This window comes from Devosia sp. 2618 (genome assembly GCF_040546815.1).
In the GTDB taxonomy this organism is placed as follows: Bacteria; Pseudomonadota; Alphaproteobacteria; order Rhizobiales; family Devosiaceae; genus Devosia.
Genome location: NZ_JBEPOO010000001.1, coordinates 3718853 through 3832176 on the forward strand (window position 1 = coordinate 3718853; position 113324 = coordinate 3832176).

The following is a 113324-nucleotide window of genomic DNA, read 5'->3' on the forward strand; positions in this document are numbered from 1 at the left end:
GCCGGAAATCTAAAACGTGCCATGCCGCCCCTGTCACGCATGCACCCAACGCTTTCTGGGCCGGATCGCGCCTAACCTAAACGGTTAAAGGCAAAGGGGGCAACCTGCCACCGCCCGCCTTTTTGCCTCACTGCTTCAATACTTTGCGCTGGAATCGCTGGCCGGGAAGCTTTCGTCGACCGCATCGTCCTGCTTGTCCCAGTCCTTGGTCTTGTCGGCCTGAGCGTCTTCGCCGGCATCGCGCACCTGCACAGGAGAGGTCTTTGGCCCCGGCTTCTTGCCGCCCTGCATGGCCGCGGCGTCTTCGGTTTTCTTGGTGGGCTGTGTCATGACGATCTCCTATGGTTGCTAACAGAACCCATCAAAGCCATCGTGAGTTGCAGAGCTTTGAGTCTTTCATCGGCCTCTGCTAAAGAGCGCCCATGACCGAGATCCGCGCCAATACCAAAAAGCTGTTCATCAAGACCTATGGCTGCCAGATGAACGTCTATGACAGCGACCGCATGACCGATGCGCTGGCGCCGCACGGCTATGAGACAACGCTCGATATGGCGCAGGCAGACTTGGTGCTGCTCAACACCTGCCACATCCGCGAAAAGGCCTCCGAAAAGGTATTTTCCGAACTCGGCCGGCTCAAGGACATGCAGACCGAACGGCGCGCCATGGGCGGCGACGTGGTGATCGGCGTTGCCGGCTGCGTGGCGCAGGCCGAGGGCGAGGAAATCGCCCGTCGTGCGCCGGTGGTCGACATGGTGTTTGGGCCGCAGGCCTATCACAAACTGCCTGAAATGCTGGCGCGCACCCAGGCGCAACGGCATATGCATCAGGCGCTGCGCAAGCCGATCGTCGACACGGACTTCCCTGAGGAAGACAAGTTCGAACACCTGCCGGCGGCGCGCAAGGAAGTCACCATCAAGCGTGGCCTCACCGCTTTTCTGACGGTGCAGGAAGGCTGCGACAAGTTCTGTTCGTTCTGCGTGGTGCCCTATACGCGTGGCGCCGAAGTTTCCCGCCCGGTCAGCCAGATTCTCGCCGAAGCGCGCGGGCTGGTCGATGCCGGCGTCAAGGAAATCACCCTGCTGGGCCAGAACGTCAACGCCTATCACGGGCTCGACGGGACTGGCCGCTCGATCAATCTGGGAGAGCTGGCCTATATGCTGGCTGAAATTTCCGGGTTGGAGCGGCTGCGCTACACCACCAGCCATCCGCGCGACATGGACGACGCGCTGATCGAAGCCCATCGCGACCTCGATATCTTGATGCCCTATCTGCACCTGCCGGTGCAGTCGGGTAGCGACAAAATTCTCAAGGCCATGAACCGCCGCCATACCGGCGCCGAGTACATGAAGGTCATCGAGCGCATCAAGAATGCGCGGCCTGACATGGCATTGTCGGGCGATTTCATCGTCGGCTTCCCCGGCGAAACCGATCAGGACTTTGAAGACACGCTCAAGATCATCGCCGATGTCGGCTATGCCTCGGCCTATTCGTTCAAATATTCGACGCGCCCCGGCACGCCGGGCGCAAACCTGGGCGATCAGGTGGCCGAAGAGGTCAAGAACGAACGCCTGTGGCGCCTGCAGGATCTGGTCAACGCGCAGACCACCGCGTTCCACGCAAGCTGCGTCGGCAAGACCCTGCCCGTTCTGATCGAACGCCCCGGCCGCATGGCTGGCCAGGTCGGTGGACGCTCGCCGTATCTCCAGGCCGTCCACCTCGACGGCAGCACCGACCTGATCGGCGCAATCCATCAGGTCGAAATCATCGGCACCAGCACCAACTCGCTGGTCGGTCGCTTGAAGGTGGCCGTGGCAGCTTAGGTGAAGCGGCACCCGATTGGCATCGGGCGGACCTCGCCCGATCTGCCGACGAGCGGTCTGGACGTCAAGGCGGACAGCATGCCCTTGCGGCCTCCTCTTGCCATTCGGCCATAGGCCTCATGGCCTCCAAAGCTAAAATTGCTCCACTGGAGCAATTTTGCGACCTTGTCGCCGCCTTGGAGCGTCACAATATTGCTACAGACATGGGACCCAAATCGTCCTAGCGTCGTTAATGTAGACGCGGCGCAAGCCCGCAGCCGCGCTGAGCGTGGAGCCACACCAGTTTGAGCAGGCACTTGTCACCGACAGCAGACAACGCACTCGCATCGCAACTCGAACTCGCTTTTGAAGATAATCGTCTGGCAGCGCAGCTGTATGGCGATTTCGACCAGAACCTCGCGCTGATCGAGCAGCGGCTCAAGGTTTCGGCCACGCCACGCGGTAATCACGTCTTGCTCAAGGGTGCTGCCTCATCGGTGGACCAGGCGCGACGCGTTCTCGAATCGCTTTACGGATCACTCGAAGAAGGCCGCACGGTCGGGATTTCCGACGTCGATGGCGTCATTCGCATGATCCAGACCGAAGACAGCCAGCTGACCCTGCCGACGCTCGAGCGCAAGGGCAAGGTGCGCATGGCCCAGATCGCCACGCGCAAATCCACCATTGTCGCCCGCACGCCCGCCCAGGACGCCTATATGCGCGCCATGGAGCGGAGCGAGCTGGTGTTTGGCGTGGGTCCGGCCGGTACCGGCAAGACCTATCTGGCAGTGGCGCATGCCGCTTCGCTGCTTGAACGTGGCGATATCAACCGCATCATCCTGTCGCGCCCGGCCGTCGAAGCGGGCGAGCGTCTGGGCTTTCTGCCCGGCGACATGAAAGAGAAGGTCGATCCCTATCTGCGGCCGCTCTATGACGCCCTCTACGACATGATGAAGCCCGAAAATGTCGAGCGCTGCATCACGTCAGGCATTATCGAAGTGGCGCCGCTGGCCTTCATGCGTGGACGTACTCTGGCCAATGCGGTCGTCATTCTCGACGAAGCGCAGAACACCACATCGATGCAGATGAAGATGTTTTTGACCCGTCTGGGCGAGAACTCGAAAATGATCGTCACCGGCGATCCGACCCAGGTCGACCTGCCGCGCGGCGAAAAATCGGGGCTCGTGGAAGCCATCGGACTGCTCGATGGTGTGGAAGGCGTGCATATTTCCCGGTTCAACGACAAGGATGTGGTGCGCCACGCTCTGGTCGGGCGCATCGTTCGCGCTTATGAAGCCGATACGGCCAAGAAACTGGCCGAGAAGGCTACTGAAGGAATTACGCGCTGACCGCATCGCCGCTCGAAATCGCCATTATCCGCAATGATGACGCCTGGCCGGAGGATCTCGATCCTCTGGCGGAACGCGCCGTGCTGGAAGCCCTCAAGCAATCCAAGGCCAAGGTCAAAGGGGCGGCGGAGCTTTCCATCCTGCTCACCAATGACGAAGAACAGCGCGAGCTCAACCAGCAATGGCGTAGCAAGGACAGCTCGACCAATGTGCTGAGCTTCCCCCAGATCGAGCCATTTGACCCAGTCGTGGGCATTCTGGGCGATATCACGCTGGCTCGCGAAACCTTGATCCGCGAGGCGGCCGAACAGGGCGTGACCTTCGAGGCGCACTTCACGCACCTTGTGGTGCATGGATTTCTGCATATTTTAGGATATGATCACCTCACAGACGCTGAGGCCGAAGAGATGGAGGGCCTCGAAACCCGCATCTTGGCAAGCCTTGGGGTCGAAGACCCCTATGCCGACTAAGGTCAGAACAGTTATGTTCGGCGCCGTTTCACCGTTTAAGGACAAATAGCCGCCACGTGCGGCGAGAGACAATGAGCGACAGCGACAGTACGGGCCCCTCGGCGCCCAATAACCCCGAGCCCCCTTCTAGCACCGCCTCCGTCCCAGCGCGGGGGCCTTCGATCTGGAATCGCTTCCGCGCCATGCTGGCACGAGGAACGGTTTCTCTGCGCGATGACCTACAGGTCGCGCTCGATGAGCAAGGGAGCGCAGAAAGCGCGGACTTCTCCGAGAGCGAGCGCACGATTCTGCAAAACGTGCTCAAGCTTTCCAACGTTTCGGTCGGCGACGTCATGGTCGAGCGCAGCGACATCCAGGCCATTGAGGCCGATGTCAATCTGGGCACGCTGATCGCCCGCTTCCGTCAGGTGCGCCATTCGCGCCTGCCCGTTTACGACGACAATCTCGACAACATTTTGGGCTTCATCCATGTCAAGGATGCACTGTCCAAGATTACCGAGCCGGTGACGGACCCGGAAAAGGAAGTGCCGGTCAAACTGGTTTCGACCGTGCTCAAGCAGAAGCTGACCAAGCTCGACATCACGCGCGACGCGATGTTTGTGCCTACCTTCATGCCGGTGGGTGACCTCTTGCAGTCGATGCGCGCCAGCCGCGTGCATATGGCCATCGTGGTCGACGAATATGGCGGCACCGATGGTCTGGTGACCATCGAAGACCTGCTCGAAGCCGTTGTGGGCGAGATCGAGGACGAGCATGACGAACTCGCCGCCTCGCTGATCCGCAAGGTTGGCGTCGACACCTATATCGCCGATGCCCGTGCGGAGCTTAGCGATGTGCAGAAGCTGATCGGCCCCGATTTCGATCCGGGCGATTATGCCGATGACGTCGAGACCATTGGTGGTCTGGTGTTTGATCTCGCGGGCCACGTGCCCAAGCGCGGCGAACGCGTGACGCGGCTGGATGGTTTCGAGTTCGAGATTTTGGCGGCCGACAGCCGGCGGATCAAGCGGCTGCGCATTCGTCGCAAGCGGGACGATGTTGCCGAGCCGCTAGCGATTACCGACCAGCGCAGCGAGGCCCAAAAGGCCGCTGCGGAATGATTAAAGGCCCGGGGGAAACCTGGGCTTTTTGTTAGATCGCAAGCAAGGACACCCCCACCTAACCTCCCCCTGAAAAGGGGAGGAATCCGTCCGGTGGATCGGCGCAATCTTTCCAAGAACGCAATTGGTGCTCTCCCCCTATCAGGGGGAGGCTGGGTGAGGGTGTCCCCGTCAAAGAACCAGCTATAAAACAAAAGGCCCAAGGATTGCTCCCTGGGCCTTAGGCTTGCTGCGTAACTGTTTACTTAGACTTGCTGGACCTGCTCGACGCCGGGAACGAAGTGGCGGAGCAGGTTTTCAATGCCGCTCTTGAGGGTTGCGGTCGAGGATGGGCAGCCCGAGCAGGCGCCCTGCATGTGCAGGAACACGGTGCCTTCCTTGAAGCCCTTGAAGGTGATGTCGCCGCCATCCATGGCCACGGCTGGGCGCACGCGGGTGGCCAGCAGTTCCTTGATGACTTCGACAGTTTCGCTGTCTTCGGGTTCGAAGAATTCATCGACTTCGTCGTGATTGGCGACGTCAACGCCGCCTTCGGTGATCACGGGCTTGCCCGACAGGAAGTGGTCCATGATGACGCCGAGAATGGCTGGCTTGATATGGGCCCAGTTGGTGTCGTCCTTGGTCACCGAGATGAAATCGGAGCCGAGGAATACGCCGGTAACGCCGGAAATGCCGAACAGGCCCTGCGCCAGAGGCGATGCGACCGTGGCCTCGACGCTGCGGAAATCGCGCGGCTCACCAACCAGCACATCGCGCCCCGGAAGGAACTTGAGGGTCGCTGGATTTGGCGTGGCTTCGGTCTGGATGAACATTGAGGCTTCCTCGGCGGCAGTCGATTTAGAATGTTTCTAAAATAGCTTTTTTGGCGCTGGGCGCAAGCCCTTTTGCGACCTTTGGCCACCTCGCGGCGGCGACGGCATATGCGCTAATCACATAACATGATCCAGCTATTCAGATATATCGGGGTTTTTGAGGGGCTTACAACCCTGGCCCTGTTCCTCGTCGCCATGCCAGCAAAATACTGGTTCGGCTATCCCGACATGGTGCCGCCGGTCGGCATGATCCACGGCGTGGCCTTTATCGGCTACCTGCTGGCGATGGTGATCTGCTTGTGGGGCAGGGGCTTTTCGGCATGGGAATGGACCCGGACGACACTCGCATCGTTCTTCCCGTTCGGGACATTTTTGAACGATCCCATGCTCAAGCGCAAACAGGCGCAAAGTGCGGTGATTGGTTAGCACATAGTTAGCATTGACGCGGTGAGCGTGTGAATCCAAACGCGCTGCGCTGTCCTCGCACTTGATCCGAGGGCAGCATGGTGGGTGTGGGGGCGTGTGCCATTCGAGCGTAGCTCTCATGGCCTGCTTCCTTAAAATCAGTCCACCGGACTGATTTTGCCGATGGCCCAATCAGCAGATTTCGATGATCTCGGCGTCGCTCATGCGGCCGGGGACGATGGTCAAGGGGATGGGCAGGGCGTTGGCGCGTTCGGCGAAGTGGATGACCAGCGGGCCGGGGCCTTCGTTGGAGACCGAGGCGCCCAGCACCAGAATGGCGATGTCGTGGTCGGCGGCGATGACGCGTTCGATTTCTTCGGGGGCGTCGCCTTCGCGGATGACCGATTCCACCTTGATGTCGCCAATGTCGCGCAGGCGGGCGAGGCGGGTGTCGAGATTGCGCTCGGCTTCTTCGACCGCTTCAGCTCGCAGCACGTCTTCGACACCCAGCCCGATGAATTCGGGTTTCTGGATGACGCTCATCAGCACCACGGTGCCGCCGGTACGCTTGGTGCGGTAGGCGGCAAAGGTCAGGGCGCGGTCGCATTCGACCGTCTCGTCGATGACGACGAGGAACTTGCGCTTGTATTCGGTTTCGTACATTGCCGCCTCTCAATCGGGGCGCGCCCTGGGGGGCAGAGCGCGCCGCGTTGGTGTTGAAACGCTGTTTAGCGGACGAAGCCCACGATATTGCGGATGTCGGCCATGATCGGCTCGGCGATGGCGCGGGCGCGTTCGGCGCCGTTGCGCAGGATGGTGTCCATCTCGCCGCGATCAGCCACCAGACGCTTCATTTCGTCAGCGATGGGCGCAAGCTTGGCAACGGCCAGATCGGCCAGAGCCGGCTTGAACGTGCCCCAGCCCTTGCCGCCAAATTCGCCCAGCACATCATCGACGGTGCGGTTGGAGAGCGCTGCATAGATGCCGACGAGGTTTTCGGCCTCGAGCCGACCGGCAAGGCCAGCGGCTTCGCTTGGCAGCGCATCGGCATCGGTGGTGGCGCGCTTGATCTTTTTGGCGATCAGGTCGGCGTCGTCCATCATGTAGATTACCGAGAGGTCCGACTCGTCGGACTTGCTCATCTTCTTGGTGCCGTCCTTGAGCGATTTGACGCGCATGGCCGGGCCCGTCGCCATGGTCTCGGTGATGGGGAAGAAGTCGCCCTTGTGGCCCAGCGATTTGATCTGCTTTTTGAAGTCGTGGTTGAACTTCTTGGCAATGTCGCGGGTCAGTTCAAGGTGCTGCATCTGGTCTTCGCCGACCGGGACGCCCGTGGCCTTATAGAGCAGGATATCGGCCGCCATCAGGGACGGATAGGCGAACAGACCCAGCGAAACGTTTTCGCTGTTATCGCCGGACTTGTCCTTGAACTGGGTCATGCGGGCCATCCAGCCCATGCGCGCGACGCAGTTGAGGATCCAGCCGAGTTCGGCGTGTTCCATCACCTGGGACTGATTGAAAATGATCGACTTGGCTGGATCGACACCGGCCGCGATATAGGCGGCGGCGATCTCATACGTCCAGCGCTTGAGGTCTTCTGGCTCCTGCCACACCGTGATCGCGTGCATATCGACGACGCAATAGATGGTCTCGTGGGTATCCTGCAGCGGCACAAAGCGGCGGATGGCGCCGAGATAGTTGCCCAGATGCAGATCGCCCGAGGGTTTGATGCCGGAAAAAACGCGGGGAGTGAAGGACATGGGTAGAGCCTAGCAGTTCATAAGAAGCGGTCCAGTCGCAACCCATATATCTGATAGAGCGCGATGTCATCCCGGCGCGGGGGGATGAGGTTCGACGCTAGCCCCGCCGTCTGAGGCGACGGAGGAGGGCGCCCATGGGCTGGGCGCCGGTGATGTGGACCAGAGTGAAATAGACCACCATGCCAAAGCCGACCAGCAGGCCTAGGACGCCGACCTGTTCCCAGATCGGGGCTGTGGTCGCCATATGACGGGCGCCGCGGGCGGCCAGTAGATAAAGCGCCCCGCCCATGATGACGCTGATGGCGATGATCAGGCCATGCTTGCGCCATTCGGCCCAGGTGAGTGCGAAATGGCCGCGCCGCGCCAGAAAGGCGGCCAGCATGATGGCATTGAGCCAGGCCGAGATCGAGGTCGCGAGCGCAATGCCGACATGGAGATAGGTCGGGAACAGCAGCAGCGACAGGCCGATATTGGCGACGACGGAAATGCCGGCGAAAATGGTGGGCGTGATGGTGTCTTCGCGGGCGAAATAGCCCGGCTGCAGCACGCGGATCAGCACATAGGCGGGCAGGCCGGTCGAAAAGGCGATCAGCGCCTGGGCAGTCTGGTAGCTGGCGACGGCATCGAAGGCGCCGCGTTCGAACAGGACGCGGACGATGGGCTCGGCCATGGCGATCAGCGCCGTGGCGGCGGGCATGGACAGCAGCATGGCGATGAGCAGGGACTGGTCCTGGGTGGCGCGCGCTTCGGTATCGCGGCCGCCCTTGAGGTGGCGGCTCAGCTCGGGCAGCAGCACCGTGCCAATGGCAATGCCGATAATGCCGAGCGGCAATTGGTAGAGCCGATCGGCATAGTTGAGGATCGAAATGGCATTGTCGGCGCCCGAGGCGATGATGGTGCCGACGAAAATATTGATCTGGGTAATGCCGCCGGTGAGGATGGCCGGAATGGCCAGCACCCAAAAGCGGCGCACTTCGGGATCAAACCGCGGCAGGCGGAAGCCGGGCACGAAGTCGGCTCGCTTGATGGCGGCCCAGACCAGCCACAGCTGCGCCAGTCCGCCGAACATGGTGGCGACACCGACCCAGACGGCAGCACCCGCCGGGTCCTGCACCCAGAAGGTCACCAGCGGGATCATGGCGGCGATATTGACGATGTTGAGGATGACCGGGGCGAAGGCGGCGGCAAAAAAGCGCCCGAGGGAATTGAGGATCGCGCCATAGGCCGCCATAAGCGACATGCAGGCGAGATAGGGGAACATGATCCGCGTCAGCAGGACGGTGAGGTCGAACTTGTCCTTGTCATCGACAAAGCCCGGCACGAAAGCGACCATCAGCTGCGGCATGAAGATTTCAGCCAGGATCGTCACGACCACCAGCATGGCGACGAGCCAGCTCATGATGCGGGCGGCGAGATCCCGCGCTTCGTCGGGGCCTTGCTTTTCGAGGGCGCCCGAGAACATCGGCACAAAGGCGGTGTTGAAGGCACCTTCAGCAAAGAGGCGCCGGAACAGGTTTGGGAAGCGGAAGGCGGCAAAAAAGGCGTCGGCGGCGGGGCCAGTGCCCAGCACAGCCGCCATCAGCGCATCACGGGCAAAGCCAGCGACGCGGGACACGAGGGTGAGCCCGCCAACGGAGAGGAAATTGCGGTAGAGGCTCATGATCTAGGGGATACCCCCACCCAGCCTCCCCCTGATAGGGGGAGGAGCTTGCTCAGCGTGCGGGTCAGCGCCGTGCCACTGCCCGGGTTTGATACATTGGCCTGGGCTGGGTCTTTCTTCTCCCCATCGGGGAGAAGGTGGCGCGCAGCGTCGGATGAGGGGGTGCTTTGGCTCAAGCCGGCGCGTCGCGCAGGTCCGAGCGCCCCCTCACCGACTCGCGCCTTGCGCGAGCCACCTCTCCCCGATGGGGAGAGGAAAAAAGGCGCCATGCTAGCCATTGCCGCTCTTCTGCTCTGCCCGGGGGTGGAACACGCTCATCAGGGCGTCGTGGATTTTGCGTTGGCGGGGCTTGGCCATGATTTTCTGGCCGGTGAGGTCGGTGACGTAGAAAACGTCGACGGCCTTTTCGCCGTAGGTGCCGATATGGGCCGAACCGATGGTGAGGTTGAGATCGGCGATCTGATGGGTCAAAGCGTGCAAGAGGCCCAGGCGATCAAGGCCTGACACTTCGATGACGGTGAACTTTTCAGACAAGGCATTGCTGACTGAGACCTGCGCCGGCAGGGCGAAGGGTTTGAGGCGCTTGTTATGGCGGCTTTCCTTGCCCAGATCGATCAGGATGGTGCGCTTGCCCTGCAGCAATTGTTTGACCGTATCGATGATGCGGGTGGCGCGGACCTTTTCGTCTTCGTCGGACGTGAAGGTGCGGCGCAGGCGGAAGGTGTCGATGGCGTGGCCGTCGCGGGTCGAGAAAATCTGCGCGCCGATAATGGAGGCATCCTGCATGGTGCAGGCGCCAGCGATCAGCGACAGCAGGCGCGGATGGTCGGGGGTATAGAAGCTGACTTCGGTAATGCCCTCGAAAGCCTTGATGCGGATCGAGCCGGCGAAGGGCTGGCCCGACATATCGGCCTGCCGGATCATGCGGGCATGTTCGATCTGCAGTTCCGGCTCGGCGCGGAGCCAGTAATGATCGTAGTGGCGGGCGATATAGGTTTGCACGTCGGCCGGTGGCCAGGCTTCGAGCGCCTTGGCCAGATTGTGCCGGGCATGTTCGATGCGGTCGGACTGGGTGACCTGGCTGTGGCCGCCGGACAGCAGCGGCTCGGTGGCGTAGTAGAGGGCGCGTAATAGCGAGCCCTTCCAGCCGGTCCAGACGCCGGGACCCACCGCGCGAATATCGCAGGCGGTGAGGATCATCAGCAGCGCCAGTCGTTGCGGCGATTGCACCACATCGGCAAAGGCTTTGGCGGTTTCGGGGTCCTGAATATCGCGGGCCTGGGCGATCTCGCTCATCAGCAGGTGATGTTCGATCAGCCAGGCGACGGTGTCGGTTTCGGCGGCCGACAGGCCAAAGCGCGGGCAGAGCTTTTTGGCGATCTTGGCGCCGGCCGTGGAGTGATCCTCGGGGCGGCCCTTGGCGATATCGTGCAGAAACAGCGCGACATAAAGCAGGCGTGTGTCGTTGAGCTGGGGCAGCAATTCGTGGGTTAGCGGCAGCTCGGTACGCAGGCCACCATTGGCGATCTGGGCCATGACGCCGACGGCGCGGATCAGATGCTCGTCCACCGTATAGTGGTGGTACATGTTGAACTGCATTAGCGCGACGATTTTGCCGAAATCGGGCACGAACTTGCCGAGCACGCCGCTCTCGTTCATCTGGCGCAGGATGCGTTCGACCGATTGCGGATCGGTCAGGATGGTCAGGAAATACTCGTTGGCCTTGCGGTCATTGCGCACCTTGTTGTCGATCAGGTGCAGCGAGCGGGTGATGACCTTGATGGCGTCGGGGTGGAACAGCAATTGTTCTCGGCCCGCCGCGAGGAACACGCGGATCAGGTTGACCGGGTCTTTTTCAAAGATATCGGGCGCCGCGATATTGAGGCGGCCGGTATCGAGCACGAAATCGGTTTCGCCCTTGATCTTGCTGCGGCCCTGGCGGAACGGGGCGAGCACACGACCAACGATATCCATATCCTTGGCGTGATTGAATTCGAGGCTGGCGCAGATGATGCGGGTGAGGTCCCCGACATCCTTGGCGACGAGGAAATAGCGCTTCATGAAACGCTCGACGCCGAGCATGCCGACGCGCTGGGCATAGCCCATGCGCTGGGCCAGTTCGGGCTGGACGTCAAAGGTCAGTTTTTCTTCGGCGCGATGGGTCACGAAATGGAGGTGACAGCGCACGGCCCAGAGGAAATCCTCGGCGCGGGAGAACAGGCGATATTCGGCGGCTGACAGCACGCCCTTGCCGACCAGTTCATGGCTGGTCTTGACCTGGTAGAAGTATTTCCCGATCCAGAACAGCGTGTTGAGGTCGCGCAGGCCACCCTTGCCGTCCTTGATATTGGGCTCGACCACATAGCGGGTATTGCCCATCAGCTTGTGGCGCTCGTCGCGCTCGGCCATTTTGGCGGCGATGAATTCGGGGCCCGTCTTGGGCATGATTTCGGTTTCAAAGCGATGGATCAGCTGATCGAACAGCGTCTTGTCGCCGGTCAGGAACCGCGCTTCGAGCGTTGCGGTGCGCACGGTCATGTCGGCGCGGGCCATGCGGATACATTCGTCGACCGAACGGACGGCGTGGCCGACCTTTTGGCCCAGATCCCACAGCATATAGAGGATATATTCGGTGACCTGCTCGCCCCAGGGCGTTTGCTTATAGGGCAAGATAAACAGCAGATCGATGTCGGAGCCGGGGGCCAACGTGCCGCGGCCATAGCCGCCGACGGCCGAGAGCGCGATGGCTTCGGCGCCGGAGGGATTATCGACCGGATAGACGCGGCGCGTGGCGAAGAGATGCACCGCCGTAATGATTTCGTCTTCGGCGGCGCTCAGGTTCTGCGCGCAGCGGGTGCCCTTGTTGGTGGCCAGCAATTCGGCTTCGGCCTGTTCGCGGGCCTCGGCCAAAGTCTGGCGAATATGGGCCAGCACGATGGCGCGGGCGGCGCTTGATTTGGGAGCCTCATCGCCAATAGCAGCATCGAGCTCGCCGAGAATGGTCTCGGCGGGTTTGAGCGCGAATAGCGGTTTTCGCGGCTTTGCCTCAGCTTCGGCGAGCGTCATCGCGGATTTTCTTCAACTCGTAGAGCGCTTCAATCGCTTGCTTGGGGGTCATTTCATCGGGACGAACGGCGTCGAGCGCTAAGTGTACCGGGTCTTTCTCAACGGGCCGTGAAACCGGCTGATGCGCGAAAAGTGGCAGATCGTCTAGCACGCTGGCTTTCTGGCTGGAAGAGGCGGTTCCGGCCGAGCGCTGTTCGAGCACGGTCAGCACCTGACGGGCGCGGGCCAGCACCGGCTCGGGCAGGCCGGCGAGACGCGCCACCTGGATGCCATAGGAGCGGTCGGCGGCGCCGGGGCCAACTTCGTGCAGGAACACCACTTCGCCCTCCCACTCGCGCACTTTCATGGTGACATTGCTGACACGGGCCAGGCTCTTGGCGAGGCTGGTCAATTCGTGGAAGTGGGTGGCGAAAAGCGCGCGGCAACCGGTGGTGTTGTGCAGCGCTTCGACGGCAGCCCAGGCGATGGAAAGACCATCGAAGGTGGCGGTGCCGCGGCCGATTTCGTCCAGCACGACAAGCGAACGGCGGGTGGCGCGGTTGAGAATAGCGGCGGTTTCGACCATTTCGACCATGAAGGTCGAGCGGCCATGCGCGATATCGTCGCTGGCGCCGACGCGCGAGAAAACGCGGTCGATGACGCCGATATGGGCGGAGGAAGCGGGCACGAAGCTGCCCATTTGCGCGAGGATGGCGATCAGCGCGTTCTGGCGCAGGAAGGTCGATTTACCGCCCATATTGGGGCCGGTGACCAGCCAGAGCGCACCACCGCCACTGGCATCGTCGCCCGACAGGTCAGCGTCATTGGCGACAAAGCTCTGGCCTTCGCTCATCACCATGTCTTCAACGACCGGGTGGCGGCCGCCATGGATGGCGAAGGCGAGGGAGTTGTCGATTTCGGGGCGGGTATAGGAGCGGGTGGCGGCCAGATGGGCGAGCGCCGTGGTGACGTCGAGTTCGGCCAAAGCATCGGCCAGCTGGCGCAGCGCATCGGTGCGACCCAAAACGTCCTGCCGCAGGGTGGCGAAAATTCGCAGTTCGATTTCGAGCGCTGCCTCATGGGCACGGGCGATGCGGCCTTCGAGTTCGGCCAGTTCGGTCGTCGTGAACCGCATGGCATTGGCCAGCGTCTGGCGATGAATGAAGGTCTGGCGATGCGGCTCTTCAAGGAGCTTGGTGCCATGAGCAGCCGGAACTTCAACGAAATAGCCGAGGACGCCGTTGTGGCGGATTTTGAGGGAGCGGACGTCGGTTTCGTCCATCAGGCGGGCCTGCAGCGCGGCGACGACGGCGCGGGTTTCGCTGGCCAAAGCGCGTTCGTCATCGAGCGCGGTATCGTAGCCCTTGCGCACGAAACCGCCGTCGCGGCTGAACAGGGGCAGCTCGTCGTCGAGGGCGAGCGAGAGTTCGGAGGCCAGCGGCAGGGGCGCGGCGGCAAGGGTTTGCACCAATCGCGCCAGAACCTCGGGCACATCCTGCAGGCGGGCGAAGTGCCCCGACAGTGCCGCAGCAGCGTTGACGGCTTTGCCAACCGAAGCGAGATCGCGCGGACCACCGCGATCCAGCGCAAGGCGAGTGAGGGCACGGGCCAGATCGGGCACGGATTTCAGATCAGCGCGCAGGCGGCCGGTGAGCAAGGTGTCGTTGGCGAGGAGGCCCACGGCGTCGAGGCGGGCATTGATGGCGGCCGACGCTGCCAAGGGCGCAGCGAGACGGGCGGACAGCAGGCGCGATCCCGGCGCAGTGACGGTGAGGTCTATGACCTGCCGGAGCGAGCCGCGTTGCTGGCCGCGCTGGGTCTGGTGCAGTTCAAGGCTCGAACGTGTGGCGGCGTCGATGGCCATATGGCGGCTGGCGGTTTCGGGAACCGGGGCGCGCAGGGCAACGCCGACGCCCTTCTGGCTTTCGCGTACATAGGCGACGATGGCGCCCAGCGCGGCTCGAGCGGCGCGCGACAGAGCACTTGGATCGAAATCGCCGCCAGGAAAGGCGTTGCGCAGGGCGTCGCTGGCGGCTTCGCTATCAAAGCTTTCGGCCGGGGCGGCGTGGGTGATCTCAACCCAGTTTGGCGCGAACAGATGCCGCTCGACCAGCGCCTGCCGGGTGGCGTCGGCCATCAGCAATTCGGCCGGGTCGATGCGGGCAAGTTCGTCCTGCAACTGCTCGGCAGAGAGATCGGCGGTGAAGGTTTCGCCGGTCGACACGTCGGCCCAGGCCAGAGCGAAATCGGTTTCGCCGTGGCGCACCATGGCGAGCGTCGCAAGGAAATTGGAGGTGCGGGCGTCGAGGTGATCGTCTTCGGTCAGCGTACCGGCCGTGATCAGGCGCACGACATCGCGTTTGACGACGGATTTGGCGCCGCGCTTTTTGGCTTCCTTGGGGTCTTCGATCTGCTCGCAGATGGCGACGCGATGGCCCAGCTTGATGAGCTTATTGAGATAGTCATTGGCGGCATGGATGGGCACGCCGCACATGCCGATATCTTCGCCCAGATGCTTGCCGCGCTTGGTGAGCACGATGCCAAGCGCAGCACTGGCGATCTCGGCGTCCTCAAAGAACAGCTCGTAGAAATCGCCCATGCGATAGAACAGCAGATAGCCCGGATTGACCGCCTTGATCTCGAAATACTGCGCCATCATGGGCGTCAAAGTGGGTTGAACGGTCGTCTGGTCCATCAGGCAACAGGTCTCGGCAGGAAAGCGGCGACCTTATGGCGTTCGATACGAAAATCCAACCGGGGGGTGCGCGTTAGGTGTGGGGATTTTGTGGATGGGGTTTTGGGGTTGGCGACTCGACAACGCCTCGCACCGTCATCACCCGGTTTGTCCGGGTGATCCATTCTGCAGCGTGCGTCAGCAGGTGGATTGCCCGGACAAGCCGGGCAATGACGGATGAGCGAGAGGTTCGGGATTAGACCGAGGCTGGTTCGACGACTTTGCGGTAGAGGTGCCAGGTGGCGTGGCCGAAGATGGGGATGACCACCGCCAGGCCGACAAAGATCGGTAGCGAGCCAAGGAACAGGCCAACGCCGACGATAACGCCCCAGGCCAGCATGGGAATTGGGTTGCGCAGGACGGCGCGGAACGAGGTTTCGACGGCAACGAACGCCCCGACATCGCGATCGAGCAGCAGCGGGAAGGCGATGACCGTGGTGCAGAGCGTGACCAGCGCAAACAGCGCGCCGAGCAGGGTGCCGACGATCAGCAATGTCATGCCGCCCGGTTCGCTGAACACCTGGGCGAACAGGCCATTGAGCGTTTGTGGCGTGGTGGAGCTGAAGACGGATTCGTAAAGCGCCTGCGCCGCGGTGAGCCACAGCGTGAAAAACACGAAGAGCATGACGCCAACCGCGGCGATGGAGCCAATAGCGGGCGAGCGCAGCACCTCAAAGGCATGCGACCAGCTGGTATCGAGGCCCTGTTCGCGCCGGCGGCTGATTTCATAAAGGCCGAGCGCGGCGAAGGGGCCGATCAGCGCAAAGCCGCCCACGAGCGGATAGAGCAGGGGCCAAGTGTAAAACCCGTTCATCCAGACAGTCAGCACAACGCCAATGACGGGATAGATCAGTGCCAGCATCACATAGTGGCTGGGCTTTTCCCAAAAGTCGGCCGCGCCCTGTCGCAGGGCGTCGAAGACATCTGAGATCGAGATGGTGCGAATGACGGGCACGTCGAGCTTGTCGCCGGCGCCGGATAGGACGTGGAAGTCTGCCATGGCTGGTCTCCGCTGTCAGTGGCAGAGAGCATTCGCCGGGTCGTCGGCCGGACTGGTTACAGCGCGGCTAGAAGCGAACGCGGTCTGTATCCGAGCCAGATTAGCCCGATTGGGGCGGCTTGTCGTCGGTGATCGGGAAAATGTGATTGAGGCACGACCCGTATCCTGCGACGGGCTCAGGATGAGGCCTACCGTTGGGCCGGTTCTCTAACAGCTGCGCGACCTCATGGTGATACCACGAGGTCGCGCGTGTTTGGGTCGGATGATCTGCCGCTTAGACGAAGCGGTTGACCAGGTTTTCGAGATATTCCTGGCGGCCGGACTTTGGCTGCGGGTTAATGCCATCGGCATGAACCTTGGCGGCGATGTCGGAGAGGCTCAGCTTGCCTGCGAGGATGTCCTTGCCCAGGCCATTGTCCCAACCGGCATAGCGGCCATCGAGCAGCTTGTCATATTCGCCATCCTCGATGAGCGCGACGGCGCCCTTGAGGCCGCGGGCCAGCGTGTCGAGGCCCAGAATGTGGCCATGCAGCAGGTCTGCGGGGTCGAGCGACTGGCGACGGACCTTGGCGTCGAAATTGAAGCCGCCCTTGCCCAGACCGCCCTGCTTGAGGATGTAGTAGAAGGCCAGCGCCATTTCGCCCGCATTGTTGGGGAAGTGATCGGTATCCCAGCCGGACTGCAGATCGTTGCGGTTGGCGTCGACCGAGCCGAGCTGGCCGAGCGACGAGGCGAGGGCCAGTTCGTGCTCGAAGGAGTGACCGGCCAGGAAGGCGTGGCCGACCTCGATGTTGCACTTCACCTTCTTTTCGAGGCCGTACTTCTGGAGGAAGCCAAAGACCGTCGCGACGTCGAAGTCGTACTGGTGCTTGCTTGGCTCCTGTGGCTTGGGCTCGATCAGGATCTGGCCCTTAAAGCCGATCTTTTCTGCATGCTCGATCACGAGGTGCAGGAAGCGGGCCATCTGGTCCTGTTCCTGGCCGATCTTGGTGTTGAGCAGGGTTTCGTAGCCTTCACGGCCGCCCCAGAGCACATAGTTCTCGCCGCCCAGTTCATTGGTCAGCTCGAGCACAGCCTTCACCTGGCCAGCGGCATAGGCGAAGATTTCGGGATCTGGATTGGTGGCAGCACCAGCCATGTAGCGGCGGTTGGAGAAGAGGTTTGCCGTGCCCCAGAGGAGCTTCTTGCCGGTTTCCTGCATCTTGGCAGACAGAATGTCGCCGATGACGCGCAGGTTCTTGTTGCTCTCTTCGAGCGTCGCGCCTTCGGGAGCCACGTCCACGTCGTGGAAGGCAAAGAAGGGCACGTCGATCAGGTTGAAAAATTCAAAGGCCACTTCAGCCTTGAGCTTGGCGCCTTCAAGGCCCTTGTCGAACCACGGACGATCAAAAGTACGGCCGCCGAACGGATCGCCGCCTTCCTGCGCCAAGGCATGCCAATAGGCGATGGCCGGGCGGATATGGTCTTCCATCCGCTTGCCGGCGATCCCTTCGTCCTTGTTATAATGGCGATAGGCCAGCGCGTTGCGGCTTTCAGGGCCTTCATACTTGACCTGGCTTAGGCCCTTGAAAAAATCACTCACGAACGTGCCTCCTCGATGGCAGGGTAGAGCGCGCGGTAACGCGCATATTGGTCGGAATAGGCGGCCGACAGGGATTTGTCGGGCGCAATGACGGTCTTGATCGGCGGCATGGTGATGACGGTGTGGGGATCGGCGCCCTCAGCGGCACAGAGGCCGAGACGGGCGGCGCCCAGTGCACCACCGAAATCGCCGTCCTCGGGGAGGGCGATTTCCATATCGAGATTGGTGGCGATCATCTTGAGCCAGAGCGCCGATCTGGCGCCACCGCCAACCGCCAGCAGGCGGTCAATCCTTGTGCCGGCATCGTGCAGTACGCGCTGGCAATCGCGGAAGGCGAAGGTCACGCCTTCCATGACGGCCTGCGTCAGGCGCGCTGGATCGGAGCGATGCGACAGGCCGGTGAAGGAGCCGCGGGCGCTGGCATTGTTGTGTGGCGTGCGTTCGCCAGAGAGGTAGGGCAGGAAGATTTCTTCGCCCGGACCGGTGAACGATGCCTCGGCAGCGCCCGACAGCTCGGCCTGTTTCTGGCCGGTAATGCGCGACAGCCAGTTGAGGCTATCGGTGGCGGACAGAATGACGCCCATCTGGTGCCAGGTATCGGGAATGGCATGGCAGAAGGCGTGGACGGCCGCTTCGGTATTGGGGCGGAATTTGTCGTTGGAGACAAACAGCACGCCCGACGTGCCGAGCGAGACAAAGCCTTCGCCGGGGCGAATGGCGCCGATACCGCAAGCGGCGGCGGCGTTATCGCCTGCGCCACCGGCAACGACGGCGGTGCCGGCAATGCCCCAGCGCGATGCCAGTTCGGCCTTGAGATTGCCTGAGGGCGCGGAGCCTTCGACGAGGCGCGGCATGTGGGAACGGTTGAGGCCGGTGACGGCCAGCAGCTCGTCTGACCAGTCGCGCTTGGCAACGTCGAGCCAGAGCGTGCCGGCGGCGTCGGACATGTCTTCGACATGCTCGCCGGTCAGCAGCAGGCGTACATACGCCTTGGGCAGCAGGACCTTGGCGATCTTGGCGTAAATCTCCGGCTCATGCTTGCGAACCCAGGCGATCTTGGGCGCCGTAAAGCCGGGCATGGCGATATTGCCCGAAATCTGGCGCAGGGTTGGAAGCGCCGCTTCCATTTCCTTGCACTCCGCTTCCGAGCGGCCATCGTTCCAGAGGATGCAGGGGCGAAGGACTTCGTCGTCCTTACCCAGCAGCGTCGCGCCATGCATGTGGCCGGAAAGGCCTATGCCGCGCACAGCAGCCAGTTCCTTGGGGTTGGACGCCTTGAGCTTGTCGATGGCGGCCAGCGTTGCGGTCCACCAATCGGCGGGGTTCTGTTCGGACCAGCCGGGATGGGGGCGCACGGGCTCGACGGCGGGGGCGGAGGCTTCGCCGAGGGCGCGACCATGCGCGTCGATCAGCAGGACCTTGACGCCGGATGTGCCGATATCAATGCCGAGATAAGTCATGAGGTACGTACCTCATTTTCGGGAATGCAAAACATCTGAACGTCCTCCAGGCCCAATTTTGGGCCACGCCGGTTTGATGATTGGCGCTGTCTTTAGCGCAGATTGTCGCGCAGGAAAATCCCAATTTCAATGGGGTTGCTGCTTCCGCTGCCATGGCCACCCAGTACCAGCGTGCGGGCGACGGCGATGGCTTCGCGAATTTCGCCATCGGGGTTCTGGTCGAGCACGACATCGACCGCGCCCGATTGCAGGCCGCGCCTCGTGGGTTCGGTCAGCTCGTGGGCGATGACGCGAATGGCGCCGGAGCGGGCGGAGGCATCAAGCGTAGCGACAAGCCCCGCATTACCCGCGCCCAGATTATAGAGCCCAGCCAGATCGGGGTGCCGCTCGAACAGGCGACCGACAATGGCCTGGGTTTCGCTGCGTTCGTCATGGCCTTCGACCGGGCCGATAAGTTCGATGGCGGGAAATTGCGCGCTGAGCACGGTCTGAAAACCCAGCAGGCGATCGGAATGGTCGCGCAGATGGAGCGACCCGGCGATGACGGCGACCTTGCCACCGTGGGGCAGGAACCGCCCCATCAGCGAGGCGGCGGTGCGGCCGGCCGCAACATTGTCGATGCCGATAAAGTGTCGGCGCTGTGAGCCGGGGAGGTCTGAGACCAGCGTCATCACCGCGATGCCGCGTTTGGCGGCGCTATCGACGGCGGCCTGCACCGAGGGTTCCTGGCTGGCGACGATGATGACGCAATCACAGGACCGGGCGTCGATGGCATCAAGGCTTTGTGCCAGCGCGTCGGCGTCGAGCGCCCTGATGCGGCGGATATCGATATGGACGCGATCGGTCAGAGCCGGGCCAGCGCGCTGTTCGACGGCAGCGGCAAGGCTGGCCATAAACTCGTTGGAGCTGTCGGGAATGACAAAGGTCAGCCGCAGATCGCGGGCCCGGGCCAGCAGCGATGCGCCCAGATCGCGCGAAAAGCCGATCTCGGCAATTGCGGCCTCGACTTTTTCGACCGTCGCGGCGCGCACGCCGGGGCGCGCGTTGAGCACGCGATCAACCGTTGCCAGCGAAACGCCGGCGGCCCGCGCCACATCGTGCACCGTAGCCCGGCGTCTAAGACCGATTTCGTTCACACTCGCTCCTGCATCACTGCCGTCAAGCTTTGGCAGCCCGACGCAAAAGGTCAAGTGCGACGTTGCAGGGGCCTATTGAAGCAGGCTACACGTTCCGCCCAGTTTCTACGGGGGCAATGATGGCCATAGCAGTCAGCAATTTCGGCGAATTCCGGGGCAAGCGCGTCGATCAGTTCCGTTTGGTCAGCGCGACCGGCGTGACTGTCGACCTGATCGGCTATGGCGTGGCGGTGCGCGACTGGCGCGTACCCGTCGCCGGCGGCGAACGCTCGGTGGTGCTGGGCTTCGACACGTTCGAGGCCTACGAAAAGCACAGCCCGCATTTCGGCTCGCTGGCTGGACGCGTCGCCAACCGCATCAAGGACGCGTCCTTTGATCTTAACGGCAAGACCTATCAGCTGGCCGCCAATCTGGGCACGCTGCAGCTTCATGGCGGCGAAGAAGGCCTGGGCCGTCAGGTGTGGGACGGGCAGGTCGACGAAGCTAACAACAGCGTGCGCTTCACCCATTTTTCGCCTGATGGCGCAATGGGTTATCCCGGCAATGTCAATTTCTCGGCGACCTATACGCTCAAGGGCAATCGCCTGAAGCTGGAGCTGAGCGCAACGACCGATCAGGCGACGCCGATCAGCCTGGTGCAGCACCAGTATTTCAACCTCGGCACGACCGCCGATGTGCTGGATCATACGATCCAGGTCAATTCGAGCGCCTATACGCAGCTTGGTGATGATCTGGCGGCGACCGGCGCCATCCTGCCATCGCGCGGCACGATCTATGACCTGCGCACGCCGCGCACGATGCGCGACAGTGCCGGCAAGCCGGTCGATTACGATATCGGCATGGCGCTCGATACCGGCCGCAACAATACCGATCCGGTTGCGACGGTGGTGTCGCCGGACAAGGATTTGACGCTCAAGCTGTGGACCGACCGCCCGGGTGTGCAGGTTTACAATGGCGTGTCGACCAATGTGCCGGTACCGGGCCTCAATGGCGCGACCTATGGAAAGAATTCGGGCTTCTGCCTTGAAGATCAGGCCTATGCCGACGCGCTGCACAATCCGCATTTCCCCAATGTGATTTACTCGCCGGAGCGGCCGTATCGGCACTGGTGTGAGTTCGAGATCGCCTGAGGGCCGGCTGCACCAACCCAAAGCCCTTCGTCATTGCCCGGCTTGTCCGGGCAATCCATGCCGCCGCGCGCGCTGAGAGATGGATCACCCGGACAAGCCGGGTGATGACGAAGGACCGAATCGTCTTGGAAGCCGCCATACTGACGTGAGCTGTCAGGGCCTTGGCACATTGTTTCTCCAACGCAGATTGGAGAAACGTCATGCCGACACCCTTCACCGTCTCAATTCCCGATAGCGCCATTACCGATCTCAAATATCGACTGGCCCAGACGCGGTTTCAGCAGGCCATGGACGGGGTCGGTTGGGGCGATGGCATTGACGATGCCTTCCTGCGCAGGTTCGTCGACTATTGGGGCCAGCACTTTGACTGGCGCGCTGCCGAGGCGCGGCTCAATGGATTTGCGCAATTTACCGAAGTGGTGAATGGCGAAACGGTCCATTTCGTCCATGTGCGTGGGCGTGGGCAGACCAATGTGCCGATCCTGCTGGCCAATGGCTGGCCGTCCAATTTCGTTGAATTGCTGCCGCTGGTGCCGCTCTTGACCGAGCCGGTCGATGGCGTGGCGTTTGACGTGATCATTCCGTCGCTGCCCGGTTATGGTTTTTCGAGCCAGCCGGCCGCGCCCGGCATGAACCATGCGCGGATTGCCCCGCTTTGGGCGGAGCTGATGACGCGGCTCAACTATCCCAGATTTCTGGCCTCGGGGTCGGATATGGGCGCTGGCGTGGTGATGGCGCTGGTGCGCGATTTTCCCGAACGGCTGATCGGGGCGCATTACGTCAATGTCTATTATGGCTTCCCCAAGCCGGATGATCCGACACCGGCAGAGGCCGCCTGGTTGCAGCGCATGGGGGCGTGGAGCATACACGAGGGCGCCTATGCCATGGAGCAGGGCACAAAGCCCGCCACGCTAGCCGTTGGGCTCAATGATTCACCCGCTGGCCTAGCCGCGTGGATTTTGGAAAAGTTCAAGGCATGGAGCGACAATGGCGGCGACCTTGAGCACGTCTTCGATTTCGAAACGCTGGCGACCATTCTCTCGATCTACTGGTTTACCCGCACGATAGGATCGTCGGTGCGGCTTTATAAGGAGGCCTTTGCCGATCCGACGCTGGCGGAAAAGCCACCGCGCCATACTGTGCCGCACGGCATTTTGGCGATGCTGGCCGAGGACCCAGCGCCACGCGACTGGGGCGAACGCAATTTGTGGAACATCGTGCGCTGGACCGAACTGCGCAGCGGCGGGCATTTTCCGGCGCTGGAAGTGCCGGAGGCAATGGCGCATGATCTGCGGGCGTTTCATGGCCAGATCGCCTGAACCTGCTGCCGTTGCGCCAGGCCGCTCCCCATTTGGGGGAGTTGGCCGGGCCCACAGAATCTGGCACCTAGGCCGCCGCAAGGAGACTGCCCGATGGACAAGACCGAACGCCTGTTCGCCGTCATGGATGCGCTGCGTCGGCACCGCATGCCGGTCACGGCTGCCGCGCTGGCAGAAGAGCAGGGCGTGTCGGTGCGCACGCTCTATCGCGATGTGCAGACGCTTATCGGCCTCGGTGCGCCTATCGATGGCGAAGCGGGGGTTGGCTATATGCTAAAGCCCGGATTCTTCTTGCCGCCGCTGATGTTTACGCCCGAGGAACTCGAAGCCCTGGTGCTCGGCGCCCGCTGGGTCGGGGCGCAGCCCGACGATGGCCTGGGCGCTGCGGCGCAGAATGCCCTGGCCAAGATCGCCACCGCGTCTCCCGAAGACCTACGCGACCGGATCAACGATACGGGGCTGTGGCCGGTGGCGGTGTGGGGCGAGAAAAAGCCGATGCCGGTGCTGGCGCAGGTGCGGCAGGCGATGCGCACGGAAAAAGCGCTGCGGATTTCCTATGAGGATGAGGGCGGCAATCCGAGCGAGCGCACGATCTGGCCGGTGCAGCTGGCCTACTACGAGGGCAAGCAGACCATTGCTGCCTGGTGCTGTCTGCGCACGGCGTTCCGCAATTTTCGCACCGACCGCATTATCGAGCTGACGATCACCGAAGAACGCTATGGCAAGCGCCGGGCCGTGCTGGAACGCGAGTGGCGCGATGGCTGGCAATATGACCGACGCTATGGCGGCGGGGATTTGCTGGGTTAAATCGCGCGGTGTTCCACGTGAATCACGCGCGCTGACGATCAGTAACCGCCCGGAAACAGCATTTTGAAGCCGCCAAAGGCGAGCGCGGCGAGGCCCAGCGTGTGGGCCAGCGCAATCGCCCAGGTGGTGGCGACAAAGCGCGGCTTAACCGTTTTGTGGCGGTAAACTTCCTGCGCCGCGAGACCGCCGATAATGCCAAAGCACAGATCGACCACATGCAGATTGGTTTCGCTGACGCGGTATTGGCCGGTAATGGCGTAGAGCTTGTCGAAGCGATAGAGCAGCGCCGAGGCGGTGCCCATGGCCGCATAAAGCAGCGCCAGCCAGGCCGGGGCATGGCCGGTGCTGATGGCGACGAGAATGAGGATCGTCATCATGGTCGCGGCAGCGGTGCGCAGCCCGACCGCATAGCGCGAGACATTGCCTTGCGCCTGCTTGATATCGCGCAGGGTTTGCTGTGGCGCGGGAATGGAGGCGGTGACCGTCACATCGACGGCGGACAGGCGCCCCTTGCGGCCGACGGCGGTCTCAAAGCTCAGCGTATCGCCGATGCGGGGCCGGCTGACGCCGGTCATTTTCGAGATGTGGACGTAGTAATCCCGGCCCGTGTCGTCGCGCACGAAGCCGTAACCGCCTTTATTATTCCACTGGACCAGTTCGCCCGATCTTCGCATTTTGTCCTACTGCCACGACATTACGACTATTATGGGACGATTATCCTATTGTCAGGCGGTGAAATGCTTACAGGGAGCCGGGTTAACGCCGCTTAACCGGCGCGCAAATAGCTGTTGATAGTGGCAGTGCGAAGGCGCACGATTTGGTGGTCGTGACCGGTAGCCAAGCCATGCCTGAAATCGCCAAGCGCTTTATTCTCGGACAGCTCGAAAAGACTGGAATTACGGTCAATGGCCCCAATGCGTGGGATCTGGCCGTGCACGACGAGCGGCTCTGGCAACGCGTCATGCGCGACGGCACGCTGGGCTTTGGCGAAAGCTACATGGATGGCTGGTGGGACGCCGAAGCGGTCGACGAATTGGTGTTTCGCCTCGTCAGCAGCCATATTCAGGATGCCTTCCCCAAGGATCTGGCGCTTTTGGCCAGCACCGTCAGGGCGCGGTTGTTTAACCTGCAGCGGCTGCACATCACCGAGGTGGGCGAAAAACACTACGACATCGGCAACGAACTTTATGCGGCCATGCTCGACAAGCGCATGATCTATTCGTGCGGCTATTGGAAGGACGCAACCGACCTCGACGCGGCGCAGGAGGCCAAGCTCGATCTGATCTGCCGCAAGATCGGGTTGCAGCCGGGCATGCGGATTCTCGATATCGGATCGGGCTGGGGCGGGTTCCTCAAATTTGCCGCCGAGCGCTATGGCGTGTCGGGCATTGGCGTTACCGTCAGCAAGGAGCAGGCGGCGCTGGCCAATAAGAGCACCGAAGGGTTGCCGGTCGAGACGCGGCTGATCGACTATCAGGCGCTCGACGGGCAGTTCGACCGGATCATCTCGATCGGCATGTTCGAGCACGTCGGCTACAAGAATTACCGGTCCTATTTCGAAAAAGCCGCGACACTGCTCAAGCCCGATGGGCTGTTTCTGCTGCATACCATTGGCGGCAACGTTTCGAGCACGCATGGCGATCCGTGGAGCGAAAAATACATCTTTCCCAACGGCATGCTGCCGTCCATCGCCCAGATCGGCAAGGCCATCGAGGGGCTGTTCGTGATGGAAGACTGGCACAATTTCGGGGCCGATTACGACAAGACGCTGATGGCCTGGATGGCCAATTTCGATGCGGCCTGGCCGGACTTGTCGGCGGATTACGACGAGCGGTTCAGGCGGATGTGGCGCTATTATCTGCTGAGTTTTGCTGCGCTGTTCCGCGCGCGCAATATCAGTCTCTGGCAGGTGGTGCTGTCTCCAGAGGGCGTTCCGGGCGGCTATACAAGCGTGCGCTGAGGCGGATTCACGTGAAACACTTATCCACAGGGTTATCCACTTAGCGGCTAACCGTCAGGCGCTGCCGAAGTTGAGGCGATAACTGAGGGCCTCGGCAATGTGCGGACGGCCGACTTTATCGACGCCGGCCAGATCGGCGAGCGTGCGGGCGACCTTGAGCACACGGTGATAGGCGCGGGCCGAGAGGTTGAAGCGCTCGGCCGCCTGCAAGAGCAGCGCCTGGCTTTCCCGATCCGGATTGACCACCGTCTCGATCAGCGACGAGCTGGCGGCGGCATTGGTATAGGTGTGCGGCGCGCCGTGTTCCTCGAAGCGCTGTTGCTGGCGCAGCCGGGCGCGGGCGACGCGCTCGGCGACGACCAGCGAGCTTTCGGCCGCGGCAGCGGGGGCGATCATATCGGCGGCGGTAACCGCCGGAACGTCGATGCGGATGTCGATGCGGTCTAGGAATGGACCTGAGACGCGGCCCTGATAGTCGTCGGCGCAGGACTTGCCACGGCGGCAGGTGTGACCGGGCGTTCCCGCCAAACCGCATTTGCAGGGGTTCATCGCGGCGATGAGCTGAACGCGGCTGGGATAGCTGACGCGGGCATTGGCGCGTGCGATGACGGTTTCGCCCGATTCCAGCGGCTGGCGCAGGCTATCGAGCACGCTGGGGGCAAATTCGGGCAGCTCATCAAGGAACAGCACACCATTGTGGGCAAGGCTGACTTCGCCGGGCCGTACCTTGAGTCCACCGCCGACGAGAGCGGCCATGGAGGCCGAATGATGCGGGGCGCGGAAGGGGCGTCGGTCGGAGATCGCACCACCCGCCAGTTCACCGGCAATCGACTGGATCATGGAAATATCGAGCAGCTCGCGCGGATTGAGCGGCGGCAGGATCGACGGAAGCCGCGCCGCCAGCATGGATTTTCCAGCGCCCGGCGGGCCGACCATCAACATATTATGGCCACCGGCTGCGGCCACTTCGAGCGCCCGCCGCGCTACCTGCTGGCCGCGAACTTCACTCAGATCCGGCAGTCCGGCAGCGGCGTGATGGACGCGGGCGGTTGGCCGCGCGGCCAGTTGATGCCCGGTCAGATGATTGACCAATGCCAGCAGGCTTTCGGCGGCGACGATATCGAGGTTTTCACCAGCCCAGGCGGCCTCGGCGCCCGATGGGGCCGGGCAGATCAGCCCCAGATCCTTGCCTTGCGCGGCGATGGCGGCGGGCAGGATGCCGCCAACATGGGCGAGGCGGCCATCGAGACCGAGTTCGCCCAGCGCCAGATAACCATCAAGCGCATCCTGCGGAATGGCGCCGATGGCGGCCATGACGCCCAGAGCGATGGGCAGGTCGTAATGGCTGCCCTCCTTGGGCAGATCGGCGGGGGCGAGATTGACGGTAATGCGCTTGGGCGGCAGGCCAAGCCCCGAAGCTATCAGCGCCGCACGGACGCGTTCGCCGGATTCATTGACCGCCTTGTCGGGCAATCCAACCAGAATAATAGTATATGGTATTAAATTTGCATTGGAGTTTTGCGGCGCAACGGCTGTTATGGGTTCTTGAAGGCCCCCCAGAGCGCCTACAGGAGGCGCTCAGGAAGGTTTCATTGATTAGGCTAGCCCTAACGGCGAGCAGTTACCGTAGTGGGGCGAGCCGCAGCGCGTCTCGAGGATCCATACGAATTCGGCAGGTATCGCCGCAGTCGCCGGTTAGAACCATAGTCAAGCTGTCCCGTTTCTCGTCTGCAACGGTTGTGAATACGACTACAGCAGTCGTCTCATAGCTGCCAATGCCGTCAGGCAATGACACAGACTGAACGTGGAAATTGGGGCCCAGCATTTTTTGGGTTTGGGAAGCCACAGAGCGCTTGAGAGCCTCAGACTTTTGGCTTTCAGCGTCGAGATAGCTCCAAAGCACAAAGCCCCCTACCGCGATAATGAACGCCAAAGCAGATCCCCACAGACGACGTTTTCCCTTTTGAATGTTTGTGCTGGTTGGGAGCGACTGTGCCTGCGCAACAATGGGCGTTGTTGCACGCTCTCGTGTTGCAAGAAAGGTGGCAAGCCCACACCCAGTCACCACAAAGGGCCAAAAGCTGGCAATCCCGAATGGCGCTATAGCGATGATGATAAAACCGGCAAACATCGCGACCACGATCTTGGCCGACCTAACTAGAACCGTCTTCACTCAAACCTCCGAAATGTTTCAGAGGTAGTATAACTGTATCATCAAATCACCTAAATGGTATATATAGATATTCTAAAGCTTTTGCCCGTAGGACACCAATTCGTCCATGGACAAAAGCGAATACGAGCCCGCGGCAGAGTTTAGAAAGAGGCTAAAGGCCCTTAGGGAATCCAAGCACGGATGGACACAGGCCGACCTAGCGGCCGCAGCTGACGTGTCGGTAGTGACAATCAGCAAGCTTGAGCAGGGCGTGAATCTGCCTACCTTTGCGATACTGACCGCACTCTGCGACGCGCTTGCTGTGTCCCCAAATGATCTAATCGGTTGGCCAGGCAGTAAAGGTGCTGAAACGTCGGTCGTATCCGAACGCGAGTTGCGGATGATCACTGCCGCTAGGGGTCTGACGCCTGCGCAATTTGCCGCTTTTGTTGAGTTCGCCGAGAAATTTGGAAAGCACTAAACCATGTCCGAATTATTGAAATGGCCGGGGAAATTATCGCGCCTAAAGGAGGCGGTGACCTTTACGGGACATGTTGGCGAGTGGGAAGAGCACGACAACGAAGCGCGGTTTAGGGGCAATCAAGGCGAAGTGCTGACTTACTGGCCATCAACGGGTGCGGTAAGTGTTCAGGGGAAGCGAGCGGTAGAGTTTGCGGGTGACCTCAGCCGGGAGCTGGGGCTCGTCAATAACACGTTGCTATTCGATTAGACTATGGTGGCCGCCGAACCTACACGATCGGGTCATCGGTGGGCCAATAATTTGCGGGTGGCATGAGACTGACCTCGGTAGGCAGAAACTATCATAGCAGCTTACTGTGCAATTAGCCGCGTATTTGAGGGCAATCAGGACCCTAAAAGCGGCTGAATGTCTTCATCGCACAATTTGAAGACGTAAGGAGTCAGCTACGTAATGTGGCAGGATTTTACCAATGCTGGTCTCAGACGCATCTATGTTTCGGTTATCTGAATGCTTCGCAAACAAAGGTTAGGATCGGTATTTGACCGGCAATTTTGGGGCCGACAGCGGACAGGCTGCTTTTGGTCTAGGGATACAGAGAGCAGTCGTTCGGCGAGCCCCGCATAAACGGGGTGCTCAGATTCAAATGCTTCTTCGGTCACGACGACTATATGCGGTTTCCTCCGCTTCGACTGCCTCCTGACGGCAAGCCGGCACGATCGGGTCCGGCCCTGGCCGGTACTTGCAGGAACGTGCTTCAATCCATCAACACTACTTTGGTTTCCAGGAATTCGGCCATGCCGAAACGACCGTATTCTCGGCCATTGCCGGATTTCTTGTAGCCGCCGAACGGCGCCTGCAGGTTCTGCGCGGGATAGTTGACCGAGACCATGCCGGTGCGCAACCGCCTTGCGACCGCCATGGCCGCCTCTCGATCGCGGCCTTGCACATAACCGGCCAGGCCGAATTCGGAATCATTGGCGATCTCGATAGCCTCATCCACGCTACGATAGGTCTGGACGGCCAGGACCGGGCCGAACACTTCTTCATGTCCGACGGTCATGTCATTGGTGACGCGGCCGAATGCCGTGGGGCGGACGAAATATCCGCGGTTGAACCCTTCCGGCTGCCCGGCGCCGCCGCAGATGAGGTCGGCGCCTTCTCGGATCGCAGTGGCGATAAGGGTCTGGATGCGCTGGTACTGGGCCGCGTTTGCCACCGGGCCCAGAACGGTATCGGGGTCGGAGGGCAGACCAATAGGTACTTCGGCGGCGCTGTGGCGAATGATCGCCGCGACCTCGTCATAGCGCTCCTCGGGCACCAGCATGCGCGATGGCGCATTGCAGGATTGGCCGGCATTGGTGCACATGGTCAGAAAGCCGCGCTTCACAACCGTTGAGAAATCAGCATCGGGCAGCAGGATATTGGCCGATTTGCCGCCCAGTTCCAGCGCGACGCGCTTGACGGTGGGCGCAGCATCAATGCTGACGGCAATGCCGGCCCGGGTCGAGCCGGTGAACGACATCATGTCTATGCCTGCATGGCGGGACATGACGCTGCCGACGCCGGGGCCATCGCCATGCACCAGGTTGAAGACGCCGGGAGGCACGCCGGCTTCATCGAGGATTTCGGCGAGGATGATGGCGTTGAGCGGCGCCACCTCGCTGGGCTTGAAGACGATGGTGCAGCCCGTGGCCAGGGCCGGCGCCACTTTCACCGCGATCTGGTTCAGCGGCCAGTTCCAAGGCGTGATCAATCCGGCCACGCCAATGGGTTCATAAAGCACCAGGCCATTGCCGACGCGCTCTTCGAAGGCATAGCTCTTCAGCGCCTCGATCGCGGCCAGGAAATGATCGCCGCCGCGCGGCGCCTGAAGCGCGCGCGACAGGGCGATCGGCGTTCCCATTTCGCGGGACAGGACTTCGGCGATTTCGTCCTGCCTTGTGCGATAAACCTCTACGATCTGCTCCAGCAGGGCTAGCCGCTCGGGCACGCTGGTCGCGGCATAGGCGGGGAAGGCAGCGCGGGCCGCCGCAACCGCCTTGTCCACGTCCTCGGAATTGCCGGCGGGAACACGCGAAAAGGGCTCGCCACTGGATGGATCGACGATGACGATATGCCCCTTGCCCGCCGACATCTGCCATTGGCCGTCAATATAGTGCTGATGCTCCCGCTCGGATTTCATGCTCTAGCCCTTCAGCGCAATGGTCACGAGAAAAGTCCGCTCGATGCCCTCGGGCAGGTCCACCCGCAGGCGGACAAAGTGGCCGAATTCGCGCAGGCGAATGAAGGACAAGGCGTCGCCGGGCAGCAGGTCGAGCGTGCTGCCCTCGTCGCACCAGCGGATGCCGTCGGGGGAAACCTGCACATGGGCCTTGCCCCGCTGGTCGCCGGAATCGAGGCCGCGGGCAAAGAGTTGCGCCTCCAGGGCCCAGCCGGCTTCATAGGGTTCGCTGACGTCGTCCAGCCGCCAGGCCTCTCCGCGTGTCAGGGTTGCGACGGTTGAAGTCAGCATCAGAAGTCTCCAGAAAGCAGGACGGAATCGACGAACAGGAAGGAGCGCTTATCGCTGTCGGTTTCGACGAAGAAGCCGATATTGAGCATGCAATCGAGATTGGCCCAGGGCTCCATGCGCATTACGCCCATGCCCGATACGTCGAATTCCCGATCGTTAAACTGGAAGCTGGTGAAACTCATGTCGCGCAGATCGATGCCGACCTTGAGATATTGCCAGTTCATCTTGGTCGGCAATTCGTTGTAGCAGGTGTCCTGTCGGCCATTGGGCACATCCTCCCAGCCATGGGGGTAGAGATGTTGCAGCGAACGCGTGCGGGCAGAGGACGAGACGACATTGTCGTCGGCCGTCTGCTGCTTGAACTGCCAGGTATGCTTGAGTTCGCCATCGAGGCAGTTGAGGAAGCGCAGATGCGGCAGGCCGCGATATTGCCGTGACTGCAGATCCATGAACATGCCGAACGACCGCAGGTCCTCGATAGAGAGCGTTGCTTCGGAAGGCTCTGGCTTTGCCGCGATATAGGCTTCGAGCTGGATGCGGCCCAGCTTGCGGAAGGTCATCCGCTTGAGTGCCAGGTTCATGGCGCCCTTGATCGGCCGGGTCGAGATTTTCATGGCATAGGGACCGCTCATGGCGCCATGCGAGCCGCTGTCCCAACCCACTGCCGTCGACAGCATGGGCTGGTTCATCGGCCGGAACACCGGCAGCATCTTGGTGAGGGAATCCTCATAATTGCCGATAAGGCCGATCCAGCCGTTAAGCCCTGAGCTGAAGGAGTCGTGAACCAATATGCGACCCAGGGGATCGAACTTGTCCAGTTGGGGATCGGCAAAACGGTGGGGATAAGGCTGCATCGAAAACTCCTGATTGGCCGGATGCATTGCGGTCAGCCCTTGACAGACCCGGCCATGAGACCGGCGACAAGGAACTTCTGAAAGAAGATGACCAGAGCGAGGACGGGGGTGAGCTGCAGTGTCGCGGCGGCGAAAAGCACGCCCCATTGGGTGCCAGCAACCGAGTCCATGATGTTGGACACGATCAGCGGCGCAGTGACGGCGCGCGTGCTCGAGAAGATGAAGGCGAAGAGATATTCGTTCCAGGCGTAGACGAAGACGAAGATGCCGCCGGCAATCATGCCGGCCGTCGCCAAAGGCAGCACGATGCGTAGGAAGGTCTGGGTGGTGGAGGCGCCATCAACCCGCGCGGCCTCGTCCAGCGTGGGCGGAATCTGGTCGATAAAGACCTTCATCATCACCGAGAGCATAGAGACCCAGAAAGCCGAATAGAGGACGATCAATAGGATGTGGGTGTCGCTGAGCTTAAGGGCGTCGGCGATAGGAAAGAGTGGCAACGAGACCACGATGGGTGGCACCAGGCGCACAAGAATCGCAAAGAAGGCGCTGGCAGCAAGCAGCCGGCCGCGCTGCCGGGAATAGACGTAGCCCGCCAGCGTGCTGGTGGTGACCGCAAGGGCCGTGGCACCCAGAGCCACGATCAGGCTGTTGCCCATATTGGGCAGGAATTGCGGAAAGGCGGCAAAGAGCTGGGTGTAGTTGTCGAAGGTGACATCCAGATTGAAGCGTCGTGCCGGCGAGAAAATATCGCGCTCCGGCCGGAACGAGCTGAGAACGATCAGCAGGATCGGCCCCAAGGACCAGATGCCGAGCATGACGATGGCAAGGCTTCGCAGCAGCGTGGCGCGCAGGTCAGACTTCATTGCGGAACCCCGAGCGATAGACGTGATAGACGTAGAAGGAGGCGAGCAGCAGGGCGCCAAGAACCATGAGCCAACCCGTGGCGGCGGCCATGCCGAACTCGTTGTAGCGGAACGCATTTTTGTAGAGGTAGACCGCCATGACCTCGGTGGTGCGGGCCGGTCCGCCCTGGGTAAGCAGCCAGACCTCGCTAAAAATGCGGAAGCCGAAAATGTAGCGGAAGATGATGGCGATCAGGATCGCCGGCATCAAAAGCGGTAAGATAACGAGCCGGAAGCGCTGCCAGGGGCGTGCGCCATCAACACGGGCGGCCTCGGTGAGGTCGGCGGGAATGGCGATCAGGGCGGCAAAAATGAGCAGGAAGCTGAACGGCAGGTGCAGCCAGACACCGATCATCGACACCAATACAAGGGCCTCGATGGGATTGATCGCCCAGTTAGGCACGTAGCCGATGGCGGAGAACAGGCCGGTCAGGATACCGATATCGGGCTCGAGCATGAAGCGCCAAGCGAGCACAGCCACCACTTCGCTGACCGCATATGGCGCCAGGATCATCGCCATGAGCAGGGCCCGGCCGCGCTTAATGCTCTGGAACAGCAGGGCTACGCCGATGCTGAGGATGATCTCGACATAGACGACGATATTGACCACGATCAGCGTATTGACCAGCGAGCGCCAGAAGCTGGGGTCCGACAGGATGGCCGCGTAATTGGCCCAGCCGACAAATTCGGGAGTCGCGCCGTAACTCGATTCCGTGAAGCTCAGCCACAGCACATAGACCGAAGGCAGCGCCAGCACCAGGATGAGCTGGAGCTGCATCGGTAACAGCATTAGCAGGCCCCCGAAGCGCCTGCGTTGCGCGGCTATTCCCATCGCTCTATCCGTCATTTCCCATCAACATATAATATAGGTTAGATTTTGGATAACACGCAGTGGCAGTACAAAGCGCGCCATTCCAATGAAATCGCGCCAAAGCTAGCAAAGAAATTTCCAGAGTCAACACTTGACTTATGATATAAGTTGGCATTTTCTACGGCTCGCATGACCAACACGGTCCAGCCGCAAGGGAGGATATCGCCAATGACAAGACGCAAGGCCTACGCCATCACACTGCTCGCGGCGGGCGCCGTATTCGCCAGCACGACAGCGATCCAGGCCAAGGACCTGACGCTGCTGACCCACGCCGCCATTCAGGCGTCGATCACGGGCGCCAGCGGCACCGGCGGCGATGTCCTGGCCGGCTGGCAGCAGGAAAATGACGTTAATCTCAACTGGATCACCGCCGATATCGCGCCGCTGCACGATCGCCTGATGCGGGAAACCAGCCTTTCATCCACCAGCATTGATGTTGGATTTATCCTCGATTCCTATGCCACCCAAGCGACCCTGTCCGGCTTCGAGCCGCTCGATGACTGCCTTACCGGTCTCCATATCAGCGATATTCCGCAGACCTTCCTGGACCAGGTGAGCCAGGACGGCCAGTTGAAGGCCCTGCCCATCCGCCACGCGACAACGGCTTTGCATTACAACAAGGCGCTGCTGGCCAAGCATGGCATCGATGCACTGCCCGAGACCTTTGAGGGCCTGATCGAGGTCGCCAAGACGCTCAGCGGCAAATCGGACGACGGTACGCCGATCTATGGGCTTTCGATCGACGGCACCAATGCGGGCGGCACCTATAACCTGCTGATGGCCTATGGCGCGACGCTGACCGACGTCCAGGGGGCGCCTTCGACCGATGTCGAGGCGCTGACCAATGCCTATGCAGCGCTGGCAGATCTCTATTCGGCGGGCGCCCTGCCTTCCAATTTCACCGCCATGGGTATCGACCAGATTACCCAGGGTGTGTGGCAGGGCCGCATCGCCATGGCGGTGCAGCCTTTCAACCGCTACCTCACCTATAATGACGCGTCGAAGTCGGACTATGCTGGCGAGATCGATGTCGCCGCCTTCCCGGCCGCCGAGGGGCAGCCTTCGCCCTATGTGGCGCGCACCACGATCTGGTCTGCCGTTATCCCGGCTAACAGCCAGAACAAGGAAGTGGCCTGCGATTTCGTGCGCCAGCTGGCCGATCCGGAAAATGTCGTGCTGATGACGCTCAACGGTAATGGGCCGGTGCGGACCGATGCCTATCTCGACCAGCGGGTCATCGACGCCACACCTTATGCGCAGGCCGAACAGCAGGCTGTATTGGGCGCCAAGTTCGTCATCGCCCCGTTCGACCAGATCGGACGCGCTCAGGACATGTATCTGGAAAACATGCAAGCTGCCGCGATTGGCCTCAAGACGCCGGAGCAGGCGGCGGCCGATACGCTGGCTGCCATTGCCGAGGCTGCCGGCAACTAAACATAGGCGGGCCCTGAAACGGGCCTGCTCCCATCAAGGATAGGAATTTCTATGCCAAGCCTGCGCACTATCTGGGCGAACGGGGGAACCGTTCTCAACTCCTTCATCAACCTGCCCAGCAGTTTTGCGACCGAGGTCATGGCTAGCGCGGGCTTCGACAGCCTCACGCTCGACCTGCAGCATGGCATGGTGGAGTTCGCCGACGCCATTCCCGCCTTCCAGGCCATGAATGGCTGGAACGTGACGCCGCTGGCGCGGATTCCTGCCATCGGTTCGCCCCTCACCGGGAAATTGCTTGATGCGGGCGCTGCCGGCCTTATCTGCCCGATGATCGAAACTGCTGATGATGTGCGCCGCTTCGTGGCGGACAGCCTTTATCCACCGGACGGTCATCGCAGCAATGGCGCCACGCGCGCCGTCTTGCGCCATCAGCCCGGCATGTATCAAAAGGTCGCCAATGAGCAGGCGATCCTGCTGCCGATGATCGAAACGGCTGCCGCCCTGCGCAATGTCGAGGAAATCGCCGCCGTGCCCGGCATTACTGGGCTCTATCTCGGCCCTACCGACCTAGCCTTCACGTTGGGCCTGGAGCCCAAGGGGGACAATACCACGCCCCAGCTCATGCAGGCCTATGTTGACGTCATCGCCGCCGCCAATCGCAACGGCATCATCGCTGCGCTACATTGCGGCACGCCGGAATTCGCCCGCCGCGCTGTGGAGATGGGATTCCGCATGGTGACCGTCACCGCCGATAGCAGCTTGCTGCTCAATGCGGCGCGCCATGCCGTGGCCAGCTTCCGGGCCTCGTAGTTACACAAAGGAAAGACCCAATGGCAACGCTCCAAATCCACAAGGCCGTCAAGAGCTACGGCACGCAGGAGGTTCTGAAAGGCATTTCCCTCAATGTCGCCGATGGGGAATTCGTGGTGCTGGTGGGCCCATCGGGCTGTGGCAAGTCGACGCTGCTGCGCATGATCGCCGGGTTGGAGGATATTTCGGGCGGCGAAATCTCCATAGCAGGCCGTGTCGTCAACGAGCTGGAGCCGAAGGAGCGCAAGATTGCCATGGTGTTCCAGTCCTACGCGCTCTACCCTCATATGACCGTCGCTCAGAATATGGGCTTTTCACTGAAGCTCGAAAAGGCGTCGGCCGATACGATCAGGCAGGAAGTGCAGCGCGCCGCGCAGGTTCTGCAACTGGAGACGTTGCTGGATCGCTATCCGCGCCAGCTTTCCGGTGGGCAGCGCCAGCGCGTCGCCATGGGCCGCGCCATTGTCCGCAATCCCGACATTTTCCTGTTCGATGAGCCGCTGTCCAATCTGGACGCAAAGCTGCGCGTGACCATGCGCGCCGAAGTGAAGGCGCTGCACCAACGCCTGGGCACGACAACGGTCTATGTGACTCATGACCAGATGGAGGCCATGACTATGGCCGACACGATCGTGGTCATGCGCGACGGCCTGATCGAACAGGCAGGTAAGCCGCTCGATCTCTACAATGCTCCGCAGAGTCTGTTCATTGCCGGGTTCATCGGTTCGCCCGCCATGAACCTGATCTCGGGGCAATGCCGGCATGCCGGCGGTTCACCGGGTTTCGTGGCCGCAAACGGGGCTAGTTGGCCCCTGCCTGCCGATTGCCTAGGCCAAGACGGCCAATCCGTGGTTTATGGTATCCGGCCCGAGCATCTCGATATTGCCGAAGATGGCGCTATTGCCCTCGATGTCACCGTTGTGGAGCCGACCGGGGCGGAAACACTGATCCATGGCCGCGCGGGCGCGGATGAGCTGATCGTCAATATTCGCGGACATGTCGACATCGCGTCCGGCCAGACATTGCGCCTCGCCCCGCGGGTGGACCGCATCCATGTTTTCGACCAGCAAACCGCTCGCCGTCTCCAAGCCCGCGATTGACAAGAACAGGCACGGTCAACATACCCATAGCATGTGAGAAGGCCCGGCATGTCTGATGCAGTAACCAGAGATGACGAGGACAAGCGCCCCTCGAACCTGACCGCGCAGGTCTATAATGCGCTGTGCCGCGCGATCCTGCGTGGCGATTACCCCATCGGGCAGTCATTGCCCTCGGAAGGGGAGCTTGCCGCGCGTTTCGAGGTCAGCAAGCCGGTGATCCGCGCTGTGCTGCAGCAATTGTCGGCGCTCGGCGTCATCGAAATCCGCCAGGGCAAGCCGAGCATCGTGCGACGGGTTTCGCCGCGCCCGCTCGAATATTTCTTCTCTTTCGCCATGATGGAAACCGAGAACGGCCTGATGGAGGCTGTGCAGCTCCGGCGTGGGCTCGAGACCTATATCGCCCAGCGAGCCGCCGAGCATATCAAGGTGTCGGACCTCAAGAAGCTACAGGAAACCATCAAGGCGATGGAAGCAGCGCGCGGTGATCCGGAAGCATTCATTGAAGCCGACCTCTCATTCCACATGACATTGGCCGAGGCGAGCGATAACCGCCTGCTGATGTTCCTTGTTCACGCCCTGCGCGGAACCATCCACGAAACAGTGCGGATGCTGCATGTGCGCGGCATGCTACCTGATCGCTCGGCTACTATTGCGCGCCACGTGGCCATCGTCGACGCCATCGCCTCTTGTGATCCTGAAGCGGCGCGGCTGGCGATGTCGGCTCATTTCGACGCCAGTGAAGAACGCACAATGAGCGCCAGTTCCAAAGGCCTGGCAATGCTGGAGCCCGAAGCCATTATCGACTTTCTGGAACGAGACGAGACATAGCTGTGTAGCTCAACAAGTTGCCCCAGCCAGCGCGAGGTGATCGATTGGGGGGCTGATTTGGACTGCCGTGACGAGCGTGCAAGCATACCCTGCGCGCGCTTGGCGCTTACGTGCAGTCGCTGCTTGGGTGAACTGCGTGACTTCCCTGTACCGAACCGCGCCGGGTTGCCGGAGGCCGTTTGGTCTAAGTTATGCGGCAATGGCCGATTGATCCAGTACGGCTTATTGGTCGGCCTTGGCTTCGGCCGGCGCGAATGTTTCCGATGGCTCGAGCAGGCGCTGGTTGTTGAAGCAGTCGATCCATTCGAGGGTGGTGAACGCTACCGCTTCTTAGCTGTGCCAGGGGCCGCGTCCGTGGATGACCTCGGCCTTGCAGTGACCGTTGTTGGTCTTGGCTAAGGCGTTGTCATAAGAGTGTCCAACGCTGCTCAGGGAAGCCAGACATGCGAGCAGCACCATACACTTGCCTCAGCCCGTCCGCTTTAAGGAGGCTGCATCGAGCGGCTGAACGTCCGTAATGGGGCGCACAGCGGCCGGGCGTGCAGTCGTATATCCGAGGCAATTACTGACCCCATAGCGCTCGTTCGAAGCTAGACTTTCGGAGCCTGTAGCTGCCATTGCACTGAAGACCGCAACTGCAGCTTCGCGCCTCTGCGCCTCTATCAGTCGGCACTGCGGCGAGTTTGCGGGTCAGGGAAGGCCGGATTGCGCCGATAGATTGGGGGCGCCGGCTGAACCGGCGCCCCTATAAGCTTGCTACTGTTTTACCGAAATATAGCCAGGGCCGAGCAGCATCGCGTTGGAATTTATGGTTGTCCACTCGTACTTATTGGACACCACCCAGTCGACCACGCTGCGCCACAGCATCAGGGCCGGCTGTTCCTTTTCCCAGATGGTGACCATCTGGCGGAACAGTTCGACCTTCTTGGCTACGTCGGGTTCGGCGAGATACTGGCGGCCCAGTTCGACGAATTCAGCTGGCGGCGCCCAGCTGCGGTCGGCATCGCGTGTCGCACGCGCCGATTCAGGGCCCCAGAAGCCCCAGATCGAACGGGACGGCGTACCGTCGAACGTGGTGGACATCGACATGTTCAACACGCCGAACGGGTGCTGCAGTGCCAGAGGCCAGCTATCGACTATGTTAAGCTTCACATTGACGCCCAGATTACGCCACTGCTCGGCAATGTACTCGATGGCCAGGTCGAAGTTCGGATAGGCGCCGCGCACGACGTTGATCTGGACTTCCTCGCCATTGTAGTTCGACTTCTCCAAATAGGCCTTGGCGGCTTCTGGATCATAGGTGATCAGCGGCTGGATGCTCGGATCGTAATAGGCCGGCGAGTCAGGGAAGTTGAACGGCGCCGGCGCCACGGTTGCATCGCCCCACAGGCTTGCAACGAGCGATTCACGATCGATTGCCGCCGACAGCGCATAGCGCAGGTTGACGTCCGCCACCGGATTCGGCCCGAATTCGGGCAATTCCAGCGTGTTGTATGCCAGCAGGATATAGTTGTCGCCGGGACGGCTGATATAGGTCAGTTCGTCATAACCCTTGACCGTATCGATCTCGTCGACCGGGGTATTGACCATGATGTCGAACTCACCCGAAACCATGCCAGCAAGGCGCGCCGAGAACTCGGGCACGATGCGGAACTCGACGCTCTTGAGCGGCGGCGTGCCGCCCCAATAGTCGTCAAATGCCTCGAGCTTGACGTGGCTGGCGGGATCGAACTCCACCACCTTGTACGGCCCGGTGCCGATCGGCAGCTGGCCGAACTTTTCGACGCCCTGCTCCAGATAGGCGGCTTTCGGCACGACAAAGCCCAGCGGCGTCACGAAACGGAACGGCAGGTTGGGATCGGGGATGCTGGTCTCAACTTCGACCGTGGTCGCGTCGATGGCCTCGACCCGCGCGAACGAGTCAGTGTAGCGGGTGCCGGCGGGAACCAGGGCATTCTCACCCCAGATGCGTTCGGACGACAGGGTGAAGGCCACGTCTTCGGCGGTCATCGTCTCGCCATTGTGGAACTTAACGCCTTCGCGGATCTTGAAGCGCCAGGTCAGGTCATCGACCTGTTCCCACTCGGTCGCGAGGGATGCGCGCAGTTCGCCACCTTCGGGGTCTTCGACAAAATTGCGGCCAACGATCGGATCGTAGATGCTGTCCATGATGCGCTGGGAATTGGTGGAATTCCCATCGATTGGCTCGATGCTGCGGTAAAGACCGTTGACGGCAATGACCACATCAGGACGGGTGTCCTGCGCCATGACCGGCAGCGCGAGCAGACCGGTGGCGATAAGCGCCACGGCCGCCTTGAAGATACGCATGCTCATAGTTCCTTCTCATAGTCGTCAGTCACACCCGAACGGCGGTGGACCGGTCCCGTTTGATACCAGCGTGGGCTCCGAACGAGAAGTTATCCGTTTCTCCTAGCGCGCCCGAAGCCAGATTGTTTTGGCGGGGATCGGCATGATCGTAGATTGCCCGCCCAAGGGCCTAGCGGCCCTGAAGTGTCGGGTCCAAACGGTCGCGCAGGGCATCGCCCAACAGGCTCACCGAAAGCGTGGTGACAAAGATCAGCGAGCCGGGAATAACCGATAGCCACCAGGCGCGCCCGAGGCTATCGCGGCCCTCGCCGAGAAGCTGGCCGAGGCTGGTAAACGGCGGCTGGATGCCCAGGCCAAGAAAGCTCAGCCCGGTTTCCAGCAGGATGGTCTGCGGGAAATTGAGTGTGAGTTGCACGATCACGACGTTGAATACCGTGGGCAGGATATGGCGGAAGTCGATAACTGCCGGGCTAACCCCGATGGTGCGCGCCGCATCAACGAAGGGCAGCGTATGGGCCGACATCGCACTGCCGCGCACGAGACGCGCATAGCTCTCCCAGCCGTAAATGCTCAGGATAGCCACGAACAGGGCCAGCGAATTGCCGAAGATGGCCAGCGCCGCGAGCGCAATGATCATGAAGGGAATTGCTGCCTGCAGGTCGATTGCCGCGTCGATCATGCTCCCCAAAAAATTGGGCGAGCGTGCCGCCACAAGGCCCAGGACCGTGCCCAGCAGCGCCCCGACAATAGTGCCGATAAAGGCTAGCCCCAGACTCAGACGCGTACCAAAAACCAGCCGCGCCAGTGAATCGCGGCCCAGCCCGTCGGTGCCCAACGGATAGGCCCAGGTGCCCCCAAGAAACACCGGCGGCTTGTTGCGATCGAGCAGATGCGACACGTCATAGGCATTGGCGGTGAACAGGTCGCCAAAGGCGGCGAACAGGAACACCAGTCCCAGCATGGCGGCAGGCAGGGCGATGTTGAGGCGGATCTTCATCGTCACTTGGCTCCCGACTGACGCCTGGTGCCGATCCGTGGATCCAGCCAGCCATAGAGCAGATCGACTATCATGTTGGTTGTCGCCATGGCTGCAGCCGCCAGGATCACGATCAACTGCACCACCGCCAGATCACGCTCCGTCACCGAGATGACGAGGAGCCGCCCAAGACCCGGCCAGGCAAAGACCGTTTCGGTGACCACCGCGCCGGCGATCATCGCCCCGATGCTGAACCCGGCCAGCGTCACCAGCGGCACCAGCATGGCGCGCAGCACGTGATGGGTCATCCGGCGCAGCGGAGGGATGCCATTGGCCCTGGCCGTCCGCATGAAAGGCGACGACAGCACTTCGAGAACTGAGGACCGGGTCAACCGCGCATAGGAGCCAGCCGAAGCGAGTCCCAGCGCCACGGCCGGCATCAACAGGCTGATCGGATAGTCAAACCCGCCACTGGGCAACCAACGCAAATTGAGGGTGAACAGCAGGATCAACAGAATGCCGAGGAAGAAATTGGGCATGGCGAAGCCAAAGACCGAAAAGCTCATAACCACGCGATCAACCCAGCTATTGCGGCGGGCGGCGGCCAGGATGCCCGAAGGAACACCGAGCAGCAAAGCGATGACGGTCGCGGTGCCGGTCAGGATCAAAGTCGGCACGATGCGCGGCGCCACCAGGTCCCAAGCCGGTCCGCCGGTGCGGAAGGAGATGCCGAAATCGCCCTGCAGCAGGCCCCAGAGATAGGACCAGTACTGTACGAAAAACGGTTGATCCAAGCCAAAGCGGGCGCGATAGCGATCAATGACGATCTGTGGCGCATCCGACGGCACCATGGCCGCAACCGGATCGCCGGCGAGCCGCAACATGATAAAAACCAGCGTCGCGGCCGCCCAGACGGTCAGCAACAGGCGGAGAAGTTTTTGCACAAAATAGGAAAAGGACACAGCTGCAAAACGCCGATTGTAGAACGGAATGGGACGCCTGGACGCGCTCGTTGTTTCCGATTTCGCAGCCAAATGCAAAGCATTTACCGCCGCTTGGCTTGGCTCCAATGCAATTGACATGTTACAGCCATTGCCAACGCGCTGGCCCCAACGGGTCGCCCAATCCCTCGAACTTTCCAGGTTTTGCGTCATGACGGAACCGTTGCTGACGGTGAAAAACCTTACGACCCGCTATGCCACCGCATCGGGCTCGGTACTGGCCGTCGACAATGTGAGCTTCACGCTGAACGCGGGTGAGGTTCTGGGAATCGTCGGCGAATCGGGGTCGGGCAAGAGCCAGATTTTCATGTCTATTGCCGGGCTGACGGCCCCCAATGGCAAGATCACGGGCGAGGCGATGTTTAATGGCCGCGACCTGATCACCGCCGGCGAAAAAACCCTCAATCATGTCCGTGGCCGCGAACTCTCCTTCATCTTCCAGGACCCGATGACGGCGCTCAACCCGTTCCGGAACCTCTCCAGCCAGCTGACGGAAATGCTGATGCTGCATCGTGGCATGAGCAAGAGCGCGGCCCGGGCCGAGGCCCTGCGCCTGATGAACCGCGTGCGCATTCCCGAGGCCAATCGCCGCCTCGACATGTTCCCCCATGAGCTTTCCGGCGGCATGCGCCAGCGCGTCATGATCGCCATGGCCCTTTCTTGTTCGCCCAAGCTGCTGATCGCCGATGAGCCGACGACGGCACTTGATGTGACCGTGCAGATTCAGGTCCTCGACCTGATCGATGAAATTCGCCGTGAGGAAGGATTGGCCGTGGTGCTGATCACCCACGACATGGGTGTTGTTGCACGCCTTTCCGACCGCGTGCTGGTCGTCTATGCGGGCAATATCGTCGAGCAGGGCAGCACCGATGAGGTGCTGCTGGCCCCCAGCCATCCCTATACACACGGGCTTCTGTCCAGCATGCCCGACATTGGCCGGCCTCTGGGTGAGCTGGTTCCGGTACAGGGCTATCCGCCCGATGGCCGCCAGGAGCGCAAGGGCTGCATGTTCGCGCCGCGCTGCCGCCAATCCCAGCCTGTATGCATCGAGCGGACGCCAGTTCTCACGCCACCTTATGGGGCGCACGGCCAAGCCTGTCATTTCCCGCTCAATGCGGATGCGAGGCTGGCATCATGACCATCATTGCCACCGCGCAAGCCGAAGGCCTGAGCGTCCGCAACCTTTCGGTAAGCTATAAGATTTCGCGCGGGCTATTGGCGCCACCCGACGAATTACGTGCCGTGGTCGATGTCGATCTCGACATCGCGCCGGGCAAGACTCTCGGAATTGTCGGGGAATCGGGCTGCGGCAAGTCCACCCTGGCGCGCGCCATCCTGCGGCTCGAGCCCCCCCTGGGCGCGACACTGGTCTGGCGGGGCCAGAACATCGCCTCCATGTCGGACAACGAATTCCGCAAGGTGCGCCCCGACATGCAGATGATCTTTCAAGATCCTCTGGCGTCGCTCAATCCGCGCATGCGAGTGGCCGATATCATCGCCGAGCCGCTGCTGACCCATCGCAAGGATCTTAACCGCGGCCAGCGCCAGGAACTGGTCGCGGAGGCCATGCAACGGGTTGGCTTGCGACCGGAAATGGCAACGCGCTTCCCGCATGAATTTTCCGGGGGCCAGGCCCAGCGCATTGGCATTGCCCGCGCCATCATCCTCAAGCCGCGCCTGTTGATCTGCGACGAAGCGGTTTCGGCCCTCGACGTTTCCATCCAGGCCCAGGTCCTGGCGCTGTTGAAGGACCTGCAGCGCGAAATGGGTCTTTGCATTCTGTTCATCAGCCACGATCTGGCTGTGGTCCGGCATATCTGCGACGATATCATGGTGCTTTATCTCGGCCGCGTCGCCGAATATGCGCCGCGCGATGTGCTGTTCGAGAGCCCGCGCCATCCTTATACAAGGGCGTTGATCGCCTCTGTGCTTTCGAGTGATCCACGCATTGAAAGGCACCATCAAAGCCCAGTTATTGGCGCTGACATGCCTTCGCCGATCAATCCGCCTGCCGGTTGCCCGTTCCATACCCGTTGCAACATGGTGGAAGGCATTTGCCGGACAGACCTGCCCCCACTCTTGGCCTGGCCAGACGGTGGCAATGTAGCCTGCCACATCAGCAATCGCACTTTACCGACGACGCATTCCAAGGACTAGACCAATGACACTTACCGATCGCCAGTGGGTGGCCCGCCACCTCGAACTGCTCGACGCCGAGATCCCGGCGGACTATGCGTCAGTGATCGGCCGGCTCGTCTCGGACACCATCGCCATTGCGAGCTATGCTCGCCAGCATGCCATCGGCGGTACGGCTTTCGATGCAGCGGGGCTGGCACTGGGCGAGAGCGGCACCAAGGTCTGGGGCGCACCACAGCGGGCCGCCGCGCTCGACGCGGCATTCCTCAATGGCAGTGCGGCCGAAGCCCTCGATTTTCAGGAAGTGCTGATCAATGGCCGCAACAATGGCCATGCGGCCGTGGTCATCGTGCCGGCCGTGCTCGCCTTGGCGGAAGCGCGTGGCGCATCGAGTGAAAGTGTGGTGCGGGCAATCTGGATTGCCTTGGCCGCCAATATCGGGCTGGGGGAAACGTTGGGACGCGCCCACCGCGCCAACGGCCTCGGGTTTAGAACTACGTCATTAACGGCCCCACTGGCGGCCGCACTGGGCTGTGCAGTCTTGGTCAGCGACGATCTCGACATTGCACTGGCGGCGTTGGGCATCTGCGCCGGAACCCTGCCTGCCGGCCTGCTGTCGGCCATGTCGCCCAAGATGGGCAGCTACAGCCCCGACAAGGATTTTTCCGTCGGCTTCTCGGCGCGGCATGCGCTGCACTGCGCATTGCTGGCCCTCGGCGGCGCGACCGGACCGGAGCAGCCGATCACCGGCGACAAGGGCTGGTTGGCGAGCTTTGGCGCCGGCAGCGGTGACCAGAAGTATCTGGAGATCGCGCCCGAGGCGCGCGACCTCACTGCCTATTCCATCAAGCTCTACCCCGCCAATTTCGGCTGCCAGGCGGCCATTCGCGCCGCGGTCGAAATGGGCAGGACTCTCCGTCCCGACCAAGTCAGCCGCCTTAAGGTCCACGTCAAGTCCTCCAGCGCCGCTTCGCTGTCGATAAGGGCCATAGACAATCATCTGGCCGCTCGGTTCAGCCTACCCTTCGCCGTGGCCAGCGCCTTTGTACGGGGACGCTCGGTGCTGGAAGATTTCGAGGGCGATGCCGTGCAGAACAGCGAGGTCCTCAACTTCATGGACAAGATCGAACTCGTAGGCAGCTATGAGCTGGAGGCGATCCACCTCAGCCGCGGCGTCTTCCCCTCGCGCGTCGAGGCTTATGCGGGCGACCTGCTGCTCGCCAGCGATGCCTATGACGGCCCCTTCGACAACTTCACCACGGCACAAAGCGACGCGGCGTTCGTGGAGAAGCTCAAATCACTGTGCGATACTGAAACCGTTGCCGTCCTCTCGCAATATTCGCAGCGTGTCCTCGACCCAAAGAGTGTCGGCAGCCTGTTTTGAGGGAGCGTGCCGACCCTAATTCGATTTCATGGCAGACAATGACCTTAGTGGCTGGGCGATAAGCACAACTCGGCCGACGGGAGTTCTCGTACCGTAGATCAACATGTCTGAAATCCGTTTTCGTGGTCAGAAGCGCTCAATCCTCTCACGGCCCCGAAATCGTCAATTGTCTAAGGTCTGTTTCATCGACTAGCCGATCCAGGAGCAGACTGTCCTCGTCCCAGGCCAGTGTTGCGGTTGCCAGAACCAGATCGAACCGACCGCTTTCAGGAAAATGAAATGGTAGCTTGAACGGCGGGAGTGGGGCGCTTCGCCGACGACCCATCTGCGGTCGTCGGCGAAGTCGCACCCATTAGATTTCGGTAGCCTCCGACAAAGAAAGGGCATCATCAACGTCGACGCCCAGGTACCTCACCGTGTTCTCGATTTTGCTGTGGCCGAGCAGAATCTGGATCGCTCGAAGATTGCCGGTCGCCTTGTAAATCAGCGAAGCCTTGGTGCGTCGAAGAGAATGGGTGCCGTATTCCTCTGACGGCAGTCCAATCGCCGTCACCCACTCATCGACCAGACGCGCATACTGGCGGGTGCTCAGATGCCCGTCAGGCTTTACGCGGCTGGGAAAGGCAAAGTCATCGACGGTGCCGCCCCGCCGTTCCAGCCAAGCAAGCAGACTGCTTCGTGCGTCTGCCGTAATTTCAAACTGAACTGGTCGTCCAGTCTTCTGCTGAACCACCATGGACCTGGTGCGGATTATCGGGCCGGATACCAGGGTGCCAATCCTGATCTTCACGAGATCACACCCCCGTAACTTGCTGTCGACAGCAAGGTCGAAAAGCGCACGATCTCGCATCCGACCTTCCCGATCAAGAAAGAAGCGGATTGACCAAATCTGGCGAACCTTGAAAGCGCGTTTAGCGCCAACTTGTTTGCCGGCATTCCAGGCAGGCTTTCGTGCTGCAGCAGGATCATACTGTGAGATACCCATTACATTTCTCCATCGGCCAAAACGGCCGAAAGAGGAACGATTATGGCAACGTCACTATCGGCAGGTGCCGACCCCATTCCGGTCATCCGCAGACGGAATTAATGATCCCGAAAGCCGACATCAGCCCTAGCTCTGTAAAAGCGAGTTCTTGGCGGTATTGACGACTTGTCGCGTCAACTCCGGAAACTGGTTCTGGGCCCATCGGCTAACCTGCCAGTAGAGGGGGATATCCGTGGTTGCGCCGGGGAATAGCTCAACAAGACGCCCAGCCGCCATATGGGCTGCCACAAGGTCTATCGGGTTGAGGCTCCAACCAATTCCGAGAGTACAAGCCTCTACAAATCCATGCGTCGATGGGAGCCAATGCGTCGGCGGGGCTGGGGGTGATTCAAAATTGGCTGCTAGCCAATCCCCTTGCATGGTGTCCTTATTGTTGAATGTGAGCACAGGTGCTTGCGACATCGCTTCCGCGTTGACCCCTTTTGCGAAATGCCTTTGCATGAACTCTGGGCTGGCGGTTGCGACGTAGCGCAGATGACCTAACGCTGTAACGGTGCAGCCAGCCGCTGGCTCCGGCATTGACGTGACGGCGGCGAGAACCCGGCCTCGCTTCAACCAATCGAGCGTGTGGTCCTGATCGTCTACGGCGATGTTGAGCATCACATTGGAGCGCTTGGTGAAACCCGCCACTGCTGGCAAGAACCAGGTTCCGAGGCTGTCTGCGTTCACAGCCACATCGACAGTTACCGGTCCGCTCGAAACATCGCCAAGCTCGGGCAGTTGTACGACCAGATCGTTCTCCAACTGACCGACCAGTTCCATGTGCCGACACAGCCATGCCCCCTTGTCGGTGGGGCGGCAGGGCGTGCCACGTTCTACCAGCACCGCTCCCATACGTTCCTCAAGCTGCTTCACGCGCTGCGAGATGGCGGAGGGCGTAACGTTGAGGGCTTTCGCAGCCTTTTCGAAGCTGCCCGTGCGCACGATCGCTGCGACCGCCGAGGCGGCATTGTAATCAAGCATAATTAGCCATCCTTATGCTGCATTAATTACTTTAACTGGTCTAATGCAGGTTCGGCGTTTACGCCAACGGGCATGCAGCACGAATTTTCACCATGAACCCGTCGATTTTCTTTACCGGCCTCGGAATGGGCCTGAGCCTTATTGTAGCCATTGGTGCGCAAAATGCCTTCGTCCTGCGACAGGGGCTCAAAGGCGAGCATGTGCTTGCTGTCAGTCTGACTTGTGCAGTCTCTGACGCTGTGCTGATCGTAATCGGCGTTACCAGCTTTGCGCGGATAGCGAACTGGCTACCTTGGGTCGATCCCGTGATGAGGCTCGGCGGCGCAGCGTTCCTCGCATGGTATGGTGCAAGAAGCATGATGTCCGCCTTGCGCTCTACGAACACCCTTTCTGTCGAGAGCGACCAAGCTACCAAGCCGCTTTTGCCGACGCTGCTGACGTGCCTCGCCCTGACGTGGCTGAACCCCCATGTCTACCTCGACACGGTAGTCCTGCTGGGTTCAATTTCCACCCAGTTCGGTGAGCAACAATCTGCGTTTGCCGCTGGCGCAGTCACAGGATCGTTTCTGTTCTTCTTCGCCTTGGGCTTCGGCGCTTCGCTGCTGCGACCAATCTTTGCAAAGCCAGTGGCCTGGCGCATTTTAGAGGCCATAATCGCTTTGGTGATGTGGGCGATCGCGCTTAGGCTCGTCACCGGCGCATAACGTTTCTGATCGGAGTGACTGATGTACCTACCCGACCATTTCAAGGAAGTTGATCCCGCCGAAATTGCGTCGATCATTGCCGGCGCACCCTTGGCCTGCGTGGTTGCAAATTCTTCGGAGGGCCTGGTCGCCAACCATGTGCCCCTCATGTTCGACAAGAGCGGCGACCTGATCGGGCACTTTGCTATTGCTAACGATATGCATCGCACCGTTGCAGATGGTCAGGAGGTTATGGCCATCTTTCGCGGGCTCGACGGTTACATTTCGCCCAATAGCTACCCCTCGAAGCTGGAACATCATCGCCATGTGCCGACCTGGAATTACCAGGTGGTGCACATTCATGGCATCATTACTTTCCAGCACGACGAACGCAGCAAGCGGGCTGCGATCGGTTTATTGACCCGCGACCAGGAACGCCGGGTCAACGGTGATAGGGCCTGGAGAATGGCCGATGCACCAGCCGACTATATGCTCGACATGATCGGCAAGATTGTTGCGTTACGGATTTCGGTGACACGCACGATCGCAAAATCCAAGCTCAGCCAAAACCGGGATCAACGTGACTTCGACGGAGCAGTTGAGGAGCTGAAGGCACACGGTGACCAAGCCCTGGCCGAGCGTATGGTCGCAAAGCGGAACTGATGTCTTTCGCTCATATTCGCGTCAGCTAGATGTCTGCTCCAAGGGATTTTAGCGAAAGAGCTGACAGTCCGGAATCCACCCCATAGACGTCACCGGCATTCTGGTGATGCGAGAATTACTCCAGCGGCAGGACCCGTGCACACCGCCGCCATAGCTCACGACAGCTTCGGAGGCCTGCTGAACAGGCCCCCCCGAAATCAGCTTCCGTAGCAATCCACGGGAATTTACTTTCCTGAGGGCCGCGGGACAATCCGTTCCCAGAGGAAACTGCAGTCCAGCCTTCCAGCCGCCTAGTGAACGACTCTGTCGCGGGCGAAGGTGGACCGTGCTTGGCTATTTATTGACAAAAAATGTCACCTTATTTAGATCGGCACCCACCGGTACAATCCGCCGATTAGGAAAGACCCATGACTAGGCCAATTCGCTTGATCGCCATGACGACAGTCGCCACTCTCGCTCTGCTAGGCTCGGGGATGGCCGAAGAATGGAGCTGGACGGATGCCTCAGGCAAAGAAATCGTGCTCGATCATACGCCGAAGCGCATCGTCATGTGGGCGAACAGTGCCGCCGCCCTCATGCCGCTCGGCATCACACCGGTGGGAGTATTCGCGGATGAGGACCCCAAGATCGATCCAAACCTGCGCTACCTGGATCTGACAGGGGTCGATATCGTTTCCGAAACTTGGGAGAGCGTGGATGCAGAGCGCATCCTCGCGCTCGATCCAGATTTAATCATCACCGAGTTCTGGCTGGCCGATCGATCATATGCTGGTGCCATTGCGGTGGGGGGAACGCAGACGCAGCTCGAGAAAGCCATCCCCATCATCGGCATCGCTCAAGGCAGTTCGATCGTGACCATGATCGAAGACTATACAGCATTGGCAATTGCACTGGGTATTCCGCCGGACGATACGCGACTGACCGAAGGGCGGGCCAGTTTCGAAGACGCGCGGGACGGCTTCAAGGCTGCGCTGGCGGCCAAACCTGGCTTGCAGGTTCTCGCCGGCGGTGCGAGCGAAGACGAACTTTATCTCGCCGTTGCCCACAACATTGCTGAGCTTTCAGATTTTGCCAGTTGGGGCATGAATTTTGTCGATGTCGGGCAGGGAGATGAGATCAATGCGCATTACAATTTCCTCTCTTGGGAAAACATCCAGGACTACCCAGCTGACCTTTTCATGGTCGACGCCCGGACTGGGAAGGAAGATATTTACGCGACGTTGGCGAACCACCCATTGGCCAACCGCATTCCGGCTGTCGCCGCTGAGCAGTTGACCGATTGGCCCGCTTACTGGTTGCGCAGCTATGACGCCTATGCCGCCGAGCTGCTCCGGCTTACGTCTGTGATCACAACGCTAGATTCTGACGTGGTGCCGTAGGGCTAGCCAATTTGACCTTGCTTGAAGTACGGAAGCAAAACTAATGGAACTGCGCTGTGTCGGGCGGTTTTGTCATTGATTGCTCTCGACCCAAGCCCAAAAGGCTGACGATCCTGCAGCGTCATCGCAAGTCTATTTCGACATCAAACCCTCCGACGATCAACCTTCGGCCGTCGAACACGGGCTCTTCGTCCATGGTGGCCTGTATGCGGGGATCTACCACTACGGCCTTTACTGCATAATCGCGTACCTCGCGGCTTGGCCACTCAGTTATCGAGACCACAGCAGTCTCACCTTCACCGGCTCCTGCAAGTCTTCTAAGGTTTGGCAAATCGCCAGGCGAATAATCATTCATGGCATCTGCAGCGTGGAAATCTGCATCATCACTCGCCTCCTCGGATTGCCAACAATCGAGGACACGAACTGCACCATATTCGCGGTAGATTTCAGCGATCCGGGCAGAAAACGCGAGATACTCAGCTTTATGGTCCGTGCGCACAGGCACAATAGTGATGTCACAGAAAGCCATTGTCTCTCTCTCAGTGGTGCAACTCGGGCAAAGATGGATCAGCGCGTGGACGCTGACAACGCCGTTTATTTTGAAACCGTCTCCCGCGATGTACCGCTATTTGCTCGCTCAACCGTTCGCTCCCAAAACACGGCCGGCGTCCCCAACCAAGTCGGGCTCCGAACTTGGAACCAATGATCCGCAGCCGCATTCTCAGAGCCGAGACCTGGCTAATTTTGGTGTCGACGCAATCACACCTCAACCATGCCGGGTCTCACCAAAAGCCGCCGCATGTTGCCACCAGAGCACATGAGAGGCGGCTTTTCTGTCAATGTTCAGCTTATAACTCGCGTAGGAGCTGGGCGGGGCGAGCTGGCGGCTTGGGACACCGGCTCAAGCCCCTGCGACCTAAAAGAGCCGCAGCCTGATCAAATGTCTTGGGCTGCCGAAACGATATTCGACATTCGTCTAATTGAGTATGCGCCCTAACAAAAAGGCCCCGCGCTGGGGCGGGGCAGTTTCTTGCTGGCGAAACGATGGAGGTCTTCCAGCTTTCGCAGTCCGGTATTTTACTCATGGCGTGGACAGCTTCAATACAAAAAGGCCCCGCCGGAGCGGGGCAGTGGATCACAGCATGATGGGACGCTAACAAGCCGCGTCATGGTTTTAATGCTCAAGAGTAGGGCCGCTACCAACAAAAGCCCGCCGGCCACATCGCCACACCCAGCCGGCGAACTGAGGCGGCGTTGCCGCCCCAATTCGTTTACCGGGAAGCCTGGTAGAGCTTGGATGCGATTTCGTAGAATTCCTCGGGGGCGTAGTCCGGCGTAAAGGCGGATGGTACACCCTGCAACTGCTGCATTTTACCTCCTTCGGGAATGCCTTCCACAACTTCCAGCGGGCCGGGAGGATCGCCTGGCAGGGCGACTTCGTCGTTCGACCAAATCCCGGATATCTCTTTGTAGTCGTCTTGGCTCCACGTGTAGAGCCGACGGTGAGAGCCCTCATCGAGATACTTCTGGCATTCGGGAATTTTGGACAAATTGATATTCGGCGTTGGAAGCATCTTTTCGATTTCAACGCCCGTCAGCTTCTTGATTGCCAACGCATAGGAATGCGCATGGACGGATCCTCTCACCAACAGATAGCCACAGACTTCCCGGCCTGTCGGATCCGAAAGCGTTTCATACACCCGCAGTTTATGCAGCCGTGCGCCGCATTCCAGGTGGAAGTTGTGCAGCAAATCGAAAATCACATTGCCGGTGGTGGTGATGAAATCATTGTTCCACGACACGCCATTGCTGTTGACCGGCGTCGCGCCACCACCATTCGCGAAGAAAGCCGACGCCAGACGAATGTCCTGCATCGCCTCAAAAGGTGACTTCGAGATGTCACCGCCATCGCCCTTGTCGCCCTTTGGCTTCTCGGGGCCATTGTTGATCATGGCGACGCCATTGCTTACCAATTCAACGTGGGCGAGTTCTTCTGCGGTGATCGAGGCCACGAGCGAGTAAAATGGGCGTAACTTGTCCTTGCTCCGAAAATTGAAGCTCTGAAACATGTAGTTTCCGAGCGTGGACATCTCGCCGTACTTTCCACCGAGTAGTTCTTGGAGTGCAGCGGCGGCGTTTGGATCCTGCTTCTTCGGAGGCGGAAGGTCCGTAATCAACCTATCGACACGCATAAACATCGGCCATCTCCTTTGTAGGGTCGACGCTAACGGTATCGGGAGCTGAGCGTTCCATTGGAACGTGCTTGAGCCGCACTCACGCTTCCTGGCAGGTGTTTCTCAGGGCAACGCTGTTGTGTGCCGACCAGCTGCAGTTACACGCACGAGTCTCGTGCCGGCGCCTTTCTTTGGTCGCGAAATCACACATCGATTGTCCACAACGCTGTCCATGGCCCCAGCTGCCCTTCAGCCACAAACCCCTGGAGAAAGACGCGGCGGCCAATGACACTCGGCACGTTGGTTTGCGTACTGCCGTTGAGGTTGGCATAAAGTCGCAAAGTGCTGCCATCGCCCATTCGCCAACTCACCAGGACGCTATTGGATCCAAGCACGTCGTAGTCCGAGGCAAACCCCTGCTGGTTGGTCAGCCGAGGAATGATCTCCATTTTTCGGAGGTCAATGAGCGACCGATAGTGCTTCAGCCAGTCAGCGTGGAGCGCGCTCTCGAGCGTTTCCCAGTCCAACTTTGCCGAATTGAAGGTCTTGGTGCTGGTCGGGTCGACTGCGTCCTCAACGTCCGGCTTGTTTGGGTCTTCATGCTCCGGCGTGCTTTTCAGTTCCTCCTGTCGTCCTTTGCGCACTGCGTCGCGCAGCTCGGCCGGGACATCGGAAAAGAACGGGAAGGGCCGCTCACTTGCCCATTCCTCGCCCATAAAAAGCATCGGGATCTGTGGAGAGAGCAAATAGACCGCGGTCAGCGCCTTGACGGCGTCGTCGTTCGCCAGGCGCGTGATCCGATCACCTTTTATCCGGTTGCCGATCTGGTCATGGTCCTGCATGTAGACGACAAATGACGTGGACGGCAGTCCCTCGCTTGGCTCGCCCAGGGCCATACCCTCGTGCGGTTTCATTTCGCCCTGATAGGCAAAGCCCTCGGCCAATGCGCGTCCCAGTTTGTCACATCGTTGATCGAGGTCTTCGAAGTCGGCGTAGTAGCCGGTATTTTCACCTGTAGCCGCAGCGTGCAGCAGGTGGTGCAGATCATCATTCCATTGCGACGTGTAGTGGATCGGCTCAGACTCGCTGTTTCGGCGCAACCAGAGTTCCTGATTGTCCGAGTTCTCTATGATCAGGTGTGTGTGCCGATGCGGCCGCGACGCTCGTGTGCGGGCCGCCAGCAATTCGAGGATGTGGCTGGGGCTGTCGTCGGTCATTGTGTGTACCGAGTCAAAGCGCAGGCCATCGAGATTGAACTCGTTCACCCAATAAAGGGCACTCTCGATCGTCAGCTCCCGCACAACGGCGGCGTCTGGGCCATCAAAATTGATGGCTTCGCCCCATGGGCTCTTATGGCGGTCAGTAAAAAGCGGCGCGACCCTCGGGAGATAGTTTCCGTGTGGTCCAAAATGATTGTAGACCACGTCGAGGAACACCATCAGTGACAGGCTATGAGCTTCGTCAATGAAGGCCTTCAGGTCCTCGGGCCTGCCATAGCTCGCATCAGGAGCAAACCACATGGCACCGTCATAGCCCCAATTGAACTTCCCATAGAAATCCGCGACCGGCATGATCTGAATGGCCGTTACGCCGAGCCTAGCGAGATGGTCGAGCTTTGCCGCCGCAGCGGAGAACGTGCCTTCTTTGGTAAACGTGCCGATGTGGATTTCATAAATGATGGCTTCTTCCCAAGGACGCCCCGTCCACCCTGCGTCGTTCCAACGGTAAGTTTGCGGGTCGACCACCTCGCTGAAGCCGTGAACATCGTCCGGCTGGTAACGCGATGATGGATCTGGAATTTCGGCGCCATCTGGCAGCACATATTTGTAGTGCGCTCCAGCCTGGACATCCTCCACGTCAAGTCGATGCCACCCATCTCCAACGGCTTCGAGTTCCAGAAGCGACCGCCGCCCTTTGATCTTGAGCCGCATGATCTTGCACTTAGGCGCCCATATTTTGAAGCGTGTCCCGCGATCTCGAGTTTCAGCACCAAATCGCATTTTGTGGCTTCGGATTAATCCACTCGGACTTGCACGCCGCATATTTCGCCTCACCCATTACGCCAGGATCGCCGCCGCGCTGGTGGGGCACTGAGTGTGCTGTGGCAGCGGAATAGGCGCTCTGTAACGACTTGCCGCCAAGACCGTTCCGCCGGATTGTAAGCAACCAGCGCTTCTCAAAGTGCGCTGCGCTGTTGCCATGCAGAGCTGTTTCTCAGCCGCACGGCGCGTTCGAGAATGCGCTCGGTTAGTATGGCGCGAACTAGCCCGGCCGCATCCTGCCCGCTTGCCGGCAGCACTACAACACTTCCCAATATGCTTGCGTGGATGACACCAAACTCGACGTAATAGGCAGCTTTGTAGATCTGTCCGGCGTCAGTAACTTGGACTTCCAAAACCTGTTGTTGATGCATGGCATCGCTCCCCTCCAAATTCACCGCCGACAATGCGCGTATGCCCACTGGGTTCCCGGCGAGATGGGAGAAAAAGCCTAGACGTCATCCGTTTTGATGGTTTGGTTCATTGCGTGCACATACCTACGCGACACCTTTGCCCCCGGTCGCACCGAAGACCTCACCGGTAATGAAGCTGGCTTCCTGTGAGGCCAGCAAGACATAGATTGGCGCTATCTCGACAGGTTGGCCGGGTCGACCGAATGCGCTGTCCTTGCCGAAGTTTTGAACCTTCTCTTGTGTTTGGCCACCAGAGGGCTGCAGCACAGTCCAGAACGGTCCAGGTGCGACCACATTGGCGCGAATGCCTTGTGCGATCACCTGCTCTGAGAGAGCTTTGGTGTAGGCCACAATTCCTGCCTTGGTCGTCGCGTAGTCCAGCAAATGCGATGACGGCTCGTATGCCTGTATTGAAGCGGTGGTGATAATGGACGAGCCTGGCTTTAGATGAGGCACTGCTGCTTTGGTGGTCCAATGCAGCGCGTAAAGGTTCGTCTTCATGGTCTGGTCGAAGTCATCAGTCGACACGTCGGCCACGCTCGGCCGGGTTTGCTGCCTGGCGGCGTTGATCACCAGGATGTCGAGGCCTCCAAAGGCCGCAACGGTTTGCTCCACCATAGATTTACACCAGCTCTCGTCGGTAACGTCGCCGGGCAATGCCAGTGCCTTGCGACCCGCCTTTTCGATCAACGCGATGACTTCCTTTGCGTCTTCTTCCTCGCTTGGAAGATAGCCAATGGCGACATCGGCGCCCTCCCTGGCGTATGCTATTGCCGCTGCGCGTCCAATGCCGGAATCGCCGCCTGTGATCAGCGCCTTTCTCCCCTCAAGCTTTCCAGAGCCAGAATAGCTTGTCTCACCGTGATCAGGTGTGGGCGACATCTTCCCGACTAGGCCGGGGGCAGTTTGCGGCTGTTTCGGGAAAGGTGGAGCGGCATACTGGTATCGTGGATCCTGCATCGTCAGTCGATCAGTCATCGGGTTCTCCTAGGACGTTGTGATCGGACAACGATGGGCAGGGGTATGGGTTGCCTTAGGGACGAGCTTCGAGGCGGCACCTGACTTGGCAAAGTTCAGCCGATCACATCGCCAGCGTTCGCTTGGAGTTCGGCACGTGCCAGCCGCTAGGCTTGGGAGCTGAAACCTCGGTCAACAGATTTGGTACCGAGATTCGCGTCATTCGCGAGATCTTCCAGCGGCTGGACCTGCGCATGCCGCCGTATCTCACGGCGGCTCTAAAGGTTTGAAACCGGTCTCCCGCGCTGGACCGCTGTTTTTCTCGGTCAACCACCCCGGTCACGGCGCCGTGGTGACGCTTACCCCTAAGAGGTCATTTGGGGCGGTGGTCGTGATCTACCCCAAGCGACTGCACAGCTGCTTGGGGTAGATTGTGACTGCAAACCTTCCTGTATCCCTCAACGGCCTATGCCGTCGGCACAGTTCCACCGTCGATGACATATTCGGTGCCGGTTATTGAAGCGGCCCGGTCCGAGGCGAGGAATGCGATGAGGTTGGCCACTTCTTCGGGTTCAGCTGGCCGCCCCAAAGGAATGCCGCCGAGCGAGTCCATGATGATCTTGACGCCACCGGCAAAGTCGGTGCCAGCCTCACGGGCGAGGCGTTCAGCAAGCCCCATAGAGGCCTCACCGGCGATCCAGCCGGGGGACACGCGCACCACGCGCACCCCCTTGGGCGAAACCTCCTTCGAAAGGCTCTTGCTGTAGGTCGATAGGGCCGCCTTCGCCGCAGCATAAGCGGTCGTCGCTTCGGGCAGCGGCAACTGGTTCTGGATGGATGTCACGTGAATGACGACACCGCTGCCTTGGGCCAGCATGGCTGGCAATAGTGTACGGTCCAATCTGACGGCAGGGTAGAGGTTGAGGTCAAACGCCTTGCGCCACTCATCCTCGTCAAGCGCGGCAAATCCGCCGCCGGGTGCCGACGAGCCGCCGAGCATATTAACCAAAATATCGATCCCGCCGAGGCGCTCGTGCACGGCTTCGGCGACCGATGCATAACCGGCTTCGGTCGTCAGATCGGCTGCGACAAAACTCTCAATTGGTAGTGCCTCGGGCTTGGCTCGTGCCGTTGTCAAAACCCGGGCGCCCAGCTCACGAAACAACGCCACTGATGCAGCCCCCGCACCGCGCGTGCCGGAGTGATGAGAACACGCTTGCCGCTTAGATCGAGAAAGTTGCCCATCAGTGGATCTCCAACAGGCTGATCTTGTGGTCAGCGAGGGTGAAGGCGAAATCCAGCACGATGGGGCTGTTGGGGAAGTCGCCGCTGACCTTGCAGCGGACAATGACACGGTCGCCATCCACAATCTGCTCAATCGGTTCGGTGACGAGATCGGCGTATTTTTCGGTTGAGCTGAGACGCCAGGCGAGAATCTCCTCGTGACCGGTGTGCACCGCACGCTCATCCTTGACCACCGCGTCCGTCGCGAAGCTTGATGTGAGGGCAGCGCGATCCGTCCCGCGGTCTGTAGCAAAATAGGCTTCTATGGGGCTGGGAAGTTGCATCAGGGCATTCCTTGTTGTGATGCCACTGATATGCGTTTGGATCGCAATCGAGATAAGTGGGATATAACGCCATGCCTAGATGAATGGAACGGGACAATGTATCGAGCAGCGCTAATTGACCTGCATGCTGTTATTGCAGTGGTGCGACGAGGGTCTTTCCGAGCGGCCGCAATCGAGCTGGGCCTGTCCAGCACGGCCTTCAGTCACACAATAGCAAAGCTGGAAGCCGGCTTGGGTGTGCGCCTCTTTAATCGCACCACGCGCAGCGTATCGCTGACAGACGCCGGCCGCACTTTTGTTGATCAGGTTGGCCCTGCGCTGCAGGACATTGGCGACGCGATGGAGGCGGTGCGGGCGCAAATGGACAAACCCACGGGTGTATTGCGGATTAATGCGGCAATCACAGCTGCCCGGGAAATCCTCTCACCCCTGCTGCTGGAATTTCTGGCCCGTTATCCGGACATGGAAGTCGACCTTGTGACCGAAGGTAAATTGGTCGACATTGTGGCCGGAGGTTTTGATTTGGGGGTGCGCACTGCCAACTTGGTACCCAGTGACATGATCGCCGTGTCGTTGGGACGGCCGCAGCGCTACGCGGTGGTTGGGTCTCCGGCCTATTTTGCAAAGTGCCCAGTTCCGCAAACACCGGCAGATCTTTTGATCCACCGTTGCGCTCGCGTACGCCTGCCTAACGGGGCGCTTTATCGCTGGCAGTTTGAAAAGCAGGGCGAAAGCGTGCAGGTCGATGTGCGCGGGCCGATCACGCTGGACGAGGGCAGCCTGTCTCGTCAGGTCGCTCTGAGCGGGTTAGGCCTAATCTATATCCATGAGTATTCTGTCTTACCCGATATTGAAGCCGGGCGGTTGATCCGGGTGCTGGAGGATTGGACCCCTCCACTTCCGGGACTATCCATCTACTACCCCGGGCGCCGCAATCTTTCCGCCGGTGTACGCGCTTTCATTGCTTTAACGCGTGAGTTAGCGGCGATGCCATGACTCCATGAAGACAATCAAAGGCCGGATCGGCCTAAACTATTCCGGATCGAGTCACACTGTAGGGCCCAGCCGCGAAATCGTGATTCGATGATGTTACCCAAGCAGTCAGGGAATGTCCGCTGACTGCAATCTTTCATCTAAAGCCGCCCGTCGGCTTTCCACCCCATTATAGTCATCTCCTGGACGTGAGCGGACGGGCGGCTTTTCAACGACTGCAGAACAATTTCCGAGTTTGAGGGAAGCGAAATCTGGATCGCCACCGACCGCAGCTCAACCGTAAAAGCCTTTGTGCTGGTGCCGCTGGTTACTGTCGTGTTTCGTCAGAGCGACCGTTTGGCCCATGCGGAAGATGCGGACAACGCTCCCTTGCCTACAGCGGAAAGAACCGCGCCAAATCGCGCGCGGACGGTCACGGCCTCTCATCTTGTGACAGCAGGCGAGGATTTCGTTCGACCTGCCCGTTGGTGTGCAGGAGCTCGGCTAGAAGTTCGACGAAAATATGCTCGACTCCGATATCCTCGAGGGCGGCATTCGCCTCTTGGACGTGACGGACGCGAACGACATTTCCAGAAGCTGATCTCGCCCTGCCCACGCCAATTTCGCAGCTGCTTGGATAGGTGGCCAGGCGTTCTTTGCGCAACCATCGGAACATTTATGTCGCCGGGCGAAAGCTTGCCCTGTTTGACCGGCGACATTTGGCACGAAAAGGTCGATACTTAGTTGCTCACCAGCGCAATTGCGCGGCCCATGCCCCCCGTTGCGCCCTCGAACTTGTGGGGCAGGAAGATGAAGATGGCGCCACGCGTTGGCAACTTGCCCAGATTTGTGAGATTCTCGGTCGCAAGAATGCCGCGGCCGAGCGCTGCCCAATGGGGAGAATAGTCATCCTGCATCTGTCCGATGCCGCGCCCGTCGATACCGACATGCTTGACGCCACGTTCATGCAGGAGGTCGAAGGCGTCTGCGGTTGGAGCCGGGTGCGAGCGATCGTAGCGGAAGCCTTCGGGGTAGGGCCGGAAGTAATTGTCCGACCAGTCCGTGCGGAAGAGAACGATATCGCCCGGCGCGAATCGGCCGTTCTCGGCTTCCCATTTTTCGAGATAGGCGCGATCAATCAGCGGACTTTGGGCAAGGTTCGTGGTGGTGCCCTTTGGAACTGTGTCGATAAGCGGACGGCAGTCGACCACGACTGCAGCGCCAATCATGTCGTTCAGGTCCAGCTGCTCGATGGTGACTGTGCCATACTCCGTTGCATGCTCGAGACCGCTTTCCAGGGTCGGGATCATGTGGCTGGGAGCATCGATATGGGTCCCGGTATGATCGTCGTGAACCTGCACATATTCGAGGAATTTGCCGCGCGGCCAGGTGTAGTGGTTCATCATGTACTGGCCAAAGCGCTGCCCCTCTGGCGGGGAAGACGGCTGGTTTTCACCGGTGAGGACCGAAAGGTCGACCAGGGTTGCGCCCTTGATCAGAGAAAGCAGAGCATTGGAATTCGCGTCGGACATCGGTCTATCCCGGGTGTTGAGAACATAGGGATAATGGGCGACGTCAGTGCTGTGTTGTCAATAGTTTCCTAAAAGAAAAAAATATTGACACATAAGAAACGCTCTGCCGGTCATTTGGGACTCCGTCCTTCGAGCCTCTCCATCAAAACCTCTCGCAGTGTTTGGGCGAGGTTTGGTGTCGCGCTCGAACAGGTGACGAGTAGCTTTACCGGCTTATCGCCGGTCGCCAGATAGGCATGGCCCATCGTGCTGTCGAAATATGCCGAATCGCCTGCCGAAAGCTTGGTGGGCTCATAAGCCTCGGTGTGCAACTCCACCGTGCCGTCCAACACGTAGAGGAACTCCTCGCCGACATGGGACCAGAGGCCTCCAACGTCGTTGAGACTATTGGCGCGCACCTCGATGACCATGGGAACGATGCGCTTATGGGCGATATCGGTGCAGAGATAGGTGTACGTGAAATTGTCGTCGCCCATTGTGAGGCCTGACTGCCGGTGCGATATGCTGCGGCGGCCCGAGAGGCGCTTCCAGTCTTCACTTCTATTTTGCGAGGGCGAGACCAGGTCGCCTATTTCGATTCCAAGTCCGGCGCAGAGCTGCAGAATCGACTGATAGGACGGCGAGATCAGGTCGTTCTCGATCTTGGACAATGTCGACTTCGAGATCCCAGTCTTGTTGCTGACGTCGGCGAGAGTCCAGCCGTGGTAGCCGCGGCGTTCGCGCAATGCCTGGCCGATCGTTGGTTCAGTGGATTTCACATTCAACTCGATGTCGGGGCTGCCCTTGTCGGGGTGCCGGGTGAATTTGGTTCATATATTAGCGCAACCAAGCTCGCCTTCAAGCGAAGGTTTCGATGGTTGCCTTGTTGACACGATGTTTCCGATATGAAACCTTCCTGCAACGAGCCCTATCGAATGGAAGAACAGCTTAATGTCAAACCTAGCAGGCAAGGTCGTCTGGATAACCGGAGCGGGCAGCGGCATTGGGAAGTCCACTGCTGAGCTCCTGGCGACTTGCGGAGCAACAGTGGTGCTGACCGGCCGACGGGAAGAACTTCTGTCTGCGGTCGCCAAGGGGATTTCCGATCGCGGCGGCAACGTCGAAGTCGAGGCGGGTGACCTTTCGGACGCCAGCAAGGTTCAGTCGATCGTTGACGCCATTGTGTCACGGCACGGTCGCATCGACATTCTGGTCAACAATGCCGGGGTGAATATCCGCGATCGCTCGACAGACGTTCTGACGCCTGAAGGCGTTGACACCTTGATCAGCACCAACCTTGCTGCCGCCTTCTACTGCGTGACCGCAGTGCTGCCGGCCTTTCGCAAGCAGGGCGGCGGCTTGATGATCCACACCGCGTCCTGGCTGGGCCGACATAGCCATAAGCTTGCGGGCGCAGGCTATAGCGCCACAAAGCATGCCGTGGTCGCCATGAGCCATGCAATCAACATGGAAGAATTCTCCAACAACATCCGCTCTTGCGCCCTGTGCCCGGGCGAGGTGGCGACCCCAGTGCTCGACAAGCGCCCTGTCCCCGTTCCTCAAGAGGAGCGCAATCTGATGCTGCAGCCCGAAGACCTCGCAGCGCTGATCAGAATGGTCTGTGAGTTGCCAGAGCGCATTTGCCTCAACGAGCTCGTGGTCAGCCCGACCTGGAACCGGATGTTCCTGTCACAACAGAACTCAGGTCTCGTCGCACCGCGCGTGTCGGCAACAGCTTGAGGCACGGGATGATGAATGAGGTTCAGGTTCCAACTACAGCGCTGAAGCCGATCCTCCAGATGCGGGGGATCACCAAGCACTTTCCCCCAATCATCGCATTGAGCGGGGTGGATCTCGATGTGTATCCCGGCGAAGTCCATGCCCTGATGGGCGAGAACGGCGCCGGCAAATCTACACTCATGAAGATCCTGTCGGGTGCCCATTCGCTGACAAGAGGCATGATTCTTATCGACGGCGCGGAAATCGAGATCAAGGGCCCACAGCATGCCAAGGCGTTGGGTATCTCGATCATCTATCAGGAGCTGTCACTGGCTCCCAACCTGACCGTTGCCGAAAACATGCTGCTGGGTCGTGAGATTACGCGCTTTGGCCTGCTCAATCGCGTCGCCATGAACCGCAGGTGCGCAGGTATCCTCGAACAGCTTGGCGTTGACTTCGGCGCGAGCGACAAAGTGTCATCGCTATCCCTCGCCCAGCGCCAGCAGGTCGAAATCGCCGGTGCGCTGCTCGCGGACTGCCGGATCTTGGTGATGGACGAGCCCACCACTTCGCTTTCGTCCAAAGAGTGCGAGAATCTTTTCCGCCTAATCGGGCGCCTGAAGCAGACGGGCATGGCGATCATTTATATCAGCCATCGCATGGACGAGATTTATGCGCTGAGTGACCGGGTCAGCGTCCTGCGCGACGGCAAGTTTGTTGGATGTGTCGAGCGCCGGGAGCTTTCGGAGCAGCGCCTTGTCCAGATGATGGTTGGCCGCGATCTTTCCAGTTTCTACCAGAAGGATCGGAGCCAAGTCGCACCGGCAAAGGCCATTGTTCTCAGCGTCCGCAGTCTGGGAGACGGTGTTCGCGTCAAGGACGCAAATCTCGACCTGCACGAAGGCGAGGTGCTTGGCATTGCGGGGATCGTTGGCGCTGGCCGAACGGAGTTGGCGCGGCTGATCTATGGTGTCGATCAGAAGACGACAGGCCAGATCACACTCGGCGGTCAGCAGATAAAGGTCCAAAGCCCCCTCGACGCGATAGACGCCGGCATCGTCTACCTCACCGAGGATCGCAAGGGGCAGGGTCTCTTTCTCGACATGAGCGTGTCCGCCAACGTCAACATTTCGACTTTGGAGCGCGATGGCAGGGGGCTGGGCATCCTCAACGGCGCCAAGGCAAAATTACGCACGGCGGAAGCGATCGCCAGTATGCGCATTGCCGTGCGCGACGGAGATACCAAGGTCGGGACCTTGTCTGGTGGCAATCAGCAGAAGGTGCTTCTGGCCAGGCTCCTGCAGACCAATCCAAAAGTGCTGATCCTGGATGAGCCCACGCGCGGTGTGGATATCGGGGCAAAGTCCGAGATCTATCGGCTCATCGAGGATCTGGCCTCCAAAGGCACGGCGATCATCGTGATTTCCAGCGAACTGCCCGAGCTGATCGGCATCAGCGACAGAATAATGGTGATGCGCGAGGGGCGCATCGTCGGTGGGGTCGGTGGAGCAGAAGGCGCGACGATAGATTCCGAAGCGATCATCGCGCTCGCAACCGGATCACACGCCAACAACGAATGAACTTCAGGGGAACGAAGATGACATCAGCACTCGGCAATGACATTGCATCACGACGAAAAGGCGCTTTGCGCGCCTCATTTCATGCTTTGGGCATGTTGCCGATCCTGTTGCTGATCAGCCTGATGTTCCAGTTCCTGAGCGGCATGGCCGCTACGGGCAATATCGCTGAGGCCTTTCAGTCAGGCCGTTTTCTCAGCCCGCAAAATCTCTCGATCATCGCGCAGCAGGCGTCCATCAATACGGTGCTGGCAGCTGGGATGACCTTCGTCATCCTGACAGGTGGCATCGATTTGTCTGTGGGTTCGATTCTTGCGGCATCCGCCATGGTTGCGGTGATCACCTCCCTGATCCCAGGCTGGGGCATGATGGGCGTACCGGCCGGTATTGCCGTCGGGATGCTCCTGGGTGCGGTCAACGGGGGGCTCGTCGCATTTGGGAAACTGCCGCCCTTTATTGTGACGCTTGGTAGTCTGACCGCCGTTCGCGGGCTGGCCAGACTTCTGGGAGATGACCGCACCGTGTTCAATGCGGACCTGCCCTTTGCGGGTCTCAGCGGGCAGGCGTTCCTTGGCCTCTCCTGGCTTACGGTGCTGGCCTTCGCGGTTATTGTCGCGTCCTGGCTGATCCTGCGGTTCACAGCGCTTGGTGTGCGGATTTATGCGGTAGGTGGCAACGAAGTTGCTGCGCGCCTCTCGGGAATCAAGGTTTGGGTCGTCCTGATGTTCGTTTATGTGGCCTCGGGCTTTTTGGCTGGGCTTGGCGGCGTCATGTCCTCGACTCGTCTGCTTGCGGCGAACGGGGTGCAGTTAGGGCAGGCTTATGAGCTTGATGCCATCGCTGCGGTCATCCTGGGCGGAACCAGCTTTGTCGGTGGGGTTGGCACCATCTGGGGCACACTGGTCGGCGCCCTCATCATCGCTGTTCTGTCCAACGGGCTCATTCTGACCGGCGTATCGGACGTCTGGCAGTTCATCATCAAGGGGCTCGTCATCATTGGCGCAGTGGCCCTCGATCGGTATCGCCTCAAAGGTTCTGTTCGGACCTAAGGCAACGCAAAGCGGGCACGCTGGCCCCGCTTCCAAGAAGCCGGCGAAAAGGGGAACGTAATGAAAAAGGGAACTACCATGAAAAGGATTCTGCTCGCTACCACGGCCCTGCTTTCGCTGGGTACAGGCATGGCAAACGCGCAGGAAAAGCTCGAGGCAATCGGCATTTCCCTCGCATCGCTCGGCAATCCGTTCTTCGTCGCACTGGCGGCGGGCGCGGAGGCTGAGGCCAAAAAGATCAATCCTGATGTGAAGGTGACGACTGTCGGCTTCGAGCAGGACCTCAACCGGCAGGTCGACCAGATCGACAGCTTCATCGCAGCTGGCGTCAACCTGATCCTGCTCAATCCAGGCGATCCGAACGCGCTTGAGCCTGCTATCAAGAGGGCGCAGGCTGCAGGCATCGTGGTGGTCGCAGTGGATACCGCAACGCCAAGCGCAAATGTCACCGTAACCACCAATAACGTGCAGGCTGGCGAAATTGCGTGCCAATACATCGTCGATGCCCTGAGCGGCACCGGTGACGTTATCATCCAGAACGGCCCACAGAACTCCGCCATCATTGACCGCGTCACTGGTTGTGAAGCCGTATTTGCGGCCAATCCGGGGATCAATGTTCTCTCGAACGACCAAAACGGCAAGAGCTCGCGTGATGGTGGTATGGAAGTCATGCAGACACAGCTGACGCGCTTCCAGGAAATCGACGCGGTGTTTGCCGTCGCCGATCCTCAGGCCATCGGCAGCAATCTGGCAATGAACCAGCTGGGTCGCACGGGCATCATCCTGACCTCTGTGGATGGTGCTCCTGACCTCGAAGCCGAGCTCGCAAATCCTGCCAGCCCTGCTATTCAGGCTACTGCCGCACAGGACCCCTACCTGATGGCGGCAACTGCCGTTGAATTGGGCTACAAGGTTCTTAGTGGCGAGCAGTTGCCAGAGTCTGTTGTACTGCTCGACGCTACACTCGTGACGCGTGACAACGTCGCCGACTTTAAGGGCTGGGAAGCCGCCCGCTAATCGACTTATAGAGGTAGCGGCGTAGTAGTACGCCGCTATCTCTCATTGATCAAAGGCTTTGCCAGGACATCGCTGGGTCCCGTTTCGTTCCCACTTACCCGCCGCACCTGTGAGCAAAGTCTTTCCAATAACTACAGACCAAAGGACCCACTCGTAATGGAGTAGAGTCGGGTATAGCACGTTCGACATCACATGCATTGTATACCCGAAGGCCAATGGCCACAGCGTCAGGCCCGGGCGCGTCGCGATGTTGCGCGAGTAACTGACAGCCACAGCTTCGCAAAATCGGTGATGTAAGCCGACAAACTCGTGGCAGCTTTCCGCCGTTAGTGTCCATAAGCCGACTGTCTTCTTTCCACCCCATTGTTGCCGTCCCAGCTCACTTTGCGGACGGTCTGCTTTCAGGAACTTGCGACGGCCGGTCGGACATGAAATGGGGTGCTCCGCTGCCGCTATTGGTTGCAAGGCCAAACGCTTCATAAGCAGAGCGAGGCGATATGATCGCGGCTCTCAGCTTGCTTTAAACCAATTGTACCTCGCGCTTTCCTTTGCCTAATTCCACCTATTCGGCGATCTATAAAGTACGTTATATTATACCGGTGAGGTAACTTGAGTGGTATGAATGGAAATTGAATTGTTAGACTTTTGGGCGCCGCCAGGTTTGCAAATAGTCGCGAATTCAGGTGAACGGGCCTACAGCGAAGTTCTTGAATTTTTCACTGCTCAAATCCGAAATCGCAACACACGGACTGCCTACCATCAGGCGGTCCGTAACTTTTTCATTTGGGCCGAAAACAGCGGATTGCAGCGGCTGGAGGCAATTAAACCCATTCATGTTGCAACGTGGGTCGAACTACTCGGCCGCAGTTATGCAATCCCGAGTGTGAAACTGAAACTCACCGCGGTAATGATGCTGTTCGATTGGCTTGTGGTGAAACAGGTGGTCGCAACCAACCCAGCAAAATCTGTCCGCAGCCCACGATATAGCATTCAGTCGGGGCGTACTCCCGTACTCAGCGCCCAGGAAGCGCGAAGACTGCTTGATGGTATCGAGACAAAAACCGTCATCGGGCGGCGCGACAAAGCACTCGTTAGCTTGATGCTTTACACGTTCGTCAGGGTCGGTGCAGCGCTTGCAATTCGCTTGAGGGATATTACCGTCCGCGAGCACCGCCTTTGGGTCCGCCTGCTGGAAAAGGGTGGCAAGGTGCACGAAATGCCCTGCCATCATGAGCTTGAAATAGCGCTACGCGCGTACAGCGTTGATCTAGAGTCCGAAGCTTCGGACACCTTTTTGTTCAGGTCCGTTAGCCGCACGGGCAGGCTTACCGCCAACAGATTGTACCCTGCCAATGCCTATCAGCGCGTCCAACACCATGCTTTTTCGGCAGGGATCGAGAACCACATTACCAGCCATTCTTTCCGCGCCACTGGCATCACGACCTACCTCCTAAACAAGGGCTCTCTTGAGCAGGCGGCTAAGATGGCCAATCATAGCTCTACCCGCACCACACAGCTTTATGACCGCCGTAGCGATAGCGTGGCTGTGTCTGAAGTCGAGAGGATCAGGTTTGAATAGGTCGGATAGCCGGCACAGCGGGGAAGTGGGCACCATCCTTGCGCAGGCTTGGGATCCATTGGGCACCGTGAAGAAGGGTGGATTTTACGATGAGTACGACAGCTATGTTCCACGAATCGTTCACCAAGCTAAGCAGGGAGCGACCGTCGAAGAATTAGCATCGACGCTGGTCAGCATTGAGATCGAACGAATGTGGGTTGCCCCGGATATGAGCAGAGCGCTTGTCGTTGCTGGCCTGATCAAGAACTTGTTCGATAGCGTAGGATGCCACCCGGCAAAAACTTAGGGCCGCCTGGTGGTGTTGGTTCGTTTCCATGCAGCCTGTCGCCTTTGGGCCGCATTGTGTTTCACGGCTTCGCGGTTGCGACCAATCGGATTTCTTTTCGGGCTGAAGCTCAACGAGATTCTTCAGTCGTCTTACAATTGTTTTTTCAGCGAAATTTCTCAAAATGAGCTGTTTTTCGTCGAAAAATTTCCGAGCTTAGACTTCCCCAGCGGAAGCCGCTAGGGATTGCAAAACGATATGTGTGGGTGATGCCTAAGGGAGTTCTCGCATGGGCACAGCTTGATACCGTGCACCATGTCTGCAGTTAAGGGTTACCAAAACCATTTCGGCAGATCGTGCAGTACCCATGCGAGAAATCCGGGGTGGCTGTGAGCGCTTAGTAGCGGTGCGCGCCGAGTTCTCCGACGTAATCTAGGGCATCGTAGAAGCCCACGCAGTCTATTGGCTCATACACGCCGTTCAGATTGGCAACCCTTTCAATGAAGTCGACGAAAGCGTCGCGGGTGAGGAAGCCATCAAAGTCACAGTGGGACACGAGAATGAAGTTCCGCGACATCGTTTGGTTCTCGTGGTCGGGTATCAGGTCACTGCTAATGATCAGGGGATGGATATCGACCGCATGCTCATCGCGCGCATAGCTTACGGCGGCAGCGATTGCCTTCTCAAGATTCACCCCATCACACATTGCGTCGCCGGACATTCCTTCGCACAACATTGAAAAGGTAGAAATCATTTCATAGTGCAACTTGAAGACGTGGATGCCCGAAGCCTCCAGATCGGCAACCTTTTTGACATCGATCCTAGTAAAACGCTCTATATCAGCCGCAATCAGCTTTGCCTGCTTCTTCAGGACGGCGGGGTCATTTCTATGGTCATATCGGTACTGCATGTTTTTGTTCCTTTGGTGAATTTGCCATGTGCGTACCGTACCCGTCCCCGCACACGCTGGAAATGAAACTGAAAATTCAAAATCGACAGATGCGCGGGCGGGTCAAAGCGGCATGAGCAGACCTCGTCAAAGACAGTCGGCTTCGGCGCACCCTCCGACCAAAGAACGTCGAACGGCCCTGTTGGCTGCAACCGGGGTGGGGTAACCATCCTTTTCTGTCATTCGGAGCAGGCTTTCGAATTCCCGAAAGCCGCCGTTCGCTGTCCGACCCACAACAGCGGGAAGGCGCCCCATTCCGGTCGTTCCAAGCCTCATCTCAAATTCCCGAAAGCTGCCGTTCGCGGTTTGCCTCAGCTGCGCCGGTTAGAGGGGGGGTAGGAGACAGGCGGCTTTTGGGGGCAGCTGATCCGAGAAGCAGACATACAAGCATGGCTGCTACAGGCCATAGGGCGGTCTGTCCTTCGAACGGCGAGGACGAGAGCGCCGGATGATCCGGCGCTCATTTTTGTCAGTGCGGGTTGATCTGGGCGTACCTGAAAGCCCCGCAGACCTGCCGCATGTCCTCTCGGGCGTTCGCCGCCGCATAAGCGCTATCGAGCACGAACAAGGAGGCGCGGATCAGCGCCTCATCACGATCGCCCACCCAAATTTTCTCGCCATGGAAAAGATTGTTTCGCACAAGGCCCACGGCCGCCAGGAGCATCTGCGTGTTTGTCAGCTTGTCCTGATCGGTGAACTCGACACCGCCGCCAATTTTGATCGTCAAGCGCTTCGGCGGTGCCTCGAAAAAAATACGGGCGTCGTCCGCCGCCTCCATTTGCTTGAAGAAGTCATCGCCCAGGTCGCCCGCGAAGCTGATCCAGTCGGGAGAGGCTTTCTTGCCCTCATCGCCTGCCGCGTAGTTACCGCGTTTCAAAGCGAATTCGAAACGCGAGAACGTCGCGAAAAACTCAAGCGCGATGGGAGCGAGGTTTTGCTCAATGCCGATGCGATAGTCTTTCATGCGTCGGACCCTTGCGACCAGATGGCTTCGGCAAGCGCTGCCGATTTTGCATTGTACTTCATAAAATGCTTCCGGAACGCGGTGATAAGGCCGTCATCCTTCGTCCCCTTGCACATTGTCAGCACCTCCGGTCCGAGACGCCAGCTAATGGTGTAGCGCGTCGGCTTGATCGATGCCTTGGCCTTTTCAAGGAAAAGGACCGTCTCCTCGGTCAGGGGCGCGGTCGTCCAGAATTCAAAATGCACAGGCAGGTTCTTCCAGTCGGCATGCTCCCTCGCAGATTTGAACAAGATCGGCACGTTGTGTTGCAGCCACTTCTCGACTTCCTCGTGCGGCGTCTCGCCGTAAGGCGAGTGGCCCTTGCACTCGATGAAGGTCAGCGACAGGTTATCGCGCACCGCGATCACGTCGGCTTCGGCTTCCTGGGCCTCCTGCTTAAATATCCGGTTCATGCGCACGTGATGGGCGCCGGTTTTTCGGAAGATGTCGGCCGCCAAATATTCAAACAAGGTACCTCTGAGCTGGTTGGCGGCGCCCTCGATCTTCCCGAACTTACTGAACAGCTCATCGAACGCGGTAGGGTCAATCGTGGAGAGCGCGGCCGCTTTCGTCAGAACGGTTGAGAGCTGCTTCAATCCGGCCGCGATTTCCTCGCCGAAAAGATTGGCGGGTGTCGCCGGCACGATGCCGTTCTCCTTGAGCAGCTTGAAAGCCTCGCCGCTATAGCCTCCGGCCACAAATATCTGCAGGCATGGCCCGATATTGCGAAGTCCTCTTAAGGTCCTGCACTTGGTGACGAACGGCCGAACGCCTTCGACCGTCGCATATTCCCCCAAATACACGTCGCACACGACGAACCCCGGCTTGTCCTTCCCCTCTTTGCCAGACTTCACCATGGGGCCGAGATAGGACGGCGCGCTTAAGTCCCACGCGAAGGTGCCCACGCGAGGCAGAGCGTCCCCGTCGCGGGTCGCTACCTTTCCGTAGCTGACGATCCCGAGCTTCTTCAACCAGTCGCTTACAGCCGTGAGCAGAAAACCTTCGGTGATGAGACGGGTGCGGACCATTTCGGCGAGGCCGTGATAGTAGCCCTCCGCCTGCACGATCACGATGCAGTCGCCGAGTCCCGGCAGCGCAACTCGCTGCAACAGGCCAGCCTCAATGAGGTGCTTCAACACGCTCTCGGCGGACAGATGTTTCATCTGTTTCACCGGCGAGCCGCACACGATCGGAAACAGCCGCTCGGGCACCGCGCCGCCGCGCTGTCTCAAAGCCGCAATGGCATGGCCATAGGCGGACTTGGTGAGCATCAGAGCTTCGACAAGGTTTTCCCAATACTGCGGCGAGCCGAACTGCTGCTCGAGATACATGTACCGGGCTTTGCGGGGAAAGGTGATGTAGCTGAGCCGCCGCACATTGCCTGCGAGCCTCGACACACGCTTTCGTGCCGCGACCGGTGAAATCCCGAGTGTGACGACCAAATACTCCGCGACCTTGCTCGATAGGCGAGGGCCGTGCGTTTCTAGGAAGCTTTCAACCAAGTCACTCATGAGTTTTCGCGCATGTCACACAGCGCTATTAATATCATGAGTACATGGCCGGGTCTCAGGTTTTCGCGAAGCCCATCTTATGCATTGAATTCGTTCGATAATTTCGCCTCAAAAGACCGGTGAAAAGTCAACGATGTCACAGTGGCCATGTCCGATAAGCCCGCACCGCCCCAAACTCTGACAGTTTGCGCGTCTCACACTGGCTGAAATGGGGTCGACATCTGCCAGGCAGAGATGCGCCCCATTCCGGCCGTTCAAGTGGGCGCGCAACTTCCCGAAAGCTGCCGCTAATCGGACTTCGCTCATGGCGGCGCGGCGGTCACTGTCCTGGAGCCATTTGGACCAACAGGGGCTTTTTGACTACGCGACCTTAGAATCTTCGTCGAAATTACCGCCGCCACCCGCCCGCGGCCCCATAGATGGCACCGATCAAGGCCATGCTTCCGACTGCGTCACCTCGCTCTGTGGGCGGCGTACCGCCCGATTCCGTTACACAAACGCGTTCAGTTGGTCGTCGAAAATCGTGTTCCGGCCATCGTATAGACCGACGGGCATTGGCCGCTGATCTTCAATGTGATGCTATGGCAATCGTGGGGTCCGGCTGGTTTGCTGAGGTCCCCGTGCCCTGAGAACAGTTAGGTGAGCGAACCGGAAATCGTCGTCGTCTGTTGATCTGATGGCATCATCCGGTCAAAGTATTGCTTCTGCAACTTGGATCGCGGGGGCCTCAATGATTACTGCAGATGAGCTGGAGCAGGTTTCTGCCATTTTGGGCACCATCTATGACACAATTCTTGCCAAGTCGTCCTGGCAGGACGTTCTGGAACAGACCTGCGCGTTACTGGCCGCTGAGGCTGGCAGCATCATCTTCCTCGACCCCGTGGGGCAGCGCGCTGCATATGCGTTCGAGCATGGCACGGATCCCAAATATTCAGAGCTTTTCCTCACCTACGGTTCGGCCAACCCCTTCATGCTTTCGGTCTTGCTGGCGCCAGTGGGGGAAGTCGCCAAGCCGCTGGAGTTGGTCGGACGCCAAGCCATTTCCAAAGAGCGCTTTTATAAGGAATGGTGTGAGCCGCAAAACTATGGCGACTTTATCGGAGGACTGGTGGCACGACGCGATCGTCAGTTTGCTACCTTCTCTTTTGTGCGTCTTACGCATGAGCCGTTATTCGACGAACGAGAAGACCGGCTCTTGCGATTAATCGTGCCGCATGTCGTGCGCAGCCTCACTATCGCCGAGGCTTTTGACGAGGTGGTGACTGAAAAACACGCCTATCTTGATACGTTGGACTTGTTGCGTAGTCCGGCCATGCTGGTGCGTTCTGATATGTCTGTAGCCTATGTCAACCCAGCCGGGCAGAACCTTGTACGCGAGCAAGACGGCGCTATAGCGCGGCTGGCCGATGGACGCCTGGTGCTGAATGACAAGCAGATATTCAGTGCCGTGCGGAGCGCCGTCGCATCGGACAGCGGCGCTCGCATGTTCATGCTGGGTGATCCACCCCATACCAGCATCTCGATTGTGCCGATCAAATCCTCCCAGCTCAGCGCGTTGCCCGTGGCCGATGCGACGAGCGCAATTTTCTTCTCGTCGGCAACTGCAAACCTGCCGCCGCCCGCTCAACCGTTGGTGGATGCCTTCGGCTTGACCCCGGCGGAGTTGCGCATTCTCATACTGTTGCTTGAGGGACGCACTCCAAACGCCATTGCCGACGATATTGGCGTCGGCATTGCCACCGTCCGCACTCATATTGCCAGCCTTTTGGCCAAAACCGGCAGTGTACGGCAGCAAGATATGATCGCTAAGGTTGCGGCTTTGATGCCGCCCATAGGGGCGCTACCGAACTAAGTCTCTATTCTACTGTTACGGGCGAAAAGACACGGCGTGACGCCAATCCCAGATCGATCAGCGCCTCGACGCTGTCGACATCGGTAGGACTTTTCCAGAGCCGAACGGCCAATCCATTCGGTCCTATCCGATAGTTCAACCGGTCATCAAGGCCGGGGCGTCTGGCCTCCCACGGCGCTGAGAAATCTGCAATCTCGCGCAGCGGCAGCTTGGTAAAGGCTTCGGTGTCGGACAGTATCGACAGTGGCGGTGGATTTGGGCCGGGGATTTCGAAGTGTTTCAGCCCCGGCGGTATATTGTTGTGGGTGCGCATGTATTTGCCCATTGGGGTTTGGGCGAAACTCATGATCTTCTCTGCCATGACCATCTCGCCGCGGGGGCGCAACGGTCCGATCATCACATTGCCTTCGGCAAACCGAACCGCCGGATCGAACCATTCCGTGTCGTAGGTAACCTGGCCCTTGTTTACATGGACGCGCATGATAACCAGCGACCAATCCGCTGTTTCGGGCACGAAGACCGTCTGGGAATATCCGTCAGGTGATTTCCCTTTACTCACCGTCCAGCCGCGCCGCGCAGCCAGCGCACGATAGGCGCCATAGCTGGCACTCGATCGACGGTCTACCGGCCGATTGAACCAGGACAATGCAAATACGGTAACGAAACCAAGGACGAACAAGATCGGCAAAAACGTTTCCATGATCAGCTCTCCTTTCGATTACCGCTGAACCAATTCAACCCGCCGGTTCAGCGCTCGACCCACCTCGTCATCGTTGGATGCCACAGGCTCAGAAAACCCCCGGCCCTCGGCTATCAGACGATCGTCCGCAATCCCGTGTTGACTGACCAACGCAGACAAAACGGCCTGCGCACGACGCTGGCTCAAGTCGCGATTGTAGGCTGCGGTACCTTGCGTGTCGGTATGTCCAACGATGACCAGCCCAAGCTCGGGTGTTTCGTTGAGCAGTTCGGCGATGACACGAATCTGCGGGGAGGAGTCGGACCGTATGGCTGCGCTGTCGAAGTCAAACTGGATACCGTAGATGTCCACCTTGCCGTCAGACCGCAGCTTCTGGCTCAGTTCGCTCACTTGCATCATGGCTAGTGCGCCGATCGCAATTTCGCCTGTCTCAACCACGCGAAGAAATAGGTGGCGTCCGAGGCTCTCGTCATCGGAAAACGCTAGGCTGGCATAGATTGCTCCATTGGCGGCGTTCTGTTTTGCCAATAGATAACGCGCATTCCCGTTGTAGAATTTGTTGGCGACTGGCTCGCCAATATCGAACCGCGGCATGGATGTACGACCGTCGAGCGCCAGTCCAAACATCAAGCCGGGGCGACCTCGTTTGTCGGCAAAACAGTCGCCCGCTTCTGCTGAGCAGACAAAAGCGGTGTCAAAGCCGCGCTGCTCCAGACCCAGCTGAAAGGTGCGGAGGGCCTCAAGGCTCGAGCGTCCCGTCGGCAGTCGATAATAGATCGTGTAAACCTTACCCTCGAGCGTATCCCAACCTTGCCCGGACTGCTCACGATTGTCTTCAATCGGCCCTGTGATGAGGTGTACTTCATCGAACTCGGCCTCCTGATACCCCAACTGGGTCGAACCCTCAAAATGCCCCACCAAAGGGTGGTCCTGCGCAACTGCGGGCGTGGCAAGCATCAACAGTGCAAGCGATAGAGTGCGGATCATGGTGGCCCCTCAAATGTCCTGCACGGCGTGTGCAAGCGCAGTTTGTCGGCCCAGGCAGACAAGCGCGTCCTTCATTTGGAGGAGACTGCCGACACGCAGAACCTCGACCAAAACATCCCACTCAAACGGACGGTCCGCCACATCGGAAACAGTCCGTGCGGCAGATGCGCAATGAAAGCCAGCTGTGTTTTCTTCTGTGTCTTTCAACGACAACTGCGCATAAGACCTCAACGGGCCATGCCGAAGATGAGCAGCATGCTAACCGGACATCAGGAGTTCGGATAAGAGCAAAGCCGACCTTCCCCAAAGCATCGTGCTTAGTCGACGCAGACGCGCTAATTTGTGCGGCAGAACACCACTGCCGAAGAAAATACGTCGTTCAGCTGGCCAAAGTTGGTCGCCGGCACGGGCATCCATTGGCCCTTCATTTCGCGATGCTCGTACAGTAATGCGCCGCAGGCCGTATCACAGGTCGCAGAGGAAGCTCGGTCGTTCCATTCGTTGCCGAAAAACACGAACCTGCCAACGAGGTACTCTTCACCCGTGAAAGTGCCGGTATCGAGTTGCGTTGCCATCAAGCGCGTGTTTTGGCCCTTGTAGTTGACATGCTCATAGAGAGTGCAGCCCCGCCCCTGACGCTGCAGGAGATCACCTGGCGTTCGTCCAATCCGCAAGCGCAGTTCGTTAAGCGCTCGGTCGTCTAGTAGCGGGCCCCCTTTTAGAGGGGAGCTGATTTGAGCGACGGCGGGCGCCACACAGCCAATTGCCACAAAAGCCGTTACGGCCGCACGTATAAGCACTTTCATGGGACTCCTTTCGTCGCTCGCCCTGCTTTGGCTAGCAGCGAACATTCTGCGGCGCCTCATCCAGATGAAGTAGAAAGACGCACCTTCTGCGTGCTTCCGCCAGCTGACGTCGGCACTCATTCCCGGCGCATCCAACACGCAGAACCGAATTATGTACGATCATTTGCGATGTCTGTGACCATTGGCAAAAATCCCAGCGCTAACAAATCGCACTGAACACTCTGGCGCATGCGCGAAAATCTTCTAATCCAAATGAAGGACGCATGTGTCGCCCGCGAGTGAGAAGCTTGAAAATCTGTTGTCGCTGAAGGCAAGCCAATGCGCGTCTTAGTGTGTACCGTTTTGTTTTTCCCGAACGTTTCTATGCCTGCATCTGCTGACTGCATAGGCGACATCGTTGACGCCATCTCCCGACGCGTTACAGGTGGCCCCTACCAATCCATCACAACTGTCCCAACTGCAGATCTGCAGTTTGAAACAGTAAGTACGTTCGTACCGCCCAAAGCATACGCGGGTGTTTCCTCTATCGGGGATACCCGGACGGAAGTTGTCGTGATCGGGGACGAAGCACGGATGCGAAATACAAACGCCTTCACCGGTGCTGCGCCCGCTTGGATGAAGTTACCACCCGGCGCGGCAACACCGCTCCGCTCCGGTGCTGAAGGGCGCGTTGCGCCTGAGGAATTGAGAGGCGCACACTGCCCCGGTGAACGCCGTAAAGAGGGTGCGCCTTATCAGTTCTATTCCTATTCCTATAGCCGACAAGCACGCTCGTTTAACGTTGAACTGCTAGTAGACCCGGTCACGGGCTTGCCCGTCGAAGAACGAATTTCCGCAGCAGGAGACGGCAGCGCGAATACCGCCGTAACGCTCTACCGCTACGATGACACGGTGACTGTGGATCGACCTGCAGATTGACCCATGGCAGCGCCGCTGGGCAAAACACTACCGTGATCAATCTCGAGCCCGGCACATATACGGTCACGCCATCGCCACCATCGATTGGGAAATGGCCAGTCTTACCACGGCCAATGTCAGCGCAACCGAAATCACTGTGCCCGAGACTGCCAACGCGGTTGAGCCTGCCGTGACGGTCTCGTTCTGCCTACAGTCCCAGATTGTACCTGTTGGTCTGGTCCTCACCAAGGTGACGGCAAGCGATGTGGCGTTCAAGTGGGGGCCTCAGCCTGGGGTGGTGGTGGGCGAATATGTGCTCGTTACCACCACGGGGCGGAACCGGCCACTGGGTCGAGGACGGCACGGTTGTGCCGCTGGATGGGCCTGGTGCAGCGACCAGCTTTATAGATGGCCCGCACCTGTGTGTCGAAGCTGCGGCACGGCCGCTAGACGACCAATCTAATCAAGAACGATGATCCAGGATATCCGGTCGTTGAATATCCCGAGCTGGCCGGCGCCTTCTGTTATTGTTCGACACTCGCCCTTCTCATAGGCATGCTGACAGAATTTGACGGTGAGCGGCCCCGTGATCTTGATCGACGAAATAGCGTCGTTCCAAAAACCCATACTCTCGGCGAGGTTCGCATAGAACACGTTGGGGTTCATGCAGAAGCTGCGCCCTCCGTAGTTGATGTGCTCGTAAAAGCACGCTTGGGGACGCTCGGACAAAAAGGGCGGAGCTTCGCGACCAATCACGATGCCTGGATTGGCAGTCATTCCCCCTGAATTGGCACCGCCAGCAAGCGGCGCCCCAGTGCGCCTATCTTGGCGCGTCGTACCAGTTTCAAGAACCCAGCCGCGTTGGCCATTGCTGCGCGAAACAAGGCAATAGTCGTCTTGACATCGTAGCAACACCATCGCTTCGCCTATCGGAATTTCAGCAAGGGCATTGAAGGATCGTCCGGGGCCGTCCCGCAGATTGAGCCGTGCTTTCGCGACGAGATCAACCAACGAGAATCCGGACACGTCTTCAAATACAACTCTGTCTGAATCGGGAGCGAAGGACGTCGTGCTGTGCTGCGCCTGAGGTATCCAGCCCTTCTTGTTGTTGCTGAACGATATATAGCAGAAGTTGTTTTTGCACTCAGCTTGCCAAACCGGTGTCGCTCGGGGCAGACGCGCCATGATTGGGTATTGCTGTCCAGGCCCGGAACGTACATCAACATCCGTTAGCATCCAAAACTGTCTCTCGTTGGCAAAACTTTCGATAGAGACGCAGAGCATGACCCCTGCCATCACCAAGGGACTGCATATCGACTTTGTGAAGTGACTGACGTCCATTCCTGCCTCCGAGTTGGCGCGGTCAACATCTGAAGCCCGCCCAACTAGACAAGCTCAGTTCATCACATCCTTCTTCCTCCATTTGAAGGGGGCACGGATGCCCGCTGTCGTCTGCTTCTTTATACAGAGGGTTTATCGATGATGAGCCGAGGCTGGTCTCAAAGCAAAACTTGGTAAGCGCTCGGTTGCCACCCCGGGCATGGGTGGTACTGGTCCTACGTCTTGGACTTCCTCGCCAAAGCGCCCATCGAAACATCCGTGTCATCGACGGCGACACCTTCGAGCAACACAACGCCTTCAGAAGTCTAGGCGCGGCGCCTAGAGTGATCTACGGACACGCGGGGGGCGAGTGTCTGCTTCCGATAGCGTTCGCCTAAAAGCTGCCTGACTGCCAACGGCCCCAAACTCGTCAGCGGACTATAGGTGGCGAGTGTCTGCTTTTCGCCCAACTTCCCCCAAAAGCCGCCTGTCGCCTTCCCACCACGGTCGAGACATTGCTGCGGAATTAGTTGACTGGTAGCTTTTGGGGGAGCCGTAGCGGCGACTTGGGGCGCCTTTCTGTCTGCCGGAAAAGGGGCAGTCCGGTCGGTTCCTCTAGTAGCAAGCCCGCTTGGAATTTTGATTAGTTGCTCCAATCCTTAAGCCGCTGAATTCAAGTGGATTTTGATCGATCCATGAGTCATTGACACGTTGGTTTAGAATTTTGGCGGCGCAATATAGAGACAATGTTGCATTTGAACTGGGCGGATTTTTTTAGTGACTTGGCTACATCGCTCAGAGCAATTTTGGTTTAACTGCTTCGCCAAAATTTCTGCCCGTAGACAAAACGCTGGGACCCATGATGAGTCGTTGTCGAAAACACGGGTTCGAAGGCTACGAGCCCTCATCGCCACTGTTTCGTACAATGGTTGTCAGTCAGTGTTTGCCGTCACCTAAGTCCCGTGGTTCCGCCCATGTTCTAGAATAATGGGCGGACAATAGATTTTGTGCGGCGGCGGCAAACAAAGTCTCAGGTGTGCCCAGCACGTTCTGTTAGCCGTGGCCTTCGCGCTTAACCCTACTAAGGTCAGACCTCAGCTCAGTTACCAGGTTGGACACGGTTAGTTGCCAGTTCTCGGGCAACTCCAGATATCGCTTGATGAGCGTCTGAGTTCTAGCGTCCAACCTTTGCGGCCCGGCGTCATCCCAGCCTAGGATGGTATTTGGGTCGACTTCAAAATACCTGCACAGCGCGACGAATATCAGTAGGTCTGGTACGCTGCGCCCCTGCTCATACTTGCTTATGGTTTGTTTCTGGACGCCTACGCCTTCGGCAATTCTCTCTTGGTTGAGATGCGGCCTCTCCGTCCGCATATCTGTAAGGTGCTGCCGGAAACTCTGCCACTCCCTGCTGCTAAGATCACGCGTCACGATTCAGCTCCCCACCAAGGCATTTACAAGTGCCACCTATCGTGTATTTCGTAAAGAATCTCAGTACACGATCCGGTATTGAATGTTCGATCGGGCTGGCGCTAAAACAAGCCCGACGAGCAGTTAGCACGTCAATCCAAAAATCTAGATCATCAATAACTTGCCAACAGGCGGGACGTATCCGCTTGACTGAAATAAAGGATATTCAATGAATTATTTAATCGATTTTGAAACCGAACGTACCACCGTACAAATTGTAAAAATATTAGGTCGACAGTATCGACCAATTGAGGCAGATGCGCCGCCGGAACTTCTTAGTTTTACGCTATACTATGATCGGCCGGGAATCGCATCAGCAGGTACAAATGTGCCATCGGAGTGTATTGGGCTCGACCATGCCAAGATTGAATACGTCTTGCAGATCCACCTCGGATCCAGCTGGTCTGAACACGCAATTCTGAAATCCAGCCGCGAACCTGCGTTTCTGGACGACGGTACCTTTGTCGTTGTCTATCTACTTGTGATCAGGCCCGAACGAGATTTCTTCCAAGGAGATGTGTTCCGAGCCGAGCAAATGTTCATCGACTGCGAACTGAACGCAGGGTTCATTTTGAATGGGCCACTGACGGTTCAGGACGCAGTACGAATGGCAACTGTGGGCCCAGATTTCGACGTTAACCTGCTGAAGGGTTTCGCGAGAGATATTGACCCGGAGGAATTGGACCGGCTGCCATTTCTACCGCTTGAGGATTTGTATCCAGGTGGCTTTGATGACCATGGTTAGCAGTACCGTCGGCCCAAAATTCCGTGTGGCGCATTTCAAGGCAATCAAATTAAGCAAGACGATCCGGTTCGAGGTAACTCTCGACCGGGTCGTCCGACAGTTGGCCAATTGCGACCTGCTTACGTCTTCCTGCTCAATTGGTTCACGCAGTACGATCTTAACAGGTATAGCCAACGGATTGCTGTACCCCCAGGAGCCATAAACTTTAAGCGATAGACTAGACGCCTTCGGCCACAGGATCCTGACCATATAGCGCCTCATAGTTCATCTCAGCCAATCGCTCACGCTGAAGCCCAGCTCGCAGTCGCTTAACCTCCGCAGTGACCTGTTCGTATTTCCTCAGGTACCCCCAACCAATGGAGTTAGATAGTGATGGACTAGGGTAGATGCGAAGATCGTCAAGGCTACCCGTTGAGCTATTTGTCGACTTAACGAATGCCTTCACGGCGTAGTCCATGCCTTGTGTGGAGTCCCAAGGAACAGACAGAATGCTGTCCATATGGGTCCGCTCTCTAAGAACCTTAAGCTGTTGATCATCGCCAATGGCTGCAGCATACGATGCACGGTGCGTACTACGAGTCACAATGATCGCATGCCAATGAAGATTCGTGATTTGGCTACCGGATGATCGTGCGAACTTTGCTTCAGGATGATCCAACGCAACGATTGCTAATGGCCAGGCCGGAGCTTGCGAGCGTCTAGTCCAGTGGTTACCCAGTACCGTTTTGGCCAGGCCAGTGTACAGGTTGTGGAAAGCGTCCATTTCAAAGGTCGCATCGGATTGTGCAACGCCATGGTTGTACTTGCGCATGTACATTTTGCGTCTGTGGAAAGTGCCAGTCACAAAGAAGGCATTTTTAGTGAGGTATTCGTCTAGCGACGAATAGCGTTCCGCAGGTTCGGTGGATCGATAATCAGCAATAATACCAGCGAACCACTTGCCATACATATGCTTCAATTGATTCACAGTCAGGGTTGAACTAGAATTTTTAGTCAACTTCAAATTAGATTTTTCAAATATTTTTCTAGATTTAATAAGTTTTTTCACTGAAAACTTTCCAGGTTTAGACTTCCCCCAGCCAACTGACTAGGAGAATGAAAATACAAATATTGGGGTGCGCCAAAGGGAGTTCTCGCATTGGCATCAGTGTTCTACCGCGGCCAGCTACGGGGGGAAAGGATTCCGAAAATACTTTTCGTTACCGGCATCAAGCCTACCCTATTTAGGTCCTTGGTAACCAACATCGTCGCTCAAGATCACCCGTTTGGCGACCATCGCGTCCCAGTTAACTCGTTTTGAACCACGGTCGCATCATCGTTCACATCGGCGACCTGGATTAGCGTTGATGGTTGTCGTTGATCGACGGTCACGATCCGAACCACATTGCCCTTAAATGCGACAGTGAAAGTTGGATTGTCCAAGCCGTGTGCTTTGTCCACAGCTCGGATGTGAGCCATAAGCTCATCGCGATAGGCTGCGTCCGGTTCGTGTTTGGCAAGGAAGTCGGCAAGCTGCGGGCGCGTTGCTTCTTTACCGCGCACGGCCAACCTCAAAGAGACAACAAGCTGTGACAAATGGTGAGCAAGGTTTGATCTCACCTGGAAGGCTTCGTCGCCTGCCAGGGCTTGCAGTTGCGCAATAGCTGCTGTGAGGTCTGCCACCGGCGTCTCTTTGCTCTCAGCGGCTGCCTGCATTGCCTTAGCCGCATCAAGGGCTGCGCGTTCGGCCTTCAAGGCCGTTTCAACCTCTTCAAGCCGATCACGAATGTAAGCGACCGATAGATCGGATTGCTCGACGAGCGCAAACGTGCGATCACGCCGCGATCCCAGAAGCCTTATCCGTTCTTCAATCGCGACAATTTCGCCTGATATACGTTCTCGGTCATTGTTCGGGCCATCACCTTTGAGCAGTTCGGCCAGATTCACTTGTTCGACAAAGGTGAAGAACGAGTTTTCGAAGGCATCGTAGCGCCAGCCTTCGGCAACCGTGCAACCGATCTTGCGAAGGGCGTCGCTGCATTTGAGGTATTTGCCACCCTTTGGCCCCTCGCCCTTGTTCACGAGCCGCATTTTGCCGCCGCAATATGCGCAGGTGGCAATCCGTGAAAAGAGATTGAGGTTAGTCGCACCTTTACGACCGCCCCCCCCGACTGATCGACCACGGCGTGCGGCTTGAACCTGTAGAAACACGCTCTCCGAGATCACCGCAGGATAATACCCAATGATGGGGTCACCGATTGGACTGCGTATGCCATCGATATTTCGGTGAGGCTGGAACTCACCCAGCACAGCCCGATTTTTCAAGATTTTCTGTACGTAGGATTCATGCCATCCATCCGAACGACCAAAAGGGATGAGGCCGTCGGCATTCAGCATGCGCACGATGGAATGTGTACCCATGCCCTGGAGGGCCAAGTCATAGATTTGGTGGACAATTGTTGCCTTCGCGGTATCCACGACGAAGGCAGTGCCATCGTCGGATAGCGTGAGCCAAGCGGGGCACTGCTTCGTCAGCTTTCTTACCGACAGGTTGGCGCGCTTCTTCTCCCAGGCCGAAGACACGCGCAGACTTTTCATCTGCGATTCTTCATTCGCTCTGCTCATTACCACGATGGAGACGATCAACGATTGAAGGTCGTCTTGTCCCGCTCGATAGATCTGATTGTCCAGCAAGGTCACGACATTGATGCCCGCTTGGGTGATGTCCCAAAGCAGTTGCATGGCCGACCGGATTTTGTCTCGACTTAGTCGATCCAGCGATTCCACTAGCAAGTACGAACCTGCCGGCACTTTCCCGCTTTCCACTTCCGACAGAAAAACCGATAGGGCTCCTTTGGTCGCATTTGCGCCTTTGAAGGCCGACACGCCGATGTCGTGCAACTTGAAGTCTTCGACCAAAGTCAGCCCGTTGGCTCTGGCGTATTTCTCGCTAGCTTCCACTTGCCGACGCAGGCTATCGCCTTTTATTTGCTCCTTCGTGGACATGCGGACATAGGAGTAAGCAAGGGGAGATTGGGTCATGGTTCAAAGTTAGTCCAGGCGACTATTTAATACCATATACTATTATGAATTTGGGCATGCCCGGCGCGATCTGGACCTGCACATCCACCGGCACCGCCTGAATGCCTTGAAACGCCACCGTCGCGACGCGGGTAACCATGCCCGTCTTGCCCCCCAGCATGAGGAGAGACTAGCAGCGGGCCAGATGCCAGACAAGAACGTTTGCGGAACGAAATAGCCACCCTCACTGGTGGGTGAGGATGGCTACCGAATTCAGACCGAAATGCGTGGGCGACTAGAGGATGAAGTCGGTCGCAACCAGCTTGATCGTGGTGTCGAGAACAATGGCGAAATCGGCTTTGCCGTCGCCGTCGACGTCACCATAGACATAGGTATCGCCGTCCTTGTGCTCGTAGCGCAGTTCGCCGGCCTTGTTGGTGAAGGCCTTGGTGCCAACGAAGTTGAAAGCCTGATCGCCCGCGATCTTGGTGTTGGCGTCGATGGCGGAAAGGTTGATCTTGTCCTTCTGCGCCTGGCTGAAATCATTGATGAAGTCTCGGCCTTTGGCGTCGAGGGTGCTTTCCTTGATGGACTTATAGATGAAGGTGTCCGCACCAGCGCCACCAATCAGGATGTCTGCGCCGAGGCCGCCATAAAGCTGGTCATTGCCAGCACCGCCGTCGAGCAGGTCGTTGCCTGCCCCACCGTCGAGCTTGTCGTTACCGGCACCGCCATAGAGCTTGTCGTTGCCCGCTTCGCCAAACAACAAATCGTCGCCGGCATCGCCGTATAGCGTGTCATTTCCCGCACCGCCGTCGAGACGGTCGTTGCCGGCACCACCGCGCAGTTCGTCGTTACCGGCACCACCAATGATGAATTCATGGGCCGCGGTACCGACGATCTTGTCGGCGCCAGAAGTGCCTTCGATGACATTGATACCGGTATAGCTGTGGTCGATGGCATCGATGATATTGAAGGCATCGGCGCTGCTGATGGTGCCGCTGGCCGAGGCCAGAACCGAATTATCATGCAGATCGATGAGCTTGAGGCTGGTCAGCTTGACGCTGGTGATCGGCCGGCCGGCTTCGATGTCGATCAAGAGCTTGGCGAAGTCCGCTGCCGAATGCGGGAAGGTGCCCGTTGCGGTCAGCTTGTAGTCGCCCAACTGGATCGATACAGCCTTGGTGGTGAAGCTGGCAGAGCCGACGATCTTGGTACCATTCTTGATGGAAATCGAATCGACGTCGTATTTGTTGAGCGATGCCGTGGCGCCGATCGTCTTGACGAAGCTGAACAGCGTCGACGAGCCGGGCTTGTTGACAGTGACCATCTCGCGCAGGGCGTTATAGAGGTCGCCGGCATTGTCGGGGAAGTGGCCCTTGGCCTCGACAACCACCTTGCCGGAGGTGACCTTGATCACCTTGTCGGTAAAGGTCGCGTCGAGCAGCTTGACCTTGTTGCTGGCCAGCGAAATCGAGTCGATGTCGAATTTGGACAGCTCAGCGCCGGGCTTGAGCACGAGCAGCTTGAGCTTGGCTGGATCGAAACCGGTCTTGCTATCGAGGCCGGTGGTTTCTTTGATGACCTTGTAGATCTGGCCGAGCTTGGTCGGGAAATCGCCCTTGATGCTGACGATTTCGGTGCCGACCGTCAGCTTGATTTCCTTGGCGGTCAAATCGAGCTTGGCGACAATACCAGCCTTGGTGCCGAAGGTGATGGATTTCAGGCTGGTGTTTGGATCGCCCGCCAGGCTGGCAAGGGAATTGGCGAAGTTGCCGAACTTCTCGGCAAGGTTGTTGCCCGAAGTGATCTTGAAGCCGGCGCCGTCGAACTGGATGTAATCGCCGGCCTTGTTGTCGAGCTTGATCAGGGTCGCGCTCAGTTTGCTTGGCGCCAGAACTTTGTTGGCGGCGCTGCTGGAGAACAAAGCGTCGAGCTTGCCAAAGGCGAGCTCCAGACGGTCTGTAGCGGCCACGGCCTTGGAGTTGACAGAGGTGTCGGTCAACACGCTATCTACGTAGCGATCAACGGATTGATACTTGTTCCGAACCGCAACATTTAGAATTTCTTGACGATCTAACGTAAACGCCATCACCAGGCCCCCAAGCCCAAAGTGTAAGATGGCACGATCTGCCGCTAAAACTTGTATTCTGTCAATGACGCCGATGTAGAGCCGCAATCATGCAGTACTTCAATGTATACATCGCGTTAATTACTTATATCGCGGGATCGGGCGTTGTTGCCGTTCGGGCGGAAGACGGCTGCAAATGCCAGATTACGGTTTCGGCTGTCGAAACGTCTCATGTCGGTATTTTTGACGGCGTGCTGCGTGATCATCTGTTTGGTGGCGGCGGTAGCGGCAGGCCCGGTAGCGGCAGTGGCGGCATGGACGATCTGATGTCGATCATCCTGCCCGATGGCGTGCTGCCGGATGATCTGATCCTCGACTTTCATCCGCAACCCGGCGTAGCGCTGAGCTTTGCCACCACGCAGAACCTGCACAATGGCATGCCGGTCGAGATCGAAAGCTTTGTGCTGTTTGACCAGAACCGTTTCACGATCACTGCGCCGACCGGCCTCGGCATTCTGGCCGACCCCACGGTGTTGCGCGTTAGGGCCGATCTGGCGGGCATTGGTATCCTGGCCAGCGTGCCGGTATGGAGCGAGACAATCGGGTCGCTCGATTGGGTGCTCAATCTTGGCGGCGGGGCGGTGGCCTATCACAGTACGACCTCGGTCGAAGCGCGGTCGGCGCTGCTCGATGTCAACGAAAGTGAAAGCGTCAGTCGCATCATGCCGCTGTTTGCCACCGCGATGCGATTTTCGGGCACGCAAAGCGCTGACCCGGTGGCGTTCGATCTGGGCCTAAAGCTGTTCCCGACCGACCGGTTCTGGACCGGAGTGCTCAATGCTGGCTTGGTGGCACGGTTCTGAGCGGAACCGAGCGGGAACAAAATACGGCCTGTTAACCATGCCGTTTGCCACATTGGTAAACCTAATCCTCCATTAACCCGACCATGTTGAATCAAAGGCTCAGTTCCTCGTGCGTAGAGTTGTGCCCTGATGCTAGCCCGCCTGCCTTTTCCCTCGTTTTCTACGATCGCAAAGGGCACCATTATGGCGGCATTGGCCGTTGTGCTGGTGGCTTGTTCCTCCGGCGGGGGGCTTTACGGTCCTATTCAGGGCGATAACCGCCCCCATTCCGGCGTTGACCGGGCGCGTGGCATGCCGATCCAGGGGATCGACGTGGCGCGCTATCAGGAAAATGTCGATTTCCAGCGTGCTCGGCAGGCCGGTATCCAGTTCGTCTTCATGAAGGCGACCGAGGGCAAGGACTATATCGACCCCAATTTCCGGGTGAACTGGCAGCGCGCCCGCGATGCCGGCATGCCGCGCGGCGCCTATCATTTCATGACCTGGTGCTCGCTGGCGTCGGAGCAGGCCGCCTGGTTCATCCAGAATGTGCCCAACGATCCAAGCGCACTGCCGCCGGTGCTCGATCTGGAGTGGAACAACCATTCGAGCTGCAAGGTGAAGCCGAACCGCGCCGATGCACTCGAAAAGATCCGCTATATGCTGGATGCCATGGAGCGCCATACCGGCAAGCTGCCGATCATCTATACCGACATGAACTTCCACCGCGACATCATGGAAGGCGAGTTCTTCCCCAATACGTTCTGGCTGCGCTCGACCGCTGCCGAGCCACATGAGCGCTACAAGAACCGCGCCTGGACCTTCTGGCAGTGGACGCAGACCGGCGTCGTGCCAGGCGTCAAGGGCGAGGTGGATCGCAACGCCTTCTACGGTAGCCAGAACGACTGGCTGACCTTCCTTTCGACGGGCTGCGACCCACGTGCTTTGGCATCATTGCAGCCGACCGGCCGCTGCCAATACGTCAAATAGGCCGATCAGTGGCCACGCCAGCGGTTGGCGTGGCCATAGCTCACCACTTCGGCGTCGGCTTCGGGCTGATAGAGCACCGAATCCACCGTCACCGGCCCCTGTTCGGCGTCATAGCTGAACACCTGCTCGTCGCGCATGCCCAGCAGCGCCAGCCCCTGCAATGAGCGCAGCGAAATGGTCTGGCCGATGACCTCGCGGGCGGCACCCAGCACCAGACGATGTTCGAGCCAGCGGCCATCGCCGACGCGATAGCGCACCTGGCTGTTCATCGTCACCACGCTTGAATCGATCAGCTCGGCATCGACGATATCGGCCTGCACGAGCTTGAGCCGCAGCAGGTCGAAATAGCCACGCTCGCCGCTGGGGCGGGCCATGGCGATGCCCCGCAGAATGGCATAATCGCGATCGGTCATGACGAACTGGGCTGCGCCCGACATTTGTGTGTGCTCCAGATTGAGAGAAAAGGGGCGCCGCGTCGGGGGTGGACGCGGCGCGGCAGGGTCAGATTTTTGCCGTGTTGAGGGCGGTCAGAATCCGCGCCCGGTCGTCGAGCTGGCGTAGGCGGATGGTCATAGTTTCGGTCTTGATCGGGGTCTGCGGCGGCAGGCGATATTCAAGACCGGGCAGCACGGCTTCCGCCCATTCGGTGAAGCGCTTGAGCTTGTGGCTGCCGCTGATGGGAAGAGTGAGCGAGTATTTGAACGTCATGGCGAATGTATCCGAACAGGCGCATCGCCGCTTCCCGCCACGCGTTGATGGCCAAGGCACGGACGATGACGAGCGACCTGCTTGCGCAGGGTCAATGATCAACGGGAAATGGAGTCTTTATCCTGGCCCGGCCCTTGCACTGCAGGTGGCCGAACCAGGTCAAACGCCTCGAAGGAGGCGGAACCGGTGATGCTGGCGACAGTCGGAATGATATGCGCGCATGGCCCCCATCAAAGCAGAAGCCCGAGGAAAGTCAAATCTTTGGGGTGCGGCACTCTGCCAGCGCTTGCCAGCGCAGAGGGGGAGGGCTAGCCTTTAGCGGTAATCAATCGGGCGATGTGCCCGAGGAGGAACGACATGGCCAAAGGTCAGATGCGCAGCAATAAAGAAGCCAAGAAGCCGAAAAAGGACAAGGTCGCGGCAGCAAAGCCGATCACCGGTCTTGGCGCTGGTAGCGCAGGTAATTCTGCAAAGAAGTAGTTTTCGTCTTTTCGACTGGATCGAAGGCGACTGGCGCGGGCCGGTCGCCTTTTGTTTTTGGGGCCTGGGTCAGCCGGCGACAGTCAGCTGCGGCACCTGAACGGCGTCAGCTATCGTCGTGGTGGCCGGAGGCACGCTGGCAGCCATCATGGCCATGATCATCAAAACAATTGCAGCAGCAAAACGCATTGTGGCCTCGCGTATTGTGATGGCGAGAACATCTGCTGATGCAGCGTCGGCCGCAAGACTTGCCTTAATAACTGCTTAATGGCGCAATTTTAACCAGCGCGATCAGGTCGCTGCGCCGCCCAGCAGGCCGCTCGACTGGATACCGTCAAAGACGAACTGTACGGCCAGCGCCGCCAGCAGAATACCGACGACGCGCGACACCACGGCAAGGCCGGTGACGCCGAGCAGGCGCTGGATGGGAATGGCGACCAATAGCGTCAGCCAGGCGAGGAACAGGATCACCACGATGGCAAACAGCACCGTCCAGAATTCGGCGGTGGTGGTGGTGCCGGTGGTGAGCAGGATCACCGCGCTGATGGCGCCGGGGCCAGCCAGCAGCGGCATGGCCAGCGGGAAGACGGCGATATCGTCGCGCGAACGGGCTTCGACTTCTTCTTCATCGGTGGTGCCGGTACCGCCGGAGTGACGCGCAAACACCATGTCGATGGCGATCAAAAACAGCAGCAATCCGCCAGCGGTGCGTAGCGCGGGGATGGTGATGCCGAAGACTTCCAGGATCGGATTGCCGAGCACGCCGAACAGCAAAAGGATGATGCCGGCGATGATCACGCCGCGGGTAGCAAAGGCAAAGCGCTGCCTGGCGGTGTTGTGCTTGGTGAGAGCGGCAAAGATGAAGGCGATATCGGCAACGCCTACCGTGGCGAACAGCGTCGCAAAGGCGACGAAGAATGTCGTTGTCGGCATGACGCTGCTTCCCCAAGTGTCGGGACTAGCGATAGCGGGTTAGGGCGGGATTGGCGACCCCTTGGCATTGAAGCGCGTTTGGGACTCTCAATATCATCGCACCCACTGTGCTGCCCTCGGACTTGATCCGAGGGCAGCACAGTGGGTGCGGAGAGTGGTTCTCGGGTCTAGCCCGAGAACAGCGCGGTGGTTTTGGCACTATGAGAGGTTGGCCCGCAGAACGGACGTGTGCGGGCCGTCAGACGGGGGCAACCAGTCTCACATCATCCGTGCAACGGTGGCGAAGCCTGCCAGCAGCAGCAGTGCCGCGCCATCGATCCAACCCCGCGAGCGGATCAGCCATTGCGGACGGGGTTTGGTGGTGGGGAGGAAGCGGGCGAGCCAGATGGCGCCGTAGAGCACCCAGGTGAGGAAGAAAAACACCATGGGCAGGTTGGACCAGCCGTCGCGGTTAAAGCCCACCATGATGCGGGTGATGCCGGCGCCGAGCAGGATGGACAGCACATAGGCGCCGACGACGACAAGTGAATTGCGCCAGAAGGGCAGGGTCAGGCGCTGATCGATGGGCAATGTCTTGCGCCAGCGGCGAAACAGGAACCAGCCAATGCCGCCCAGGATCGCCGCCAGCAGAGCCCACATCAGGCGCGGCGCTTTTCGATGGCGTCCCAGATCAGCACGGCGATATCGGGACCTCCGAAGCGCTTGATTTCGCGGATGCCGGTGGGGGAGGTGACGTTGATTTCGGTGAGGTAGTCGCCGATCACGTCGATGCCGACAAAGATCATGCCGCGCTCCTTGAGCGCTGGCGCGATGGTGACGCAGATTTCGCGCTCGCGGGCGGTGAGTTCGGAGATTTCCGGGCGGCCGCCGACATGCATGTTGGAGCGCGCTTCGCCCTCGGCCGGAATACGGTTGAGGCCGGCGACGGGTTCGCCATCAATGATGATGATGCGCTTGTCGCCCTTGCGCACGTCCGGCAGGTAGCGCTGGATCATGAAGGGCTCGCGATAATTGCTCTCGAACAGTTCGAGCAGGCTGGCGAGATTGTGGTCGCCTTCCTGGATGAAGAAAACGCCCGCGCCGCCATTGCCGTAGAGAGGCTTGACGATGATGTTACCGTGTTCTTTGCGGAAGGCATAAATCTGCTCGCGATCGCGCGTCACCAGCGTCGGCGGCATCAGCTCGGGGAAGTCAGTGACGAGGATCTTTTCGGGCGCGTTGCGCACGGCGGCGGGCGGATTGACCACCAGCGTCTTGGGGTGCAGGCGCTCCAGAATATGGGTGATGGTGATATAGTTCATGTCGAAGGGCGGATCCTGGCGCATGTGGATCACATCCTGGGTCGACAGGTCGATGCGGCTGGCTTCGCCCAGTGCGAAATGCTCGCCCTTGGGCTTGTCGAACACTTCAATCGGCTGGACCAGCGCGGACACGACATTGCCGCGCAGCGACAGCGTATCGGGCGTATAGTGCAGCAGTTCATGGCCGCGCGCCTGCGCTTCGAGCATCAGGGCGAAGGTGGAATCGCCACGTGGATTGATGGTGGCGACATGGTCCATCTGGACCGCGACTTTGAGCTTTTTTGCCATTTTAGCGTCTCGAGCGGCCCGATATTTCAGTAGGCCTCATCCTGAGCCTGTCGAAGGACGAGGTCGTGGCGAGATCGGCATGCCCGGTGAGGGTCTCACGGCGACGCATCAAACGCATTCACCACATGGCGTGGCCATCGGCCGGGCGCAAGGAAAATTACGTCGAAGCGGAGGGATGTTTCCGCCTTGGTAGGGTGGCGCGCCAACCAATACTGCGCGGCGCGGACTATGCGCGATTGATTGACTGCCTCAAGGGTCTCGGCTTGCGTGCTGGCCTTGCTGCGCGCCTTGACCTCGACAAAGACCGTGGTGCCGAAGCGCTCGGCGATGAGGTCGATTTCCCCGACCGGGGTTTTATAGCGGCGCGTGACCACCCGATAGAGCTTGAGCCGCAGGAACCAGGCGGCGAGCGTTTCCCCGCGATGGCCGCCCAGCTGAGCCTGGACGCGGGCCTTACTTTTCGGCTTTGAGGGCGAGGGCGGCATCATAGACCTCCTTGCGCTTGAGGCCGTATTTCTGGGTGACTTCATCGACGGCCACCCGCAGGGGTTGCTGTTCCATTGCCGCGGACAGGTCTGCCTGCCAGTCGGCGGCATCGGGCGCGGTGGGTTCGGCGGCGCCGGCGACAACGATCACCGCTTCGCCCTTGGTTTCGGTATCGGCAAATTCGGCGGCAAGCGCGCCTAGGCTGCCGCGATGGACGCGTTCAAAGCGTTTGGTCAGTTCCAAAGCGACGGCCGCCTGTCGGTCACCGAAGATTTCAGCCATGGATGCCAGCGTATCGTCGAGGCGGCGCGGGCTTTCGTAAAACACCAAAGTTTCACGTGAATCCTTGAGCGCTTTGATGGCATTGGCGCGCGCGCCAGCCTTGGGCGGCAGAAAACCGTGAAAGGCAAATGCATCGGTGGGCAGGCCGGCAACGACCAGCGCCGACAGCAATGCCGAGGCGCCGGGGATGGGGAAGACCGGCTGGTTGGCTTCAGCCAAAGCGCGGATCAGCGGAAAGCCGGGATCGGACAGGAGCGGCGTGCCGGCATCGGAGATCAGCGCGATGGCTTCCCCGGCGGCGACCCGACGCACGATATCGTCGGCCTTGGCCCGTTCATTGTGTTCATGCAGCGCCACGCGGCGGCCCTTGATGCCGTAGTGATCGAGCAGACGGGCGGACATGCGGGTGTCTTCGCAGAGCACGACCGAGGCGGCGGCCAGCGTTTCAAGCGCGCGGATGGTGATGTCGCGCAGATTGCCGATCGGGGTTGCCACGACATAAAGGCCGGGGGCCAGAGGCGGGGCCGTAAAGGCCGAACCGGCAATGAAATAGCCCGAATTGGTGTCGTTCATGCGCGGATCCGGTCGGTTGAGACTTGGTTAAGCAATGGCGGTCAAACTGTTAACACACTGCTAGCACTTTGGAGGTCTTTGGTGACCTTTGATCGAAAGGCACGACGGGGATTGGTTCGCGCTTTTGGCGCCGTGAGCCTGCTCGCGCTATCGGCCTGTGCGCCAATGCAGTTCGGCTCGCGGACGCTCGATCTGGGCGGTCCCATCGGTCCATCTAGCGACACTGGCGGGCTTACGCCAGCCCAACCGGGACTGCAGACCCCGATTGCGATGCCGAACGGGCCGACCCAGAGCTTTGGTCGCGGGCCGGTGAAGGTCTCGCTGCTGCTGCCACTGAGCGGTGACCCGGCTTCGGCATCGGTCGGGCAATCGCTGGCCAATGCCAGCCGGCTGGCGATCAGTTTTGTCGAGGCCAATCCCAATATTGCCGAGAACATCACCATCACGCTGCGCGATACCGGCACCAGTGCACAGGGCGCCAGCAGCGCGGCGAGTGCGGCGGTGGCGGATGGGTCGCGGCTGATCCTTGGGCCTTTGCAGGCCGATCAGGTGATGGCGGCGGGCGCGGTGGCGCGGTCGGCTGGGTTGCCGCTGATCGGGTTTTCCAACAATCCGGGCGCGGCGGGGCAGGGGGTTTATCTCTTGAGCGTCTTGCCCGAGATGGAAATGAAACGCTCGCTGCGCTGGCTGATGGCGCAGGGTCGGCGTGGTGTGGCGGGCGTGTTCCCGGCCACCGAAACGGGCCAGGCGCAGGAAATGGCATTCCGCCAGCAGGCCGTCGCCGTCGGGTTCTCGCCGCAGGCGGTTTATACGTTTTCGACAGCGCAGGAGGCCCAGCAGATCGTGGCGCAGGCCATGCCCAATATCCAGCGCGGCATGATCGACGCGCTGGTGCTGCCCGACCGGGCGACGGCCCCCAATTTCGGCGCGCTGCTGGCACAGGCCGGCGTCACCAATGAGCAGGTGCAGATTGTCGGCTCGGCTGAATGGGATGGTGATCCGGGAATCATGTCGTCGGCAGGGTTAAGCGGGGCGATCTATCCGGCGGTTGATCCGTCCGGGATGGCGGCGATCAGCGGGGACTATCAGCGCCAGTTTGGTGGCCACCCCAATGGGCTGGCGACGATTGCCTATACGGCGACGATCCTGGCCAATGTGAATACGCTGTCCATGGCCAATCCGCCCTATAATCCGGGGCTGATGACGAGCAGCACCGGCTTTAACGGGCGCGATGGGGTGTTTCGGTTTTTGAGCAATGGCCGGGCGGAATATGCGCTGGCGATCAAGAAGGTTGGGCCCGGTGGAGCGCAGGTCTTGGAGGGGGGCAAGCTTTAGGGGCCACCAAGGCTTCCACTTCTGGGGCGTGGCAGGCGCGGTGTGCGACATAACCATGCAAGCAAAAAGGCCCCGCGGGTGCGGGGCCAGAATTGGCGGACTTGCCGAGATGATCAGCGGGCCAAGGGCGCAGTGCGCTTGGTGGCGACCGGGGCGAATATCTTCACGGTGCCTGGCGCTGGACCGACATGTTTCTCGACAGTCACCAACCGGGTTGATGCCTTGCCACCGTTCCCACTGACGGGGAGCCCGCCGTAGTCGGCGCAGGCTGCAGTAACGACCGCGTCAGAGGGCGCGCTGCCATCGTCAAGAACTCCGACCGTAATGCCGTCATTGCACATCCAGCTAACGGTACCGTCCTGCCAATAATGCAGCTTGTAGGCCTGCGCCTGTGCCACGGATGCCAGTGCGATTGCGGCGATTGATGCGGCGGTGATGATGGCTTTCTTGTTCATGATTGTCCCTCTGTGTTGAATGCCTGGGCAGATTGAGGGGCGCCTCTTGAATTGCAGGTGAGCCAGCCGTTCATTTTCACGTCATCTGCGGTCTAACCGACACGTCGTCGGTCCACGCATAAGCGAAAAGCTCTCTTGTCCAGATGACTGCTCGCGGCCATAAGCTCCGCCAAATCAGGCACATGAGCACCGCTTCGGTGATGGTTGCCGTTGCAGAGGAAGGTGCGCATGAGCGTCAGGAATCTCTATTTAGCGGCTGCCGTGCTTGGAACGGTCGTTCCCTGGCTGTTTTTTGGCTCCTTCTTCTCCCAGAATGGGCCCGATATTCCGCTCTTTTTGCAATCCCTGTTCGTGAACGGGGCAGCCGGTGGCTTCTCGGCAGATGTGCTGATTTCGATTGCCGTATTTTGGCTATGGTCATGGCGCGATGCCGCAAAGCACGATGTGGCGCGCTGGTGGCTGGTTCTGCCGGCAAGTTTCTTTGTCGGGCTATCGCTAGCGCTACCGCTTTATTTCTATTTGCGTGAGCGCAACTGAAACCTCGCAAAATCGGGAACGCCGATATTGCGGACCGTTCCGCGATATAGACCGGCTGTCTATGCCATTGGATAGAAGCCGGTCTGCGTTCTGCGTCAGCAGATCAGGCAGCCAGGTCCGCGACCACGGCGTCCAGCACCGGAAAGCCCTTGTCGGTCACCCGCAGATTGCCGTTGGGGAGGGTTTCGACGAAGCCGTAGCCTTTGAGGGTGTCGATCTGGGTGCGGGAAATCTGGCGGCCGGAGATCGCGGTGAAGCGGGCCGGGGAAATGCCTTCCTTGAGACGCAGGCCCATGACGAGGAACTCGTCGCCCTGTTCTTCCCAAGTCAGAATATCGTCGACGACCATGCCGTGGCCCTTGGAGACGACGTTTTTCTGCCAATCGAAGGGCATTTTTTCGGCGGCTGTGGCGTGGCGCTGATTGTTGATCATCAGACGACCATGGGCGCCCGGACCGATGCCGGCATATTCGCCATACCGCCAGTAGAGCATGTTGTGCGAGCTTTCCTGGCCCGGACGGGCATGGTTGGAAATCTCGTAGGCGGGCAGGCCCGCGGCAGCGGTGAGTTCGGCGGTCATCTCATAGAAATCGGCCGCCAGATCCTCATTGGGCATCTTGAGCTTGCCGGCCCGGTGCAGGTCGAAATAGCGCGTGCCCTGCTCGATGGTCAGCATATAGAGGCTGATATGGCCCTGGGCGAGCCAGAGGCCTTCCTTGAGCTCGTCTTCCCAATCTTCGAGCGTCTGCTTGGGACGGCCATAGATCAGGTCAAAGCTGGAGCGATCAAACACCGACTGCGCGATGCGCACGGCCGCGATGGCCTCATCGACAGAGTGACGACGGCCGAGCTCGGCCAGAGGCCCTTCGCGCAGCGATTGGACGCCCAGCGAGACGCGATTGACGCCGGCGGAGCGATAGCCCCGGAAACGGTCGACTTCGACGCTGGTCGGATTGGCTTCGAGTGTGATCTCGGCATTGCGGCCGATGGTCCAATGCTTGGCAATGGCGTCGATGATGCGGCCCGTCGATTGCGGGTTCATCATCGAGGGCGTGCCCCCGCCAAAGAAAATCGACTGCACGACACGGCCGGGCGTCAGCGACGCGGTATAGGCGATCTCACGCTCATAGGCGGCCACATAGTCGATCTCGTCGAACGGGCCGCGATGGACGTGCGAATTGAAATCGCAATAGGGGCACTTGGACGCGCAAAACGGCCAATGCACGTAAACGCCGAACATGTCGTTCGGGCTATTGCTCAATCTGATTCTCCACGAATTTGGCGAAGGAGCGGGCGCGGTGGCTCAGCCCCTGCTGGCCGGGGGCCCAGCTATGCTTCATTTCTGGCGACATCTGGCCAAAGGTCAGCTCGTAGCCATCGGGCATGAACATCGGATCATAGCCATGACCCTGCGTACCGCGCGGCGGCCAGACCAGAGTGCCAAAGCACTGGCCGTGATAAATCACATCGCGACCATCGGGATGAGCGAGGCAAAGCGTGGCGTTGAACGAGCCCTTGCGCTGTTCGGGCGCGGTGGCGCCGGCAGCTTGAAGAGCATCCTCGACGCGCTGCATGGCGACATTGAAATCGCGCGGCACGCCAGCCCAGTCGGCGGTATAGACGCCGGGATCGCCATTGAGCGCATCGACGCAAAGACCCGAATCATCGCTGAGCGCCAGCATATTGGCGGCGCTGGCAGCGGCGTGGGCCTTCAGCCGGGCGTTTTCGGCAAAGGTGGTGCCGGTTTCTTCCGGCTCGGGCAGGCCAAGTTCGCCGGCCGAGACAAGCTCAAGGCCGAAGGGGGAGAACAGTTCCTGAAATTCCTTGAGCTTGCCGGCATTGTGGGTGGCCAGCACGAGACGATCGCCGCGGCGGAGTTTTGCAATGCTCACTTGCTGGCGCTCCGGGGCTTGGCATCGAGCGCGCGGACCACATCGTGCCAGAGGGCGCAGTTTGCGGAAGGCAAGGCCCCCTCATCCGCCCTTCGGGCGCCTTCTCCCACGAGGGGAGAAGGGGAAGCGGTGGTGCGACGGAATAGTGCCAGAAACGCGGAACTACCCTTCTCCCCGCGTGGGAGAAGGTGGCTCGGCGCAGCCGAGACGGATGAGGGGGGCTTCTTGCGGGCAAAAAACATCATGCTTCCAAAGCCGCCAACTGCATCAGAGTCAGCTCGCCAATGCCCTGTTCGGCCAGCTCCATCAGCGCGTTGAGTTCGTCGCGCGAGAAGGGGACCTGTTCGGCAGTGCCCTGGATTTCGACGAACTTGCCGGAGCCGGTCATCACGAAATTGGCATCGGTATGGGCTTCGACGTCTTCGAGGTAATCGAGATCGAGCACGGGGGCGCCGCGATAGATGCCGCAGGAGACTGCAGCCACCGAATCACGCAGGGCCTTGCCCTTGGTCAGCTTGCGCTCGTCCATCCACTTGATGGCATCGGCTAGCGCCACATAGGCGCCGGTGATCGAAGCGGTGCGGGTGCCGCCATCGGCTTCGAGAACGTCGCAGTCGATGGTGATCTGGTTTTCGCCCAGCAGCTGCATATCGACCACCGCGCGCAGCGAACGGCCGATGAGGCGCTGGATTTCCTGGGTGCGGCCGGACTGCTTGCCGGCGGCGGCTTCGCGACGGGTGCGCGAACCGGTGGCGCGGGGCAGCATGCCATATTCGGCGGTGACCCAGCCCTGGCCCTTGCCGCGCAGCCAGCCCGGCAGGCTGGTTTCAACCGAAGCGGTGACGAGCACCTTGGTGTTGCCGAAGGAGACGAGGCACGAGCCCTCGGCCTTCTGGGCGACATTGCGCTCGATTGTAACCGCCCGCATCTGGTTGGGCTCACGTCCGGAAGGGCGCATCAGGGATCCGTCAAGAAATTGCTATTAACCGCCTCTTAACCCTCCTAGCCCTCGGTCACAAGCGGCGGGCGCTTGGCGGGAAGCTGCAATGCGCTTAAATGAGGCATGAGGGTTAAAGCGGAGGATTTTATCGAAATCGAATGAGCAAGCCTCCAGAAGATTTCCTCAGCGTGCTCAATGCACGCAGCCAGGACATATTTCGCAAGATCGTTGAGCGGTATCTGGAGACAGGTCAGCCGGTGGGTTCGCGCGACCTGAGCCGTATGCTGCAAGTGGGCCTGTCGCCCGCTTCCGTGCGCAATGTGATGGCCGATCTTGAAGATCTTGGACTGATCGCAGCGCCGCATACTTCTGCAGGCCGCGCCCCAACGCAGGACGGGTTGCGGTTTTTCGTCGACGCCATGCTCGAAGTGGGTGCGGTCAACGAAACCGAGCGCAGCCAGATCGCCAAATCCATCGAGGGCCAGCATCGCGGGCAGGTGGAAGATGTGCTGACCGAAGCCAGCACTTTGCTGAGCGGGCTGAGCCAGGGGGCAGGGGTGGTGATCGCCACCAAGGCCGACATGGTGCTGCGCCATATCGAATTTGTGCGGCTCGATGCCACCCGCGCCATGGCCATTCTGGTCGGGCAGGACGGGCAGGTGGAAAACCGAATCATGGATATTCCGGCGGGGCTGACCGCCTCGACCCTGACCCAGGCCGGCAATTATCTGGCGCGCTATGTGGTAGGGCGGACCATTCCCGAGGCGCGCAAGGCCTTGTCCGAGCAGCGCAACGAGCAGCGCGCCGAACTGGACGAGCTGACGCAGCGGCTGGTGGATGCCGGGATCGCGACGCTGGGCCAACCCTCGGCGGCGAGCCAGCCGACAGTGATCGTGCGCGGGCGGGCAAACCTGATCAATGATGCGATGGCGAGTGACGAACTGTTGCGCATGCGGCAACTGTTTGACGAGCTCGAGAGCAAGGACGGCTTGCTCGACCTGCTTGGCGACGCTGAAAAGGCGCAGGGCGTGCGCATCTTTATCGGCTCGGAAAACAAGCTGTTTTCGCTGTCGGGATCGTCGGTCATCCTGTCGCCGTACAAGGATGCCAATGACAAGGTGGTGGGGGTGCTTGGGGTGATCGGGCCGACGCGGCTCAACTATGCGCGCATCGTGCCGGTGGTGGACTATACCGCCAATGTGATCAGCGCGATGATGGCGCGAAAGCGGAATTAACGGGCGCGTTTCGGGACCTTGCTCAACAGGCGCTGCGTCCAAGGACCACGGTGGCTGCTCTATCACTTGAAAAGACGGCCAGTTTGGCCGATATGCGGACCAAACCAGTTATCCATTGCGGAACAGAACAATGATGAGCGACGACAACGCCGCCTCCGGCGAGACGCCCGAAGTCGAAATCCCGACCGAAGTCGAAATCGATCCGACCGAGGCATTGCGCGCCGAGAATGCGGAACTCAAGGACCGGGTGCTGCGCACTCATGCCGAGATGGAAAACCTGCGCAAGCGCACCGAGCGCGATGTCGCCGATACGCGCAGCTATGCCATTGCCGGTTTTGCCCGCGACATGCTGAGCGCCACCGATGCGCTGAGCCGCGCCCTGATGGTGCTGCCAGCCGAAGCGCGTGAGCATGGCGATGCGACCACCAAGAGCCTTATCGAAGGCATCGAAATGACCGAACGCGAAATGCAGCGCCTCCTGGCCAAGCATGGCGTGACGCCGATCGAAGCCGAGGGCCAGAAGTTTGACCCGCACAAGCATCAGGCGATGTTTGAAGTGCCCGATCCCAGCCGTCCCGAAGGTACGGTCGTGCAGGTGGTTCAGGCCGGTTTTGCCATCGGCGACCGCATCCTGCGCCCCGCCATGGTCGGCGTCGCCAAGGGCGGCCCAAGCCACGCGCCGGCTGACGAGGCGATTGATAAGAGCGTTTGAGGTTTGGGGTGATGGCCGCCCGTGCCATTCGAGCGTAGCTCTCATGGTCTTCTCGGCTAAAATCTGTCCACCGGACAGATTTTGCGGCAAGGCCGCCGCCTCAAAGTTTCACGTGAATCCCCGCGCAAGCGGGGATTTTTGTTTGTGGGCAGGCACTCGCAGTCGTCCCCTCTCCCCTGAGGGGAGAGGGTCGGGGTGAGGGGTTCAGAGGTTGGCGGAAGCACAGTGCTTCAACTTGGTCTGAACCCCTCACCCGGCGCTGCGCGCCGACCTCTCCCCTCAGGGGAGAGGTGATCAGAAGAGTTCGCCTACCCCAAAATATCCTTGCTCATCACCCGTTCCACCCCAGCCTCCGCCATGTCAGCCCACGCCTTTGCCAGGCTCCCGGCATTGTCGATCGCGCGCGTCGCGTCTTCGATGACGGTCACGTCAAACCCGGCGGCGGCGCCGTCGATGGCGGTCCAGCCGACGCAGAAGTCGGTGGCGAGGCCGACGATGTATAGTCGGCCGACATCGCGTTCGTTGAGATAACCGGCGAGCCCCGTCAGGGTTTCGCGGTCGGCTTCCTGGAAACCGGAATAGCTGTCGATCTGGCGCGTATAGCCCTTGCGGATGATCAGCTGGCCGTGGGGAATGTCGAGATCGGCCGAGAGCGCTGCGCCGTGGCTGTTCCAGACGCAATGGTCGGGCCACAGGACTTGGGTGCCATAGGGCAGTTCAATGGTCTCGAAGGCGTTTTTGCCGTCGTGCTGGCTGGCAAAGGAAATGTGATCGGCCGGGTGCCAGTCCTGGGTGAAGACGACATTGGTGAAGTGTTTTGCCAGCGTATTGATCAGCGGCACGATGTCGTCGCCACCGGCCACCGCGAGGCTGCCGCCGGGCAGAAAATCGTTTTGCACATCGACGACGACCAGCACGTCCTGCGGGGTGATTTTTCGGGTCATTGGTCGTCTCCTGTTCTAGTCCACTCGGCTTGCATCAGGCCGCGCACGGAATTGCCGAGCCAGATTGCGTCCGCCGTCTCAAGGTCCGCAAGGGTCAATCGCTGTTCGACGGCGCGACCGGAGGCGATGAGTTCGGCACGCAGCGTCCCGGGCAGGAGACCGGCCGAGAGCGGCGGGGTGAGCAGCGTGGCATTGCGCTCAACAAAGAGATTGGTGATCGAGCCTTCAGTCAACTCATCGCGCTCATTGAGGAACAGCACTTCGTCGACGCCCAACGCGGCATGGGCGCGCTGGCGCGGCTCGTCGTAAAAGGCGCGGTTGGTGGTTTTATGCGCCAGCCACAGGCTTTGCGAATCAAGCCGCTCGGGGGCGATGGAGAAACGAAACACCGGAGGATTGGCGGGCAGGGGCACAAAGGTCAGCGCTGCGCCGGTTTCGTTCAGCGTCAACCGGACGCGCATCCGGTCAGCCGGGAATGTCGTGGTGCCGTCTTCGAGCAAAGCGATGATTTCGGCCATGTCGAACCGAAACCCGAAATAGCGGGCCGATTGGGACAGCCGCTCCATGTGGCGCTCGAGCAGCCAAAAACCCTTGTCGCGCTCCCAGAGCAGAGTTTCGATCAGGGTGACGTCGCGGGCGGGTTCGGTAAAAAATGCCATTTTGAGCAGGGCCTCGCGATATTCGTCGTCTGCAACACTATCGGCGACGATGCCGCCGCCAATGCCGATTTCGCCTTTGCCGTGCTGGTCGATGACGGCGGTGCGGATGGCGACGTTCAGCGTCAGATCGCCATTGGGGGCGAAGTGGCCGATCGAGCCGGTATAGACGCCGCGCGGCCCGGCTTCGACCTGATGGATGATTTCCATGGCGCGCAGTTTGGGCGCGCCGGTGATCGAGCCGCAGGGGAAGAGGTTTTCCAGCAGCTGGGTGGTGCTGACGCCGGGGCGGCGCTGAGCGGTAATGCCCGAGGTCATGGTGTGAAGCGTGCGATAGGTTTCGACGGTGAAAAGGTCGGTGACCTTGACCGAGCCGATCTCCGCGATGCGGCCGAGATCGTTGCGCAAGAGATCGACGATCATCAGGTTTTCGGCGCGGTTCTTGGCGTCGGCGGCCAGCTCGGCGCGCCCGGCGTCGTCCTCGGCGATGGTGCGGCCGCGCTTGAGCGTGCCCTTCATCGGCCTGGCGTTGAGGGTCGTGCCGCGAGCCGAGACGAACAGTTCGGGTGAGCGGGACAGGATCCAGTGGGTGCCGGTATTGATCAGCGCTCCATAGGAGACCGGCTGCTTGCGCACGAGATCGCGATAGAGCGCGACCGGATCGCCGTCCAACTGGAAGTCGGCCTTGAAGGTGAGGTTGACCTGATAGGTATCGCCCGACGCGATCAGCGATTTGACCGTATCGAAGGCCGCGCCGTAGCTGGTCTCGTTTTGACGCGGCACGATGTTGATGGCGGCGCCGGTCTTGGTGCCGACGATGGCGGCGAGGCGGGCATCGACTTCGGCGGCGGTCAGCCGTTCGGGCGCGTCGTACAGGCCGAGCCAGAGCAGAGGCGCGCCTTCGGGCAGGAGATGAGTGAGGCGTTCTTCAAAGACAAAGCCCAGCTCATAGGCCAGAAAACCGGCGGCATGGAGGCCCTTGGCCTGCGCCGCTTCTAGCTGGGAAAGTGCTTCCCGGACCCCTGTCGCATCATGGGCAATCAGCACCGCGTGCGGGCTGGTAAACAGCAGGTTCTCGCCATTGGGAGCGAGCGTGTCGTGAAGCAGCACTGTGCCGGGAGCAAACATGGCGTTGTTCTAGAAGGTTTTGCGCGGGTCGTCACCGGGCAAACCCGGTTTGAACGGGCGCAAAATCCGGTACGTTTCTGATCGAGGCGGCGCGATGGGGCCGTGGTAAATCGCAGGCATTCGTTCTGTCTCACCGCACAAAGAGATGATCCATGCTGCAGCATGTCCTTCGCGCCACGGCGCTGGTTGTTGTTCTGGCCGGTGCCAGCACCGCCGCCGAATATGATTTCGTTGTCACCAACAAGACCGATGATGATGTCAATTCGATCTTTGTCCAGAATGGCAAGGTCAACAATTTCAAACGCGTGCCGTCCAATGGCGAACGCTCAATGACCATCACGCTGCCCGATGGCGTTTGCATAACCCGGATTCAGGTCGGTTTTTCCGGCAACGAAGCGGTGTTCAACGAAAGCTATGATGCCTGCAATAGCGGCGGGCTGGACCTGATCTACTAGGTCGACCACATCCCCCCGAATCAGGCGCTTTGACTGGCCCGGCTGGGGATATTTGAGAAATTATGCCCGCCTGTTATAGAGGCTGGCCCCGGCCGGTCGCCGGGTGGATTGGGGGACTATCCATGAACAGTTTTTTGAAGGGCGGCCTAGTCGCTCTGGCGCTGCTGGGCGGCGCGCTGCCGACATTTGCGCAGGACGTTGAATTCACGCTGATCAATTCGAGCTCGCACTCGCTGCATTACTTCTACACCAACCCCAGCAATCACGACGCCTGGGGCGAAGACCTCCTGGGTGATGTCGGCACGCTTGAGCCGGGCGAACAGGGCAATGTGTTTATCGGCGATGGCTCGGACCAGTGCCTTTATGACTTCCGATTCGAGACCGCCGAAGGCAATCTGCTCGAAGTCTATGAAGTCGATATCTGCGAGCTGGGCAGCTACACGCTGACCGACTAGCCCCAATAAGCGCGAGGCCGGGCACAATCTGGCCTCTCACGCTACTGGCAAATCTCCTAGCGAAGCGCTTGAAGCCTTTCGGCGCCCCCCCTATATAGCCTCCAAGCCCTTGAATGGGCGCATTCCAGTTGCAAGGAACCCGGCCTTGTAAAGGCCAAGGAGCTGCTTCCTTTGTGAAGGGCTCCAGCACGGGTTTGCTGAAAGAGAGGCTACATTTAAATGGCTAAAGTTATCGGTATCGACCTGGGCACCACCAATAGCTGCGTTGCAGTGATGGACGGCTCCAATCCTAAGGTTATCGAAAACGCGGAAGGGGCGCGCACCACCCCATCGATGGTCGCCTTTTCCAAGGATGGCGAACGTCTCGTTGGTCAGCCGGCCAAGCGCCAGGCTGTGACCAACCCAGAAAACACCCTTTTTGCCGTCAAGCGCCTGATCGGCCGTCGTTACGACGACAAGGTCGTGGCCAAGGACAAGAACCTGGTGCCGTTCAAGATCGTGCCCGCCGACAATGGCGACGCATGGGTTGAAGCATCGGGCGACAAGTATTCGCCGAGCCAGGTCTCGGCCATGATCCTGCAGAAGATGAAGGAAACCGCTGAGAGCTATCTCGGCGAGACCGTCACGCAGGCCGTCATCACCGTTCCCGCCTACTTCAACGACAGCCAGCGCCAGGCCACCAAGGACGCAGGCAAGATTGCCGGCCTTGAAGTGCTGCGCATCATCAACGAGCCAACCGCAGCGGCACTCGCATACGGCCTCGACAAGAAGAACACCGGCACCATTGCGGTCTATGACCTTGGCGGCGGCACCTTCGACGTGTCGATTCTGGAAATCGGCGACGGCGTGTTTGAAGTGAAGTCCACGAACGGCGACACGTTCCTGGGCGGCGAAGACTTTGACATGCGCCTGGTCGACTACCTGGCCGACGAGTTCAAGAAAGAGCAGGGCATTGACCTGCGCACCGACAAGCTGGCTCTGCAGCGCCTCAAGGAAGCTGCCGAAAAGGCCAAGATCGAACTTTCGAGCCAGACGCAGACCGAAATCAACCTGCCTTTCATCACCGCCGACGCTTCCGGCCCAAAGCACCTGACGCTCAAGCTCAGCCGCTCCAAGTTGGAGTCGCTAGTTGATGACCTGATCCAGCGCACGCTGGACCCTTGCAAGCAGGCCCTCAAGGACGCTGGCGTCACTGCTGCCCAGATCGACGAAGTCGTGCTGGTCGGTGGCATGAGCCGCATGCCCAAGGTGCAGGAACTGGTCAAGCAGCTGTTTGGCAAGGAACCCCACAAGGGCGTGAACCCTGACGAAGTCGTGGCACTGGGCGCCGCCATTCAGGCCGGCGTGCTGCAGGGCGACGTCAAGGACGTGCTGCTGCTCGACGTGACCCCGCTGTCGCTCGGCATCGAAACGCTGGGTGGCGTGTTCACCCGTCTGATCGATCGCAACACGACCATTCCGACCAAGAAGAGCCAGACCTTCTCCACCGCCGAAGACAACCAGTCGGCAGTGACCATCCGCGTGTTCCAGGGCGAACGCGAAATGGCCGCCAACAACAAGCTGCTGGGCAATTTCGACCTCGCCGGCATCCCATCCGCACCACGCGGCGTGCCACAGATCGAAGTGACCTTCGACATCGATGCCAACGGCATCGTGCAGGTTTCGGCCAAGGACAAGGGCACCGGCAAGGAGCAGCAGATCCGCATCCAGGCTTCGGGTGGTCTTTCCGACGCCGACATCGAAAAGATGGTCAAGGAAGCCGAGCAGAACGCTGACGCCGACAAGAAGAAGCGCGAAGCTGTCGAAGCCAAGAACCAGGGCGAAAGCCTGATCCACTCGACCGAGAAGTCGCTCAAGGAATATGGCGACAAGGTTGGTCCCGAAGTCAAAACCGAGATCGAAGCTGCCGTTGCTGACCTGCGCGGCGTGATCGATGGCGACGACGGCGAAGTGATCAAGGAAAAGACCGAGGCGCTGGCCCAGGCATCGATGAAGCTGGGCGAGGCCATGTACAAGGCCAGCCAGGCGGAAGCCGAAGCCAAGGCCAATGGTACGGCCGACGATGAGGACGAAGACGATGTCGTCGACGCCGACTTCGAAGAAGTCAAAGACGAAGACGACAAGAAGCAGGCCTAAGCTTTTCAGGCAGTGCATCGAAGGGGTCCGGCGCCAAGCCGGGCCCTTTTTTGTTAGGGCGACGGTGACGCCTCGACGGAATGACGTGGTGGGTGGCAGCGCCCTTCGGGTACCGCCAGCCGTTACCCTCGGGTCAAGCCCGAGCGTGACGATCCGCCATATGCCGCGCGGCCGCGTCATCGCCTTGACTTAACGACGTTTCGCGTGTTGCGCGTTTGCGATTAGCTAAATGCGCGCGGATGGCTTAGGGTAGCGAATGAACATTCCAGACCCCCAATCCTTCACCGACCCCGATAAACTGCGCAAGCTCATGGCCAATGCCGTGCGCCTGGGCTACGACGACCTGGCTTTCGGCTGCCAGATCCGCATTGCCACACTGGCTGGCAATGCCTTCAAGGAACCCGTCGAGCGCGCCTTCATCACCGGCCTCGTTGCCGCTGAAGAATTCCGCACTGCCGACAATGGCCGTTCCACCAAGCTCACCAGCGTTCGCGCCAAGTACAAGCGCCTCGGCGCCGTGCGCGTGCTGTCCGACCAGATGATGGCCGAAGACTTCACCGACGGCTTTGACAAGCTGGTCGCGCATAACCGCGCCGACCTGACCGGCGAAGCCATCGTGATGAACAACGAAGACGATTTCACCGTCGACGTGGTCAACGCTGCCCGCAAGAAGCTGATGGAGCGCGGCGTGACGATTGGCGATACGGAAGTGGCCGCCGACGCTTAAGGGCAGGGGACGCTGAGGGGGCGTTTGCTGTTTTTGGGGTGCCGGGTGCAGGTGTCACGGGTCTCATGGCCTTGTCCACCTTCGTGCCATTCGAGCGTAGCTCTCATGGCCTTCTCGCTTCAAATCGCTCCACTGGAGCGATTTATCCCTTCGGGAACAGCTCGAAGTTTCACGTGAATCCTTATTTGGCCCTGGAGTAATCCGGGGCCGTATTTTTTGGCGGGACCCGTTCCGCCCAGAAAAGCCCATGATTGGGTCAAACTGCCGGCTGGTTTGAAGCGCTCTAAGATGTTCACGACATCGCGAGGCGACCATGGCCGATTCCAATTTCCACTCCCCGATCAATGCTGCCCAATCAGATTCCATCGGCCGTCTGGCCGAATTGATCGGCGGCGATGCCATGAGCCGGATCGACACTGACATGAAGCTGGTGCTGGACCGTTTGCGCGATCTGGGTGCACGGCCGCTCGAAAACATTCCGCCCCATGTCGCGCGCCGGCAGCCGCGTGCCGCTGAAGCTATCACCGCCATTCTGGGTCAGCAGCAGCGCGAGCGGCCGGACGATGGGGTGCAGACCGAGGACCGCATGGTGCCCGGCGCCGAGGATAATCTGGCGGCGCGGCTCTATCGCCCGTCGGGCCTGCTGACGCGCCTCAATCCAATGGTGCTGTATTTTCACGGCGGTGGCTTTGTCACCGGCGACCTCGATAGCCACGATGCATCGGCGCGCGCCATTGCGCGGCGCACCGGGGCCATCGTGGTGTCGGTCGCCTATCGGCTGGCACCCGAGCACAAATTTCCCGCCGCTCATGACGATGCCTGGGCGGCCTGGCGCTGGCTGACCGAACAGGCGCGCGAGCTGGGTGGCGATCCGCGTCGCATCGCGGTGGCCGGTGAAGATGCTGGAGCGAACCTTGCGGCGCATGTCGCGATCTCGGCGCGTGTGGCCCGCAGCACGCGCCCCATCCATCAATTGCTGATCCATCCAATTGCCGGTGGCGATCTCACCACCGCCTCCTATGGTCAAACGCTGCGTGCGCGGCCGGTTGGTCTGCCCGCCATGCGCTGGCGCTTTCGGCATCTGCTGAGCGAGGAAAGCGAAATCCACGATCCGCGCATTGATCTGGTATCGCGCGATGATCTGGCGGGTATTGCCCCGGCGACTATTATTCTGGCCGGCATCGATCCGCTGCGCAGCGAGGGCGAGGCACTGGCCGAAGCGCTTGAGCGAGCTGGTGTCGACGTCACCTGCTGGACCTATGAAGGCGTGACGCAGGGCTTTTTCGGGCTGGGCATGGTGGTGACCAAGGCGCTGTTTGCGCAGGGCGACGCTGCCGATGCGCTCAACAAGGCGTTCGTTCCGGCACGCCGCGTCTAGGCATTTGATCAGCAATGTTGAAGCCCTTGCCCACTCTTGCTATGAGCGGGCCAGTGGTTTTGTAGCTTCACGACCCCAGACCCCTTGCGGGTGGTGGGGTCGATTGCCATCTAGAGCTTAGGTTTTTGGCGGGGCGCGCATGACGCGACCTGCGGCGCATGGAGATTGGGTTTTTGTCCAAACGGGATTTTTACGAGGTGCTCGGCGTTCAGAAGGGCGCTGACGACGCCGCTCTCAAGAGCGCTTATCGCAAGCTCGCGATGCAGCATCACCCGGACCGCAACCCTGGCAACAGCGAAGCCGAATCCAAATTCAAGGAAATCAACGAGGCCTACGACACCCTCAAGGACGGCCAGAAGCGCGCCGCCTATGACCGGTTTGGCCACGCCGCCTTTGAAAATGGCGGTGGCCGTGGGCCGGCCGGCGGCTTCGGTAATGATTTCAACTCGTCGATGTCCGACATTTTCGAAGACATTTTTGGCGACTTCATGGGCGGCGGTGGCCGTCGCGGTGGTGGCGGCGGCGGCGCGGCCAAGCTGCGTGGCGCCGATCTGCGCTATAATCTTGAGATCAGCCTCGAAGAAAGCTTTGAAGGCCGCACCGTCGAGATCGACGTGCCGACACTGGTCGGTTGCACCACCTGCGATGGCTCGGGCGCCAAGCCGGGCACCGGCACCCATACCTGCCGCCAGTGCAATGGCCATGGCAAGGTGCGCGCGGCACAGGGCTTTTTCACCATCGAGCGCACCTGCCCGGTCTGCCAGGGTCGTGGCCAGATGATGGACCAGCCGTGCACCGATTGCGCCGGCCAGGGCCGTCGTCAGGAAAACCGCACGCTATCGGTCGATATTCCAAAGGGTATCGAGGATGGCACGCGCATTCGCCTCGCCAATGAGGGGGAAGCGGGCCTGCGCGGTGGCCCTCCGGGCGATCTTTATATTTTCATCTCGATCCGGCCGCATGACCTGTTCCAGCGCGACGGCGCCGATCTTTATGCCCGCGTGCCGATTGCCATGACCACGGCAGCGCTTGGCGGCGAGTTCGAAGTGCCAACGCTTGATGCAGCGCGGGCCAAGGTCAAGGTTGCGGCAGGCACCCAGCCGGGCCAGCGCGTGCGCCTCAAGGGCAAGGGCATGCCGGTGCTCCGAAGCAAGGATGTCGGCGATCTCTACGTGCAGCTCGATATCGAGACGCCACAGGCCCTCAGCCGCAAGCAGCGCGAACTGCTCGAAGAGTTCGCCAAGCTCGAAACCGAAGAAAACAGCCCCACCTCCGACGGCTTCTTCTCCAAACTCAAGAAGATGTTTGAGGCGTGACGGTCGCAGCCCGGGCTGCGGCTCATCCATATTCGTCGCCGTCGGGTCTGCTCGAGATCGCGCTGACCTTTGACGACAATTTCTGGGCGCCCGCTTATGCGACAATGCGCTCGATCTGCCTGACCTCGCCCAACCCGGCGGGCATTCGCTTTCATGTGATCCACACGACGCTCAGGGACGATCATCTCAAGGCGATTGAAAGCATCGGCACTGAATACGGCGCGCAGTTGAAATTTACCGATCTCGACAAGCTCGGCATTCTGCGCGACCGCGTTGCCAGCTTTCCCAAGGTCAATGACAAGCGGCTGAACCCGATTGTTTATGCCCGACTGTTCCTGGGTGATCTGCTCGACGCCAGCATCGACCGCGTGCTGTTTCTGGATTGCGATATCTTTGTGCGGGCGCGGCTCGATCCGCTGTTTGGCATGGATATGGAAGGCTTTGCTATTGCTGCGGTGCAGCAGCCCGATCGCCTCCATTCCGTTGCGGGCCGCGATCTGACCGAAAAGCCAACGCTGTCGCTGGCTGACCCGTATTTCAATGCCGGGATCATGCTGATCGATCTCAATCAGTATCGACAGATGGATTTCGTCAGCACGTTGACGCAGAACCTGACGCAGGCCGAGATCGAACGGTTCTACTACGATCAGGACATCATCAATTTCTGCTTCCGCGGGCGGTTCCTCGAACTCGACGTGCGCTGGAACCTGCAGAATCCGATCATCGCGCATGAAGCGTTCAATCCACATATCCTGCATTATTCGACCGGCAAAAAGCCGTGGCTGGCCATGTCGGACGTCGCGTTCAAGCGGACGTATCGGCATTTGATGACCAACCAGTATTACTATCAGTATCGCCGGGAACGGCTGGAGCGGATGGTCCGGGGCTGGTTCAAGCGCAAGTAGCCGCTATTCGGTGGGCTCGATGACGCTTGGGTCCATCCAGAAGATTTCAAAGATATGGCCGTCCGGGTCGGCGAAGGCGCGGGAATACATGAAGCCGTGGTCTTCGACCGGGCGCGGCTCGGTGCCGCCGGCGGCGAGGGCGGTGGCCAGCGTCGTGTCAACCTCGGCCTTGCTGTCGCGCGACATGGCGTAGAGCGCCTGGGTCGATAGTTTGGCGTCGCCAATCGGCAGCGGGGTGAACTGGCTGAACTTGGGATGGGTCAGCAGCATGAAAAAGATGGTGTCACTGACCACCATGCAGGTGGCCGTCTCATCGGTGAACTGCGCGTTGAAGCTATAGCCCAGCTTGCCAAAGAAAGCCTTTGACGATTCGAGGTCGGCGACCGGCAGATTGACGAAAATATTAGCAGCCATGGCACGCTCCCGTTGAACCAAGCAGGTGGTCCACCGAGCTAATTCCGCGCCGCGATTGCTGTCAAGCAACCCCTTGCAGGGTTCAATCCGCGCGGGCACAGTCTGGTCAAACGAGGACCGCACTTCATGCCCACCGCCTTGACGCTCTCCGGCTCCATCCGCAAGGGTTCGTATAACCGGATGCTGCAGCATCACATGGGGCGCAAGCTCGAAGCGGCGGGAGTGACGGTCAACGCCATCGACCTCGGCGATTTCGAGATGCCGATCTTTAATGAGGATCTGGAGCCCGACCATGTGCCCGAGGCAGCGGTGAAGCTGGCAGAGCTGTGGCGCAGCCATGATATCGTCTTCATTTCCAGCCCGGAATATAATGGCGGCGTGCCGCCGCTTCTGGTCAACACGATCGCCTGGATCAGCCGGCAGCGGCCGAGCCCGTTCAAGCGTGCCGTGTTTGGCATTGGCGGGGTGAGCTCGGGCAAATATGGCACCATCTTTTCGCTCAGCCATTTGCGCGACACGCTGAGCAAGGCGGGCGTGCTGCTGGTACCGACGCTATTGGGCATTGGACCGGCCGACCAGGCTTTTGACGAGAACGGCGATTTCGTCGAACCGGCGATCAAGAGCAAGGTCGATCAGATGGTGCATGAACTCACCCATTTCAGCAGGGGTTGAGCCATGCGCGCGCTTTATGTGACCCATCCGCAGGTCCGGATCGACGCCAATGTGCCGGTGCCGCTGTGGGGGCTGTCCGATATCGGGCGGCAGCGGGCGCTCGATTTTGCGGCGCGCGATATCGTGCCGCGCGGCGCGATGATCTTTTCGAGCCGCGAAACCAAGGCGATGCAACTGGCCGATATTGTGGCGGCCAGCATTGGCGCGCTGGTGTTGACCGACCACCTGATGGCCGAGAACGACCGCAGCGCCACCGGCTTTTTGCCACCGGCACTGTTTGAGGAAACGGCGGACCGGTTTTTCGCCGAGCCTGAGGTCAGCGTTGATGGGTGGGAGCGCGCCATTGATGCGCAGCACCGCATCGTGGGCACTGTGCAGACGGCTTTGGCCAGTGTCCCCAAGGGCGCGGCGGCCGTGTTTTGTGGGCATGGCGCGGTGGGCACGCTGCTCAAATGCCATGTGGCGGGGCGGCCCATTTCGCGGGACGAAGATCAGAGCCGGCATGGCGATCGGGGCGGCGGCAACTGCTTTTCCTTTGATCTGAAGGCGATGAAGCTGGGTTGCGAATGGACCGCCATGGAGGATTTTCAGCCGGGGTGGTTTGGCTAGGCCCGGTTGCGGCGCGGACAGTTTTGGTCTAGTCCCAAGCCGATATTGACATCAGAGGAAGCACCAATGGCTGGCCAATTAATTGTGGGGCTGGACGTTTCGTCACGCGCCCGTGCCGAAGAAATCGTCGCGCTGCTCGGCGATAGCGTCGATTTTTACAAGATCGGCTACCAGTGCTTTTACGGCGCCGACGGCTATGCGCTGGGCAAGGCGCTGATCGCTGCCGGCAAGAAGGTGTTCTTCGACCTCAAGCTGCTCGACATCGACAACACGGTCGAAAAGGGCGTTGCCGCCTTTGCCGAAACCGGCGCGACCATGCTGACCGTGCACGCCTATCCCAAGACCATGCGCGCTGCGGCCAAGGCTGCGGCGGGCAGCGGGCTGACCGTGCTGGGCGTGACGGTGCTGACCTCGATGGACGACGCCGACGTCAAGGAAGCCGGTTACGAGCGCGACGCGGCGGGTCTAGTTGCCTTGCGGGCGCAGCAGGGGCGCGATGCGGGCATTGGCGGCATCGTGGCGTCGCCGCATGAGGCCGAAATGGTGCGCACCATCGTGGGCAACAAGATGGCGATCGTCACCCCCGGTATTCGCCCGGCTGGCAGCGCCAAGGGCGACCAGAAGCGCGTTATGGGTCCGGCCGAAGCGCTGGCCGCCGGGGCCAGCCATCTGGTCGTGGCACGGCCGATCATTGAAGCGGCCGATCCGGCTGCGGCAGCGAGAGCCATTCTCGCCGAAATGAATACCGGCACACGGCTCGCCTGATGCGCTATTCGGCCTGCATCGACATGCTGTTCGTGCCGGAAACGGCCGATGTGGCAGAACGCATCCGTCTGGCCAAGGCCAGCGGCATGGATGCGGTGGAGTTCTGGTTGTGGTCCAACAAGGACCTCAACGCCATCGAAGACGCGCTGGGCGAGACGGGGTTGCCGCTGGCCGGCATCGTCGCCGAACCGTTTGCCGAACTGACCCGCACCAGTGAGCATGACCGGTTTCTCGACGGGTTGGCGCAAAGCCTTGCGGTAGCGCAGCGGCTGGGCACCACGGTGATGATCGCACAGGCCGGGCCTGAACTCGCCGGTATCGAGCGGGCGCAGCAGCATGACGCGCTGGTCGAGGCCATGGCGCGATCAGCCGATGTGCTCAAGGGCTCGGGCGTGCGCCTGGCGCTTGAGCCGCTCAATACGCTGATCGACCACAAGGGCTATTACCTTCACAGCACGGTCGAGGGGCTCGATATTGTCGACGCGGTGGACCGGCCGGAAATCGCGCTGCTTTACGATCTCTACCATTCGATGGTGATGGGCGAGGACACGGCAACGGTCCTGGCAGGCCGGGTCGACCGGATTGCCCATATCCATGTGGCCGACCATCTCGGGCGCAATGAGCCGGGAAGTGGTGAACTGCCGCTCAAGGCAAGCCTCGACTGGCTCGTGGCGCAGGGCTATGGCGGGTTTGTCGGGCTGGAATTTGTGCCGACGGGGGCTTCGGGTGAAGCGCTGGTGCAGGCCAAGAGAGTCTTGGGTTAAGGGGATACCCCCCACCTAGCCTCCCCCTGATAGGGGGAGGAACTTGGCCGGCTGGCCGGGGATGTCTCGTGGTACGCCCTCGTGGTTCGAGGGTCGCTGCGCTCCCGCCTCACCATGAGGGCTACTGATGGTCGGTGATTCAACAGCCTTATGGTGAGGTGCGCGTTCTTCACGAGCCTCGAACCACGAGGGCGTGGCGGGATCTAGTTGCCAACCAGCCCATGCTGCTGGACCAGTTTGGTCAGGTCGAGCTGGGGGCGGGCGCCGATGTGGGAGATGACTTCATTGGCGGCGAGGCACCCGGTCTTGAGCGCTGATTCCAGCGTCTGGCCGCGGGCCATGCCGAGCAGGAAGCCCGAGGCGAACAGATCGCCGGCGCCGGTGGCGTCGATCACCTTGTCGATGGGGAAGGCCGGAACCGAGGTCACTTCGCCATTATAGATCGCCATGGCGCCGTCGGCGCCCATGGTGATGGCGGCCAGTTCAGTGTCCTTGGCGATTTCACGGACGGCTTCGCCCAGATCGTCGGTCTGATACAGCGACTTCAGCTCATGAACATTGGCAAAAACATAGTCGATGGTCTTGGAGCGGATGAGGTCGAGGAATTCGGCGCGGAAGCGATCGACGCAGAACGGATCGCTGAGGGTGAGGGCGGCGGCGCGCTCGTTCTTGTGGGCATAGTGGGCGGCCAGCACGAAAGCCTTCTTGGCTTCGACCGGGTCCCACAAAAAGCCTTCCATATAGGTGATGGCGGCGCTGCCGATTTCGTCGGGATCGATATCGCGCTCGGTCAGCTCGTGGCAGGCGCCGAGATAGGTGTTCATGGTCCGCTCGCCATCGTCGGAAACGAAGATCATGCAGCGGCCGGTCAGCGCGCCGCCCTTGAGGCGGCTGGTATTGTAATGCACGCCGGTGGCGTCGAGATCGCTTTCAAACACATCGCCCAGCGGATCGTCGGCCACCTTGCCGATGAAGGCGGCGCGGCCACCCAGAGCGGCGACGCCCGCGGCGGTATTGGCAGCGCTGCCGCCCGAAATCTGCTGCCGACCCAGCGGCATCTTGGAATAGAGGTCTTCGGCCCGATCGGTATCGATCAGGTGCATGATGCCCTCTTTCATGCCCTCGGCTTCGAGGAAGCCTTTTTCGACCGGCGCGATGATGTCGACAATGGCGTTGCCGATGGTGAGAACGTCAAAACGGGTCTGGGTCATGTACAGGGTCCGGCATGAGGAAGGCCGTGGGCCGGTTTAGAGGAAGGCGCCGACCTTCGCAACCTAACGCTTGTCGATGATCTCGGTGATCAGGGCCTGAATGTCCTCGCCGGCCTGTAGCGCAATCTGCCCATCGAGCAGCAAAACCGCCAGGCCATGCACCCGCGCCCAGGCCGCCAGCGCCGTAACGCGACCGGTTTTGACGTCGCCACCGCTGACATGGCGCAGTGTGCCAAAGGCCGCATCGGCAGCCATGCGCAGGCCGGGACGATTGTCGCGACGCAGTTGCGGCGAAAACATCAGCCGGAACAGGCCGGGATTATCGAGCGCGAACAGCACATAGGTTTTGCCCATCATGGCCAGCATGTCCTGCGCGCCGCTGGTGGCGACCTCTTCCATAGCCTTGGTGAAGCGCTGAAAACCGGTGACGGCGAGCGCTTCGAGCAAGGCGGCGCGGCTATCGAAATGACGGTATGGCGCAGCGGGCGAGACGCCGACGGCACGAGCCAGGTCGCGCAGGCCGAGGCCCTCTTCACCATCGCGCTCCAGGATCAGCAAGGCGGCTTCGAGCAGGGCACGGCGCAGATCGCCATGGTGATAGGGGGCGTTTGGAATGGAT

109 protein-coding genes and 2 pseudogenes (2 of these 111 running past the window's edge) are annotated in these 113324 nt (G+C 59.9%); 49 read left to right on the forward strand and 62 right to left on the reverse strand.

Translation table 11 applies throughout. The annotated features are described in order from the left end of the window. A protein-coding gene (locus ABIE28_RS18340; protein ID WP_354065438.1) for a sensor histidine kinase crosses the window boundary here: on the reverse strand, window positions 1-23 show its 5' portion. The gene continues 1663 nt to the left of window position 1, outside the view; only the first 23 of its 1686 coding nucleotides appear in the window; the start codon lies at window positions 21-23; its stop codon lies beyond the left edge, outside the window. Between the two features lie 112 nt (window positions 24-135). After that, window positions 136-330 carry a hypothetical protein gene (locus ABIE28_RS18345; protein WP_354065440.1) on the reverse strand — a complete coding sequence of 65 codons (195 nt, stop codon included), beginning with the start codon at window positions 328-330 and terminating at the stop codon, window positions 136-138. Window positions 331-422: 92 nt separating this feature from the next. Between ABIE28_RS18345 and miaB the strand changes: the two genes are divergently transcribed. From miaB to ABIE28_RS18365, 4 genes are all read left to right on the forward strand, one after another. Next, complete coding sequence (gene miaB / locus ABIE28_RS18350) at window positions 423-1820, forward strand: tRNA (N6-isopentenyl adenosine(37)-C2)-methylthiotransferase MiaB (RefSeq protein ID WP_354065442.1); 1398 nt, start codon at window positions 423-425, stop codon at window positions 1818-1820. 296 nt (window positions 1821-2116) lie between these two features. Then, on the forward strand, window positions 2117-3148 hold the full coding sequence (locus ABIE28_RS18355; protein WP_354065444.1) for a PhoH family protein: 1032 nt from the start codon (window positions 2117-2119) through the stop codon (window positions 3146-3148). A gap of 80 nt (window positions 3149-3228) precedes the next feature. Beyond that, entirely contained in the window at window positions 3229-3618 is a 390-nt protein-coding gene (gene ybeY / locus ABIE28_RS18360) for an rRNA maturation RNase YbeY (RefSeq protein WP_502913407.1), read from the forward strand. 182 nt (window positions 3619-3800) lie between these two features. Continuing rightward, a complete protein-coding gene (locus ABIE28_RS18365; RefSeq protein ID WP_354065446.1) occupies window positions 3801-4718 on the forward strand; it encodes a hemolysin family protein in 918 nt (305 codons plus the stop codon). 245 nt (window positions 4719-4963) lie between these two features. On the opposite strand, the gene ABIE28_RS18370 is transcribed toward ABIE28_RS18365, so the two are convergent. After that, window positions 4964-5530 (reverse strand): NifU family protein, encoded by a 567-nt coding sequence (locus tag ABIE28_RS18370; protein ID WP_354065448.1) that lies wholly within the window; start codon window positions 5528-5530, stop codon window positions 4964-4966. A gap of 126 nt (window positions 5531-5656) precedes the next feature. Here ABIE28_RS18370 and ABIE28_RS18375 point away from each other — a divergent pair, with 126 nt between their 5' ends. Next, window positions 5657-5956 (forward strand): DUF3817 domain-containing protein, encoded by a 300-nt coding sequence (locus ABIE28_RS18375; RefSeq protein WP_354065450.1) that lies wholly within the window; start codon window positions 5657-5659, stop codon window positions 5954-5956. A 171-nt stretch (window positions 5957-6127) separates the two neighbouring features. Here ABIE28_RS18375 and ABIE28_RS18380 read toward each other — a convergent pair whose 3' ends face one another. From ABIE28_RS18380 to ABIE28_RS18420, 9 genes are all read right to left on the reverse strand, one after another. Beyond that, window positions 6128-6598 (reverse strand): universal stress protein, encoded by a 471-nt coding sequence (locus tag ABIE28_RS18380; protein WP_354065452.1) that lies wholly within the window; start codon window positions 6596-6598, stop codon window positions 6128-6130. A 65-nt stretch (window positions 6599-6663) separates the two neighbouring features. Beyond that, window positions 6664-7695 carry a tryptophan--tRNA ligase gene (trpS, locus tag ABIE28_RS18385; protein WP_354065453.1) on the reverse strand — a complete coding sequence of 344 codons (1032 nt, stop codon included), beginning with the start codon at window positions 7693-7695 and terminating at the stop codon, window positions 6664-6666. A 97-nt stretch (window positions 7696-7792) separates the two neighbouring features. Then, window positions 7793-9355: a murein biosynthesis integral membrane protein MurJ gene (gene murJ / locus ABIE28_RS18390; protein ID WP_354065455.1), complete on the reverse strand. Its 1563-nt coding sequence runs from the start codon at window positions 9353-9355 to the stop codon at window positions 7793-7795. A gap of 270 nt (window positions 9356-9625) precedes the next feature. Beyond that, window positions 9626-12421: a [protein-PII] uridylyltransferase gene (locus ABIE28_RS18395; RefSeq protein WP_354065457.1), complete on the reverse strand. Its 2796-nt coding sequence runs from the start codon at window positions 12419-12421 to the stop codon at window positions 9626-9628. Beyond that, the gene (gene mutS, locus ABIE28_RS18400) at window positions 12402-15095 is read right to left on the reverse strand and encodes a DNA mismatch repair protein MutS (protein ID WP_354065459.1); all 2694 of its coding nucleotides are present in this window, start codon (window positions 15093-15095) and stop codon (window positions 12402-12404) included. Before mutS ends, ABIE28_RS18395 begins: the two co-directional genes overlap by 20 nt. Before the next feature lie 235 nt (window positions 15096-15330). Further along, a complete protein-coding gene (locus ABIE28_RS18405) occupies window positions 15331-16134 on the reverse strand; it encodes a DUF2189 domain-containing protein (RefSeq protein ID WP_354065461.1) in 804 nt (267 codons plus the stop codon). A gap of 274 nt (window positions 16135-16408) precedes the next feature. Further along, a complete protein-coding gene (gene xylA, locus ABIE28_RS18410) occupies window positions 16409-17716 on the reverse strand; it encodes a xylose isomerase (RefSeq protein ID WP_354065463.1) in 1308 nt (435 codons plus the stop codon). Next, window positions 17713-19176 carry a xylulokinase gene (xylB, locus tag ABIE28_RS18415; RefSeq protein ID WP_354065465.1) on the reverse strand — a complete coding sequence of 488 codons (1464 nt, stop codon included), beginning with the start codon at window positions 19174-19176 and terminating at the stop codon, window positions 17713-17715. The genes xylA and xylB overlap by 4 nt, the downstream gene beginning before the upstream one ends. 92 nt (window positions 19177-19268) lie before the next feature. After that, the gene (locus ABIE28_RS18420) at window positions 19269-20312 is read right to left on the reverse strand and encodes a LacI family DNA-binding transcriptional regulator (RefSeq protein ID WP_354065467.1); all 1044 of its coding nucleotides are present in this window, start codon (window positions 20310-20312) and stop codon (window positions 19269-19271) included. 119 nt (window positions 20313-20431) lie between these two features. Here ABIE28_RS18420 and ABIE28_RS18425 point away from each other — a divergent pair, with 119 nt between their 5' ends. The 3 genes from ABIE28_RS18425 to ABIE28_RS18435 all read left to right on the forward strand — a co-directional run bounded on the left by ABIE28_RS18425 (window position 20432) and on the right by ABIE28_RS18435 (window position 23568). Further along, window positions 20432-21442 carry an aldose epimerase family protein gene (locus ABIE28_RS18425; RefSeq protein WP_354065469.1) on the forward strand — a complete coding sequence of 337 codons (1011 nt, stop codon included), beginning with the start codon at window positions 20432-20434 and terminating at the stop codon, window positions 21440-21442. A gap of 200 nt (window positions 21443-21642) precedes the next feature. After that, on the forward strand, window positions 21643-22761 hold the full coding sequence (locus ABIE28_RS18430; protein ID WP_354065471.1) for an epoxide hydrolase family protein: 1119 nt from the start codon (window positions 21643-21645) through the stop codon (window positions 22759-22761). 93 nt (window positions 22762-22854) lie between these two features. Beyond that, window positions 22855-23568 carry a helix-turn-helix transcriptional regulator gene (locus ABIE28_RS18435; protein WP_354065473.1) on the forward strand — a complete coding sequence of 238 codons (714 nt, stop codon included), beginning with the start codon at window positions 22855-22857 and terminating at the stop codon, window positions 23566-23568. Window positions 23569-23606: 38 nt separating this feature from the next. On the opposite strand, the gene ABIE28_RS18440 is transcribed toward ABIE28_RS18435, so the two are convergent. Further along, on the reverse strand, window positions 23607-24242 hold the full coding sequence (locus ABIE28_RS18440; RefSeq protein WP_354065475.1) for a DUF1294 domain-containing protein: 636 nt from the start codon (window positions 24240-24242) through the stop codon (window positions 23607-23609). Window positions 24243-24394: 152 nt separating this feature from the next. Between ABIE28_RS18440 and cfa the strand changes: the two genes are divergently transcribed. Further along, window positions 24395-25528: a cyclopropane fatty acyl phospholipid synthase gene (cfa, locus tag ABIE28_RS18445; RefSeq protein ID WP_354065477.1), complete on the forward strand. Its 1134-nt coding sequence runs from the start codon at window positions 24395-24397 to the stop codon at window positions 25526-25528. A 54-nt stretch (window positions 25529-25582) separates the two neighbouring features. Here the strand turns inward: cfa and ABIE28_RS18450 are convergent, their stop codons facing one another. Continuing rightward, window positions 25583-27067, reverse strand: coding sequence for a YifB family Mg chelatase-like AAA ATPase (locus ABIE28_RS18450; protein ID WP_502913441.1), 1485 nt, complete (start codon window positions 27065-27067; stop codon window positions 25583-25585). Between the two features lie 82 nt (window positions 27068-27149). Next, window positions 27150-27701: a hypothetical protein gene (locus ABIE28_RS18455; RefSeq protein ID WP_354065479.1), complete on the reverse strand. Its 552-nt coding sequence runs from the start codon at window positions 27699-27701 to the stop codon at window positions 27150-27152. A 106-nt stretch (window positions 27702-27807) separates the two neighbouring features. On the opposite strand from ABIE28_RS18455, the gene ABIE28_RS18460 reads away from it, so the two are divergent. Then, window positions 27808-28161 (forward strand): helix-turn-helix domain-containing protein, encoded by a 354-nt coding sequence (locus ABIE28_RS18460; protein WP_354065481.1) that lies wholly within the window; start codon window positions 27808-27810, stop codon window positions 28159-28161. A 3-nt stretch (window positions 28162-28164) separates the two neighbouring features. After that, entirely contained in the window at window positions 28165-28410 is a 246-nt protein-coding gene (locus ABIE28_RS18465; protein WP_354065483.1) for a hypothetical protein, read from the forward strand. Window positions 28411-28915: 505 nt separating this feature from the next. Here ABIE28_RS18465 and ABIE28_RS18470 read toward each other — a convergent pair. From ABIE28_RS18470 to ABIE28_RS18490, 5 genes are read right to left on the reverse strand one after another with little or no spacing between them, the layout of a single operon-like run. Then, on the reverse strand, window positions 28916-30343 hold the full coding sequence (locus tag ABIE28_RS18470; protein ID WP_354065484.1) for an aldehyde dehydrogenase family protein: 1428 nt from the start codon (window positions 30341-30343) through the stop codon (window positions 28916-28918). 3 nt (window positions 30344-30346) lie between these two features. Next, complete coding sequence (locus tag ABIE28_RS18475; protein WP_354065486.1) at window positions 30347-30673, reverse strand: hypothetical protein; 327 nt, start codon at window positions 30671-30673, stop codon at window positions 30347-30349. Next, window positions 30673-31527, reverse strand: coding sequence for a DUF6772 family protein (locus ABIE28_RS18480; RefSeq protein ID WP_354065488.1), 855 nt, complete (start codon window positions 31525-31527; stop codon window positions 30673-30675). The genes ABIE28_RS18475 and ABIE28_RS18480 overlap by 1 nt, the downstream gene beginning before the upstream one ends. A 32-nt stretch (window positions 31528-31559) precedes the next feature. After that, complete coding sequence (locus ABIE28_RS18485) at window positions 31560-32390, reverse strand: carbohydrate ABC transporter permease (protein ID WP_354065490.1); 831 nt, start codon at window positions 32388-32390, stop codon at window positions 31560-31562. Further along, window positions 32380-33219, reverse strand: a complete 840-nt coding sequence (locus ABIE28_RS18490) for a carbohydrate ABC transporter permease (protein ID WP_354065492.1) — start codon at window positions 33217-33219, stop codon at window positions 32380-32382. Before ABIE28_RS18490 ends, ABIE28_RS18485 begins: the two co-directional genes overlap by 11 nt. 249 nt (window positions 33220-33468) lie before the next feature. Between ABIE28_RS18490 and ABIE28_RS18495 the strand changes: the two genes are divergently transcribed. The 4 genes from ABIE28_RS18495 to ABIE28_RS18510 are packed head-to-tail and all read left to right on the forward strand — an operon-like array spanning window position 33469 to window position 37472. Further along, window positions 33469-34734 (forward strand): ABC transporter substrate-binding protein, encoded by a 1266-nt coding sequence (locus ABIE28_RS18495; RefSeq protein WP_354065494.1) that lies wholly within the window; start codon window positions 33469-33471, stop codon window positions 34732-34734. A gap of 51 nt (window positions 34735-34785) precedes the next feature. Next, window positions 34786-35544 carry an HpcH/HpaI aldolase family protein gene (locus ABIE28_RS18500; RefSeq protein ID WP_354065496.1) on the forward strand — a complete coding sequence of 253 codons (759 nt, stop codon included), beginning with the start codon at window positions 34786-34788 and terminating at the stop codon, window positions 35542-35544. A gap of 20 nt (window positions 35545-35564) precedes the next feature. Further along, complete coding sequence (locus tag ABIE28_RS18505) at window positions 35565-36644, forward strand: ABC transporter ATP-binding protein (RefSeq protein WP_354065498.1); 1080 nt, start codon at window positions 35565-35567, stop codon at window positions 36642-36644. A gap of 48 nt (window positions 36645-36692) precedes the next feature. Further along, a complete protein-coding gene (locus ABIE28_RS18510; protein ID WP_354065500.1) occupies window positions 36693-37472 on the forward strand; it encodes a FadR/GntR family transcriptional regulator in 780 nt (259 codons plus the stop codon). A 222-nt stretch (window positions 37473-37694) separates the two neighbouring features. Here ABIE28_RS18510 and ABIE28_RS18515 read toward each other — a convergent pair. The 4 genes and pseudogenes from ABIE28_RS18515 to ABIE28_RS18530 form a co-directional block, all read right to left on the reverse strand. Continuing rightward, window positions 37695-37907: pseudogene (locus tag ABIE28_RS18515) on the reverse strand (IS3 family transposase); the annotation flags it as partial. Between the two features lie 321 nt (window positions 37908-38228). Next, window positions 38229-39806: an ABC transporter substrate-binding protein gene (locus ABIE28_RS18520; protein ID WP_354065502.1), complete on the reverse strand. Its 1578-nt coding sequence runs from the start codon at window positions 39804-39806 to the stop codon at window positions 38229-38231. Window positions 39807-39969: 163 nt separating this feature from the next. Further along, on the reverse strand, window positions 39970-40797 hold the full coding sequence (locus ABIE28_RS18525) for an ABC transporter permease (protein WP_354065504.1): 828 nt from the start codon (window positions 40795-40797) through the stop codon (window positions 39970-39972). A 2-nt stretch (window positions 40798-40799) separates the two neighbouring features. Continuing rightward, window positions 40800-41738, reverse strand: coding sequence for an ABC transporter permease (locus ABIE28_RS18530; protein ID WP_354065506.1), 939 nt, complete (start codon window positions 41736-41738; stop codon window positions 40800-40802). Between the two features lie 190 nt (window positions 41739-41928). On the opposite strand from ABIE28_RS18530, the gene ABIE28_RS18535 reads away from it, so the two are divergent. The 3 genes from ABIE28_RS18535 to ABIE28_RS18545 are packed head-to-tail and all read left to right on the forward strand — an operon-like array spanning window position 41929 to window position 45297. After that, on the forward strand, window positions 41929-42915 hold the full coding sequence (locus ABIE28_RS18535; RefSeq protein ID WP_354065508.1) for an ABC transporter ATP-binding protein: 987 nt from the start codon (window positions 41929-41931) through the stop codon (window positions 42913-42915). After that, window positions 42912-43934: an ABC transporter ATP-binding protein gene (locus tag ABIE28_RS18540; protein WP_354065510.1), complete on the forward strand. Its 1023-nt coding sequence runs from the start codon at window positions 42912-42914 to the stop codon at window positions 43932-43934. Before ABIE28_RS18535 ends, ABIE28_RS18540 begins: the two co-directional genes overlap by 4 nt. 4 nt (window positions 43935-43938) lie before the next feature. After that, window positions 43939-45297, forward strand: a complete 1359-nt coding sequence (locus ABIE28_RS18545) for an MmgE/PrpD family protein (RefSeq protein WP_354065512.1) — start codon at window positions 43939-43941, stop codon at window positions 45295-45297. Window positions 45298-45649: 352 nt separating this feature from the next. Here the strand turns inward: ABIE28_RS18545 and ABIE28_RS18550 are convergent, their stop codons facing one another. Further along, window positions 45650-46282 (reverse strand): tyrosine-type recombinase/integrase, encoded by a 633-nt coding sequence (locus tag ABIE28_RS18550; RefSeq protein WP_354065514.1) that lies wholly within the window; start codon window positions 46280-46282, stop codon window positions 45650-45652. Window positions 46283-46408: 126 nt separating this feature from the next. Further along, window positions 46409-47305, reverse strand: coding sequence for a LysR family transcriptional regulator ArgP (locus ABIE28_RS18555; RefSeq protein WP_354065516.1), 897 nt, complete (start codon window positions 47303-47305; stop codon window positions 46409-46411). Window positions 47306-47397: 92 nt separating this feature from the next. Between ABIE28_RS18555 and ABIE28_RS18560 the strand changes: the two genes are divergently transcribed. From ABIE28_RS18560 to ABIE28_RS18570, 3 genes are all read left to right on the forward strand, one after another. Beyond that, entirely contained in the window at window positions 47398-48009 is a 612-nt protein-coding gene (locus tag ABIE28_RS18560; protein ID WP_252929741.1) for a LysE/ArgO family amino acid transporter, read from the forward strand. Between the two features lie 21 nt (window positions 48010-48030). Then, window positions 48031-48651, forward strand: a complete 621-nt coding sequence (locus ABIE28_RS18565; protein ID WP_354065518.1) for an FMN-binding negative transcriptional regulator — start codon at window positions 48031-48033, stop codon at window positions 48649-48651. A gap of 473 nt (window positions 48652-49124) precedes the next feature. Further along, entirely contained in the window at window positions 49125-50030 is a 906-nt protein-coding gene (locus tag ABIE28_RS18570; protein WP_354065519.1) for an ABC transporter substrate-binding protein, read from the forward strand. A 121-nt stretch (window positions 50031-50151) separates the two neighbouring features. Here ABIE28_RS18570 and ABIE28_RS18575 read toward each other — a convergent pair whose 3' ends face one another. The 7 genes and pseudogenes from ABIE28_RS18575 to ABIE28_RS18605 form a co-directional block, all read right to left on the reverse strand. Further along, window positions 50152-50559 carry a DUF1428 domain-containing protein gene (locus ABIE28_RS18575; RefSeq protein WP_354065521.1) on the reverse strand — a complete coding sequence of 136 codons (408 nt, stop codon included), beginning with the start codon at window positions 50557-50559 and terminating at the stop codon, window positions 50152-50154. 742 nt (window positions 50560-51301) lie between these two features. Continuing rightward, on the reverse strand, window positions 51302-52228 hold the full coding sequence (locus tag ABIE28_RS18580; protein ID WP_354065523.1) for a manganese catalase family protein: 927 nt from the start codon (window positions 52226-52228) through the stop codon (window positions 51302-51304). Window positions 52229-52407: 179 nt separating this feature from the next. Beyond that, window positions 52408-54246: a malto-oligosyltrehalose trehalohydrolase gene (gene treZ, locus ABIE28_RS18585; protein WP_354065525.1), complete on the reverse strand. Its 1839-nt coding sequence runs from the start codon at window positions 54244-54246 to the stop codon at window positions 52408-52410. 134 nt (window positions 54247-54380) lie between these two features. After that, window positions 54381-54617 (reverse strand): hypothetical protein, encoded by a 237-nt coding sequence (locus tag ABIE28_RS18590; protein ID WP_354065527.1) that lies wholly within the window; start codon window positions 54615-54617, stop codon window positions 54381-54383. A 123-nt stretch (window positions 54618-54740) separates the two neighbouring features. Further along, window positions 54741-55634 carry an SDR family oxidoreductase gene (locus ABIE28_RS18595; protein ID WP_354065529.1) on the reverse strand — a complete coding sequence of 298 codons (894 nt, stop codon included), beginning with the start codon at window positions 55632-55634 and terminating at the stop codon, window positions 54741-54743. A gap of 445 nt (window positions 55635-56079) precedes the next feature. After that, window positions 56080-56858, reverse strand: a pseudogene (locus tag ABIE28_RS18600) (SDR family oxidoreductase). Further along, complete coding sequence (locus tag ABIE28_RS18605; RefSeq protein WP_354065531.1) at window positions 56858-57181, reverse strand: nuclear transport factor 2 family protein; 324 nt, start codon at window positions 57179-57181, stop codon at window positions 56858-56860. The pseudogene ABIE28_RS18600 and the gene ABIE28_RS18605 overlap by 1 nt, the downstream one beginning before the upstream one ends. Window positions 57182-57277: 96 nt before the next feature. Here ABIE28_RS18605 and ABIE28_RS18610 point away from each other — a divergent pair, with 96 nt between their 5' ends. After that, window positions 57278-58177 (forward strand): LysR family transcriptional regulator, encoded by a 900-nt coding sequence (locus ABIE28_RS18610; protein WP_354065533.1) that lies wholly within the window; start codon window positions 57278-57280, stop codon window positions 58175-58177. A gap of 716 nt (window positions 58178-58893) precedes the next feature. Here ABIE28_RS18610 and ABIE28_RS18615 read toward each other — a convergent pair. Then, window positions 58894-59685 carry a cyclase family protein gene (locus tag ABIE28_RS18615; RefSeq protein ID WP_354065535.1) on the reverse strand — a complete coding sequence of 264 codons (792 nt, stop codon included), beginning with the start codon at window positions 59683-59685 and terminating at the stop codon, window positions 58894-58896. A 110-nt stretch (window positions 59686-59795) separates the two neighbouring features. Further along, complete coding sequence (locus tag ABIE28_RS18620; RefSeq protein WP_354065537.1) at window positions 59796-60443, reverse strand: helix-turn-helix domain-containing protein; 648 nt, start codon at window positions 60441-60443, stop codon at window positions 59796-59798. A 172-nt stretch (window positions 60444-60615) separates the two neighbouring features. Between ABIE28_RS18620 and ABIE28_RS18625 the strand changes: the two genes are divergently transcribed. The 6 genes from ABIE28_RS18625 (at window position 60616) to ABIE28_RS18650 (ending at window position 66891) form a co-directional block, all read left to right on the forward strand. Beyond that, complete coding sequence (locus ABIE28_RS18625) at window positions 60616-61404, forward strand: SDR family oxidoreductase (RefSeq protein ID WP_354065539.1); 789 nt, start codon at window positions 60616-60618, stop codon at window positions 61402-61404. Between the two features lie 11 nt (window positions 61405-61415). After that, complete coding sequence (locus tag ABIE28_RS18630) at window positions 61416-62963, forward strand: sugar ABC transporter ATP-binding protein (RefSeq protein WP_354066481.1); 1548 nt, start codon at window positions 61416-61418, stop codon at window positions 62961-62963. A 17-nt stretch (window positions 62964-62980) separates the two neighbouring features. Further along, a complete protein-coding gene (locus tag ABIE28_RS18635; RefSeq protein WP_354065541.1) occupies window positions 62981-64009 on the forward strand; it encodes an ABC transporter permease subunit in 1029 nt (342 codons plus the stop codon). A gap of 78 nt (window positions 64010-64087) precedes the next feature. Then, window positions 64088-65026 (forward strand): ABC transporter substrate-binding protein, encoded by a 939-nt coding sequence (locus ABIE28_RS18640; protein WP_502913409.1) that lies wholly within the window; start codon window positions 64088-64090, stop codon window positions 65024-65026. A gap of 622 nt (window positions 65027-65648) precedes the next feature. Continuing rightward, complete coding sequence (locus tag ABIE28_RS18645; protein WP_354065543.1) at window positions 65649-66605, forward strand: tyrosine-type recombinase/integrase; 957 nt, start codon at window positions 65649-65651, stop codon at window positions 66603-66605. A 25-nt stretch (window positions 66606-66630) separates the two neighbouring features. Continuing rightward, complete coding sequence (locus ABIE28_RS18650; RefSeq protein WP_354065545.1) at window positions 66631-66891, forward strand: hypothetical protein; 261 nt, start codon at window positions 66631-66633, stop codon at window positions 66889-66891. 376 nt (window positions 66892-67267) lie between these two features. Here ABIE28_RS18650 and ABIE28_RS18655 read toward each other — a convergent pair whose 3' ends face one another. From ABIE28_RS18655 to ABIE28_RS18665, 3 genes are all read right to left on the reverse strand, one after another. After that, window positions 67268-67780: a hypothetical protein gene (locus tag ABIE28_RS18655; protein WP_354065546.1), complete on the reverse strand. Its 513-nt coding sequence runs from the start codon at window positions 67778-67780 to the stop codon at window positions 67268-67270. Window positions 67781-68288: 508 nt separating this feature from the next. Next, window positions 68289-68783 (reverse strand): hypothetical protein, encoded by a 495-nt coding sequence (locus ABIE28_RS18660; protein WP_354065547.1) that lies wholly within the window; start codon window positions 68781-68783, stop codon window positions 68289-68291. Continuing rightward, window positions 68780-70333 carry a hypothetical protein gene (locus tag ABIE28_RS18665; RefSeq protein WP_354065548.1) on the reverse strand — a complete coding sequence of 518 codons (1554 nt, stop codon included), beginning with the start codon at window positions 70331-70333 and terminating at the stop codon, window positions 68780-68782. The genes ABIE28_RS18660 and ABIE28_RS18665 overlap by 4 nt, the downstream gene beginning before the upstream one ends. Window positions 70334-71063: 730 nt before the next feature. Between ABIE28_RS18665 and ABIE28_RS18670 the strand changes: the two genes are divergently transcribed. Further along, window positions 71064-72185, forward strand: a complete 1122-nt coding sequence (locus ABIE28_RS18670; RefSeq protein WP_354065549.1) for a helix-turn-helix transcriptional regulator — start codon at window positions 71064-71066, stop codon at window positions 72183-72185. 4 nt (window positions 72186-72189) lie between these two features. Here the strand turns inward: ABIE28_RS18670 and ABIE28_RS18675 are convergent, their stop codons facing one another. The 3 genes from ABIE28_RS18675 to ABIE28_RS18685 all read right to left on the reverse strand — a co-directional run bounded on the left by ABIE28_RS18675 (window position 72190) and on the right by ABIE28_RS18685 (window position 74678). Continuing rightward, window positions 72190-72885: a hypothetical protein gene (locus ABIE28_RS18675; RefSeq protein ID WP_354065551.1), complete on the reverse strand. Its 696-nt coding sequence runs from the start codon at window positions 72883-72885 to the stop codon at window positions 72190-72192. 18 nt (window positions 72886-72903) lie between these two features. Next, window positions 72904-73872, reverse strand: a complete 969-nt coding sequence (locus ABIE28_RS18680; RefSeq protein ID WP_354065553.1) for an OmpA family protein — start codon at window positions 73870-73872, stop codon at window positions 72904-72906. A 335-nt stretch (window positions 73873-74207) separates the two neighbouring features. Next, the gene (locus tag ABIE28_RS18685; protein ID WP_354065555.1) at window positions 74208-74678 is read right to left on the reverse strand and encodes a hypothetical protein; all 471 of its coding nucleotides are present in this window, start codon (window positions 74676-74678) and stop codon (window positions 74208-74210) included. Window positions 74679-74996: 318 nt separating this feature from the next. On the opposite strand from ABIE28_RS18685, the gene ABIE28_RS18690 reads away from it, so the two are divergent. Beyond that, window positions 74997-75596, forward strand: a complete 600-nt coding sequence (locus ABIE28_RS18690; RefSeq protein ID WP_354065557.1) for a hypothetical protein — start codon at window positions 74997-74999, stop codon at window positions 75594-75596. A 438-nt stretch (window positions 75597-76034) separates the two neighbouring features. On the opposite strand, the gene ABIE28_RS18695 is transcribed toward ABIE28_RS18690, so the two are convergent. Both ABIE28_RS18695 and ABIE28_RS18700 read right to left on the reverse strand, forming a co-directional pair. Continuing rightward, window positions 76035-76916 (reverse strand): SH3 domain-containing protein, encoded by an 882-nt coding sequence (locus ABIE28_RS18695; protein ID WP_354065559.1) that lies wholly within the window; start codon window positions 76914-76916, stop codon window positions 76035-76037. 1032 nt (window positions 76917-77948) lie between these two features. Continuing rightward, entirely contained in the window at window positions 77949-78269 is a 321-nt protein-coding gene (locus ABIE28_RS18700) for a helix-turn-helix transcriptional regulator (protein ID WP_502913442.1), read from the reverse strand. Window positions 78270-78534: 265 nt separating this feature from the next. Between ABIE28_RS18700 and ABIE28_RS18705 the strand changes: the two genes are divergently transcribed. Continuing rightward, window positions 78535-79110 carry a hypothetical protein gene (locus tag ABIE28_RS18705; RefSeq protein ID WP_354065563.1) on the forward strand — a complete coding sequence of 192 codons (576 nt, stop codon included), beginning with the start codon at window positions 78535-78537 and terminating at the stop codon, window positions 79108-79110. A gap of 217 nt (window positions 79111-79327) precedes the next feature. Here the strand turns inward: ABIE28_RS18705 and ABIE28_RS18710 are convergent, their stop codons facing one another. From ABIE28_RS18710 to ABIE28_RS18720, 3 genes are all read right to left on the reverse strand, one after another. Continuing rightward, window positions 79328-80158, reverse strand: a complete 831-nt coding sequence (locus ABIE28_RS18710; protein WP_354065565.1) for a hypothetical protein — start codon at window positions 80156-80158, stop codon at window positions 79328-79330. Window positions 80159-80367: 209 nt separating this feature from the next. After that, window positions 80368-82131, reverse strand: coding sequence for a recombinase family protein (locus ABIE28_RS18715; RefSeq protein ID WP_354065567.1), 1764 nt, complete (start codon window positions 82129-82131; stop codon window positions 80368-80370). Between the two features lie 274 nt (window positions 82132-82405). Beyond that, window positions 82406-84115, reverse strand: a complete 1710-nt coding sequence (locus ABIE28_RS18720; protein WP_354065568.1) for a calcium-binding protein — start codon at window positions 84113-84115, stop codon at window positions 82406-82408. Between the two features lie 176 nt (window positions 84116-84291). On the opposite strand from ABIE28_RS18720, the gene ABIE28_RS18725 reads away from it, so the two are divergent. Then, window positions 84292-85044 carry a hypothetical protein gene (locus ABIE28_RS18725; RefSeq protein ID WP_354065570.1) on the forward strand — a complete coding sequence of 251 codons (753 nt, stop codon included), beginning with the start codon at window positions 84292-84294 and terminating at the stop codon, window positions 85042-85044. Window positions 85045-85227: 183 nt separating this feature from the next. Further along, window positions 85228-86013 (forward strand): glycoside hydrolase family 25 protein, encoded by a 786-nt coding sequence (locus ABIE28_RS18730; protein ID WP_354065571.1) that lies wholly within the window; start codon window positions 85228-85230, stop codon window positions 86011-86013. A 5-nt stretch (window positions 86014-86018) separates the two neighbouring features. Here ABIE28_RS18730 and ABIE28_RS18735 read toward each other — a convergent pair whose 3' ends face one another. After that, window positions 86019-86450 (reverse strand): GreA/GreB family elongation factor, encoded by a 432-nt coding sequence (locus tag ABIE28_RS18735; RefSeq protein WP_354065573.1) that lies wholly within the window; start codon window positions 86448-86450, stop codon window positions 86019-86021. A gap of 64 nt (window positions 86451-86514) precedes the next feature. Next, window positions 86515-86721 carry a hypothetical protein gene (locus tag ABIE28_RS18740; RefSeq protein ID WP_354065575.1) on the reverse strand — a complete coding sequence of 69 codons (207 nt, stop codon included), beginning with the start codon at window positions 86719-86721 and terminating at the stop codon, window positions 86515-86517. 357 nt (window positions 86722-87078) lie between these two features. On the opposite strand from ABIE28_RS18740, the gene ABIE28_RS18745 reads away from it, so the two are divergent. Further along, window positions 87079-87201 carry a hypothetical protein gene (locus tag ABIE28_RS18745; protein WP_354065577.1) on the forward strand — a complete coding sequence of 41 codons (123 nt, stop codon included), beginning with the start codon at window positions 87079-87081 and terminating at the stop codon, window positions 87199-87201. Window positions 87202-87492: 291 nt separating this feature from the next. Here the strand turns inward: ABIE28_RS18745 and ABIE28_RS18750 are convergent, their stop codons facing one another. From ABIE28_RS18750 to rsmI, 5 genes are all read right to left on the reverse strand, one after another. Then, window positions 87493-88134, reverse strand: a complete 642-nt coding sequence (locus ABIE28_RS18750; protein ID WP_354065579.1) for a MarC family protein — start codon at window positions 88132-88134, stop codon at window positions 87493-87495. 258 nt (window positions 88135-88392) lie between these two features. Next, on the reverse strand, window positions 88393-88773 hold the full coding sequence (locus tag ABIE28_RS18755) for a hypothetical protein (RefSeq protein ID WP_354065581.1): 381 nt from the start codon (window positions 88771-88773) through the stop codon (window positions 88393-88395). Next, window positions 88773-89723, reverse strand: coding sequence for a glutathione synthase (gshB, locus tag ABIE28_RS18760; RefSeq protein ID WP_354065582.1), 951 nt, complete (start codon window positions 89721-89723; stop codon window positions 88773-88775). Before gshB ends, ABIE28_RS18755 begins: the two co-directional genes overlap by 1 nt. 95 nt (window positions 89724-89818) lie before the next feature. Continuing rightward, window positions 89819-90211 (reverse strand): YraN family protein, encoded by a 393-nt coding sequence (locus ABIE28_RS18765; RefSeq protein WP_354065584.1) that lies wholly within the window; start codon window positions 90209-90211, stop codon window positions 89819-89821. Beyond that, window positions 90177-91064: a 16S rRNA (cytidine(1402)-2'-O)-methyltransferase gene (gene rsmI, locus ABIE28_RS18770; protein ID WP_354065586.1), complete on the reverse strand. Its 888-nt coding sequence runs from the start codon at window positions 91062-91064 to the stop codon at window positions 90177-90179. The genes ABIE28_RS18765 and rsmI overlap by 35 nt, the downstream gene beginning before the upstream one ends. A gap of 81 nt (window positions 91065-91145) precedes the next feature. On the opposite strand from rsmI, the gene ABIE28_RS18775 reads away from it, so the two are divergent. Beyond that, entirely contained in the window at window positions 91146-92399 is a 1254-nt protein-coding gene (locus ABIE28_RS18775) for a penicillin-binding protein activator (RefSeq protein ID WP_354065588.1), read from the forward strand. Between the two features lie 113 nt (window positions 92400-92512). On the opposite strand, the gene ABIE28_RS18780 is transcribed toward ABIE28_RS18775, so the two are convergent. Beyond that, window positions 92513-92854 carry a hypothetical protein gene (locus ABIE28_RS18780; RefSeq protein WP_354065590.1) on the reverse strand — a complete coding sequence of 114 codons (342 nt, stop codon included), beginning with the start codon at window positions 92852-92854 and terminating at the stop codon, window positions 92513-92515. A 228-nt stretch (window positions 92855-93082) separates the two neighbouring features. Between ABIE28_RS18780 and ABIE28_RS18785 the strand changes: the two genes are divergently transcribed. Beyond that, window positions 93083-93391, forward strand: coding sequence for a DUF2834 domain-containing protein (locus tag ABIE28_RS18785; RefSeq protein ID WP_354065592.1), 309 nt, complete (start codon window positions 93083-93085; stop codon window positions 93389-93391). 103 nt (window positions 93392-93494) lie between these two features. On the opposite strand, the gene hemW is transcribed toward ABIE28_RS18785, so the two are convergent. The 3 genes from hemW to rph form a co-directional block, all read right to left on the reverse strand. Further along, on the reverse strand, window positions 93495-94652 hold the full coding sequence (gene hemW, locus ABIE28_RS18790; protein WP_354065593.1) for a radical SAM family heme chaperone HemW: 1158 nt from the start codon (window positions 94650-94652) through the stop codon (window positions 93495-93497). Then, window positions 94642-95283: a non-canonical purine NTP pyrophosphatase gene (locus ABIE28_RS18795; protein ID WP_354065595.1), complete on the reverse strand. Its 642-nt coding sequence runs from the start codon at window positions 95281-95283 to the stop codon at window positions 94642-94644. The genes hemW and ABIE28_RS18795 overlap by 11 nt, the downstream gene beginning before the upstream one ends. 241 nt (window positions 95284-95524) lie before the next feature. After that, window positions 95525-96241 (reverse strand): ribonuclease PH, encoded by a 717-nt coding sequence (gene rph, locus ABIE28_RS18800; RefSeq protein ID WP_354065597.1) that lies wholly within the window; start codon window positions 96239-96241, stop codon window positions 95525-95527. Window positions 96242-96381: 140 nt separating this feature from the next. Between rph and hrcA the strand changes: the two genes are divergently transcribed. Both hrcA and grpE read left to right on the forward strand, forming a co-directional pair. Continuing rightward, window positions 96382-97458 carry a heat-inducible transcriptional repressor HrcA gene (hrcA, locus tag ABIE28_RS18805; protein ID WP_354065598.1) on the forward strand — a complete coding sequence of 359 codons (1077 nt, stop codon included), beginning with the start codon at window positions 96382-96384 and terminating at the stop codon, window positions 97456-97458. 130 nt (window positions 97459-97588) lie between these two features. After that, window positions 97589-98170, forward strand: a complete 582-nt coding sequence (gene grpE / locus ABIE28_RS18810) for a nucleotide exchange factor GrpE (protein WP_502913411.1) — start codon at window positions 97589-97591, stop codon at window positions 98168-98170. 308 nt (window positions 98171-98478) lie between these two features. Here the strand turns inward: grpE and pncA are convergent, their stop codons facing one another. Together pncA and pabB are read right to left on the reverse strand one after the other, a co-directional pair. Further along, on the reverse strand, window positions 98479-99114 hold the full coding sequence (pncA, locus tag ABIE28_RS18815; protein ID WP_354065602.1) for a bifunctional nicotinamidase/pyrazinamidase: 636 nt from the start codon (window positions 99112-99114) through the stop codon (window positions 98479-98481). Beyond that, window positions 99111-100898 carry an aminodeoxychorismate synthase component I gene (gene pabB / locus ABIE28_RS18820; RefSeq protein WP_354065604.1) on the reverse strand — a complete coding sequence of 596 codons (1788 nt, stop codon included), beginning with the start codon at window positions 100896-100898 and terminating at the stop codon, window positions 99111-99113. The genes pncA and pabB overlap by 4 nt, the downstream gene beginning before the upstream one ends. A gap of 152 nt (window positions 100899-101050) precedes the next feature. Between pabB and ABIE28_RS18825 the strand changes: the two genes are divergently transcribed. The 7 genes from ABIE28_RS18825 to ABIE28_RS18855 all read left to right on the forward strand — a co-directional run bounded on the left by ABIE28_RS18825 (window position 101051) and on the right by ABIE28_RS18855 (window position 108270). Then, window positions 101051-101353, forward strand: coding sequence for a hypothetical protein (locus ABIE28_RS18825; protein ID WP_354065605.1), 303 nt, complete (start codon window positions 101051-101053; stop codon window positions 101351-101353). A gap of 122 nt (window positions 101354-101475) precedes the next feature. After that, entirely contained in the window at window positions 101476-101808 is a 333-nt protein-coding gene (locus tag ABIE28_RS18830) for a hypothetical protein (RefSeq protein WP_354065607.1), read from the forward strand. A 219-nt stretch (window positions 101809-102027) separates the two neighbouring features. After that, window positions 102028-103944 carry a molecular chaperone DnaK gene (dnaK, locus tag ABIE28_RS18835; protein ID WP_354065609.1) on the forward strand — a complete coding sequence of 639 codons (1917 nt, stop codon included), beginning with the start codon at window positions 102028-102030 and terminating at the stop codon, window positions 103942-103944. Window positions 103945-104200: 256 nt separating this feature from the next. After that, the gene (locus ABIE28_RS18840; RefSeq protein WP_354065611.1) at window positions 104201-104671 is read left to right on the forward strand and encodes a hypothetical protein; all 471 of its coding nucleotides are present in this window, start codon (window positions 104201-104203) and stop codon (window positions 104669-104671) included. Between the two features lie 313 nt (window positions 104672-104984). Continuing rightward, a complete protein-coding gene (locus tag ABIE28_RS18845; RefSeq protein ID WP_354065612.1) occupies window positions 104985-106049 on the forward strand; it encodes an alpha/beta hydrolase in 1065 nt (354 codons plus the stop codon). Window positions 106050-106222: 173 nt separating this feature from the next. After that, entirely contained in the window at window positions 106223-107365 is a 1143-nt protein-coding gene (gene dnaJ / locus ABIE28_RS18850) for a molecular chaperone DnaJ (protein ID WP_354065614.1), read from the forward strand. Next, the gene (locus tag ABIE28_RS18855; protein ID WP_354065616.1) at window positions 107362-108270 is read left to right on the forward strand and encodes a glycosyltransferase family 8 protein; all 909 of its coding nucleotides are present in this window, start codon (window positions 107362-107364) and stop codon (window positions 108268-108270) included. The genes dnaJ and ABIE28_RS18855 overlap by 4 nt, the downstream gene beginning before the upstream one ends. A 3-nt stretch (window positions 108271-108273) precedes the next feature. Here ABIE28_RS18855 and ABIE28_RS18860 read toward each other — a convergent pair whose 3' ends face one another. Next, window positions 108274-108684 (reverse strand): VOC family protein, encoded by a 411-nt coding sequence (locus ABIE28_RS18860; RefSeq protein WP_354065618.1) that lies wholly within the window; start codon window positions 108682-108684, stop codon window positions 108274-108276. Window positions 108685-108810: 126 nt separating this feature from the next. On the opposite strand from ABIE28_RS18860, the gene ABIE28_RS18865 reads away from it, so the two are divergent. From ABIE28_RS18865 to ABIE28_RS18880, 4 genes are all read left to right on the forward strand, one after another. Then, complete coding sequence (locus ABIE28_RS18865; protein WP_354065620.1) at window positions 108811-109356, forward strand: NADPH-dependent FMN reductase; 546 nt, start codon at window positions 108811-108813, stop codon at window positions 109354-109356. A 3-nt stretch (window positions 109357-109359) separates the two neighbouring features. Beyond that, window positions 109360-109965: a histidine phosphatase family protein gene (locus tag ABIE28_RS18870; protein WP_354065622.1), complete on the forward strand. Its 606-nt coding sequence runs from the start codon at window positions 109360-109362 to the stop codon at window positions 109963-109965. Window positions 109966-110031: 66 nt separating this feature from the next. Next, complete coding sequence (pyrF, locus tag ABIE28_RS18875) at window positions 110032-110730, forward strand: orotidine-5'-phosphate decarboxylase (protein ID WP_354065624.1); 699 nt, start codon at window positions 110032-110034, stop codon at window positions 110728-110730. Then, window positions 110730-111494: a TIM barrel protein gene (locus tag ABIE28_RS18880; protein WP_354065626.1), complete on the forward strand. Its 765-nt coding sequence runs from the start codon at window positions 110730-110732 to the stop codon at window positions 111492-111494. The genes pyrF and ABIE28_RS18880 overlap by 1 nt, the downstream gene beginning before the upstream one ends. A 203-nt stretch (window positions 111495-111697) precedes the next feature. On the opposite strand, the gene ABIE28_RS18885 is transcribed toward ABIE28_RS18880, so the two are convergent. Together ABIE28_RS18885 and ABIE28_RS18890 are read right to left on the reverse strand one after the other, a co-directional pair. Further along, window positions 111698-112705 carry an adenosine kinase gene (locus ABIE28_RS18885; protein WP_354065628.1) on the reverse strand — a complete coding sequence of 336 codons (1008 nt, stop codon included), beginning with the start codon at window positions 112703-112705 and terminating at the stop codon, window positions 111698-111700. Between the two features lie 63 nt (window positions 112706-112768). Then, window positions 112769-113324, reverse strand: the 3' portion of a protein-coding gene (locus ABIE28_RS18890; protein WP_354065630.1) for a TetR/AcrR family transcriptional regulator. 8 nt of this gene lie beyond the right edge of the window; 556 of the gene's 564 nt are visible here — the last part of the coding sequence; the start codon falls outside the window, past its right edge — the gene reads right to left on this strand; the stop codon is at window positions 112769-112771.

Coding starts and splice junctions, on each gene's coding strand:
- ABIE28_RS18825 (WP_354065605.1), top strand. CDS start 101,051: ATGCTGCAGCATGTCCTTCGCGCCACGGCGCTGGTTGTTGTTCTGGCC.
- ABIE28_RS18480 (WP_354065488.1), bottom strand. CDS start 31,527: ATGCAGCCTTATCCCCACCGTTTTGCCGATCCCCAACTGGACAAGTTC.
- ABIE28_RS18785 (WP_354065592.1), top strand. CDS start 93,083: ATGAGCGTCAGGAATCTCTATTTAGCGGCTGCCGTGCTTGGAACGGTC.
- ABIE28_RS18885 (WP_354065628.1), bottom strand. CDS start 112,705: ATGACCCAGACCCGTTTTGACGTTCTCACCATCGGCAACGCCATTGTC.
- ABIE28_RS18545 (WP_354065512.1), top strand. CDS start 43,939: ATGACACTTACCGATCGCCAGTGGGTGGCCCGCCACCTCGAACTGCTC.
- ABIE28_RS18580 (WP_354065523.1), bottom strand. CDS start 52,228: ATGTTTATGCGTGTCGATAGGTTGATTACGGACCTTCCGCCTCCGAAG.
- ABIE28_RS18745 (WP_354065577.1), top strand. CDS start 87,079: ATGGCCAAAGGTCAGATGCGCAGCAATAAAGAAGCCAAGAAGCCGAAA.
- ABIE28_RS18635 (WP_354065541.1), top strand. CDS start 62,981: ATGACATCAGCACTCGGCAATGACATTGCATCACGACGAAAAGGCGCT.
- ABIE28_RS18550 (WP_354065514.1), bottom strand. CDS start 46,282: ATGGGTATCTCACAGTATGATCCTGCTGCAGCACGAAAGCCTGCCTGG.
- ABIE28_RS18860 (WP_354065618.1), bottom strand. CDS start 108,684: ATGGCTGCTAATATTTTCGTCAATCTGCCGGTCGCCGACCTCGAATCG.
- xylB (WP_354065465.1), bottom strand. CDS start 19,176: ATGACTTATCTCGGCATTGATATCGGCACATCCGGCGTCAAGGTCCTG.
- ABIE28_RS18675 (WP_354065551.1), bottom strand. CDS start 72,885: ATGGAAACGTTTTTGCCGATCTTGTTCGTCCTTGGTTTCGTTACCGTA.
- ABIE28_RS18430 (WP_354065471.1), top strand. CDS start 21,643: ATGCCGACACCCTTCACCGTCTCAATTCCCGATAGCGCCATTACCGAT.
- ABIE28_RS18840 (WP_354065611.1), top strand. CDS start 104,201: ATGAACATTCCAGACCCCCAATCCTTCACCGACCCCGATAAACTGCGC.
- pncA (WP_354065602.1), bottom strand. CDS start 99,114: ATGACCCGAAAAATCACCCCGCAGGACGTGCTGGTCGTCGTCGATGTG.
- pyrF (WP_354065624.1), top strand. CDS start 110,032: ATGGCTGGCCAATTAATTGTGGGGCTGGACGTTTCGTCACGCGCCCGT.
- rph (WP_354065597.1), bottom strand. CDS start 96,241: ATGCGCCCTTCCGGACGTGAGCCCAACCAGATGCGGGCGGTTACAATC.
- ABIE28_RS18735 (WP_354065573.1), bottom strand. CDS start 86,450: ATGTCGGGCGCAGCCCAGTTCGTCATGACCGATCGCGATTATGCCATT.
- ABIE28_RS18405 (WP_354065461.1), bottom strand. CDS start 16,134: ATGGCAGACTTCCACGTCCTATCCGGCGCCGGCGACAAGCTCGACGTG.
- ABIE28_RS18755 (WP_354065581.1), bottom strand. CDS start 88,773: ATGTGGGCTCTGCTGGCGGCGATCCTGGGCGGCATTGGCTGGTTCCTG.
- ABIE28_RS18485 (WP_354065490.1), bottom strand. CDS start 32,390: ATGAAGTCTGACCTGCGCGCCACGCTGCTGCGAAGCCTTGCCATCGTC.
- ABIE28_RS18595 (WP_354065529.1), bottom strand. CDS start 55,634: ATGACTGATCGACTGACGATGCAGGATCCACGATACCAGTATGCCGCT.
- ABIE28_RS18660 (WP_354065547.1), bottom strand. CDS start 68,783: ATGAAAGACTATCGCATCGGCATTGAGCAAAACCTCGCTCCCATCGCG.
- ABIE28_RS18740 (WP_354065575.1), bottom strand. CDS start 86,721: ATGACGTTCAAATACTCGCTCACTCTTCCCATCAGCGGCAGCCACAAG.
- trpS (WP_354065453.1), bottom strand. CDS start 7,695: ATGTCCTTCACTCCCCGCGTTTTTTCCGGCATCAAACCCTCGGGCGAT.
- ABIE28_RS18510 (WP_354065500.1), top strand. CDS start 36,693: ATGTCTGATGCAGTAACCAGAGATGACGAGGACAAGCGCCCCTCGAAC.
- ABIE28_RS18425 (WP_354065469.1), top strand. CDS start 20,432: ATGGCCATAGCAGTCAGCAATTTCGGCGAATTCCGGGGCAAGCGCGTC.
- ABIE28_RS18525 (WP_354065504.1), bottom strand. CDS start 40,797: ATGAAGATCCGCCTCAACATCGCCCTGCCTGCCGCCATGCTGGGACTG.
- ABIE28_RS18625 (WP_354065539.1), top strand. CDS start 60,616: ATGTCAAACCTAGCAGGCAAGGTCGTCTGGATAACCGGAGCGGGCAGC.
- ABIE28_RS18555 (WP_354065516.1), bottom strand. CDS start 47,305: ATGCTTGATTACAATGCCGCCTCGGCGGTCGCAGCGATCGTGCGCACG.
- mutS (WP_354065459.1), bottom strand. CDS start 15,095: ATGGACCAGACGACCGTTCAACCCACTTTGACGCCCATGATGGCGCAG.
- ABIE28_RS18375 (WP_354065450.1), top strand. CDS start 5,657: ATGATCCAGCTATTCAGATATATCGGGGTTTTTGAGGGGCTTACAACC.
- ABIE28_RS18500 (WP_354065496.1), top strand. CDS start 34,786: ATGCCAAGCCTGCGCACTATCTGGGCGAACGGGGGAACCGTTCTCAAC.
- ABIE28_RS18880 (WP_354065626.1), top strand. CDS start 110,730: ATGCGCTATTCGGCCTGCATCGACATGCTGTTCGTGCCGGAAACGGCC.
- ABIE28_RS18465 (WP_354065483.1), top strand. CDS start 28,165: ATGTCCGAATTATTGAAATGGCCGGGGAAATTATCGCGCCTAAAGGAG.
- ABIE28_RS18535 (WP_354065508.1), top strand. CDS start 41,929: ATGACGGAACCGTTGCTGACGGTGAAAAACCTTACGACCCGCTATGCC.
- ABIE28_RS18615 (WP_354065535.1), bottom strand. CDS start 59,685: ATGTCCGACGCGAATTCCAATGCTCTGCTTTCTCTGATCAAGGGCGCA.
- treZ (WP_354065525.1), bottom strand. CDS start 54,246: ATGCGGCGTGCAAGTCCGAGTGGATTAATCCGAAGCCACAAAATGCGA.
- murJ (WP_354065455.1), bottom strand. CDS start 9,355: ATGAGCCTCTACCGCAATTTCCTCTCCGTTGGCGGGCTCACCCTCGTG.
- ABIE28_RS18345 (WP_354065440.1), bottom strand. CDS start 330: ATGACACAGCCCACCAAGAAAACCGAAGACGCCGCGGCCATGCAGGGC.
- ABIE28_RS18685 (WP_354065555.1), bottom strand. CDS start 74,678: ATGAAAGTGCTTATACGTGCGGCCGTAACGGCTTTTGTGGCAATTGGC.
- ABIE28_RS18490 (WP_354065492.1), bottom strand. CDS start 33,219: ATGCTGTTACCGATGCAGCTCCAGCTCATCCTGGTGCTGGCGCTGCCT.
- ABIE28_RS18590 (WP_354065527.1), bottom strand. CDS start 54,617: ATGCATCAACAACAGGTTTTGGAAGTCCAAGTTACTGACGCCGGACAG.
- ABIE28_RS18765 (WP_354065584.1), bottom strand. CDS start 90,211: ATGATGCCGCCCTCGCCCTCAAAGCCGAAAAGTAAGGCCCGCGTCCAG.
- ABIE28_RS18725 (WP_354065570.1), top strand. CDS start 84,292: ATGCAGTACTTCAATGTATACATCGCGTTAATTACTTATATCGCGGGA.
- ABIE28_RS18830 (WP_354065607.1), top strand. CDS start 101,476: ATGAACAGTTTTTTGAAGGGCGGCCTAGTCGCTCTGGCGCTGCTGGGC.
- ABIE28_RS18370 (WP_354065448.1), bottom strand. CDS start 5,530: ATGTTCATCCAGACCGAAGCCACGCCAAATCCAGCGACCCTCAAGTTC.
- ABIE28_RS18460 (WP_354065481.1), top strand. CDS start 27,808: ATGGACAAAAGCGAATACGAGCCCGCGGCAGAGTTTAGAAAGAGGCTA.
- ABIE28_RS18665 (WP_354065548.1), bottom strand. CDS start 70,333: ATGAGTGACTTGGTTGAAAGCTTCCTAGAAACGCACGGCCCTCGCCTA.
- ABIE28_RS18865 (WP_354065620.1), top strand. CDS start 108,811: ATGCCCACCGCCTTGACGCTCTCCGGCTCCATCCGCAAGGGTTCGTAT.
- ABIE28_RS18695 (WP_354065559.1), bottom strand. CDS start 76,916: ATGGACGTCAGTCACTTCACAAAGTCGATATGCAGTCCCTTGGTGATG.
- ABIE28_RS18440 (WP_354065475.1), bottom strand. CDS start 24,242: ATGCGAAGATCGGGCGAACTGGTCCAGTGGAATAATAAAGGCGGTTAC.
- ABIE28_RS18730 (WP_354065571.1), top strand. CDS start 85,228: ATGGCGGCATTGGCCGTTGTGCTGGTGGCTTGTTCCTCCGGCGGGGGG.
- ABIE28_RS18715 (WP_354065567.1), bottom strand. CDS start 82,131: ATGACCCAATCTCCCCTTGCTTACTCCTATGTCCGCATGTCCACGAAG.
- ABIE28_RS18640 (WP_502913409.1), top strand. CDS start 64,088: ATGAAAAGGATTCTGCTCGCTACCACGGCCCTGCTTTCGCTGGGTACA.
- ABIE28_RS18495 (WP_354065494.1), top strand. CDS start 33,469: ATGACAAGACGCAAGGCCTACGCCATCACACTGCTCGCGGCGGGCGCC.
- ABIE28_RS18380 (WP_354065452.1), bottom strand. CDS start 6,598: ATGTACGAAACCGAATACAAGCGCAAGTTCCTCGTCGTCATCGACGAG.
- ABIE28_RS18575 (WP_354065521.1), bottom strand. CDS start 50,559: ATGGCTTTCTGTGACATCACTATTGTGCCTGTGCGCACGGACCATAAA.
- ABIE28_RS18870 (WP_354065622.1), top strand. CDS start 109,360: ATGCGCGCGCTTTATGTGACCCATCCGCAGGTCCGGATCGACGCCAAT.
- ABIE28_RS18520 (WP_354065502.1), bottom strand. CDS start 39,806: ATGAGCATGCGTATCTTCAAGGCGGCCGTGGCGCTTATCGCCACCGGT.
- ABIE28_RS18475 (WP_354065486.1), bottom strand. CDS start 30,673: ATGCTGACTTCAACCGTCGCAACCCTGACACGCGGAGAGGCCTGGCGG.
- ABIE28_RS18610 (WP_354065533.1), top strand. CDS start 57,278: ATGTATCGAGCAGCGCTAATTGACCTGCATGCTGTTATTGCAGTGGTG.
- ABIE28_RS18655 (WP_354065546.1), bottom strand. CDS start 67,780: ATGCAGTACCGATATGACCATAGAAATGACCCCGCCGTCCTGAAGAAG.
- grpE (WP_502913411.1), top strand. CDS start 97,589: ATGATGAGCGACGACAACGCCGCCTCCGGCGAGACGCCCGAAGTCGAA.
- ABIE28_RS18605 (WP_354065531.1), bottom strand. CDS start 57,181: ATGCAACTTCCCAGCCCCATAGAAGCCTATTTTGCTACAGACCGCGGG.
- gshB (WP_354065582.1), bottom strand. CDS start 89,723: ATGGCAAAAAAGCTCAAAGTCGCGGTCCAGATGGACCATGTCGCCACC.
- ABIE28_RS18505 (WP_354065498.1), top strand. CDS start 35,565: ATGGCAACGCTCCAAATCCACAAGGCCGTCAAGAGCTACGGCACGCAG.
- ABIE28_RS18365 (WP_354065446.1), top strand. CDS start 3,801: ATGCTGGCACGAGGAACGGTTTCTCTGCGCGATGACCTACAGGTCGCG.
- ABIE28_RS18540 (WP_354065510.1), top strand. CDS start 42,912: ATGACCATCATTGCCACCGCGCAAGCCGAAGGCCTGAGCGTCCGCAAC.
- ABIE28_RS18570 (WP_354065519.1), top strand. CDS start 49,125: ATGGCCGAAGAATGGAGCTGGACGGATGCCTCAGGCAAAGAAATCGTG.
- ABIE28_RS18645 (WP_354065543.1), top strand. CDS start 65,649: ATGGAAATTGAATTGTTAGACTTTTGGGCGCCGCCAGGTTTGCAAATA.
- ABIE28_RS18670 (WP_354065549.1), top strand. CDS start 71,064: ATGATTACTGCAGATGAGCTGGAGCAGGTTTCTGCCATTTTGGGCACC.
- ABIE28_RS18630 (WP_354066481.1), top strand. CDS start 61,416: ATGAATGAGGTTCAGGTTCCAACTACAGCGCTGAAGCCGATCCTCCAG.
- pabB (WP_354065604.1), bottom strand. CDS start 100,898: ATGTTTGCTCCCGGCACAGTGCTGCTTCACGACACGCTCGCTCCCAAT.
- ABIE28_RS18560 (WP_252929741.1), top strand. CDS start 47,398: ATGAACCCGTCGATTTTCTTTACCGGCCTCGGAATGGGCCTGAGCCTT.
- ABIE28_RS18845 (WP_354065612.1), top strand. CDS start 104,985: ATGGCCGATTCCAATTTCCACTCCCCGATCAATGCTGCCCAATCAGAT.
- ABIE28_RS18780 (WP_354065590.1), bottom strand. CDS start 92,854: ATGAACAAGAAAGCCATCATCACCGCCGCATCAATCGCCGCAATCGCA.
- dnaK (WP_354065609.1), top strand. CDS start 102,028: ATGGCTAAAGTTATCGGTATCGACCTGGGCACCACCAATAGCTGCGTT.
- ABIE28_RS18395 (WP_354065457.1), bottom strand. CDS start 12,421: ATGACGCTCGCCGAAGCTGAGGCAAAGCCGCGAAAACCGCTATTCGCG.
- miaB (WP_354065442.1), top strand. CDS start 423: ATGACCGAGATCCGCGCCAATACCAAAAAGCTGTTCATCAAGACCTAT.
- ABIE28_RS18700 (WP_502913442.1), bottom strand. CDS start 78,269: ATGCGGACGGAGAGGCCGCATCTCAACCAAGAGAGAATTGCCGAAGGC.
- ABIE28_RS18680 (WP_354065553.1), bottom strand. CDS start 73,872: ATGATCCGCACTCTATCGCTTGCACTGTTGATGCTTGCCACGCCCGCA.
- ABIE28_RS18750 (WP_354065579.1), bottom strand. CDS start 88,134: ATGCCGACAACGACATTCTTCGTCGCCTTTGCGACGCTGTTCGCCACG.
- ABIE28_RS18470 (WP_354065484.1), bottom strand. CDS start 30,343: ATGAAATCCGAGCGGGAGCATCAGCACTATATTGACGGCCAATGGCAG.
- hrcA (WP_354065598.1), top strand. CDS start 96,382: ATGAGCAAGCCTCCAGAAGATTTCCTCAGCGTGCTCAATGCACGCAGC.
- ABIE28_RS18690 (WP_354065557.1), top strand. CDS start 74,997: ATGCGCGTCTTAGTGTGTACCGTTTTGTTTTTCCCGAACGTTTCTATG.
- ABIE28_RS18435 (WP_354065473.1), top strand. CDS start 22,855: ATGGACAAGACCGAACGCCTGTTCGCCGTCATGGATGCGCTGCGTCGG.
- ABIE28_RS18565 (WP_354065518.1), top strand. CDS start 48,031: ATGTACCTACCCGACCATTTCAAGGAAGTTGATCCCGCCGAAATTGCG.
- ABIE28_RS18705 (WP_354065563.1), top strand. CDS start 78,535: ATGAATTATTTAATCGATTTTGAAACCGAACGTACCACCGTACAAATT.
- rsmI (WP_354065586.1), bottom strand. CDS start 91,064: ATGAACGACACCAATTCGGGCTATTTCATTGCCGGTTCGGCCTTTACG.